The 115343-nt window shown below is 41.2% G+C and carries 105 protein-coding genes and 3 pseudogenes; 52 read left to right on the top strand and 56 right to left on the bottom strand.

Translation table 11 applies throughout. The features are described 5' to 3' along the window. Nucleotides 1-118 precede the first annotated feature (118 nt). The 5 genes from V7K41_RS26160 to V7K41_RS26140 form a co-directional block, all read right to left on the bottom strand. Complete coding sequence (locus V7K41_RS26160) at nucleotides 119-5404, bottom strand: nSTAND1 domain-containing NTPase (RefSeq protein WP_334852922.1); 5286 nt, start codon at nucleotides 5402-5404, stop codon at nucleotides 119-121. Beyond that, nucleotides 5380-6711, bottom strand: a complete 1332-nt coding sequence (locus tag V7K41_RS26155) for a P-loop NTPase fold protein (RefSeq protein WP_334852920.1) — start codon at nucleotides 6709-6711, stop codon at nucleotides 5380-5382. The genes V7K41_RS26160 and V7K41_RS26155 overlap by 25 nt, the downstream gene beginning before the upstream one ends. 724 nt (nucleotides 6712-7435) lie before the next feature. Next, the gene (locus V7K41_RS26150) at nucleotides 7436-9112 is read right to left on the bottom strand and encodes an alpha-keto acid decarboxylase family protein (protein WP_334852918.1); all 1677 of its coding nucleotides are present in this window, start codon (nucleotides 9110-9112) and stop codon (nucleotides 7436-7438) included. 152 nt (nucleotides 9113-9264) lie between these two features. Next, nucleotides 9265-10401 (bottom strand): cytochrome P450, encoded by a 1137-nt coding sequence (locus V7K41_RS26145; RefSeq protein ID WP_334852916.1) that lies wholly within the window; start codon nucleotides 10399-10401, stop codon nucleotides 9265-9267. 215 nt (nucleotides 10402-10616) lie between these two features. Beyond that, on the bottom strand, nucleotides 10617-11180 hold the full coding sequence (locus V7K41_RS26140; RefSeq protein WP_334852914.1) for a TetR/AcrR family transcriptional regulator: 564 nt from the start codon (nucleotides 11178-11180) through the stop codon (nucleotides 10617-10619). 638 nt (nucleotides 11181-11818) lie between these two features. Here V7K41_RS26140 and V7K41_RS26135 point away from each other — a divergent pair. Next, a complete protein-coding gene (locus V7K41_RS26135; protein WP_334852912.1) occupies nucleotides 11819-11977 on the top strand; it encodes a hypothetical protein in 159 nt (52 codons plus the stop codon). A gap of 260 nt (nucleotides 11978-12237) precedes the next feature. Here the strand turns inward: V7K41_RS26135 and V7K41_RS26130 are convergent, their stop codons facing one another. Together V7K41_RS26130 and V7K41_RS26125 are read right to left on the bottom strand one after the other, a co-directional pair. Beyond that, on the bottom strand, nucleotides 12238-13095 hold the full coding sequence (locus V7K41_RS26130; protein WP_334852910.1) for an SDR family oxidoreductase: 858 nt from the start codon (nucleotides 13093-13095) through the stop codon (nucleotides 12238-12240). 241 nt (nucleotides 13096-13336) lie between these two features. Further along, nucleotides 13337-13567, bottom strand: coding sequence for a hypothetical protein (locus tag V7K41_RS26125; protein ID WP_292860609.1), 231 nt, complete (start codon nucleotides 13565-13567; stop codon nucleotides 13337-13339). 582 nt (nucleotides 13568-14149) lie between these two features. Between V7K41_RS26125 and tatC the strand changes: the two genes are divergently transcribed. Then, nucleotides 14150-14944, top strand: coding sequence for a twin-arginine translocase subunit TatC (tatC, locus tag V7K41_RS26120; protein WP_334852907.1), 795 nt, complete (start codon nucleotides 14150-14152; stop codon nucleotides 14942-14944). A gap of 56 nt (nucleotides 14945-15000) precedes the next feature. Then, a complete protein-coding gene (locus V7K41_RS26115; protein ID WP_334852905.1) occupies nucleotides 15001-15333 on the top strand; it encodes a tRNA-binding protein in 333 nt (110 codons plus the stop codon). A gap of 71 nt (nucleotides 15334-15404) precedes the next feature. On the opposite strand, the gene V7K41_RS26110 is transcribed toward V7K41_RS26115, so the two are convergent. After that, on the bottom strand, nucleotides 15405-15713 hold the full coding sequence (locus tag V7K41_RS26110; RefSeq protein WP_334852903.1) for a DUF3067 family protein: 309 nt from the start codon (nucleotides 15711-15713) through the stop codon (nucleotides 15405-15407). A 229-nt stretch (nucleotides 15714-15942) separates the two neighbouring features. Between V7K41_RS26110 and petC the strand changes: the two genes are divergently transcribed. The 7 genes from petC to V7K41_RS26075 all read left to right on the top strand — a co-directional run bounded on the left by petC (nucleotide 15943) and on the right by V7K41_RS26075 (nucleotide 20605). Next, complete coding sequence (petC, locus tag V7K41_RS26105; protein WP_334852902.1) at nucleotides 15943-16482, top strand: cytochrome b6-f complex iron-sulfur subunit; 540 nt, start codon at nucleotides 15943-15945, stop codon at nucleotides 16480-16482. Nucleotides 16483-16580: 98 nt separating this feature from the next. Beyond that, nucleotides 16581-17582 (top strand): cytochrome f, encoded by a 1002-nt coding sequence (gene petA, locus V7K41_RS26100; RefSeq protein ID WP_334853208.1) that lies wholly within the window; start codon nucleotides 16581-16583, stop codon nucleotides 17580-17582. A 258-nt stretch (nucleotides 17583-17840) separates the two neighbouring features. After that, a complete protein-coding gene (locus V7K41_RS26095) occupies nucleotides 17841-18110 on the top strand; it encodes a GIY-YIG nuclease family protein (RefSeq protein WP_334852900.1) in 270 nt (89 codons plus the stop codon). Between the two features lie 45 nt (nucleotides 18111-18155). Beyond that, nucleotides 18156-18512 carry a hypothetical protein gene (locus tag V7K41_RS26090; protein WP_334852899.1) on the top strand — a complete coding sequence of 119 codons (357 nt, stop codon included), beginning with the start codon at nucleotides 18156-18158 and terminating at the stop codon, nucleotides 18510-18512. A gap of 126 nt (nucleotides 18513-18638) precedes the next feature. Continuing rightward, on the top strand, nucleotides 18639-18818 hold the full coding sequence (locus V7K41_RS26085; protein ID WP_334853207.1) for a cupin domain-containing protein: 180 nt from the start codon (nucleotides 18639-18641) through the stop codon (nucleotides 18816-18818). Nucleotides 18819-18952: 134 nt separating this feature from the next. Then, on the top strand, nucleotides 18953-19675 hold the full coding sequence (locus V7K41_RS26080) for an RNA ligase family protein (RefSeq protein WP_334852897.1): 723 nt from the start codon (nucleotides 18953-18955) through the stop codon (nucleotides 19673-19675). A 243-nt stretch (nucleotides 19676-19918) separates the two neighbouring features. Further along, the gene (locus tag V7K41_RS26075) at nucleotides 19919-20605 is read left to right on the top strand and encodes a Uma2 family endonuclease (protein WP_334852896.1); all 687 of its coding nucleotides are present in this window, start codon (nucleotides 19919-19921) and stop codon (nucleotides 20603-20605) included. A 143-nt stretch (nucleotides 20606-20748) separates the two neighbouring features. On the opposite strand, the gene V7K41_RS26070 is transcribed toward V7K41_RS26075, so the two are convergent. The 11 genes from V7K41_RS26070 to grpE all read right to left on the bottom strand — a co-directional run bounded on the left by V7K41_RS26070 (nucleotide 20749) and on the right by grpE (nucleotide 31683). Next, complete coding sequence (locus tag V7K41_RS26070; RefSeq protein ID WP_104901093.1) at nucleotides 20749-20946, bottom strand: DUF6887 family protein; 198 nt, start codon at nucleotides 20944-20946, stop codon at nucleotides 20749-20751. Beyond that, nucleotides 20930-21109, bottom strand: a complete 180-nt coding sequence (locus V7K41_RS26065; protein WP_442943288.1) for a DUF6888 family protein — start codon at nucleotides 21107-21109, stop codon at nucleotides 20930-20932. Before V7K41_RS26065 ends, V7K41_RS26070 begins: the two co-directional genes overlap by 17 nt. An 82-nt stretch (nucleotides 21110-21191) precedes the next feature. Further along, nucleotides 21192-22781: a glycoside hydrolase family 57 protein gene (locus V7K41_RS26060; RefSeq protein WP_334852891.1), complete on the bottom strand. Its 1590-nt coding sequence runs from the start codon at nucleotides 22779-22781 to the stop codon at nucleotides 21192-21194. A 431-nt stretch (nucleotides 22782-23212) separates the two neighbouring features. Next, complete coding sequence (locus V7K41_RS26055; protein WP_334852890.1) at nucleotides 23213-24010, bottom strand: winged helix-turn-helix domain-containing protein; 798 nt, start codon at nucleotides 24008-24010, stop codon at nucleotides 23213-23215. 73 nt (nucleotides 24011-24083) lie between these two features. After that, the gene (locus V7K41_RS26050; protein WP_334852888.1) at nucleotides 24084-24653 is read right to left on the bottom strand and encodes a Uma2 family endonuclease; all 570 of its coding nucleotides are present in this window, start codon (nucleotides 24651-24653) and stop codon (nucleotides 24084-24086) included. A 43-nt stretch (nucleotides 24654-24696) separates the two neighbouring features. Beyond that, nucleotides 24697-25437 (bottom strand): Uma2 family endonuclease, encoded by a 741-nt coding sequence (locus tag V7K41_RS26045; protein ID WP_334852886.1) that lies wholly within the window; start codon nucleotides 25435-25437, stop codon nucleotides 24697-24699. Nucleotides 25438-25529: 92 nt separating this feature from the next. Next, a complete protein-coding gene (gene rsgA, locus V7K41_RS26040; protein WP_334852884.1) occupies nucleotides 25530-26645 on the bottom strand; it encodes a small ribosomal subunit biogenesis GTPase RsgA in 1116 nt (371 codons plus the stop codon). Continuing rightward, a complete protein-coding gene (locus V7K41_RS26035) occupies nucleotides 26642-26899 on the bottom strand; it encodes a sulfurtransferase TusA family protein (RefSeq protein WP_104909240.1) in 258 nt (85 codons plus the stop codon). The genes rsgA and V7K41_RS26035 overlap by 4 nt, the downstream gene beginning before the upstream one ends. Beyond that, nucleotides 26899-28026, bottom strand: coding sequence for a molecular chaperone DnaJ (gene dnaJ / locus V7K41_RS26030; protein WP_292860576.1), 1128 nt, complete (start codon nucleotides 28024-28026; stop codon nucleotides 26899-26901). Before dnaJ ends, V7K41_RS26035 begins: the two co-directional genes overlap by 1 nt. 723 nt (nucleotides 28027-28749) lie before the next feature. Further along, nucleotides 28750-30708, bottom strand: coding sequence for a molecular chaperone DnaK (gene dnaK, locus V7K41_RS26025; protein ID WP_334852881.1), 1959 nt, complete (start codon nucleotides 30706-30708; stop codon nucleotides 28750-28752). A 228-nt stretch (nucleotides 30709-30936) separates the two neighbouring features. Next, nucleotides 30937-31683, bottom strand: coding sequence for a nucleotide exchange factor GrpE (gene grpE / locus V7K41_RS26020; protein ID WP_334852879.1), 747 nt, complete (start codon nucleotides 31681-31683; stop codon nucleotides 30937-30939). Between the two features lie 370 nt (nucleotides 31684-32053). Between grpE and V7K41_RS26015 the strand changes: the two genes are divergently transcribed. The 6 genes and pseudogenes from V7K41_RS26015 (at nucleotide 32054) to V7K41_RS25990 (ending at nucleotide 41414) form a co-directional block, all read left to right on the top strand. Further along, on the top strand, nucleotides 32054-34060 hold the full coding sequence (locus V7K41_RS26015; RefSeq protein WP_334852877.1) for a GspE/PulE family protein: 2007 nt from the start codon (nucleotides 32054-32056) through the stop codon (nucleotides 34058-34060). Between the two features lie 104 nt (nucleotides 34061-34164). Then, nucleotides 34165-35295 (top strand): annotated as a pseudogene (locus tag V7K41_RS26010) (type IV pilus twitching motility protein PilT); the annotation flags it as partial. A 75-nt stretch (nucleotides 35296-35370) separates the two neighbouring features. Further along, nucleotides 35371-36594, top strand: coding sequence for a type II secretion system F family protein (locus V7K41_RS26005; protein WP_334852873.1), 1224 nt, complete (start codon nucleotides 35371-35373; stop codon nucleotides 36592-36594). Nucleotides 36595-36777: 183 nt separating this feature from the next. Next, nucleotides 36778-37338, top strand: coding sequence for a hypothetical protein (locus tag V7K41_RS26000; RefSeq protein ID WP_334852871.1), 561 nt, complete (start codon nucleotides 36778-36780; stop codon nucleotides 37336-37338). Between the two features lie 450 nt (nucleotides 37339-37788). Beyond that, the gene (locus V7K41_RS25995) at nucleotides 37789-38865 is read left to right on the top strand and encodes a serine/threonine-protein kinase (RefSeq protein WP_334852868.1); all 1077 of its coding nucleotides are present in this window, start codon (nucleotides 37789-37791) and stop codon (nucleotides 38863-38865) included. Nucleotides 38866-39386: 521 nt separating this feature from the next. Then, nucleotides 39387-41414, top strand: a complete 2028-nt coding sequence (locus V7K41_RS25990) for a serine/threonine-protein kinase (protein WP_334852866.1) — start codon at nucleotides 39387-39389, stop codon at nucleotides 41412-41414. 159 nt (nucleotides 41415-41573) lie between these two features. Here the strand turns inward: V7K41_RS25990 and V7K41_RS25985 are convergent, their stop codons facing one another. Genes V7K41_RS25985 through V7K41_RS25955 form a run of 7 tightly spaced genes read right to left on the bottom strand, consistent with a single transcriptional unit; the run spans nucleotide 41574 to nucleotide 50638 of the window. Continuing rightward, a complete protein-coding gene (locus V7K41_RS25985) occupies nucleotides 41574-43523 on the bottom strand; it encodes a TIGR03986 family type III CRISPR-associated RAMP protein (RefSeq protein WP_334852864.1) in 1950 nt (649 codons plus the stop codon). Beyond that, nucleotides 43504-44118 carry a type III-D CRISPR-associated protein Csx19 gene (gene csx19, locus V7K41_RS25980; protein WP_334852862.1) on the bottom strand — a complete coding sequence of 205 codons (615 nt, stop codon included), beginning with the start codon at nucleotides 44116-44118 and terminating at the stop codon, nucleotides 43504-43506. Before csx19 ends, V7K41_RS25985 begins: the two co-directional genes overlap by 20 nt. Continuing rightward, nucleotides 44111-45616, bottom strand: coding sequence for an RAMP superfamily CRISPR-associated protein (locus V7K41_RS25975; RefSeq protein WP_334852860.1), 1506 nt, complete (start codon nucleotides 45614-45616; stop codon nucleotides 44111-44113). Before V7K41_RS25975 ends, csx19 begins: the two co-directional genes overlap by 8 nt. Continuing rightward, entirely contained in the window at nucleotides 45613-47256 is a 1644-nt protein-coding gene (csx10, locus tag V7K41_RS25970) for a type III-D CRISPR-associated RAMP protein Csx10 (RefSeq protein WP_334852858.1), read from the bottom strand. The genes V7K41_RS25975 and csx10 overlap by 4 nt, the downstream gene beginning before the upstream one ends. Continuing rightward, nucleotides 47253-47924: an RAMP superfamily CRISPR-associated protein gene (locus tag V7K41_RS25965; RefSeq protein ID WP_334852857.1), complete on the bottom strand. Its 672-nt coding sequence runs from the start codon at nucleotides 47922-47924 to the stop codon at nucleotides 47253-47255. Before V7K41_RS25965 ends, csx10 begins: the two co-directional genes overlap by 4 nt. Next, nucleotides 47925-49556 carry a Cas10/Cmr2 second palm domain-containing protein gene (locus V7K41_RS25960; RefSeq protein WP_334852855.1) on the bottom strand — a complete coding sequence of 544 codons (1632 nt, stop codon included), beginning with the start codon at nucleotides 49554-49556 and terminating at the stop codon, nucleotides 47925-47927. Further along, on the bottom strand, nucleotides 49553-50638 hold the full coding sequence (locus V7K41_RS25955; RefSeq protein ID WP_442943280.1) for a Card1-like endonuclease domain-containing protein: 1086 nt from the start codon (nucleotides 50636-50638) through the stop codon (nucleotides 49553-49555). Before V7K41_RS25955 ends, V7K41_RS25960 begins: the two co-directional genes overlap by 4 nt. A gap of 303 nt (nucleotides 50639-50941) precedes the next feature. Here V7K41_RS25955 and V7K41_RS25950 point away from each other — a divergent pair, with 303 nt between their 5' ends. The 3 genes from V7K41_RS25950 (at nucleotide 50942) to V7K41_RS25940 (ending at nucleotide 53051) form a co-directional block, all read left to right on the top strand. Continuing rightward, complete coding sequence (locus V7K41_RS25950) at nucleotides 50942-52333, top strand: TIGR03985 family CRISPR-associated protein (RefSeq protein ID WP_334852851.1); 1392 nt, start codon at nucleotides 50942-50944, stop codon at nucleotides 52331-52333. Between the two features lie 226 nt (nucleotides 52334-52559). Beyond that, nucleotides 52560-52712: a hypothetical protein gene (locus V7K41_RS25945; RefSeq protein WP_334852849.1), complete on the top strand. Its 153-nt coding sequence runs from the start codon at nucleotides 52560-52562 to the stop codon at nucleotides 52710-52712. Nucleotides 52713-52769: 57 nt separating this feature from the next. Next, nucleotides 52770-53051, top strand: coding sequence for a hypothetical protein (locus V7K41_RS25940; RefSeq protein ID WP_334852847.1), 282 nt, complete (start codon nucleotides 52770-52772; stop codon nucleotides 53049-53051). A 135-nt stretch (nucleotides 53052-53186) separates the two neighbouring features. On the opposite strand, the gene V7K41_RS25935 is transcribed toward V7K41_RS25940, so the two are convergent. After that, the gene (locus V7K41_RS25935; protein ID WP_334852845.1) at nucleotides 53187-54425 is read right to left on the bottom strand and encodes a peptidase; all 1239 of its coding nucleotides are present in this window, start codon (nucleotides 54423-54425) and stop codon (nucleotides 53187-53189) included. Between the two features lie 546 nt (nucleotides 54426-54971). Between V7K41_RS25935 and V7K41_RS25930 the strand changes: the two genes are divergently transcribed. From V7K41_RS25930 to V7K41_RS25915, 4 genes are all read left to right on the top strand, one after another. After that, nucleotides 54972-57044: a serine/threonine-protein kinase gene (locus tag V7K41_RS25930; RefSeq protein ID WP_334852843.1), complete on the top strand. Its 2073-nt coding sequence runs from the start codon at nucleotides 54972-54974 to the stop codon at nucleotides 57042-57044. A 453-nt stretch (nucleotides 57045-57497) separates the two neighbouring features. Then, complete coding sequence (locus V7K41_RS25925; RefSeq protein WP_334852841.1) at nucleotides 57498-58745, top strand: O-antigen ligase family protein; 1248 nt, start codon at nucleotides 57498-57500, stop codon at nucleotides 58743-58745. Nucleotides 58746-58760: 15 nt separating this feature from the next. After that, nucleotides 58761-59906, top strand: coding sequence for a glycosyltransferase family 4 protein (locus V7K41_RS25920; protein ID WP_334852839.1), 1146 nt, complete (start codon nucleotides 58761-58763; stop codon nucleotides 59904-59906). A gap of 28 nt (nucleotides 59907-59934) precedes the next feature. Then, complete coding sequence (locus V7K41_RS25915; RefSeq protein ID WP_334852838.1) at nucleotides 59935-60126, top strand: hypothetical protein; 192 nt, start codon at nucleotides 59935-59937, stop codon at nucleotides 60124-60126. A gap of 24 nt (nucleotides 60127-60150) precedes the next feature. Here V7K41_RS25915 and V7K41_RS25910 read toward each other — a convergent pair whose 3' ends face one another. The 4 genes and pseudogenes from V7K41_RS25910 to V7K41_RS25895 all read right to left on the bottom strand — a co-directional run bounded on the left by V7K41_RS25910 (nucleotide 60151) and on the right by V7K41_RS25895 (nucleotide 63873). Beyond that, nucleotides 60151-60336 (bottom strand): universal stress protein, encoded by a 186-nt coding sequence (locus V7K41_RS25910; protein ID WP_334852837.1) that lies wholly within the window; start codon nucleotides 60334-60336, stop codon nucleotides 60151-60153. Nucleotides 60337-60391: 55 nt separating this feature from the next. Beyond that, a pseudogene (locus tag V7K41_RS25905) lies at nucleotides 60392-61147 on the bottom strand (chloride channel protein); the annotation flags it as partial. Nucleotides 61148-61391: 244 nt separating this feature from the next. Then, nucleotides 61392-62705, bottom strand: a complete 1314-nt coding sequence (locus V7K41_RS25900; protein ID WP_334852835.1) for a TldD/PmbA family protein — start codon at nucleotides 62703-62705, stop codon at nucleotides 61392-61394. A gap of 307 nt (nucleotides 62706-63012) precedes the next feature. Beyond that, nucleotides 63013-63873, bottom strand: coding sequence for a Tab2/Atab2 family RNA-binding protein (locus tag V7K41_RS25895; RefSeq protein WP_334852834.1), 861 nt, complete (start codon nucleotides 63871-63873; stop codon nucleotides 63013-63015). Nucleotides 63874-64076: 203 nt separating this feature from the next. Here V7K41_RS25895 and V7K41_RS25890 point away from each other — a divergent pair, with 203 nt between their 5' ends. Next, the gene (locus V7K41_RS25890) at nucleotides 64077-64406 is read left to right on the top strand and encodes a DUF433 domain-containing protein (protein WP_334852832.1); all 330 of its coding nucleotides are present in this window, start codon (nucleotides 64077-64079) and stop codon (nucleotides 64404-64406) included. After that, nucleotides 64406-64765 carry a DUF5615 family PIN-like protein gene (locus V7K41_RS25885; RefSeq protein ID WP_334852830.1) on the top strand — a complete coding sequence of 120 codons (360 nt, stop codon included), beginning with the start codon at nucleotides 64406-64408 and terminating at the stop codon, nucleotides 64763-64765. Before V7K41_RS25890 ends, V7K41_RS25885 begins: the two co-directional genes overlap by 1 nt. A 142-nt stretch (nucleotides 64766-64907) precedes the next feature. On the opposite strand, the gene V7K41_RS25880 is transcribed toward V7K41_RS25885, so the two are convergent. The 3 genes from V7K41_RS25880 to V7K41_RS25870 form a co-directional block, all read right to left on the bottom strand. Further along, complete coding sequence (locus V7K41_RS25880) at nucleotides 64908-65555, bottom strand: HAD-IA family hydrolase (RefSeq protein WP_334852828.1); 648 nt, start codon at nucleotides 65553-65555, stop codon at nucleotides 64908-64910. Nucleotides 65556-65678: 123 nt separating this feature from the next. Next, nucleotides 65679-66872, bottom strand: a complete 1194-nt coding sequence (locus tag V7K41_RS25875) for an NAD(P)/FAD-dependent oxidoreductase (RefSeq protein WP_334852826.1) — start codon at nucleotides 66870-66872, stop codon at nucleotides 65679-65681. 265 nt (nucleotides 66873-67137) lie between these two features. Beyond that, on the bottom strand, nucleotides 67138-69402 hold the full coding sequence (locus V7K41_RS25870) for a glycoside hydrolase family 10 protein (protein WP_334852824.1): 2265 nt from the start codon (nucleotides 69400-69402) through the stop codon (nucleotides 67138-67140). Nucleotides 69403-69723: 321 nt separating this feature from the next. On the opposite strand from V7K41_RS25870, the gene V7K41_RS25865 reads away from it, so the two are divergent. After that, nucleotides 69724-70191, top strand: a complete 468-nt coding sequence (locus tag V7K41_RS25865; RefSeq protein ID WP_334852822.1) for a DUF3592 domain-containing protein — start codon at nucleotides 69724-69726, stop codon at nucleotides 70189-70191. A gap of 1134 nt (nucleotides 70192-71325) precedes the next feature. On the opposite strand, the gene V7K41_RS25860 is transcribed toward V7K41_RS25865, so the two are convergent. Both V7K41_RS25860 and V7K41_RS25855 read right to left on the bottom strand, forming a co-directional pair. Next, on the bottom strand, nucleotides 71326-71724 hold the full coding sequence (locus V7K41_RS25860; protein ID WP_334852820.1) for a DUF1304 domain-containing protein: 399 nt from the start codon (nucleotides 71722-71724) through the stop codon (nucleotides 71326-71328). Nucleotides 71725-71828: 104 nt separating this feature from the next. Next, nucleotides 71829-72164 carry a hypothetical protein gene (locus tag V7K41_RS25855; protein WP_334852819.1) on the bottom strand — a complete coding sequence of 112 codons (336 nt, stop codon included), beginning with the start codon at nucleotides 72162-72164 and terminating at the stop codon, nucleotides 71829-71831. A gap of 1045 nt (nucleotides 72165-73209) precedes the next feature. Here V7K41_RS25855 and V7K41_RS25850 point away from each other — a divergent pair. After that, nucleotides 73210-73398 carry a hypothetical protein gene (locus V7K41_RS25850; protein ID WP_334852818.1) on the top strand — a complete coding sequence of 63 codons (189 nt, stop codon included), beginning with the start codon at nucleotides 73210-73212 and terminating at the stop codon, nucleotides 73396-73398. An 81-nt stretch (nucleotides 73399-73479) separates the two neighbouring features. Here the strand turns inward: V7K41_RS25850 and V7K41_RS25845 are convergent, their stop codons facing one another. Then, nucleotides 73480-73662, bottom strand: a complete 183-nt coding sequence (locus V7K41_RS25845) for a hypothetical protein (RefSeq protein WP_292867934.1) — start codon at nucleotides 73660-73662, stop codon at nucleotides 73480-73482. Nucleotides 73663-73934: 272 nt separating this feature from the next. Between V7K41_RS25845 and V7K41_RS25840 the strand changes: the two genes are divergently transcribed. Then, nucleotides 73935-74081, top strand: a complete 147-nt coding sequence (locus V7K41_RS25840; protein ID WP_334852817.1) for a hypothetical protein — start codon at nucleotides 73935-73937, stop codon at nucleotides 74079-74081. A 194-nt stretch (nucleotides 74082-74275) separates the two neighbouring features. Continuing rightward, the gene (locus V7K41_RS25835) at nucleotides 74276-75256 is read left to right on the top strand and encodes an aldo/keto reductase (RefSeq protein ID WP_334852816.1); all 981 of its coding nucleotides are present in this window, start codon (nucleotides 74276-74278) and stop codon (nucleotides 75254-75256) included. A 296-nt stretch (nucleotides 75257-75552) separates the two neighbouring features. Here V7K41_RS25835 and V7K41_RS25830 read toward each other — a convergent pair whose 3' ends face one another. Then, complete coding sequence (locus V7K41_RS25830; RefSeq protein WP_334852815.1) at nucleotides 75553-75774, bottom strand: hypothetical protein; 222 nt, start codon at nucleotides 75772-75774, stop codon at nucleotides 75553-75555. A 10-nt stretch (nucleotides 75775-75784) separates the two neighbouring features. Between V7K41_RS25830 and V7K41_RS25825 the strand changes: the two genes are divergently transcribed. The 8 genes from V7K41_RS25825 (at nucleotide 75785) to V7K41_RS25790 (ending at nucleotide 85179) form a co-directional block, all read left to right on the top strand. Continuing rightward, the gene (locus tag V7K41_RS25825; RefSeq protein ID WP_334852814.1) at nucleotides 75785-76285 is read left to right on the top strand and encodes a DUF4174 domain-containing protein; all 501 of its coding nucleotides are present in this window, start codon (nucleotides 75785-75787) and stop codon (nucleotides 76283-76285) included. Between the two features lie 431 nt (nucleotides 76286-76716). Continuing rightward, nucleotides 76717-76989 (top strand): GlsB/YeaQ/YmgE family stress response membrane protein, encoded by a 273-nt coding sequence (locus V7K41_RS25820; RefSeq protein ID WP_334852813.1) that lies wholly within the window; start codon nucleotides 76717-76719, stop codon nucleotides 76987-76989. Between the two features lie 1166 nt (nucleotides 76990-78155). Continuing rightward, nucleotides 78156-78869: a hypothetical protein gene (locus V7K41_RS25815; RefSeq protein WP_334852812.1), complete on the top strand. Its 714-nt coding sequence runs from the start codon at nucleotides 78156-78158 to the stop codon at nucleotides 78867-78869. A 149-nt stretch (nucleotides 78870-79018) separates the two neighbouring features. Next, on the top strand, nucleotides 79019-80341 hold the full coding sequence (locus tag V7K41_RS25810; RefSeq protein WP_334852811.1) for a hypothetical protein: 1323 nt from the start codon (nucleotides 79019-79021) through the stop codon (nucleotides 80339-80341). A 355-nt stretch (nucleotides 80342-80696) separates the two neighbouring features. After that, nucleotides 80697-81056 carry a hypothetical protein gene (locus tag V7K41_RS25805; protein WP_334852810.1) on the top strand — a complete coding sequence of 120 codons (360 nt, stop codon included), beginning with the start codon at nucleotides 80697-80699 and terminating at the stop codon, nucleotides 81054-81056. Nucleotides 81057-81124: 68 nt separating this feature from the next. Further along, nucleotides 81125-82654 carry an efflux RND transporter periplasmic adaptor subunit gene (locus V7K41_RS25800; protein WP_442943277.1) on the top strand — a complete coding sequence of 510 codons (1530 nt, stop codon included), beginning with the start codon at nucleotides 81125-81127 and terminating at the stop codon, nucleotides 82652-82654. A 571-nt stretch (nucleotides 82655-83225) separates the two neighbouring features. Continuing rightward, on the top strand, nucleotides 83226-84440 hold the full coding sequence (locus V7K41_RS25795) for an ABC transporter permease (protein ID WP_442943287.1): 1215 nt from the start codon (nucleotides 83226-83228) through the stop codon (nucleotides 84438-84440). Nucleotides 84441-84468: 28 nt separating this feature from the next. Then, nucleotides 84469-85179, top strand: coding sequence for an ABC transporter ATP-binding protein (locus V7K41_RS25790; RefSeq protein ID WP_334852808.1), 711 nt, complete (start codon nucleotides 84469-84471; stop codon nucleotides 85177-85179). A gap of 51 nt (nucleotides 85180-85230) precedes the next feature. Here the strand turns inward: V7K41_RS25790 and V7K41_RS25785 are convergent, their stop codons facing one another. From V7K41_RS25785 to V7K41_RS25765, 5 genes are all read right to left on the bottom strand, one after another. Further along, complete coding sequence (locus V7K41_RS25785; protein ID WP_334852807.1) at nucleotides 85231-86025, bottom strand: superoxide dismutase; 795 nt, start codon at nucleotides 86023-86025, stop codon at nucleotides 85231-85233. Nucleotides 86026-86481: 456 nt separating this feature from the next. Next, the gene (locus tag V7K41_RS25780; RefSeq protein ID WP_334852806.1) at nucleotides 86482-87039 is read right to left on the bottom strand and encodes a 3'-5' exonuclease; all 558 of its coding nucleotides are present in this window, start codon (nucleotides 87037-87039) and stop codon (nucleotides 86482-86484) included. A gap of 184 nt (nucleotides 87040-87223) precedes the next feature. After that, nucleotides 87224-87658 (bottom strand): hypothetical protein, encoded by a 435-nt coding sequence (locus V7K41_RS25775; protein ID WP_334853204.1) that lies wholly within the window; start codon nucleotides 87656-87658, stop codon nucleotides 87224-87226. A 504-nt stretch (nucleotides 87659-88162) separates the two neighbouring features. Then, complete coding sequence (locus V7K41_RS25770; protein WP_334852805.1) at nucleotides 88163-88444, bottom strand: type II toxin-antitoxin system RelE family toxin; 282 nt, start codon at nucleotides 88442-88444, stop codon at nucleotides 88163-88165. A 14-nt stretch (nucleotides 88445-88458) separates the two neighbouring features. Beyond that, nucleotides 88459-88734 carry a type II toxin-antitoxin system prevent-host-death family antitoxin gene (locus V7K41_RS25765; protein WP_334852804.1) on the bottom strand — a complete coding sequence of 92 codons (276 nt, stop codon included), beginning with the start codon at nucleotides 88732-88734 and terminating at the stop codon, nucleotides 88459-88461. 308 nt (nucleotides 88735-89042) lie between these two features. Between V7K41_RS25765 and aroF the strand changes: the two genes are divergently transcribed. From aroF to V7K41_RS25710, 11 genes are all read left to right on the top strand, one after another. Next, nucleotides 89043-90152 carry a 3-deoxy-7-phosphoheptulonate synthase gene (aroF, locus tag V7K41_RS25760; RefSeq protein ID WP_334852803.1) on the top strand — a complete coding sequence of 370 codons (1110 nt, stop codon included), beginning with the start codon at nucleotides 89043-89045 and terminating at the stop codon, nucleotides 90150-90152. A gap of 298 nt (nucleotides 90153-90450) precedes the next feature. Then, nucleotides 90451-92148 carry an HAL/PAL/TAL family ammonia-lyase gene (locus tag V7K41_RS25755; protein WP_334852802.1) on the top strand — a complete coding sequence of 566 codons (1698 nt, stop codon included), beginning with the start codon at nucleotides 90451-90453 and terminating at the stop codon, nucleotides 92146-92148. Nucleotides 92149-92510: 362 nt separating this feature from the next. Next, nucleotides 92511-93947, top strand: coding sequence for a cytochrome P450 (locus V7K41_RS25750; RefSeq protein ID WP_334852801.1), 1437 nt, complete (start codon nucleotides 92511-92513; stop codon nucleotides 93945-93947). A gap of 47 nt (nucleotides 93948-93994) precedes the next feature. After that, on the top strand, nucleotides 93995-95515 hold the full coding sequence (locus tag V7K41_RS25745; protein ID WP_334852799.1) for a class I adenylate-forming enzyme family protein: 1521 nt from the start codon (nucleotides 93995-93997) through the stop codon (nucleotides 95513-95515). Between the two features lie 67 nt (nucleotides 95516-95582). Beyond that, the gene (locus V7K41_RS25740; RefSeq protein ID WP_334852798.1) at nucleotides 95583-97433 is read left to right on the top strand and encodes a ScyA-related TPP-binding enzyme; all 1851 of its coding nucleotides are present in this window, start codon (nucleotides 95583-95585) and stop codon (nucleotides 97431-97433) included. Nucleotides 97434-97669: 236 nt separating this feature from the next. Beyond that, nucleotides 97670-98815 carry a 3-oxoacyl-ACP synthase III family protein gene (locus V7K41_RS25735; protein ID WP_334852796.1) on the top strand — a complete coding sequence of 382 codons (1146 nt, stop codon included), beginning with the start codon at nucleotides 97670-97672 and terminating at the stop codon, nucleotides 98813-98815. Nucleotides 98816-99001: 186 nt separating this feature from the next. Continuing rightward, on the top strand, nucleotides 99002-99661 hold the full coding sequence (locus tag V7K41_RS25730; protein ID WP_334852794.1) for a PEP-CTERM sorting domain-containing protein: 660 nt from the start codon (nucleotides 99002-99004) through the stop codon (nucleotides 99659-99661). 172 nt (nucleotides 99662-99833) lie between these two features. Next, a complete protein-coding gene (locus V7K41_RS25725; RefSeq protein WP_334852793.1) occupies nucleotides 99834-100454 on the top strand; it encodes a PEP-CTERM sorting domain-containing protein in 621 nt (206 codons plus the stop codon). 13 nt (nucleotides 100455-100467) lie between these two features. Continuing rightward, entirely contained in the window at nucleotides 100468-100788 is a 321-nt protein-coding gene (locus tag V7K41_RS25720) for a chorismate mutase (RefSeq protein WP_334852791.1), read from the top strand. 232 nt (nucleotides 100789-101020) lie between these two features. Continuing rightward, nucleotides 101021-102727: a multicopper oxidase family protein gene (locus V7K41_RS25715; RefSeq protein ID WP_334852789.1), complete on the top strand. Its 1707-nt coding sequence runs from the start codon at nucleotides 101021-101023 to the stop codon at nucleotides 102725-102727. 85 nt (nucleotides 102728-102812) lie between these two features. Further along, nucleotides 102813-103319, top strand: a complete 507-nt coding sequence (locus tag V7K41_RS25710) for a hypothetical protein (protein ID WP_334852787.1) — start codon at nucleotides 102813-102815, stop codon at nucleotides 103317-103319. A 154-nt stretch (nucleotides 103320-103473) separates the two neighbouring features. Here the strand turns inward: V7K41_RS25710 and V7K41_RS25705 are convergent, their stop codons facing one another. The 3 genes from V7K41_RS25705 to V7K41_RS25695 form a co-directional block, all read right to left on the bottom strand. Beyond that, nucleotides 103474-105096 carry a tetratricopeptide repeat protein gene (locus tag V7K41_RS25705; RefSeq protein ID WP_334852785.1) on the bottom strand — a complete coding sequence of 541 codons (1623 nt, stop codon included), beginning with the start codon at nucleotides 105094-105096 and terminating at the stop codon, nucleotides 103474-103476. A gap of 121 nt (nucleotides 105097-105217) precedes the next feature. After that, the gene (locus V7K41_RS25700) at nucleotides 105218-105304 is read right to left on the bottom strand and encodes a DUF4058 family protein (protein ID WP_334853202.1); all 87 of its coding nucleotides are present in this window, start codon (nucleotides 105302-105304) and stop codon (nucleotides 105218-105220) included. A 75-nt stretch (nucleotides 105305-105379) separates the two neighbouring features. After that, nucleotides 105380-105919: an SH3 domain-containing protein gene (locus V7K41_RS25695; RefSeq protein WP_334852783.1), complete on the bottom strand. Its 540-nt coding sequence runs from the start codon at nucleotides 105917-105919 to the stop codon at nucleotides 105380-105382. 282 nt (nucleotides 105920-106201) lie between these two features. Between V7K41_RS25695 and V7K41_RS25690 the strand changes: the two genes are divergently transcribed. Then, nucleotides 106202-107083 (top strand): TauD/TfdA dioxygenase family protein, encoded by an 882-nt coding sequence (locus tag V7K41_RS25690; protein WP_334852781.1) that lies wholly within the window; start codon nucleotides 106202-106204, stop codon nucleotides 107081-107083. A 204-nt stretch (nucleotides 107084-107287) separates the two neighbouring features. Here the strand turns inward: V7K41_RS25690 and V7K41_RS25685 are convergent, their stop codons facing one another. Then, nucleotides 107288-108796 (bottom strand): UbiD family decarboxylase, encoded by a 1509-nt coding sequence (locus V7K41_RS25685; RefSeq protein WP_334852779.1) that lies wholly within the window; start codon nucleotides 108794-108796, stop codon nucleotides 107288-107290. Between the two features lie 331 nt (nucleotides 108797-109127). On the opposite strand from V7K41_RS25685, the pseudogene V7K41_RS25680 reads away from it, so the two are divergent. Further along, nucleotides 109128-109366 (top strand): annotated as a pseudogene (locus V7K41_RS25680) (SAM-dependent methyltransferase); the annotation flags it as partial. Between the two features lie 70 nt (nucleotides 109367-109436). Further along, nucleotides 109437-110129 (top strand): Uma2 family endonuclease, encoded by a 693-nt coding sequence (locus tag V7K41_RS25675; RefSeq protein ID WP_334852778.1) that lies wholly within the window; start codon nucleotides 109437-109439, stop codon nucleotides 110127-110129. 18 nt (nucleotides 110130-110147) lie between these two features. Here the strand turns inward: V7K41_RS25675 and V7K41_RS25670 are convergent, their stop codons facing one another. From V7K41_RS25670 to V7K41_RS25660, 3 genes are all read right to left on the bottom strand, one after another. Continuing rightward, on the bottom strand, nucleotides 110148-110441 hold the full coding sequence (locus V7K41_RS25670) for a hypothetical protein (RefSeq protein ID WP_334852776.1): 294 nt from the start codon (nucleotides 110439-110441) through the stop codon (nucleotides 110148-110150). A 180-nt stretch (nucleotides 110442-110621) separates the two neighbouring features. Beyond that, the gene (locus V7K41_RS25665) at nucleotides 110622-111200 is read right to left on the bottom strand and encodes a Uma2 family endonuclease (RefSeq protein WP_334852774.1); all 579 of its coding nucleotides are present in this window, start codon (nucleotides 111198-111200) and stop codon (nucleotides 110622-110624) included. Nucleotides 111201-111235: 35 nt separating this feature from the next. Then, the gene (locus V7K41_RS25660) at nucleotides 111236-111703 is read right to left on the bottom strand and encodes a VOC family protein (RefSeq protein ID WP_334852772.1); all 468 of its coding nucleotides are present in this window, start codon (nucleotides 111701-111703) and stop codon (nucleotides 111236-111238) included. A 77-nt stretch (nucleotides 111704-111780) separates the two neighbouring features. Here V7K41_RS25660 and V7K41_RS25655 point away from each other — a divergent pair, with 77 nt between their 5' ends. Next, entirely contained in the window at nucleotides 111781-112254 is a 474-nt protein-coding gene (locus tag V7K41_RS25655; RefSeq protein WP_334852770.1) for a DUF4385 domain-containing protein, read from the top strand. A 349-nt stretch (nucleotides 112255-112603) separates the two neighbouring features. Here the strand turns inward: V7K41_RS25655 and V7K41_RS25650 are convergent, their stop codons facing one another. From V7K41_RS25650 to V7K41_RS25625, 6 genes are all read right to left on the bottom strand, one after another. Beyond that, a complete protein-coding gene (locus V7K41_RS25650; RefSeq protein WP_334852769.1) occupies nucleotides 112604-112780 on the bottom strand; it encodes a hypothetical protein in 177 nt (58 codons plus the stop codon). Beyond that, a complete protein-coding gene (locus V7K41_RS25645; RefSeq protein ID WP_334852767.1) occupies nucleotides 112764-112985 on the bottom strand; it encodes a DUF433 domain-containing protein in 222 nt (73 codons plus the stop codon). Before V7K41_RS25645 ends, V7K41_RS25650 begins: the two co-directional genes overlap by 17 nt. Nucleotides 112986-113157: 172 nt before the next feature. Then, nucleotides 113158-113352 carry a hypothetical protein gene (locus V7K41_RS25640; protein WP_334852765.1) on the bottom strand — a complete coding sequence of 65 codons (195 nt, stop codon included), beginning with the start codon at nucleotides 113350-113352 and terminating at the stop codon, nucleotides 113158-113160. Nucleotides 113353-113410: 58 nt separating this feature from the next. Further along, nucleotides 113411-114430, bottom strand: coding sequence for an aldo/keto reductase (locus tag V7K41_RS25635; RefSeq protein WP_334852763.1), 1020 nt, complete (start codon nucleotides 114428-114430; stop codon nucleotides 113411-113413). A gap of 111 nt (nucleotides 114431-114541) precedes the next feature. Continuing rightward, on the bottom strand, nucleotides 114542-114877 hold the full coding sequence (gene petJ, locus V7K41_RS25630) for a cytochrome c6 PetJ (protein ID WP_334852761.1): 336 nt from the start codon (nucleotides 114875-114877) through the stop codon (nucleotides 114542-114544). A 55-nt stretch (nucleotides 114878-114932) separates the two neighbouring features. Continuing rightward, nucleotides 114933-115157, bottom strand: a complete 225-nt coding sequence (locus tag V7K41_RS25625; RefSeq protein WP_334852759.1) for a hypothetical protein — start codon at nucleotides 115155-115157, stop codon at nucleotides 114933-114935. Between the last annotated feature and the right edge of the window lie 186 nt (nucleotides 115158-115343).

Below are 115343 nucleotides of genomic sequence, written 5' to 3'. Positions count from 1 at the left end.
TGTTGGTGGGTAGTTTACTGTTCAATAGTGTAGTTATTTTAAACGTGGGATATTGACTAATTACAGCCAGGATTTCCTGCGGTTACTGCTCAATATCGCCTCTCATAATTCTTCTGCATTACCTACCAAAACACAAGGCGCGATCGCTTTTCATTACCTTCTGATTAGTCTGCAAATAATCATGTAGCAAATTGCAACCCCGTGTCAGTAATTTTTCCAGTTGAATATCTGCTAAATCTCGGAAAATTACTGTGCCATTGCCACTACCCGCAGCCAGAGTCTTGCCGTCATGGCTGAAACTGACGCTGGTTAACTCATCCTTATCACCTTTCAAAGCAATCAGCAATGTCCCTGCTCGGTTCCAAATCCTCACTTTGTCATCACTGCTAGCTGCTAAAGTCTTGCCATCGGGGCTAAAACTGACACTGATAAAACTATCACCATCGCCTGTGAGAGTATTTAGCAAATTACCGTCTCGATTCCAAATCTTCACTGTGCTGTCAATACTCACTGAAGCAATGCTTTGACTATCAGGCGACCAAGCAACCCCATTTACCCGACGGCTGTGACCAGTTAATGTGTATAGCAATTTACCCTCTACACTCCATATTTTCACGGTTTTGTCATCACTGGCTGAGGCTAGCAACTTACCATCTGGGCTAAAGCTTACCCAATTCACTGCTTCTTGATGTCCCTGCAAGGTGTTGAGCAGTTTACCGTCACGACTCCAAAGCTTTACTGTTTTATCTTTACTAGCAGAGGCAATTACTTGACCATTAGGCGACCAAGCCACACCCAAGATGGCATCATGATGACCCTGTAAGGTGTTGAGCAGTTTACCGTCACCACTCCAAAGCTTCACTGTTTTATCTTTACTAGCCGAGGCAATTATTTGACCATCGGGGCTAAAACTAACTCCCCAAACTTGACCCTGATGCCCCGTGAATGTACGAAGTAGTTTACCATCACGACTGAAAAGTTTTACAGTTTTGTCTCGACTTGCTGCTGCCAAGGTGCGATCGCCTGGGCTAAAACTGATGCTAGTTATCCAGTCATCATTATCGGCTTTGGGCTTTCGCAATAACACATCGTCCCAATGCCAAAGTTTAATAGTTTTGTCCCGACTGGCGGAAGCAAGGGTGCGACCATCTGGGCTGAAACTGACACTGTTAACCCAATTATTATGTCCCTTTAGGGTTCCCAGCAGCACACCTTCAGAACTCCAGAGTTTGATTGTCTCATCGGTACTTGCGGAAGCGATCGTGTTACCATCGCGGCTAAAACTGACGCTGGTAACTCCAGCACTATGCCCCGATAAGGTTCGCACTAGCTTACCCTTTAGATTCCACAGTTTGATTGTCTGGTCTAAACTAGCAGATGCAATTGTTTTACCATCGGGCGACCAAGCTACACTTTTCACTGCATCTTCATGTCCCTGTAAGGTTTTGAGCAGCTTACCATCTCGACTCCACAGTTTCACCGTCTTGTCAGCACTCCCAGAAGCTAAGGTTTGACCATCGATTGACCAAGCGACACTCAAGACTGCACCATCATGTCCCTGCAAAGTTTTGAGCAGCTTACCATCCCGACTCCACAATTTTACTGTTTTGTCTGTACTCGCCGAAGCAATAATCTGGCCATCTGGGCTGAAACTAGCACTATTCACCACACCCTGATGCCCTAATAAAGTAGCAAGCAGTTGACCTTCTCGACTCCAAAGTTTTATCGTTTTGTCTTGACTGGCGGAAGCAACGATTTGACTATCTGGGCTGAAACTGACGCTATTAACCACATCCTCATGCCCCGACAAGGTTTTGACCAAGCTACCATCGGGATGCCAGAGTTTGATTGTAGTATCCGCACTAGCTGAGGCAATTAAAGAGCGATCGAGGCTGAATGTAGCACTATTTACACCAGATATATGCCCATCCAAACGGTTATATTCTCTTACCCCAGAAACTGCTTGATAAAGCGCCGTCTGTACTTGCTCTCTTGTATTGGAATCTACCCAGACTGTTTGTTGTAATTTTCTCCCTGCCTTTAAACTTTCTTTTAAGGCATCAATACCTTTTTGCGAGGCAAATAAAGCTTCACTGGATGCACTGAGGGTTTTAATTTCGCTATCTACTGCTGTCACTATGGAAACACTTAATCCGAAGATGGCGAGAACGGAAGCGGTTAGGGCAATTTTCAGCGAACGATTTAATTGAGCTTCACTAAGTCTTTGTTTCTTTTGACTTTCTGCAAGTTTAGCTGTTAACTCTTTTTCTTTAAGTTCAGCTCGTAATTGCTCAATTTCTAACTGACTTAATTCTTCGCGCTTGTGTAACTCTCGCAATTCTGTTAATAAGTCTAATCCCTGTTGGGGATGAGGAGCTACCAATTTGGAACGCTGCTTATTTTGACTAAGTTCGCTCTTCAGTCGCTCAATTTCAGCTTTACTTTGTTCTACTTTATAGCGCAACTGATTTAGTTGTACCTGTAAGCTCGATTCTTGTTGTTGCAGGTAGCGAATCAAGTCTACTAAATAATCGTGAATCAGTTGATAGCGTTCTGGTACATCAGGAAAGAGAACTACTAAACCGGAGCGCACTAAAATTTCTAATACTAAATCTAATTTGTCAGCATCTTCTAACTCTGCTAGTTGTGCCGCTAACTCAGCACGAGTTTTAAAAGGTCGGTTGTTGCTTTCATCTGTTAATAAGTATAAGACGAGTAAAGCGGCTCGTTCATTTTCTGGGCCGCAGTCTTTAATTAGTTCCTTAATATATCGTTCGATGAGTTTGTTCGGTCTATATGGCTGATATTCTTCTAGTGTAGTAATGCGTTCATCTTGAATTTGCGCTCCCACCACTTGTAATTCAATGGGGCGGACTTCTCCAAATTCTGTTGATAAATCTTCGATTAAGGCATCAATTAAAGCGGGTTCTAAATTAAACTGCGATCGCTCCGTCAATTTTCGGATAATTGCTTTGGCATATTCTGGCGAAAAATTATTTAACTGATAGCGGATATGCTTATCGAGAATATTATTATTAATCGCTTCCAGTGCCGAGAGATGTTTAAAGTCTAATAACCGATGTAAATAATCTTCTCGCAAGGAAAGGATGACTTTGACAAATGGTATATTCAGGCAATCGCTAATAAACTTATCAAACTCTTGTTTTTGATTGCGATCGCTATAACCAAAGAAAAATTCTTCAAACTGGTCAAAAATTAAAACTGTGATCAAATGGCGATCGGCATTTTCTTGGAGTTGTTGTAAAATTCTACCAATGGTGAACAGTGTACCAGAATAAGGCAAAGCTTCTGATTCAATGGCTGCTTCTGGGTTAATATCAGCGTAAATCGCCAAGGATGCGTCACTAGACATCGCCTCACTTAAAGATTTCCCTAATTCCCGTGCCCAATCGGTATAAACTTGTAGTACCACAGGCACGGCTATTTGATCGCCAATGGCTCGATTTTGCAGTGCTGGAACTAAACCCGCCGTGACGGTAGAACTTTTACCCACCCCCGATTGACCGTGAATCACCGTCAACTTTTGATCGGCGCGGCTAATTCTGCCAATTAAGTTATTAATATCACGCTCTCGACCAGAAGCTGCAATTTCTAAAGCAACGCTGCTACTTCCAGAAGGTGACATCAATGCTGGATTTGTCACCTGTCTTTGGGGTTGCAAGCGTCCTGCACCAATAAAAGCCCGAAAACCATACTGCTGCTCAACAGAACGCCGTTTTTGGCGAATGTAATAGGCTTCTAAATATCGCCCTTCTTCAAAGTACAGCGATCGCAGTCTCCGCAATAAGCGAATATAACGATGGGCATCGTATTGATGGGCACTGCTTTCTAAGGCTGCTGGCAGTTCTTTTGTCGCCTTATCTAAGTATTCACGAGCGATTACCAATTCACCTAAATTTCGCTGTGCTTTCACCAACACTAAATAGTAAATTTGCGCCAGCAGTAATGGAAATAAACAGTTATAAGGGTCGTTCTGCTTTTGCGCTTCACCTAATTTCAGCAGTGATACGTGTGCTAAGATACTCGCCTGTACCCACCGCGACTGCTGCACAGCTACTTGCGCCAAAAAACCGTAGTCACAAGCTAGTTGGATTTGACTACCATAAGTTTGATGTAACTCCAGAGACTTTTGAGCAACAGTCTGCAATTCTTCCCACTCTTGCAGATATTGCAAAACCTCAGCGAGTTGATTAATAAATCCAGCAACTATATCTAAACGCCCAGCCACCTGCAAAATATTCAAGCACTGCTGAAAATAAGATTTAGCAGTATACCAATGGCGGCGGTTTTCTATTTGATTTTGCTCTGCAAAACGGCAATAACACAGCCCAATATAAAACAGCAAAATTCCCTGTCGCAGAAGTAGAGCAGATGGGCGATTAGGAGGCGTAGGGGAAGAAAATACTCCTTCATCCTCCCCTGCTTCCCCTGCTTCCCCTGCTTCCCCTGCTTTTTCTATCTCCACTAACTTTTGCCAAACTTGCAAGCTTTGTTGAAAATGGCTTAAACCTGTATTGATGCGATCGCTAATATAATTATCTAGACCAAAAACAAATTCTAAACTAGCGTGTAATTCTGGCTCTAAGGTAATACCACGATTGTGCAACTCTTTAATCGCAAAGTGGAGTTCATAGCTATGTTCCCAAACTTGCTCGACAGTGGCATAATGCTTTGCAACTTGAGGAGGTTGGTGTTGTGCAGCATTCTGACTTTTCACGGAATCTGGAAAACCTCTCTCCTGTGAGGAGAGAGGCTTTGAATTCTCCCCCTTCCCTAATAGGGAAGGGGGCTGGGGGGTTAGGTTTCGCGTTAGCTTTTCCACATGACCTAAATTGTCAGGTATATAAGTTGGTAACACCGTGGCAAATAAAGAGTCAGTTTCTTGTTGCAGAAATTGCAGCAGTGATTGAGTTGTCATTTCAAACCGAATCGGTGTAGCCGCCCAACTAGCAAAATCTGGTGCTAAACGGACTACCTTTTGCAACACTTCCTCATTCATCCATACAATCATCGGAAATGGGTGGCGTTTGCGAAATTCATCCCGAATATGATTAATAGACCTCAGTAAATCGTCGAGTCCATCTACTGACTCTAAACCCAAAATCATCAACGCCGATGGCGGATTAGCTTCAGTTAGCAGTTGTAAATGAATACTTGTGTAAAGACTTCTGGCATTATGCGGCAGAACTACCTTTTGAATATGGTGTACTCCTGGAGAGAGTTCTTCGAGTTGTTGCAGCATAAGTTCTTGCAAAACTCGATAATTGCAGCACACCAAAACCAAGGAAAATTGACCGCTAGAAAGGGTAATTGCTCTCCCCAAACTCCTCAGAGCGCGCTCGTTAGCTGCTGTTATATCTACTTGTGCGTGTCGTTCAACCATGATTTAAATTTTTCTGTCTCCGCTAAAACTGGGTTGACGGCAAACCAAGCTCCTTGATGATCGCGGTATTCAAATACAAATAGACTTCGCAAAAGGGTATGGTATTCTATATCACCTCTAACTCGTTGCTGTTGCACCACCTGAAAGATTAATTCCCACTCATGGGGGTCGATAGCGTTGGCTCGGTAATCCCGCTGTCTTTGAATTACCAGTTCGACACACTCCCGATCAAAGGGTGGATCTTGTTCTCGCAGACAGTCAAACAGTAAACCTAGTAAGTCGCGTACATGACCACCACTTATCAAGCACAATCGATCTAAGGTTTCCAGACTATCAAACACCTCTGTAATTAAGCCTAACCGATCGCTAGGTAAAATGTCTGGAAAAGCTCTAGCTAGCACCATTTGCCGCATCATTGCTAGCCCTTGGGGAAAAATCTCACCAGAGCGCAAACGCACAGGTATCATCGGTAAAACTTTTGGTGCAACTCCTCCCCCTAAACGATGCTGAAGTTCGGCGCTATCGTTAGAGAAAGTCAGGGCTAGAGGAATAGTGTAGACTACATGACAATTCAGTTTGCGTAATTGTTCGCCACGCTGAATAAATAAATATTCTGGCAGCGATCGCCCCGATGGTAAAGGTCGAATTGCAACTCGATCCAAGTTATCAACAATCACCACCAGTCCTTTTTTACCCCTGGTTTTCAGTTCTTTGTTGGCACGTTCTAGTAATTCTTGATTAATTGACTGTAAAATATTTGCGGTTCGCGGTTCGAGATAATCTCTTAACCGCCGCCGCAATTGGGGACTTTCTTTCGTTTTCGCTGTAATTTTGGCAATCCCTACAGACAATTCTGCTTCTACCCCAAGGTCAATTGGCGTTTGCAGAAAATCTACAAGTTCACCAAACAACTTAGTAAAGTAGGTAGGTTTGAGCCTAATTTTCATCGCTTCTAGGCTTTCACTCACCTGTCCAGCGATCGCTAATAAAATATCAGTCACATCCACATCAGCCATTTCTAAGACATGGGTAGACTCAAAATAAACTACATGAAATTGCTGCACTTCTAACTCAGCTTTCAGGCGCAACAACTCTGTTGATTTTCCACAACCGAGATGTCCTGTAAATAGTTGACAGGTTGGGATATCTGGCGATATTCTAGCGATCGTCCGCTGCAAAGCTTCGATAATTTTGCCACCCCGCACCGCAGCAAAATCGATATAGTACCTGCGATCGCTGGCATTTCCTATAATTAGAGGTCTGCTGGGATTGCAAGCCTGATAAAATCTTTCTAAATCTAGGAGCATAACTAATCAAGTTCACTCAGGAATGAGGATGACAAAATTTACTGGATAAATATATTGATTTTAGGAAATTTATGCTTTAGTTTAATCAAACCTACTAACTAAACTAGCAACATTTCGGATAATTGTTCATATCTCTGTTAGATGTAGCACATACTAATGCTGCAATTTAGTTAAAATAAGCAGAAATACTACTATAAGTACAAATCGCAAAAACTTTTAATATTAAATAAGGTACTCTTATGAATATTAAAAATATCCAACACAAAAAAAGGTACCGTCAAGTACAATTTGGTAGCTCTCTTGAACCCATCATTAGCTTGAGTTATAAATAAATTTTTGTCACTTAGACAACAAAATAATCTAAAATCTTTACGGTAAAAGACTTTTAACAAAAATATTGCTTAAACTAACTTCAGTTCAGAGTTAATTTTTGGCTAGATTCTCCCTCTCGTTACAAAAACCATAGTTTTGTTGATAAAACTCATGCTTTTGTTGATGAAAACCATGAGTTTGTTGATTACTGGAGTTTAGACTAAAAGCAGGCGATCGCTAAAAAAGTATCCGTGGTTGTTTGGTATACATTTTAACTCTAATTTAGACGAAAACAGCTTGAGTGCGCAGCACTCAAGCTAAAGAGTGGAAAGGGTGGTGTCACCAACAAACGGGGCGATCGCCCCCGACCATCCGCTTAAAAAGGCTTATAGTATGGTGTAGGCTACAAGTTCTACTTTTGTTCGTGCTCTAGCAGATTTATGGACTTGGTTAACTGGGAAGGAATATCCTTGGGAGCTAGCATCACCTCAATGAACACACATCTTCCCTCAGTCTGAGCCTGAGCCGCCTTCGTGAGGGCTGTCTCTAACTCTGACTCAGTAGTGACCCTCAGACCCAATGGCTTCTGCATCTGTGCGAAGACCATCGCCAGCTGATGATAGCTCCAGGACTGAAGTTCGTTATAGTGCATCTCCCTGAAACCACCTTCTTGAAGCGCGTTCTCAACCTCATAGTGGTTATTATGGAGCAAGAAGATGATCGGGGCTAGTCCTTGGCGTAAGATAGTCGAGAGTTCCTGTGCAGTCATTTGGAAGGCGCCATCTCCAACCACAAGCAGGTGGCGGCGGGTCTGGTCTGCCATGTGCGCCCCAAGGACAGCCGGCAGTGTATAGCCAATCGCCTCCCACGTCCACTGAGTCACGACCTTGGTGCGTGCTGGCATCGGAACCGTCGTAGCCACATTACACGTACCCAGATCGACGACGAGGACATCATCTGACTGAAGGAAATGACCGAAGCGCTGCCACAAGCGATCTTGCTTGATGGGGGTATCGTGTTGTGGCTCAAACGGCACAGAGTTGGTGCGAGCCTGTTGGGAACTAAAGGCGAACTGGCGGTGGGGAACCTGCTCGCTTAATTGCATCAGCACGTCACGCAGGGTCACATTCGGATAGTGAGACGCTCCGATCGCAGCGCTTTTTATCTGGAGATCCACAACGTGAGGCGATTGCAAATCGAAGGCGGCACATCCATTATTCGTTTCATCGTGCTGAATACCCAGGCGCAGCAGCAGATCGGCTGCTTCGATCAGTTGATTGACAGCACTACCTTCCATCCCTGCCTGATACGTCCCAAGATACTGCGGGTGGGTTTCGTCCAGCAAAGCCGACTTGCCTGTAAAGGTTGCTGCAAAAGGAATGCCACTCTTGTTGGCGAAGGACTCAACCAGCTCTGTCAAATGATAAGAACCCACTGGAGAATCAATGAGCATCGCGGGGCGACCTGCTGCACTCAGCAATGGCAGCAAGCTCTTCAGGAAGGCCGTGAGTTGCGTTTGATCGCTTGTCGGCTCAGACAATGCCAGCTTTTCTGTAGGAGGTTGAGCGGGCAGACCTCCCACATCGTTGGGAAGCTGAATATAAACTGGAAGCTTCTCGGACCAACATGCCTGAAGGACGCGATCGATTTCTTGACAAGCATTCTCCGGTGTGAGGAGTGCCTGAGCCACCGTGAATTCTTTGTAGATTCTGGGAAAGACACTAAAATCCCCGTGCAGGCTGTGGTGTGTAGACAGTCCCTTCTTCAATGCCTGTGTGGTAGGATGACCAGCGATCGCCACCATCGGCACCCGTTCGGCGTATGCACCCGCAACACCGCAAGCCGCACTTAATTCTCCGACTCCACAAGTCACCACAAACGCACCAATACCCTGAATGCGGGCGTAACCATCGGCGGCGTAGGATGCGTTGAGTTCATTACAGTTACCGACCCACGAGATATCCTGATTCTTTTCAATGCAATCCAGCAAAGGAAAAGCATAATCTCCCGGCACACCGAAGATATGACGCAGGCCCAATTCCTTGAGACGATCCAACAAATACGAGTTTACTGTGTACTCTGTAGACATGTTGATGTTCCTTTTTTTCTTTCAAAGTTATGTGGTCGATGTGACCCCCCATGCACCATCAAATTTTGTAGCGTTTCAACGCCAACGGCACAAACCGGGGGTCGGTCTACGGAAACGATCGCCCCACTTTCAGAGCAGGGCTGATTCGTTTTCTATAACAAAACACTCAAGCTTTCCAGTCCATGTACTCTCAGGGTCGGAATTGGTTTAAGAGACTCTTTTGAGTCAACGCGAAGGTTAGGAAATTCTGAGAGTAAAGCTTTGAGGCCAATCTTGGCTTCCAGTCGAGATAAAGGTGCGCCTAAACAGAAATGAATCCCATTTCCAAAGGCAATATGTTCATTCGGGTCTCGATCGATGATGAAGCGATCGGCATTCTCAAACTGATGTTCATCTCGATTGGCAGAAGCGAGCCAAGGATGCACAACTTGCCCAGCAGGAATTGTCTGGTCTCCAATCTGGGTTTCGACTTGCGTGAATCGATTCAAAAAAGTAACCGGGGAATAGTAACGCAATACTTCCTCAATTGCACCCGGTAATAGAGACAAGTCATTGCGTAAGCGTTGGTTTTCATGACTGTACTCATGCAGACACCAAATTGTATTGGTAATCAAGTTAGTTGTAGTCTCATTCCCTGCTGTCAACAGTAGGATGCAAAAATCCACAACTTCCTGTCCGGTCAACTTTTCTCCCTCTTCATAAGCCGCAATTAAATCGCTGATCAAATCTTGACCTGGATGCGATCGCCGCTCCTTGAGTAATTTTCGGAAATAGTCAGCCATGTTTTGGATCGCGGTTGGATCGCTAGCTAATACCCCGTCTGACCAGCGCTTGAAGTCTTCCCGCTCATCAAGGGGTACACCGAGAATTTCTCCAATCACGATGATCGGCAGAGGTGAGGAGAAAGCTTGGATTAAATCGACCTGTTTGTGTTGCTTCATTTGATCGAGCAACTCGTGAGTCAGTTCGGTAATCCGAGGTTCCATAGCTTCGACTCGATGCGGAGTAAACACCTTTTGTACTATTGCGCGTAGTGACTGATGTTTCGGCGGATCGGTCTGGGGTAAACTCTGAGTAAAATCTTCTCGACCGAGGGGTTTCGGCGATTTAGATGAAAAGGTTTTCCATTCGCTTGATGCTCGTTTCACATCGTCATAGCGAAACACCATCCAAGCTTGTTGCTCTGGGTCATAGAAAACCGACGCTTCTTGACGCATTTTTGCCATCCAGGGATAAGGATTGAGCAGGAATTGTGGATCGGTGGGTCGGAATTGTAAATCGCTAGTCATGACAAATCTCCTTGTGTCAAAAATTGCAAGTAAAACTGAGTCAGATGTTGGCACTATCTGACATATCATCTACTCGAGAGAAATCTGTGGTGGAATTACGGAGTCGCGCTGCATCCAGATGTAATCGAGACAGGTATGACAACAATCTCTAGACGCAAACATCAAATTAGGAATGCGTCCAAATCAAGCCTTTCTCACACCGTCTCAATTACGAATTACTCTCGTGCTAGTTTCAGCAGAGTTTCAATTACCTGCTTGTGCAAAGATTCCTGCGGGACTCCTAAACCAAAGAGATAGGCGAAGGATAGACCATTGAGCGCTAGACGAATCAAAGTTGCGATCGCCGGATCGAGTCCACTTGCTTCAATTAGCCGTTGCCAATCAGCAAATTTTTCTTGCCAGGGCTTAAGTAATTCTGGATTTTCAGCAACCGCTGCAAGTATTGCGGATTGCATTGGACTAGAGTGAGTATTATGATTTTCAAATGACCGGATGTAGGCTCTAAGCCAATGTCCTGGTGTATTCGGTGCATCATCTTGCTCTAATTCATGCTTTAGTGATGCTGTCTTTTCATCAATTAGCTGTTGCAACATCCCAGCAATCAAGGCTTCTTTGTTGGGAAAGTGGTAAAGTAATCCACCTTTACTGACACCTGCTTCGCGGGCAACTGCCTCCAACGTCAATCCCTTTGAACCATCAGCTACCATCACTCGCGCCGTTGCTTCTAGCAATGCATTACGGGTGAGAGACGTAGATTTTGTTTTTTTGGTAGCAGTCATAGAGCTTGAATGATGGAACTGGATAAATTGTCCGGTGAACACAGTTTATCTGGCAACGAGATTGTTAATATCTTCTCTCATTGCTTCGTCTGTGGGGCAGCAAGGCTAAGCTGTTACGCATTTAATTTGTATATTTAATGTGAGGGTTGTCATTGGTCATTGGTCATTAGTCATTAGTCATTTGTATTTAAAAGGACAGATGACCAATTGACTTAGGACGGTCTAAATGCAAAAGTGTACAATCTAGACGCGCATCAGCTTAGGATTAGATTTATTGGGTAAACTTGCTCTCTTTGAAAATCGGTGGGATGTAATCATACAGTGTAAAGTTTCATCCAACAAATCCGTAGCATGTCGAACCTGGGGATTTTGAAACAGCAGCGAATTGCTATAGGAACCCAAAGCAGTTTGATGAAAAAAGGGATTTGCAATGGTAAACATAACATTCTCAATCCAAGATTGATATAGATTGGATTCAAGTATCTACTTTTGGTATACCGTCTGGACGGCTTATAAATTAATAATACCGTCTGGACGGTACAGTGTCAACTAGGTAGTTTGAGATTTTGGTTGACATCCTCCCCAGCCTTTTAGGCTGAGGATTCCAAGTAAACCATGCCAAACTAGGACGCATCAAGGTGAGCTTGTGGTCAAATTTACATTTTCGCAAAGCCGCTACACGTCTGATGTCTCTGATTCGGGTTGAGCGTCTTTCTGAGGAAGGCAAATTAAGAGTATCAAAACCTTTGTGGTTGGCTTGGTTGGGAGAACAAATGCCCACCTTAAAAGAAGTTTGACAACTCTAAGAGCGTCGTTTTACTGTTGACCATTGGTATCGCTTTTTGAAGCAACGCCTACACTGGACTCTTCCGAAACTAAATACCCCTCCAAAAAATAAATTATCCCTCTTGTGGGGTAGGCCGAAAAGCCCGCCCTGAATATGCGACGGGTGAGGACACCCATTTCACAAGAAAATTTGGGATGTTTTTTTATTTGTCAGTCCCTTAAAGCCTTTACACTCGGAGTAACAACCTCTGAAGTAGTAACAACAGGTAATCTACAGCCCCATTGAGTATAAAATTATCTTGTCATGTAGCTGATCGGGCAAAATATGCTTTAGGATTGCTCCGAGTTTGGCATCTTGTCCAACAAGATAACGCGTCTTAGGCTGCTTTGCAGTCAGCGCATGAACAACAACCTGAGCGACAATATCCGCAGAAATTCCCTTAGATGCGAGAATTTGCATTTTCTTGCGGACAATATTCATCGCTTGACCGTAAAGATTTTGTGCTGATTGTGGTAAATCATGCTGGGCTACCTCAGATTGACTTAGGGACTTTTCCCAGATTGGGGTAGCAATAGAACCAGGTTCAACAATTGAAACTGAGATTCCCCAAGGTCGTAACTCCATCCGCATCACATCAGTGAGTGCTTCCAAAGCAAATTTAGAAGCATTGTAAGCTCCGAGAAACGGCGTAGGACTCCTACCAGCAATGGAACCCATATTGACAATTCGACCCCGATTTTGACGTAAAAGACCAAGAAATGCTTGTGTCACAGCTAATTGTCCGGTGACATTAACCTGCATCTGGTGTTGAAATTCTGCGATCGCTAATAATTCCAACGGCCCAGGAACAGCAATTCCGGCATTATTCACTAAACCTAAAATCCCCGCACCGCCAACTGCATTTGTTACTTTATCAACCGCATCTGCGATCGATTCAGCATCAGTAACATCTAAAAAAATCGGAATCAGCCTTTGTGACCCTTTCTGTTTAAGCGTTTGAGCATCAACATCTTGACGCACTCCAGCAAAAACAGAAAAGCCCAATTGGTCTAAAAGCAAAGCACACGCTTGACCAATTCCTGTTGAGGCTCCTGTAACCACTACTGTACGTTGATTTTCTACAACCATTAATTTTCTTTGATGATGGGGCTGCCTTCAGGAGGCAGGAGGCCAAAGACAGACGGTAGAATTAACCCACGTTTAAAAGCGCGGAACTTAGGTTATGGAAGCTTTGTATCGCATTTCGTGCCGCTACGCTAACGCACTGCGCGTCTTGATACAATTCTTCTTTTGAAACTGGTAATAACCCAGAACTAAAGTTTTCATTCATACTTCTTTCTTCTTGTCTCTTGCCTTCTGCCTTCTCTTATCAATCTTTGCAAGTGCCAGCACGAAGGCAATCTTCGGTTTGGTCATCTCTAGCCGATATTTGCCACGGCAAGATGCGTAACTGAGCATTTGTACTGTAAGCAATTAGAGCAGCTATTGTGGGATACTGGTTTTTAACAATTGTCACGTCACTACTAGAAGTATTGCCTAGCTCAACATTGTATAAATAAACAGGCAATGCCATAAGGGCAATGCAAATTATCCGGTTCATAGCCAACCTCAGCTCAAAATTTCCGATTATCCTATGTATAGATGCCACCTTGATGAACCGGATTTTTAAAACTGAGTGTTAAATGTTAATGTTGTGTGAATTTATGCAGCGCTACTAGCCGCAAAGACGTGATTTCTAAATTATCGGTTCCACCTTTTTTTTAGGTTAGGCATTGCCTACAAGATGGCTTCCTACTAACTTATGCAGATGCAAACCCAAAAAACAGGACAAAAAACCCACATCACCCAAAAACATATCTTAGTAACTGCATTCCCCAGATAAAATAATGAAGAATGCTGAGTCACCGAAATGGTCGATGACCGACAAACACTCATGATATAAGCCCATAATTAACAATTCAAAATTCAAAATTCAAAATTCAAAATTGAAGACATTTTCAGACGAAGAGGAGTGCGGTCTTGGGGTCTCCCCAAGAGGAGCAACTCCGGGGGATTTAAACCCCGACTGAAAATGGTGCTACGTATAGACGTAGGGGTCTTAAACCCTTTAATTTACGATAAATTTAGGGTATTGTTAATTTTGAATTTTGAATTTTGAATTTTGAATTCGGAGCGAAGCGACGTGACGCCTTCACAAGACGTAGATACTGTAAACGTTCCTAACCTCGATCCAGAAGGATATGGCAACTCAGACACCGATCCTCTTGATGAGTTGCCTGGTGAAGTCGAAATGTCCCTTTTCGACCACCTAGAAGAGTTGCGGCAACGGATTTTCTATTCGTTGATTGCCGTAGCAGTGGGGATTATCGGCTGTTTCTTTGCCGTTAAGCCGATTGTCCAGTTACTTGAGGTTCCAGCACAAGGAGTAAAATTTCTCCAACTTGCACCTGGAGAATATTTCTTTGTCTCCCTGAAAGTTGCAGCCTACACTGGCTTCGTACTTACTAGTCCTTTCATTCTTTACCAGATTATCCAGTTTGTGCTTCCAGGACTGACTCGCCGCGAACGCCGTTTACTAGGACCTGTGGTTTTGGGTTCGAGTGTGCTATTTGGGGCGGGTTTAGTATTTGCCTATTTACTCCTTATCCCCGCAGCGTTGAAATTTTTCATTAGCTACGGAGCAGATGTAGTCGAACAACTTTGGTCAATTGATAAATATTTTGAATTTGTGCTGCTATTGTTATTCAGCACTGGTTTAGCATTTCAAATTCCCATTATTCAACTGTTGCTCGGTAATTTGAATATTGTCTCGTCAGAACGGATGGTTTCTGGTTGGCGTTACGTGATTATGGGAGCAGTAGTTTTAGGAGCCGTTTTGACACCTTCTACTGACCCCTTGACTCAAAGTCTCTTAGCAGGAGCAGTTTTAGCGCTTTATTTCGGTGGTGTAGGACTGGTGAAGCTTACAGGTAAATAACATAGACAGGTTACAGGGAATAGGTAAAAAGATTTTCATGCTTAGTTTTTGAGCAAATGTTGATTAGCTATAGTGATTTTGAAAAAATCGAGATTCATGTTGGTAAGGTCATTAAAGTTGAAGAGTTTCCTAAAGCTAAAAAACCAGCTTATAAATTGTGGATAGATTTTGGCGATTTGGGCATCAAAAAATCTAGTGCCCAAATTATAAAAAACTATAAGCAAGAGGAATTAATCAACAGATTAATACTAGCTGTTACTAACTTTTCACCCCGTCAAATTGCCGATTTTATATCGGAAGTTTTAGTCTTAGGAGTTGTTTTAGATGATGGGGAAGTTGTGTTAATTCAGCCAGATAGGGATGTAGCAGTGGGCAAAAGAATTCTATAGCATCTTGTGGTACTTTTGGATAAAAATACTGTAATTACTTATAAGTTCATTAATCTTAATGCAATAGTAGGTCATAATATCCATTCTGAAGAGCGTTCACCTAAATCTAGAGGAATGCTAACAGCTTTGCCGAGGCGGGGGCGATCGCGGGTTTGGGCAATAAAAGTTTGTACCTGTGTTGACCCACCCAAGGCATGAAGATAATTGGCAATGCTATCGAGATGTTCTTGGTACTCTGCCTCACTCAAGGGAAAAGAAACTTGCTCCAGATATTTCCACATTACTTGCAAAAATATCTTTCCCTGTGCCCGCCGGAACTGGACATCGTAAGAATATCCCCACTTATCAAGCAATATCTGACGTAATTCCTGTCCTGTCATAGCTTTTCTCAATCAGATTTTACATTTAGTTATGATGTTAAGTTCCGTGACTCCAGTATGATAAGGATATAAAGAAATGTAATGCTAACAGAAAAGATGCTAAATATATCTTGGAACAAAGAAGTATGGCATCGTTGCGAGCGCTAGCATTTCGACTTAGACAAAAGTTGCTCAAGTACTAGTACTTTTGTCAAAATGCTTAACAAAATACACAAAGAGCGCGTAGATTATGGCTCAATTTTCTGAATCAGCAGACGTGCCCGATATGGGGCGTCGTCAGTTCATGAATCTGCTCACTTTTGGAACTGTCACTGGAGTAGCTCTGGGTGCATTGTATCCCGTTGTCAAGTACTTTATTCCACCAGCAGCAGGTGGCGCAGGTGGCGGTGTAACGGCAAAAGACGAGTTAGGTAACGATGTTAGCGTCGCTAAATTTCTAGAAAACCGGAATGCAGGCGATCGCAACCTAGTTCAAGGACTGAAGGGAGATCCGACCTATATTGTGGTAGACAGCAAAGAGGCGATCAAAGATTATGGCATTAACGCCATCTGCACCCACTTAGGTTGTGTCGTCCCCTGGAACGTTGCTGAGAACAAATTTAAATGTCCTTGTCATGGTTCCCAGTATGACGAGACTGGTAAGGTTGTTCGGGGCCCAGCACCTCTGTCTCTGGCTTTAGCCCATACCAAAGTAAACGACGACAAAATCGTCTTAACCCCTTGGACTGAAACCGACTTCCGCACAGGTGATGCACCTTGGTGGGGTTAATAATTTTGTCCTTAGTCATTTGTCCTTTGTTCAGGGCTTAATGACTAATGACTAATGACCAATGACTAATGACTAATTCAATTGTCGCCCTTATAGAGATGAGAAATGTTTTTCTAACAGCGAGATTAACTCGCAGTGCTAGAGCGATTGTAAAAACATTGCTCATAGCGATCGCTACTGTGACATTTTACTTCACCAGCGATCTAGCACTTCCCCAATCAGCTGCCGCCTATCCCTTTTGGGCACAGCAAACCTATCCCGAAACCCCCCGCGAACCAACCGGGCGGATTGTTTGTGCCAACTGTCACCTCGCAGCCAAGGTTACAGAAGTAGAAGTTCCTCAATCGGTGCTACCTGACACTGTATTCAAAGCTGTGGTGAAAATCCCCTACGATCTAAGCGCCCAGCAGGTTGGTGCTGATGGTTCTAAAGTTGGCTTGAACGTCGGTGCAGTACTGATGCTACCCGAAGGCTTTAAGATTGCTCCTGAAGACCGTCTTTCCGAGGAACTTAAAGAAGAAGTTGGCGACACTTTCTTCCAACCCTACAGCGAAGACAAAGATAACGTCGTCATCGTCGGCCCTTTACCCGGCGAACAGTATCAGGAAATCGTCTTCCCAGTTCTTTCTCCCAACCCCGCAACCGACAAAAACATCCACTTTGGTAAATATTCAGTTCACGTAGGTGGTAATCGGGGACGCGGACAAGTTTTTCCCACTGGCGAAAAGAGCAACAACAATGTTTACAACGCTTCCGCTACTGGCACAATTACCAAAATTGCTAAAGAGGAAGATGGAGATGGTAACGTTAAATATCTAGTCAACATCCAACCTGAATCGGGTAATGTTGTCGTTGATACGATTCCTTTAGGGCCAGAACTGCTTGTTTCCGAAGGGCAAGCAGTTAAGACTGGTGATGCTTTAACCAGCAACCCAAACGTTGGCGGATTCGGTCAACATGATACAGAAATCGTATTGCAAGACGCCTCTAGAGTCAAATGGATGATTGCGTTTATCGCTCTTGTAATGTTGGCTCAAGTTATGCTGGTGCTGAAGAAGAAGCAGGTTGAGAAAGTTCAAGCTGCTGAGATGAATTTCTAAATTCTTTGCTAAATCATTACTTACGAGACAGGCAATAAGCCTGTCTTTTTTAACGTTATTTACATGAAGCCGAGAAAATTATGCTTTAAAAACACAAATAAAATAGACCTTTTTCAAAAAGAATTTAATCAAAAAATGAAGTGTTAAAAAATCTATTGATAGGATGGCTAAGTTAAAGTAGGCATTAAGCTAGATTCTTGTGAATCCCAAAAATAATAGGATTGCACCTATAGTTTCAGCACTTTATCATCACATACTATGGCTCAAGGTTTCGTCTACGTTCTAGTCAATCCATCGTTTCCCGATCAAGTCAAAATTGGGCGAACAGAAAAAACTTCTGAGCTTAGGGCAAAACAACTACAAACTACTGGAGTTCCAACACCTTTTATTGTGGTTTATGAGGAGTTAGTATCGGACTGTGAAGTTGTTGAAAATATTTTGCACAGTAGGTTTGCAGTTTACCGCACCAGTCAAGATCGAGAATTTTTTCGAGTCCCTGTTCGTGAAGCTATTCGTGTTCTTCAATAAACTGCAGCGGCTTACAGAATTAGTGACGTAGCTCCGTCAAATCGAGTGGATATTCTACCGAGCATTGAACAGAAGTACAAAAATTATTTAAAGCCAAATATCGTTTTTATAGCAATTGTTCAGTTGACCGATGTATCTTTCCTAGAAGTTACTCGACTAACTTATCCAAAAGCAAGGGATCAAATTATCGAACGAATGGATCTTTCAATTTTTGGGGCTAATGGTGGAAAAATGTTTCCAACTACTGATCCTATTGATATAAATGTCCATCGTTTTCTTAATGAATTACATGATTACGATTTAATAATGACTGGTGCACCTTTATTCACCAGTGAAGCCTGTAAGCAGATAGCGTATGAATGGGAGGAAGGAGGCAAACTTGATCAACATCGCTCTCGTTAGTTTTAACTTGTTCCTAAACCAGGCATATAATAATCGGTTGGAGCGGACTAAAGGGAAATATTGGGTGAGATGCAAAAGTTACTTGCAGCCACTCACCAGCACCTTTATACTTACTAGTTTTTCTTTATATTATCTGGAAAAGCAACCTTAGAAATTGATGGTTCCCGCCAAGTGCTTTATCAACACAAAGGTGTAGAAGTTCCGCCTAATATTCCTCATCAGATGCTCAATGAAAGCGACTGTGATTTGGAATTTTTGGTAATTTCACAGCCTCCCAGTCATGGCGATCGGGTTTTGGTTAGCTAACCTCTAATTATTAAAAAAATCTAACCCAGCGAAATTAATCTTTTAACAATACAATTGTAATATTTAAAGTACATTTTTCAATAATGAGCTATAACTTTTCGCTACGAAGTTGCGATCTAAAGAAGCTTAACTCAATGACTAAATACCCCAGTATCTCTACCTATCACTATCTAGGAGATAAGGGTACTTTACTAGAAGAAACGGTTAAGTTTGATGGTGAAGTAATCCTCACTGAAAAGGTAGATGGCACTAATTCTCGGATCATTCTCCTACCCGACGGAAACTTTGTTTTAGGTAGCAGAGAAGAGTTACTGTTTGCTAAAGGCGATCTCATTGGCAATCCTGCACTTGGTATTGTAGACGCTCTCAAAGGCGTTGCAGATTCACTGCCTCAAGCACAAAACAGCATCACTGTTGCATATCTCGAACTCTATGGTGGCAAAATCAGTGCTGCAAGTAAACAATACACGGCACAACAAAATGTCAATTGGCGATTATTTGATATTGCAGTTATTACAGATATTGAAATTTTATTCACTAAGGTTGTACAGCAATTGGCAGCATGGCGTGACAATGGAGGTCAGGTGTTTCTCAACGAAGAAGAACTTAAGTTAGCAGCAATTGATTATGGATTTGAACTAACACCACGAATTACAACAATTCCTGCAATGCCTGTAAGTATCCAGGAAACACACGAATTTCTCAAAAAGATAATTCCTAAAACTAATGTTGCTCTTGATGAAGGTGCAAAGGGTCGAGCAGAGGGAATTGTTGCTAGAACAATTTCTAGAAGTGCGATCGCAAAGCTAAGATTTGAAGATTATGAACGCCATGCTGCCAAATGTCGCAGTCAGTGATATAGTGTCCGGCAAATTACTTGTGATATGTCATTGCGAGTGCAACGAAGTGGAACGAAGCAATCGCAAGGCTTTTGGGATTGCAACTCTTGGAGACGCTCCGCGAACACTTCGTACCCTTCGGGAACGCCAAGGGCGAACGCAATGACAATTGTTTAACCGGACATGATATGAGATGTCAGTTTGACTAAAGAATTCAGATGCTAAATTTAATCTAGCCTTAGTTGAGTTGAGGTACTACTCATGACAGCCTCAGTAGAATATATCCCCGTTACCCCAATTGAGTACCCAGATGAGGACGGTAAGCCGATGGCTGAAGGTGATATCCAGTGCAGTTACTTGACTTATGCAAGAAATGCGCTACGGATTTATTTCCAAAATCACCCAGATGTATACGTCGCTGGTAATCTATTTATTTACTATGAAAAAGGTTATCCAGAATCAGTTGTAGCCCCAGATGTATTTGTGGTGTTTGGAGTGGAAAACGGTGACAGACGCTCTTACAAAACCTGGGAAGAAAATAATCAAACCCCAGATTTTGTTTTAGAGATTACCTCAAAAACCACCCGCAGCAAAGACCAAGGTGCAAAAAAAGGAATTTACGCCTTTCTGGGAGTGCGTGAATATTTCCAATATGACCCCACAGACGATTATCTCAATCCCCAACTCCAAGGTTTACACTTGGTCGATGGCAATTATTTTCCAGTGGCAACTAATACCCTGCCAGATGGTACAGTTTCTTTACCCAGTGAAGTTTTGGGGCTAGAGTTACGCCTGGAAGCAGGAAAACTGCGTTTTTACAATCCAAATACTAGTCAAACGCTGCTAACTCATGAAGAGGAAGCATCTGCACGACAAGCCGCAGAAGAGAAAGCGCAAAAATTAGCTGCTAAACTTCGAGAATTAAATATTGATCCAGATAGCCTTTAAGGTGGATAAATAACACCCACCCTACTCTTGCTTACTGAAGTTGGATAATATAGCAGGAGGCAGGAGGCAGGAGGTAAAAGTATTACTATTCCTAGCTTTTATGCTTTCAAAATGTCCTAACCTGTGTGACTACGGCTATAATCTTAAAGCTCTCCGTTAATCTTACGCCTGATGATTTCCATCTGGGCTTGCATATCAGCTTCAGTAACAGGCATAGGATAGCCTTTAGAATTAGGATCGCGTTTGCTCATCAAAAAACGTAGAGCTTCAATATCTTCGCGGTTTTCCACGACATAAGTTCTCAACTCTGTAAAACTCATTTGCTCATAATTCGGGTTCATTGACAAAATCCCAAATACCATTACTCAAAACGATAACTTGAAGTTCATCTCCAGCCAGGATGTAAACCTGTTCGGTTTTATCGTCAAATCGAAATAAGCGGATGTCTTTATAAAGATTTGACAGCATTTGACAAACCCTTACACAGGCTAAGGCTAGCTCTATTGTTGGTAAAATAAACGCTCCTCACTACTAATATAAGGTGAGCAATGCCCACCTTACTGCTGTTGATTACTTTTTGTGAAGACTATAGCGGACGGTAGACGCGATAGTTAATTTCCGGGAAGATATTATCCATTAACTCGACTTTTTCTAACCAACCACTGTCAACTTTGCCGATTTTCACATCTTCGTAGAGCTTATTGAACCGCATCAGGTGCGATCGCGTCCGTCTAACTGCATAGGGTACCATCGTTCCCGTCCGCATAATAAATGCCCAGTCGGAAGATTGTGCTAATAACAATTCTCGCGCTGCTTGGTTCAAGGCTTTCCACCCCAACTCATCTTCTGGTTCCAGGTGCGAGATTTCAATCATCCGTTCAGCAGCTTTGTGCAAATGCGGATAAACCCACGCATTCGTCTCATTCAACCAATACTCGTGGAAACCCTTGAAACCCCAACTCGACTGCGAAGGACGACAAACTTGCTGGGTCGGCTGCTCGCGCAAATAGTCTGCTAAATGGGTCATTCGATATGTTCCTTGGTCATACCACGACTTGCGGAATAGGTAATCGATGAACCAAGGACCTTCATACCACCAATGTCCAAATAACTCTGCGTCATAAGGCGAAACGATAATTGGTGGGCGTTGCATTATACCATAGAGATGCTCAGATTGCCGCTCTCGGTTATACATAAAGTTAGCAGCGTGTTCTGCGGCCTTTTCTCTAGCCCAATAAGGATCGTAAAGTGCCTTATCTGACAGCCCTAAGCCACGCCCCGTAATTTTGTGATACTTAATGCCCGTGTTTTTCCGTTGACCATTGGGCATAATATAGGGCTTGATGTACTCATATTCTGCTTCCCAGCCCAAATCTTTGTAAAATTCCCGATATTCCGCTGCCCCAGGATAGCCTACCTCAGAAGACCATACCTGTTGTGAAGATTCATGATCTCGACCAAAGACAGCAACACCAGTTTCTGTATAAATTGGGGCATAAGTACCAAAGCGCGGCCGGGGACGGGCATAAAGGATGCCATGCCCATCAGTGAGGAAGTAGCGTAACCCAGCATCAGCTAGCATCCGCTCTAAACCTTCATAGTAGGCACATTCCGGCAACCAAATGCCTCTGGGTGCTTGTCCAAAGCTTTGCTCATAATGTTCGCAGGCTACCTGAATTTGCGCCCACACAGCTTGTGGATACATTTTCATCAACGGTAAATATCCGTGAGTAGCGCCGCAAGTGATGATTTCCAGGTTGTTACTGTCTTGGAACTTCTTAAAAGCTGTCACCAAGTCACCGTCGTAGCGTTCCCATAGCTGACGCGCTTCACTAAACTCAGTCGCGTAATGTTCGGCTAAATAACGAAGATGCCCGTTGTTGACATTATGTTCTGCTTCTAGTTGTATAAGTTCTTCTAGTTGAGCTAAGTGTGCTTCATAGCGTTCTTGAAGCAGAGGATCGCGAAGCATCGACACTAGAGGGGGTGTCATACTCATCGTGATTTTAAAGTCGATACCGTCTCGCTTTAAGCCTTCAAATACTTTCAATAAGGGGATGTAGGTTTCTGTGATGGCTTCATAGAGCCATTCTTCCTCCAGCACGTAGTCACTTTCCGGGTGACGAACGAAGGGTAGATGTGCGTGGAGTACAAGCGCGACGTAGCCGATAGCCATAGTGATTTTGGGGTGATACTTGTAAGTTGAAGGTCGAGAGGTTTGGCTGAAATTAACAATATTTTAAGACTTTATGGGGATCGTGAAGATACAAGTGTCAACTTTTCACATAAAAGGAACGCTTAGGCAGCTGCTTCATGTTAACGTGAGTTCGACAGACCTCTCCCTCCCAGCCTTCCTCTTCTGCTTTTGAGAGGGAAGAGCAACGAAAAATTAGGCTTTTTGCTACCCTCTCCTGTTAGGAGAGGGGCTGGGGGTGAGGTCAAAATCCTGTGCATCGAACTCACGTCATGTTAACTGTTCATCTCTAACCAAATTATCAATCCTAATCTCTAGTACCTACTAGATGTACATGACTTAAAGTTGTGACAAGTATATTTCTCAACTTTTTTGGTGCATGGCGTAAAAGCAGCGAAGTTGGAATGTATCTACTAATTACTATTTTCATGTTCAGCAAGATACTGGTATCCAGCTTCACTAATTTCCCAAACTCCGCGTCGGGAATCACTCTTTACAAGTCCTTCTTTCATCAATTTGTAACGAACCCATTTTGTTCTTTTTTGCCAACGAGGTTCTACGACAGTATAAACACCTGTTATATTTTTATACTTATACTCTAGATAATCTGTTTTATTTAAAACTCCTTTCATCAATTTTTTAACTAGCGCTAGTACATCTTTGGTTCTGGCCAAACCACCTAACTCGTCGAGAGCTTTTAATATTGGAAGTTTGTAAGCTTCTTCAGGAGTGCAAATTCCACGAGGTATTCGTCTAAAATAACGACGTTGACTTGGACTTGGCAAACTACCGTCGTCAAGATCGAATTCATCCACAACTTCAAGATATTCATCCTCATCCACAACTTCAAGATATTCATCCTCATCCACAACTTCAAGATATTCATCCTCATCCAGAAGTTCAAAATCTTCATCCTCATCCACAACTTCAAGATATTCATCTTCATCAGATAGTCGTGAAAACAAATTACAAGGCTCAACAGTAATACACCCCCATGAACTAGACGAGCTGGGGAAAGTATAGTGGATCACTCCAGTTACCCTAAAAAATTCTGTTCGCAAATCTGGAGTACCGAGTTGAATTATTTCTCCACTACAAGGAATTCTAGTCACTGTAAAAACTAATGCACCCGAACTATTTTCTGTCAGTTTCCTAATAAATTTTTCAATTTGTAGATTTGACCCTTTTATCTCTATGTTGATCAAATTCATTTCGTGATGTGTATGACTACCCCTACTATTTTTTGATCGGCGATGCCTACGGCGGGCTACGCCAACGCTAGAATTATCCAAAAAAACGCTGAACTCGAACGCCGAAACCTGTTAACAGTGGTGATGTGATTTCGTCATCAGCCAACAAGGTTGCGATCAGTTTTAATTGGGCAGCTTCTCGGCGATAAACTTCTAGCTGCTGTAATTGCCAATTTGCAATCCAATATTCTTGGACTCCTGTGGATGAATATAGTTTTAGCTTGGCTTCTCGATCTCTACGTTCGTTAGTTTTCCCAGGAGAAAGCACTTCCACAATGAGTTCTGGCGCTCCTCTCAAATGCCCTTCGTCATCTAGCAGCTGTGCTAAACGCTCATGACTAATCCAAACTACGTCGGGTATAACATTATCGGCATCTGTAAAAATTATACCGGGAGTTTGACGGGTTTCCCCTAGCCCACTAGAGCGAGACCAAATTTGTAATTCTAAGCATATATTGCCCGCAGTGCCTTGATGTTTCCAGTGAGGCGCTCTAGTCACAAATAGTTCTCCGTCAATAATCTCATACCGCTTCCATTCGTCAGTTGCAAGTAATTCTAAGTCTGAGGTTGTCCAACGGACTTTATTAGATATTGTTTGGTTCATAGCATTATTTTCCTATACCTAGTTTAGAGATAAAATTCTATTTTTAGAATATTTGCTCAGGATCAATACCTGCGTCTCGCAAGCGTTCTGCCAATATTGCAGCCCGTTGACGTTCTTGTTCTAATTGTTGGTTTACTTGTTCTAACTGTTGATTTACCTGCTCTAATTGTTGGTTTGATTCTTCCTCTGGCAACATCACCAACTGTCCATCTGGTGTAAAGAAGCGTAATTTGCCCAAATCTACTGCCAAATACAGCCCTAATTGCTGACTCCACAACCAACCCGACTCAGTGGGTGCAAGGTCTTGATATTGCCCATCAACTAAGTGAAATCCCTGTAATTCTAGGTTATTTGGGTCAAACCAAAAGTAATCTGGAGTGCGAAATGTATTCTGGTAAATTTGCTTTTTCAAACCTTTATCAACTGAGGCAGTGGAATTAGATAATAGCTCAATAATCACATTGGGGTATTTGCCGTCTTCTTGCCACACAACCCAGCTTTTACGGTCTTTTTTCTCTGTATCTAAAACCACAAAGAAATCAGGGCCTCGAAATTCTTCTGACTTTTTCTGGTTGGGACTGAAATAGATTGTCAGGTTGCCGGTAGCATAAAAATTTTCACGATCGCGCCACCACCATTTGATCAGGCGAATGAGTAAATCAATTTGTTCGCGGTGTAAATCAGATTCCAAGGGGGGTTCGTCACTATAGATATCACCTGGTGGGAAAATTATACTCTCAGTGACAGCTTGTAAACTAGGGGTGTTGGCAATGGGCTGAGACATACAAGATACTTTTTCTGTTTGTATCTATGCTATCGTGACCAACCTTTGCATTATGAATGCGTAGCCGCAACTCGTCGTAGACATCGCACTCCTTATTCCTCATCCCGATATAACTCTTGCAAGTCCTGTAACTGAGTCTTTCGGGAAATCCGGCGATATTTTTTACTTTCTAACTTGGGTTCGTATTGACTCTGCCCTTTGCCTTTGCTTTTTAACTTCATGGTAGATTCTGGATCGGCTTGTTGGTATAGCTGTGTTTGATGAGCGATCGCCGCGTCCAAAAATTCTAAATAATGTTCATATCGTTCCCAGTTTCCCCGCACCACACACTCAGGCTCGTCTCGATGCAGACAATCACTAAACCGACAGCTAGCAACTGCTAACCGCTTTCTTGCTTCTGGGAAATAATGGATTAATTCTTCTGGGATACAATCCATATCTGGCTGATTAAAGCCGGGAGTATCTGCCAGTAAACCACCGCTAGGTAACTCAAATAATTCTATATGACGAGTGGTATGACGACCACGAGCTAGTTTACCAGAAACTTCTCCAACTCGCAGCTCAAGAGAGTCAATTAGCGTATTAATCAGGCTGGATTTACCGACACCAGAAGGTCCAGCGATTACGGTAATTTTATTGCTCAAATATTTGGCTGCTTGGTCGGTATTTATACCATCTTTGACGCTGATAAATATTGGTTCATAGCCCCAACCGAGCAGGCGATCGCTAACTTGTTGTTGTTCTTGCGGTGAAATTAAATCACTTTTATTCAAGCATAAAAGCACTTCTAAGCCAGTAGACTCAGCTTTAATCAGAAACCGACTCAACTGATAAGGTTCCAAAGGTGGATCGGCTACGGCAAATACTAATAAAATTTGGTTGACATTGGCGATCGCCGGACGATCTAATTCGCTTTGACGGGGTAGAACATCAGCGATTGCACCGCGTCCCCCAGCCCAATCTGGCTCTTCTACCACAACGCGATCGCCTACCATCACCTGTTGTCCGATTTTTTTCAGACGTGTTCTTCGGGTACAAAGCAGGAGGGGAGGCGAGGGCAAAGGGGCATTTAAATTCAGTTTTGCCTCTGCTCCCTTGCTCCTCTGCTCTCCATCCTCTCGATCTAGCTGTACTCGGTAAAAATTAGCCTGTACAGCCACCACCGTACCCAATAACTGTCCAGTTGCGGCAAAATTTTCCCCTGTCATTGGCCAGCAACTGGACGGCGCACTAACAGAGAAAAATAATTAGTGCAGTCTGTAATTTGTTCCACCTGATAACCTGCCATTGTCAAACTATCAGGAACCTGCTCAATCGGCTCACCAGGGTCTAGCCAGACTTCTAGCAAACCTCCCAATGGCATTTTCTCCAGACGTAGTTTTGTCCGCACGAAATTAATCGGGCAAGGGGTGCCGCGTAAATCAAGTTGAGCATCGGGAGTTGAAACAGAAGAGGGCATCATCACTTAAATAAATTTCCCAAAAATCCTTCTAGACCGCCTTTACCAGTCCGATCCCCCTTAATTTTAGCTAGCTTCTCCAGCAGTTCCCTCTCCTCTGGGGTGACTTTATTGGGAATATCAATTAATACGTTCAGCATGTGGTCCCCACGACTTACGGGATTACCCAAGCGGGGTACACCACGGTTTTCCAACTTCATCACTGTATTCGGCTGAGTTCCAGCTGGAATGATTAGTTCTACTGGCCCATCTACTGTATCTACCTCTAACCGACAACCTAAAATCGCTTGCAGGTAGCTAACTTTGATTTCCGAGAGAATATTAATCCCATCGCGTTGAAATTCCTCGTCCTCATTAACGAACAAGTAAACGTATAAATCACCAGGAGGGCCACTACGTTGACCAGCATCTCCTTCACTAGAAATCCGCAAACGTGTGCCATTATCCACCCCTGCTGGAATGGTGATTTTGAGTTTCTTTGTGACTTGATTTGCGCCCTTACCGTCACACGCGTCACACTTATCTTCAATTACCATCCCTGTTCCATTACAGGTGGGACAAGTCGAGACTTGGGTGAAACTGCCAAAGGGTGTTCTAGTCACACGCCGTACTTGAGCCGAACCGCCACAAGTCGAACAAGTCCGAGGGCGGGTTCCAGGTTTAGCACCAGAACCGCTACAAACTTCACAATTTTCTAGATGGGAAATGCGAATTTCTTTTTCGCCGCCAAATATCGCTTCCCGAAAGTCTAACTTCAGGTCTAGCCGCAGGTCATCACCCCTCGCAGGCCCACTGCGTCGTCTTTGTTGCGTGGGATTACCCATACCGCCAGCAAAGCCACTAAAAATGCTTTCAAAGATATCGGCAAAACCACCCATATCGCCGACATCTTGAAAGCCCGCGCCAGCACCAGATACACCTTCTGGACCAAAGCGATCGTAACGAGCGCGGGTTTCGGGTTCTGAGAGTACCTCATAAGCGCGGTTAATTTCTTTAAAGCGATCCTCCGCCCCCGGTTCTTTGTTCACATCTGGGTGATACTTCCGGGCTAGACGGCGATAGGCTTGTTTGATTTCTTCTTTGTCAGTGTCACGAGAGACACCCAGGATTTCATAATAGTCGCGGGCCATATAGCAAAGGTAAAAGTTAGAAGGAAGAAAGCAGAAGTCAGTAGAACGTTATTCACGGTCACTTGCTACCCTATGGATTAAGTGTTTTGCCTACAGATATGTAAGAGCAAGACATTATCCTTTAGAGGGCAGCTTGCCGGAGGGCAGGCAGAAGATAAAATTAATTTTTGTTAATAACTGATTTTACCCTTTACCTTTTACAAAAATCACCGACAAATCTTGAGCAACAGGTGCTTTCCTCGTGGGAGACGACAAAAGCTATAGAAGTTAGGAGCTGGTTGTAAGCCTTTGCTCAGACTTCTCACTGCCGAGTCGGCTGTCTCTTTTACAATTGTGCTACGTAGGAGAGGAAAACTCGCCCATCAACCAGAGGGGCTAGCCGCACCATTAGGTGTGGAAAACCACCCTTATGCTTTGGATTGGCTCTGAACTTGCACATTGCCTAGCCCAAAGTAATTTGCTTCTACAATCTAGCAAACCGCTGGGGTCTTGTGAAACTTCGCTAAATCTAAATATTTAGATATATTAAAATATCTTAATAAAAATTTGCAACTTAGGGGAGTAGGGACTGGGGACTAGTGACTGGGGACTGGGCAATGTCTGAAGGGTTAGAGGTGTAGTGGAGAAGGGTTCAGAGGCATTTTCGCTCTGCTTTCCTCCTTCTTTCCCAGTTCCTAGTCCCCAATCCCCAATCCCCAATCCCCAGTCCCCAATCCCCAGTCCCTAATCTATCGCCTCATAATCAGCCTGAGCAGTACTTTCTTCGTCAAAATCAAAGTTGAATTGTGGTATTAGCGTGCCATTCATTGGTGAGTCTACTTCTGGGGTAAAGTGACCAGATGAACGCTCCTCAATCTCATCACTTTGGCTGTTAGCTCGATTGTAGACATCAGCACCAATTGCAAACAAGGTTTGTTGGAAGTCGTCTAAGCGCTGCTTAAATTCCATTGTGGAAATGCTGGAGTCAATCATTGCAGCTTGGAGTTGTGCAACTTTTTCACTGGCCAAGGTTTTCATCTGGTCGCCGATAAAGTTGCTATTATCCTTTATGGTGGATTCATAACTGAACAACAAATTATCTGCTTGGTTTTTGAGTTCAACCAGTTCTTTACGTCTTCTATCTTCTTCGGCAAAAAGTTCTGCCTCTTGGCGCATCCGTTCGACTTCGTTGTTACTCAAACCACCTGTATTGGTAATCCTGATACTCTGTTCTCTACCTGTACCTTTGTCTTGGGCAGAAACCTTCAGGATGCCGTTGACATCGATTTCAAAGGATACTTCAATTTGCGGCACACCTCGGGGCGATGGGGGAATTCCTGCTAATAGAAACTTGCCAAGACTCTTGTTATCTCGTGACATTGCCCGTTCACCTTGGAGGATGTGAATTTCCACCGAGGTTTGTCCATCAACGGCTGTAGAAAAAACTTGTGACCGACTTGTAGGAATTGTGGTATTGCGTTCAATGATTTTAGTGAACACTTCACCCAAAGTTTCAATTCCCAAGGATAGAGGGGTGACATCCAGTAGTAAGAGATTATCGACTTCACCACCCAACACACCTGCTTGAATAGCTGCTCCTAATGCTACGGCTTCATCAGGGTTGATGGAGCGATCGGGAGCTTTGCCGTTGAAAAACTTAATTAGCGCGTTTTGGACTGCGGGAATACGCGTAGAACCACCTACCAAAATAATCCGATCTATGGATTGTGGTTTTAGATCCGCATCTTTGAGCGCTTGAATCATTGGTTCAATGGTCGCTTCAATTAATTTCGCAGCGAGTTCTTCAAATTTCGAGCGACTGAGTTCCATCTCCAAATGCTTTGGCCCGGTGTCATCAGCTGTGATAAAGGGCAAGTTGATGGAGGTATTGACCATACTGGAGAGTTCAATTTTGGCCTTTTCGGCTGCTTCTCGCAGGCGTTGCAATGCCATCTTGTCTTGGGAAAGGTCGATTTTCTCTTGTTGCTGGAAGCGTTCTATCATCCAAAGGACGATCGCATTATCAAAGTCGTCTCCCCCCAAGTGGTTGTTACCACAAGTCGCCTTCACTTCAAAAACGCCATCCCCAAGTTGCAGGATCGATACGTCGAAGGTACCGCCTCCCAAGTCAAATACTAAAATTAGCTGCTCTTGGTCTTGCTTTTCCAATCCGAAAGCTAAAGCCGCAGCTGTTGGTTCATTAATGATTCGCAGGACTTCTAGTCCAGCAATCGTGCCAGCATCTTTAGTTGCTTGTCTTTGGGCATCTGTGAAATATGCTGGTACGGTGATCACTGCTTGAGTGACCTCCTCACCCAAAAAGTTTTCCGCATCCTGCTTGAGTTTTTGCAGGATCATCGCAGATAATTCTTGGGGCGTGTAGTTTTTTGAGCGAATTTGGACATCAACGGTTTCGTCTCTACCTTTGACACAGTTGTAGGGGACGCGATCGCGTTCTACTTCAGTGTCTTCCCAACGCCGCCCGATAAATCGTTTAATACTGTAAATTGTGTTTTCGGCATTAGTTACGGCTTGGCGCTTTGCCAATTGACCAACCAAGCGATCGCCACTCTTCCCAAATCCCACAATACTTGGAGTAGTTCGTCCCCCTTCAGAATTGGAGATCACAAGTGGTTGACCACCCTCCAAAACTGCGACGCAACTGTTAGTAGTGCCTAAGTCGATCCCAATAACTTTTCCCATATTTGCCAGTATTTTTACTGAATATTTCTGCTGTAATATGTCGCGGACTAACTTTTTTGCTAAGAACAAAGGCTAGCGGATAACGTCTGTGGAACCCCTGTTGCTGGTAGCAAGAAAGAAGTTGAAACACAACAGAGTTATCCAAAGCCTTGTCCAAGTTTTAGGTACGCGATGCTCGTCCTTGCTATAACCCAGGCACTTGAGGTCAGCGAGGCGAGCGACTACAGCTTAACTGCTGGCTGAACTCGACTGATCTTCTGGTGCAAAAGGTGTATCTTCCTTGGGAGCAGCTACTTTGACCATTGCATGGCGTAGCACGCGATCGCCCAAGTAATATCCGCGCACTAACTCTTCTAACACTGTTCCTTCAGGATGTTCATCCGTAGGTTCCCGCATTACTGCTTCGTGCAGGTTAGGATCGAATTCTTGACCTTCGGGACGCATTGGTGATACACCCAAGCGCTTCAGGCTATCTACTAATTGTTTGTAAACGCCTTGGTAACTTTTGTGCATGGTCATTTCGCCATCAGACTGCGGTTTGAGGTGCGATCGCGCCCGCTCAAAATTATCGACCACTGGCAGCAATTCCAAAATCGTATTCCGCTTCACCTGCAACTCTAGGTCTTCTTTTTCTTTGCTAGTGCGTTTCCGGTAATTCTCAAAATCAGCGGCAATCCGCATATATTGAGTACTACGCTCTTCCAGTTGCGTTTTGACGGACTCGATTTGTTGAGTCAGTTCTGCCAAAGCTGCCCTTTCTACTTCAGTTTTCTCAGTTGCTGCAACGCTATTTTCTGAATTGACAGCAGTATTGCCTGATATATTTGTTTGGGCTGCCACTTGCTCTGTCACCTCGCTACCAGATTCATTGAAATTAATGTGGGCTGGGGAGTCACTCTTCATTGCTTGCTTTACCTCTGTTGGTTCACCCAATTGCTGGCTTGTATTGTTTATCTGTTTATTTTCATCGATCATTGTCTACTCATTCCAGATCCTATTTATGGCAGTGTATCTCTACAGCTTGCAACCGTCGTCATCCACGACTTGCAACTGAGGCTGATTTTATTGCCGACAAGTTCCTGAAAGTGATGTAACCGTCCTCTTATTGTGACAAATGGTGAACACGTTAGCCCAGACGCCACTAAGGCGGGAACCCGAACGAGTAGTTTGCAATAGTAGCGCTGAAGGTGACTCGCCCCCGATCTTAATTTGAAAATATCTTTAATTTTGAATTTTGAATTCAAACTAAAGCGACGTGAATCAGGACTTTTTTGGTAAATGAGAATTCTATCTCACACTAGGGGAATACTTTAAGCAGAGGTTTCCCCTACTCAATTGCTCATTTATGACTTACTCGTCAGCACAACGGCGCAGTACCGCTCTAACTACCAGAACAGAGTTTTCGCCCTTCGGCAACAAGCTAGTGCAATCTGGCTATGTCAATACCGAACAGATGAGGCAGGCACTAATTGAAAGCCGCAAATCTGGCAGGCCCCTAACGGAAGTACTAGAGTCAATCACTGGTCAACAACTATCACCTGAGTTGCTCAGGCAATACAAAAAACAGCAACTATTTGAACTGAAAATACTATACGGAGTTGAATTCCTCGATCCAGAAGTCAATTCCGTTGGCAACACGATGATGGGGAACCTGATTGAAACCCTGATCCCAGTGGATATCTGCCGTCGCCATCGCTTAGTACCACTGTCAAAACACGAAGACCAAACCCCGCCCTCAGTTTTAGTGGCGATGGTTGCTCCAGATAATCTAGAGGCTTCCGATGACCTGAACCGCATCTTGCGCCCCCAAGGCTTGGCGTTACAGCGCATGGTGATTACACAGGAGGACTACCAGCAGCTAATCAACCAATATTTGGATGAAATGGCTGTTAAGCAAAAGCACCTGGAACGAGAAAACTCTACAGATATTAGTCAGGATTTAGAAAATCTTGGGAATCTCGATATTGAGGATGCTCCTGAAGAAATGGAGGCCGATCTAGGGGCAGCGATGAAGGGTGCAGAGGATGCCCCAGTTATCAACCTAGTTAATAGAATCCTAGCTAAAGCCTTACATGAGGGCGTTTCTGACATTCATATCGAACCGCAAGAAGAAAACTTACGCATTCGCTTTCGGAAAGATGGCGTACTGCGTGAAGCTTTCCCCCCAATGCCAAAAAAAATCATCCCGGCGGTGACAGCCCGATTTAAAATCATCTCCAATCTAGACATTGCTGAACGTCGTTTACCCCAAGATGGACGCATCCGGCGGCTGTTTGAGGGACGTAAGGTGGACTTTCGGGTGAATACCTTACCCAGTCGCTACGGGGAAAAAGTGGTACTGCGGATTTTGGATAACTCCTCCACCCAACTGGGATTGAATAAGTTAATTACCGATCCAGAGACTTTGGATATTGTTAAGGATATGGTAAGTCGTCCCTTTGGGCTAATTTTGGTAACTGGACCAACTGGTTCTGGGAAAACAACCTCGCTGTATTCTGCACTTTCAGAAAAGAACGATCCCGGAATTAATATCAGTACTGTAGAAGACCCAATTGAGTACAGTCTTCCAGGGATTACTCAAGTACAGGTGATTCGGGAAAAAGGGCTGGATTTTGCTACCGCATTGCGGGCTTTTTTGCGGCAAGATCCAGATGTGCTGCTAGTGGGTGAAACGCGGGATAAAGAAACGGCAAAAACCGCAATTGAAGCTGCCTTGACCGGTCACTTGGTATTAACTACCTTACATACCAATGATGCCCCAGGTGCGATCGCTCGTTTGGGAGAAATGGGGATTGAGCCTTTCATGGTTTCTAGTTCCCTAATTGGCGTTTTAGCTCAACGTCTAGTGCGGCGTGTATGTTCTGAATGTCGCGTTCCCTACACTCCCACAACCGAGGAACTAGCTCGTTATGGTCTATCAGCTTCTTCAGATGTGGGAGTCACCTTCTACAAAGCTAACACCTTGACATTAGAAGCGATCGCAGATGCCAAAACCAAAAATCATCTTTGCCCAAAATGTAATGGGGTCGGCTATAAAGGGCGTTGTGGTGTTTATGAAGTCATGCGAGTCACCGAAAACCTGCAAACTCTCATCAACGAAGATGCACCCACCGAACGCATCAAGGAAGTGGCAATAGAAGAGGGCATGAAAACCTTGCTGGCTTATAGTTTGGACTTAGTGCGTGAAGGTTCCACCACTCTAGAAGAAGTAGAACGAGTGACGTTTACTGATACTGGTTTGGAAGCAGAGTTAAAAGCCAAACGCAAGACTGGTCTTACCTGTCGGAGTTGCGATGCCACATTGAAACAAGAATGGCTGGATTGTCCTTACTGTATGACACCTCGATTTTAAGACTAGTCATTGGTCATTGGTCATTAGTTGATGCTTAGTAACTTTAAACAAATGACAAAGGACAAAAGACAAATGACAAATAAAAAACATTAAAAGGAAGCAAAACTATGGAAATGATGATTGAAGACTTGATGGAGCAGTTGATTGAAATGGGTGGCTCGGATATGCATTTATCCGCAGGTTTGCCTCCCTACTTCCGCATCAGTGGCAAACTTACCCCTATAGGTGAGCATGTATTGACAGCCGATCAATGTCAAAGGCTGATTTTTAGTATGCTCAACAATACCCAGCGTAAAACCTTAGAGCAGACGTGGGAGTTGGATTGTTCTTACGGTGTCAAAGGTTTGGCTCGTTTCCGGGTCAATGTTTATAAAGAGCGTGGTGCTTATGCGGCTTGCTTACGGGCATTAAGTTCTAAGATTCCTAACTTTGAAAAATTAGGTCTGCCAGATATCGTGCGAGAAATGTGCGATAAACCCAGAGGACTTATTCTTGTAACAGGCCCTACAGGTTCAGGAAAGACAACTACCCTAGCGGCAATGATTGACTTGATTAACCGCACCAAGGCAGAGCATATTTTAACGGTGGAAGATCCAATTGAATTTGTCTATGAACCAATTAAAAGTTTGGTTCACCAGCGGCAACTAGGAGAAGATACTAAAAGTTTTGCTAATGCTTTGAAAGCAGCCCTACGGGAAGATCCAGATATTATTCTGGTGGGGGAAATGCGCGATTTGGAAACAATTTCTTTGGCGATTTCTGCGGCGGAAACAGGACACTTGGTATTTGGCACGCTACACACCAGTTCCGCCGCCCAAACAGTTGACCGGATTATCGACGTTTTCCCTCATGAAAGACAAACCCAAGTGCGGGTGCAATTGTCTAACTCATTAGTGGGGGTATTTAGCCAAACCTTGGTGTCCAAGAAAAACCCTAAACCCGGTGAATATGGTCGGGTGATGGCTCAAGAAATTTTAATTGTCACTCCTGCTATTTCCAACTTGATTCGAGAAGGTAAAACATCTCAAATTTACTCAGCGATTCAAACTGGCGGCAAATTGGGAATGCAAACTCTGGAAAAGGTTTTAGCCGATTTTTACAAAGCCGGAACGATTTCTTTTGAAGCGGCAATGTCTAAGACTTCTAAGCCAGATGAAATTCAACGTCTCATTGGTAATTCTACACCGCAAGCTGCCGCAGGTGCTAAACCCGGTGTGGCTGCCAAAGCACATTAAAAGAATTGGGGATAGGGGAGATGAAGAATATTTCATCCCCTTGAATATTTTGAATTTTGAATTTTGAATTTATTTATGCCAAACTTCGTTGCCCGTGTTCGCGATTCCCAAGGAAAATCCCGAACAGAAAAAATTGTTGCTGAATCCTTGGTACAAGCTCGTACTAATCTCAGAGATCAAGGTTTTGTAATTCAAGAACTTAAACAATCTCAAGGATTTCAGCCAGATGTTGCCTTCAAAAAGTTTCAGAATTCTTTAGTTAAGGTTTCTGTAAAAGACAAAGCCGTTTTTTCGCGTCAATTTGCCGTTTTGATGAATGCGGGAGTTGCGATCGTTAGAAGTCTGGGGGTACTTTCTGAACAGTGTAGTAATACTAAACTCAAACAAGCCCTAGTTGAGATTAGCAATGATGTTCAAAGCGGAATGAACCTTTCAGAGGCAATGCGGAAGCATCCTGACTGCTTTGATGGGTTATATGTGAGTATGATTCAAGCTGGCGAAGTTGGTGGTGTTCTAGACGAAGTATTAAATCGTTTAGCCAAGTTGTTAGAAGATGTTGCCCGTCTACAAAACCAAATTAAATCAGCATTGTCTTATCCAACTGTTGTGGGTTTTATTGCAGTTGCTATCTTTCTTGGCATGACTATTTTTCTGATTCCCATATTTGCCACGATTTTTACACAAATTGGAATCTCATTACCACCTCTAACGCAATTCTTGATGGATGCCAGTAAATTTTTGAGAAGTCCGGGTGCTTTCTTACTTCTAGGTATTCTTATAGGATTGAAATTTGCCTATGGACAATATGCTAAAACTCCTGTTGGTCGTATCACAATCGATCGCCTTTCCCTGAAGATGCCATTGTTTGGTGATTTAATTCAAAAATCTTCAGTTGCCCGCTTTAGCCGGACTTTTGGTTCTTTGACTCGTTCAGGTGTACCAATTTTAACTTGCTTAGAAATTGTCCGAGATACATCAGGAAACCAAGTGATTGCTAATGCCATAGATGCAGCCCGTATGGAGATTCAACAAGGAGGTATGATTAGCATTGCTTTACAAAAAGATGCCGTTTTTCCAGCTATGGCAATTCAGATGATTAGTATCGGAGAAGAAACTGGAGAATTAGATGGAATGTTGATGAAAGTTGCCGATTTCTATGAAGATGAAGTCGAGCAAGCAGTAAAAGCAATGACTAGTATTTTGGAACCGGTGATGATTGTAGTTTTAGGAGGAATGGTTGGAACCATTTTGCTAGCGATGTATCTGCCTATGTTTGCGGTATTTGAAAAGCTGGGATAAAGGATTAATAGTTAATAGTTATAAGTTAGGAATAAAAGTTTTAATTCCTAGCTTTTAGCTCCTCACTGATTAATTTTATTCTTAACTCCTGTACAGACGCGACGCCAGTCGCTACAACGGGGGGAACCCCCGCAACGCGCTGGCTCATTAATCGCGTCTCTACTCCTAACTATTTAATAAACTATGACTGTGCAAAAATCTCAGTACGAAGCGAGTTTGGCAGAGTATAGCAATCATCTAGCTGCGATCGCCTTATTAAAGCAATATCGGCCATACTTGGAGATGATTCCCAGTCTGCGCCGTCCAGATGAAAGTCTCATCACTATACCTTTGCCAATTGTCCGGCTTCGCAATACTGCTACAACAGCCTCACAAACGATTTGCTTACCCTGTGATGTGGCAATTTTGATGTGCGATCCAGAGTGGAAAATCAAAACTGGAGCAGAAATTTTAGTCTTTATTCATCGCGCTCACGAAGACTTTTCTGATTTGTTAGGACGTTGGCGACAAACCCAAGTTTGCCTGGACAATGATTATGAGTGGTTGATGCCTCTGCGTCACAGTCATATTTTGAGTGAGGGAGCTAATACTATATATCCTCTGTTTGTCGTTTTTAGTGAGACTTTAGAACGCATCCAAAGAGGGCTTGTGGGAGCCGAACTACCATTTATTATGCAAACACCAGATTTGCTTGTTGAGGAGAATCTCACAGATATTTTCTCTTCACAAACTCCACCAGCTTAGAAACTTATAGCAAAAAAAACATCTCATCATCAGAGTGCAAGTCCTTGCGTCCCTATAAATCTACTAAGCGAGTTAATACCGTTTCTTTGTGAAACTGCATATATTTACCCCTCGGCTACGCCATCCCCCCTTCCTAAACTAGAAGGGTTTTTTATGTGAATTTTCATGCATCCGTAGTAATACGTATGTTATATCCCTACACATTGCGATATAACGTTGTGTACCACATCTGAATAGGAACCTCTATAAGTATCCACCAAAAAGATTTTCACCTCTCTTAACCAAACTACAAATTAGCTTGCAATCCAACATCTTAAAAGGGCTAGCTTTACAAAGATTTATTTTTACTTTTTGAAGAGTAATGAGGATTTAGCAAAGATTCAGTAATCTTACTGTTGTCAATAAATAATTGTCATAGAATTTAGAGACATTTAAAGATATTTTGTACTAATGAATCGTTTTTCTCAAGAGAGCATTTCACAACAAACTCAGTTGATTCAGATGTGTGGTTCTAAACGGCTATTTCGCGGTCGCTATGAAATACTGCAAATTTTGGGTAGAGGTGGTTTTGGTGTGACATTTTTAGCCAAAAATGCCGTATTACCTGGGAATCCACTGTGTGTCATTAAACAACTTTGTCCAAAAGTAACTACTCCCCAAAGTTGGCAAAAGGCATGTATGCGCTTTGAAAAAGAAGCAAGAACTTTGGGACAACTCGGTAGTCATTCGCAAATTCCCATGCTATTAGACTACTTTCAGGCGAATGGGGAGTTTTTTTTAATTCAAGAATATGTGCCAGGTTTGACTTTGGCGCGAGAAGTGCGGCAAACTGGGTCCAAAAGTGAAGCCTTGGTTAAGCAGTTCTTACAGGAATTATTACCTGTATTACAGTATCTTCATAAACATCATGTGATTCATCGGGATATTAAGCCCCAGAATTTATTACGGTGTGAATATGATGGGCGCATAGTGCTGATTGATTTTGGTGCGGTGAAAGAGAAATTAGTTGATGCTTGTGAAAACTCAATCAATCAAGCTGCAAAGACCAACTTTATCGGGACTAGGGGATTTGCACCACCAGAACAGTTTTCTCTACATCCAGTTTATGCCAGTGATATTTATGCATTGGGTGTAACTTGTATTTATATGTTGACTGCTAAAAGTCCTTTAGAATTGGACTACAACCCAAATACTGGTGAAATATTTTGGCAAAAACAGGTAAATATCAGCAACAGTTTCGCCCAGATTTTAGGAAAAATGGTGAAAATCACCTTAGAGGAGCGGTTTAAGACTGCTGATGAAGTGATAAAAGCTTTAAGTAGTGAAAGTTATTCACCTACTTTGGCTAACTGTCTAACTACCCAAAAATTAAATAATAAAAGTATTACACAACACGAAATTACACAAAACAAAATTACACAACATGAAATTACACAACACGAAAATTATGATGTATATATGCCACCTGTAGCCAGAACTGCTAGTGCCATTCGGAAATGGAGAGCAAGATTCAAGGAAACAAGATAGCCCATACAGCAGAATTCAGGAGTAAAACACGCTTTATCCCTGAGTAACAGACGAATCGTTGTGTACCTCACTAACTTGAAATCTGCTGTAAGTTGCAGCCTTTTTTAGCTAAAGTATCAAATGAATAATTAATTATGGGCAATTTAAAATAGCCAAAACAAATTTAGTAAGCATTTTAACTATATTTGATAGTCAGTAATGATTAATTAATCAGGGTTTATCTTCAATACTTAGTCAGTTATCGCTTGCCAATATACAAGCAAAATTACTAGGTTTAAAAGTTCAAAAAAATATTTTTATTCAGAATATTATATAATCGATAGAATAATTAATCTTATGGCTCTCGTAGTTTTCCACAGATGAGGAAGACTGACTACTATTTACAAAAGCTAACTATATAAGTAATTCCCCAATCCCCAAAACAGGGTTTATCTACCACAAGTAAGCGAGAGTCAATTATCTTAAGGGAAAGTTCGGGACAAACTTAGCCGAAGTTGTCATGCAGTCGCGCCTGTCAGATCATGATCTGCTGCTTAAATCCCGATTGCTCAAATCCCCTGAATCCCAATGGAAAGAAGTTTTGCCAAAGTTGTAGCACCCCGCTGGTGTCACTTTTAAGAAATCGCTTCCGTGTCATCCGAGTCCTTTCAGATGAAGGGGGATTTGGCAGAACCTATCTGTCAGAAGACGTAGATAAACTCAATGAACGCTGTGTTATCAAGCAATTAGCTCCAAAATTCCAAGGAACTTGGTCGCAAAAAAAGGCGATGGAGTTGTTTGCAGAGGAAGCGCAGCGACTACAAGACCTTGGGGAACATCCCCAAATTCCAACTTTGATAGCTTACTTTGAGCAAGACGGCTGCCTATATTTGGTGCAGCAGTTTATCAATGGGGAAAATTTATTAAAGGAGTTACAACAGCGCAAGGCTTATAATGCTAGAGACATTCAATCTATTTTGCTAGATTTATTGCCCATTCTAAAATTTATCCACGATCGCAAAATTATTCATCGGGACATCAAGCCAGAAAATATTATTCGCAATAAAAATGATGGACGATTAAGCCTGATTGATTTTGGCTCCTCAAAGCAATTTACCGCCAAAGTTCAGCAGAAATCTGGCACATCTATTGGTTCACATGGTTATTCTCCCCTAGAACAAATTAGAGATGGGAAAGCTTTCCCTGCCAGCGACTTGTTCGGTGTGGGGGCTACCTGCTTTCATCTGCTAACGGGAAATTCCCCGTTTCAGTTGTGGATGGAATCTGGTTACGCCTGGGTAAGTAATTGGCGGGAATATTTGCAAAGTCCGCTAAATCCTGAGTTGGATTTTGTCATCGACAAGCTTTTGAAAAAAGATATCCATGAACGTTACCAGTCAGCCGAAGAAGTCCTTAGAGACTTGACTCCAAAACAACTCCTCGCCCTGCCACCTGCGGGTAAGTCATCTGGGAAATTACCACCAACTAAAGCACCATCTTTAGCAAAAAGTTATCCCTTACTGAGAATTTTAATCTTAGTCAGTGCTTTCATTCTGTTGTTTGGATTCAGCGAATCTTGGTATAAAAATTTTCGCCGTATTCAAACCAGTTTGGTCTCTAGGTTGATTCAACACAATAGTCCTGGTAAAAATGACGCGATTTTGAGTCAGATTAGCTTGGGTAAGGTTTCCTTAGCTAACACCCTCCAAGGACACGAAAACTCAGTTTTATCTGTCGCCATCAGCCCCGATGGCAAAACCATAGCCAGCAGTGGCAACGATCGCACAATCAAACTTTGGAATCTCGTAACCGGAAAACTAATCTCTTCACTTAACGGGCATTTTCAGCAGGTGAATGTTGTAGTAATTAGTCCAGATGGCAAACTTCTGGTTAGTGCCAGTGATGACAACACCATTAAAATCTGGAATCTGGCAACGCGAAAACAAATTCGCACTCTTATGGGGCATTCTGACTCAGTTCATGCCCTAGCCATCAGTGCTGATAGCGAGACTCTAGTTACTGGTAGTGATGACAACACCATTAAAATCTGGGATTTGGCAACAGGAGAGCTAATTCGGACACTAGCAGGGCATACATTCTGGGTGCGGTCAGTGGCTATCAGTCCCGATGGTGTGATTCTGGCCAGTGGCAGTTTTGACAAGACAATCAAAATCTGGAATCGAGCAAAGGGATACCCAATCCGCACACTAGAAGGAAATTCTCAAACAGTGACAACTGTGGCTATTAGCCCAAATGGTAAAACTTTAGCTAGTGCTGGCCGCGATCGCACCATCAAACTTTGGAATTTAGCTACGGGAAGAGAACTTCGCACACTGGCGGGACATGGCAACACTGTCACATCCGTAGCCTTCAGTGCCGATGGTAAAATTTTAGCTAGTGGTAGCCGCGATCGCACTATCAAACTGTGGAATTTAGCTACAGGAGAAGAAATTATCACATTAACAGGGCATACTAACACAGTAACATCCGTGACTTTCAGTCCTGATGGCAAAACCCTTGTCAGCGGTAGTGAGGACAACACTATTAAGATTTGGCGGTTGTCTCAGTGAGTGGGAACTGGGGGATGAGGAAGAATTAGCGCAATTAGCCACAGGTAATGGCTTGATAACGCTCTCTATCGTCAGATTAAAGTTAGTCTACCTACGCGGACTTTGTTTATGTAGCCGCGACTTCCAGTCGCCTCAATTATTTTCTAGAAACAATCAGTTTTAACTGATTACGTCTAAAGGAGTTGGTAAAACACGCCGATTTTTATATTCATTGGGTTCGCCATCTAATGGATTTTGCTCTCCTTCAATTTCCATATATCGAGTTTTTGATGATGGTAGACTTTGCCAACTCAGCATTGCTAAAAGCATTTGAATCCTGGGGATATCATTAAACCTCCCTGTTTGCTTAAGTTCCTGAAGGATATAATTTTCAAAAAACTGTTGATAATCTGGGTTATCATCTAGGCTTTCTGCTGTTTGCCAATTGTTATTATTAAATAATTGGGTGTATCGTGCTTGCCGTTTGCTTATATATAAGTTACTTTCTATTTTTACTGCTCCCATACCCAAAGGTTTACCCATCCCTAATGAAAGACGGTAATTGTTATTTTGAGCAATATCAAAAATCCACATCAATGCACCAACTTCAACTTTACTTAAATTTTCAAATTGGATAGTAAATTTAAATTCAATACCTGATTTAATTGGTTTAATCTGAGTTGTTTGAGTATCTTTAATTTCATTGGGTTTAGGATGTTGAATATCAGGATTACTTCCTTTATGCCAATACAATTTATGTCCACGAATTACAGTTTCTTCAGTGGGTTGACTAGCATAATGTTTGAGTTTTGATTTCTCAGCATTAGTTTCTTCTGGTTGCACTAAATAATGTTGATATGTAGTTGGCTTGGGACTTGCAAGAATCTTGGGAGTAATCACTTCTTGAGTCATAAATATGTCATTTGCGGAACTCAGACAAATTGCATCACTCACAGAAATTCTACCAGCACGACTTTGTTCTTTCTTTTCAGGTTGCTTATCGCGTCTCACAAAACCAAAAATCGCCTCAGCAATATCAATTATGGAATCATCTCGTAAATTTTCTGGAATGAAATCTACGACTGTAGCGGCTTTACCATCACCATTGGGAGAGTAGGGAATTCGGAAATAGGGGCTATGACCAAATAATGTAACTATATTTCCTTGTGTAGGTTGACAATAAAATACAGGACGATTTTCTTGCAACATCCCTAATTTTTCATCAAAGGGAGGTTGTTTTTGGAAGTCAGTTAAAGCATTCAAGTAATCATTAATTGCCTCTGGGTCAATTATATATGTTTTATTAGGGTTAGGGCTGGGAGCAAATACAACGCAGTGATAAGTACGTATGCTTTCACTATCGGAGTCAGAAGTTTCCTTCATGTTTCCGCTAGTGACTAATCTTCCTTGATTGAACGGGTATTTTCTGGGAATTGTGACATTTTCTACTATATATCGTCCCTTTGGTTTAGTAATTGAATGAAAACTAATTGGTATATCTTGGGATAAATAATCTGCATCATCAAATTTCTTTAATTCGGGAAAATCATCAGATGATAAATCTTCTTCCTTTACCCAAGCGAATGATGTTGAGGTATTATTGATTCTAATTTCCTTTGCTGCATAAATCTTCCAAGTATCTCCATCTCGTTTGAGATAACCAGCTTTTACTTCACTTGGTATAAACTCTCGGTATGCTGTAGCAAGGGAATCTTCTCTAGGTAAGGTAGCAACAGCACGAAAAAATAATCGCTGATAGTCTGATACTGGGGATATCTTGCTGAAACTAATAATTTCTACTAAAGTCCGTAACATTCCTCGCAGGCTACTACCAGGAAGTACGGGTTTTTTAGTTATGGAGTCAATGTAATAAAAATCTGATAAATCCTTCGCTTCTGTACCACATTCAAATTCTTCTTTAGTTAACCCACAACGAATGTAGAGAGGGGAAGAAGTTATTAATGTGCATTCAATTCTGCCAGTATATCTATCTGAATAATAGCGGTTATTGTCGCGTAGCTTACCATTGCTTTCTAATTCTGCTGCAACTATTTTATCAGGTAGTTCGACAAAATTATAAGGTGCGATCGCTTTCTTATTGTTCGGAACTTTACGAATGTGCTTTTTCATCGATAACCTTTCTTGATTTAAGTGACACAAGCCGACTGAGATAAATCCGAGCTAAACCTGTTTTTGGGTCATAATTAATATAGTTACGAACAACTATATACAGAGGACGATATAATTTTTGAGTCTTATCAAATTCAATGGTTGGTAAAGGTACAGCATGACGCAAACCTTGGGAACCATCTGAGACTAAAGTAAATTTATCCTTAATCTGTTCTGCTTGCGTTCCCCATAATATTTGCTGTTCGGTAATAAATTCTGAATGTTGATTATCTTTGATAAGAATAGCTTTTAAACCATCTTCAGTTCGCCAAAACATGATTTCTTCGCTATCACCAAAAACTCGACATTGCTGTAATGTCTCATATCTAAACACTGGAAATTTATATTTAGGAAATAGTTTTTCTGGCTCAGTTGCTGTAATTAAATTTCCTTCGGGGTTAAAATATCCCCATATCACACCATCTTCTGCATGAGCTAGGAGATACTTTAAGTTATATCCTGAAGACTGAACTTTTTTTTGTAGCCATTTACGTAAGTTAACAGTATCAGAGATTGTTTGAATATCATCAAGTATTTTACAATCTGGTTTACTCATGCTGTTTCACCTGATTTACAAATTCAGTTACTAAGTTATTTAATTCTTCTTGTACTTTCTTGGGAGAATATTTTTTGTTAAAAATATCCTCAATTTGTAGTTTGTTATCCTTAAGTTTAATTTTCCACTTCTTTGGATGATTTTCATTCGTCCAAGCAATAGTCACTTCCTTACCTTGTAATCTTCCACGTCCAATACTGCTTGTACTACCTACAGGTAAATCACCAGTCCATAAGTCTTTCAGTAGTAAAAGCAGTAATCCTATTTCATAATGTTTGGGTTGATGTAATTCGATTTTTAACTCTATTTCTGTTTTATCCTTAGCAAAAACTGGTTGTTCTTGAAATAATGCTCCGTGTAATGCGCCACCTGTAAATCTATCAATAGCAATCCGGGTTTGAACTAAATGGTTGGTTTCCTTAATGATGCTTTCATCGACTATTAAGCGACTAGCTTGCCCTTTTCTCTTGTCATCATCAGAAGTTGAATCAAGAGTATCTTTTTTTTCTTTGACAAAACCAAATAGCTCATCAATTATCTGGGTATTTTCAGCTAGCGTATTTACAATGCGTTCGGCTCGGTGACGCAATACGCCAGCTAAACTTGTACCAGATAAAATCGATTTGAGTTCGCCATTACGTCGAGATTTGAGGTGTACGTCGTCCGGTGTTTTTTCAATATCAGCTTGACTTGAACGAATTAATAAGGGACTTGCAAGGGTGAATATCGCTTGGATTATGAAACGATTTCTATTATCTTTCCAGTCTGTTTTTACCTTAATTTCTGCTTTTTGAAATGCTTCTGCTATTGTTGGATAACTGTTATGAGTTGGGAGGAAGTCTGTTGTCCAATGTGGAAAGTTCAACCATTCTATGAAATCGTCGATTTTTTGCAAATCAAATCGCCATACTTGCCATTTTTTCACATGACAGCGACCAAATCCGCGTCGTTTTTTCATTCCCAAAGAAATTTCACCGTTTTCTAATCCTTGAAGGATAATTAATAATTCTCTAATTAATTGCTCTCGAGTGTCTTGTTCTGCAATTAATAATTCAAAGTCAAGTTCAAATATAGTACCAGCTTCTAATAGTTCTAAATCATATTTAGCTTTATCTGCGGCTGTTCCTGTGAGACTACAAATTTTAACTCCATCTCTTAATTCAGCTTTAATTAATTCGCTGCTGAGTGCATCATTGATAATTAGTGGACTTTGTTCGCCATCTTTATCACTGCGATTACCACCAAATAGTAACGATGTTTCGGTTGCATTGTAACCATTTTCAAATTCTCGCAAATAGTTTCTTAATGCTCCAGAGATTGATGAACCCATGAGCAATGCTTTATCTTCTATACTATCTCGTAAAATTACTAAATCAGTATTGCCATGAGCATCACCACTTCCCAAGAAAGCTGGTGTATCTAATATTAAAGTTGCTTTGATGATTATGCGTTCAATAATCAAGCGTTGCTTGCGGCTTTTGAGGCGCTCACAATTCATCTATTTTCCTCCTTTGTTGCCTTTTTCGCTAGTGCCATAATTAGGCGTAAGGTATATTTTTCTGCCAGTTTATTTGTCTTGGCAAATTCATCGTTAATACTTCGCTCTACATTGGCAATATTAACCTTTAATTCTTGTTGGTTACTCACCCAAGACCAATTATCTGGATAAATTAACCAATTATCTAGTTGCTGTTTTAAATAATAATTATTTTCATTAGGTTCAATTTTTGCTCTTTCAAATTGACTCCTAGCATGAGGAGGAAGATTATTTAAAAGTGATAAAACTAAATTACAATCACCTGTGGTAACAGCTTGTTTAGCTATCACTTCTAAACGAGAAAGTTGACTGTTACGAATATCACCTTTAATAGTTTTACGTCCAAGATAATTTTGTAATGCTTGTTCTATTTTTTTATACAAAATTCTCTCAGCCATTTGTGCAGCTAAAGTGTGTGATTTATCTGTTTGTAATCCAGGTGAAGAAATGCTTGGACTTTTATTTGGTAGCTTGATATGAAATTTTTCGTGGTTTAACCAGTTAATAGCAACTCTACCAAATCCCTCTGTGCTTCTTTCTCCGATACCTTTAATTTCTATTGCTTGAATTTGCTCTGGTGTTAGAGAAAAATTTTCCAATTCAAAAACAAAAACACTCCCGGCTGCAAGTGCTGGAACTGTGGGTAGAGGTAATCCCCATTTGCGATTGAATCCACCGATTATGGTACTACTGGTAAAGCATCTTTGCGGCTGAATTTCTCCACCTAAAACTTTTTTTAATTCTCGTGTTAGCGGTGCAAGTATTTCGTGCTTGGTTGAAGGTGGAATTATGACATATTGCCCCCAATCATCGCGTAAAATCAAGTCACTCAGGAGTGTAACTGTAAAAAAATCTCTATCAGTTCTATCATCATCGTCTACAGGAATATTTACTTCATTCCAGTCAGCAGCATCAATGATATGACTAATGTTAGTAATTTTAGTGTGTCCGTAACCTGCACTTTGGGAACCACCAAGCCAAATATCTGATGATTTTGCTAACAAATCTCTGATTACCTGAACATCAGTTTCGCTACTACACAAAATCACAGCTTGGAAAGTTTGTTCGCTATCTATCGCTTCGTAACGAAATATTTCTCCTTCTCCTTGAGTTGAGCGTCCTTTTTTGCGATCGCGTTGATTATGAATATTAATCCGTCGCTTTTCTGTATAATAATTTATACTGCCACGTTCTGTAGTCCAAAAACCTTCACCAACAGGTTTGGGGTTTTCTAGTTCGTCTTTTATATCAAAATCAACGCTAAAATTATAGACTTTTATTTCTGATATTTTGTCTGTAAATTCTGCATTTTTTTCCTTGAACCAAGAACGAGGAATAGGAAGCGTACGTTTACCTTCGTTACTTTGCAAATAACCATTTAAATAATAGGTACTATTCCCATCAAAAAACAACCGCTTAACTTCATCCTTAGCTAAATCCAATTCCGATAAATCATGCTGCTTCATATACCGTCTAATCACAGCACCCCGAATCATACTACCGGGAATATAAGAGTAAGAAACATCACTATTTGGGTCGCCTTCAAATGAAGTTGCAAGTAACGGTTGTTGCGTTCGCAATGAAAAAGTGATTACCTTCACCTAATTTTCTCCTCAACTTTTCCAAACAAGTTTAAATAATCATGGGTAATGTCTTTTCCAGAAGTATCATGTAGGGTGCATTTTACGTGACCTCTCCCTCTGTTGCGTCCACTTCCTATGCGTCGCAAAGCTAAGATACTTGCAGATAAAAAAGACAGAATTTCATGACTTGGTTGAGTTTCAAAAATCAAATCAGCCTGGAATTCAAGTTGACGTATAACTACGCGAAATGAGCGCAGACTTCCTTCATCAGCTACACCTATTTGCGAATTAATAGCAGTTTGACGGCGAATAGTAGTCAAAGAATCAAGAACTTCATTGTTCGTTAATTCTTCATTTTTAATTTGCCAAGCTACTGCTGTTCGTAAATCTTCTGGTAAACAAGCATCTCCAACGTGCATGATTCCCATCGTTTGCAAAGAACTACCGGGTACACCAAATAAAGTACAAGCAATATTTTCCCAGTAAGAACAAACATCTGCTGGTAGTAGCACGCCAATTAAATTATCTGATTCTTCGCTTAACAACCCCTTCAAAGTCCGTCCGCGCAAGTAAGGAAATCCATAAGGATCATGCTCTACTTCTTGGTCAATTAAACCAGCTATACCGTCACCTCTACCAAAAGTTGTATCACTCAAAAGTGTAATTTTCAATTTATATATAGTCACCTAATCACTCCCAACTCCTAGATAAAAATCCATAGCTTCAATTGCATCGAAGTAACCGCAAATTTCGTTGTTCCAACCCTGCTTTATCAATTGTTCGCTTTGACTAGATGATTTTGGAAACAATGGTAAATTTGGTAATTTATAATTCAGCAAAAATTCTTCAACAGCTTCAATAGAACCTTTCCGTAGTACCTCTCGCAACGCCATAATTTTGTTTTGACGTTCTCTCCAATTATCTCCTTGCTTGAATTCGCTCACAACTTGAGTAAAACCTGACCAAGTACGCCATTCATCATCGCGCTTTAACCATAATGGACGCATTTCTAAATACCAAGATTTATTATTTACTCGATATTCACGCTGACGAATTTCTGATATTGAACCAATTAAACCGCTAGCTGCTAAATGCCAATCAATTGCCGAAAAATAATCTATTCCGTATTTTTGTCGCTCAGATTTCACAAATTTTTTTGCGACTTTACATAAATCTTCACTCATCTGATAAGCTCGTGAAAAAGGATAATGAGCTTTGACGACACAAATACCAGCGCAAGCTGTTAAAGGTTCTCCATCAGTGACTTTTTGCACCTCAAACTTTTGCAAAAATAATGCAGCTAATTCTACACCTAATCTACCTTCGCAAATAAAGGTAATGTCATCACCTCCATAAACTAAAGGACGGAAAGGAAGATAAAAAATATTACTTGTGCTATTTTTATTTAAATCAAATTCTCCAAGTTTACCGACAAGTCTTCCTGATTTAATGGAATTTACAATAGTTTCAATCACAGCTTTCAGCGCCTCAGTACCTGCTGTTTCAACACTGTTAGAAAAATCTCGCATTGCATTAATGTAATCTCTATTCTCCTTACCCTCACCATGCTTTTTAAATCTATCTCCCATGCCATTACCATCAATATGCACAACTGCTACATAGCTAGATTCACCTTGAGAACGTCCTAGATTATCGCTTCGGTAGGGAAATTGATAAATATTTTCGTCAACTACATTCGAGAAAATTTGCTGGAGTTTTGGATTAGCTTTTCTAACAGCTTTTAGCTTTTGCCTTATTTCAGTAGAAATTAAATAGCTATCTGTTCCTTCATCGTCATCATAATCGATGTACTTATTACTTCTATCTACAGCAGGGAGTTGAGTTGAATTACAACTAGCAGTGACACCTAAACCAAGTAATGATGCAGAATGTTTACGCTCGTATTTTTGATGCTCTAATTCATTTTTCTTTAAGTCTTCAACTATTGTATATAAATTGTTATTTTCCCAATCAAAATCAGCATGAGCAACTAATAAATTCACACCTGATGCTTCGGTTAAAACTTTTTTACTCAATAGCCGAGTAAACTTGATAGCAATTTCCCGTGACTTAAATATTATCAGTGCATTACCACCATTTGCATAAACTATTTCTGCATCAAGTCCACTACTTTCAATCGCTTCTGCTTGACGATTTTTAGGAATTCCTAAGTTTGTTTGTAGTATTTCTTCAACCCATTCTTTCGTAGATTGCGATAAGAGAAACGAAGCTCCAATATTTTCGCGCAGACGGTTGGTATTGAAGATATAATTTTGCTTGCCAGTTGTATCAAATACAGTGATAGTAAACTGTGTCATCTTGTCTCCCTATCATTTTCAACAATCCACTTAATAATGTTGTCTGACAGATTTAGTAAATCTGCACATCCAAAAACAGCAATTTTTTTATTGGAGAGTGTATCAGTAATTTCTGCTTTGAGAGTGTCTGGTTCATTAGAACAGCAAACTAAAGCAACTCTTGCTTCTTCTCCTCCCATTTGTATAGCTCTTAAATATGCTTCAAAAAGTTTGCTTTTGCACAATTTTCTCTCGCTAGCAGTTGTGCAAGAAATTGCAAAAAGCTGATAACCGCGTGTAAAGGCTACATCAAATTCAAATCCATCTTTAGTTCCTTGAAGCGGGATTTCAAAATTTAACCCGTAGTCTTGGAGCAATTGGCTATTAGCAATCTTTTTAAGTTCCTCTAAAACATAATGCTCTAGCCATATTCCATCCAGCCATTTACAAAAATCTTCAATTTTTAGAAAGACTCCGAGTTTTTCCACTTCTCCTAGAGCCAGATTGTTGTCACTTATTAATAGTTGTTTATCTCTTAATGCTGCTACTATCTCCGATGGTAAGTTATCTACAGGTATTAACAACTTAGCCAAATCAGTCTTATTCTTCCATTTTCGATTCTCCTTGCGTGCTTCTTGACAAAATATGTTGTGATACCAATCAAACCATTGGGTTACTTTAGCCTTATCTGCAAACACTTTGACAAGTTCTTGAGCTAATTCTGGTGACTGTGCTTGCTGAGTTGGATTTTTCTTTAGATTCAGCCCATGTAACTGGAAAATTGTGACAAGTGGAATTTGCAGCGTGTCTGGTTTAACTTTTAAACGCTCCCGCTCATTATCTTCCCTATCTATGCACATTTCTAACCTCCGGGGGTCAAGATAGCTAAAAATAATACCCTTACGCCGTCTGTATACTTTACCAGTTTTATCTTGAATTTCTTCATAAAACAACGTTCGGTAAGAGTGCGCGGACATTGCTTTTGTACCACCTGTATAATTTAGCCCTATTTTCCCGTTATTGATGCTTTTTAGCTTGGCTGCAATTTCTTTTTGAATGTGGTAAGCATCTGACTCATAATGATTAAGCGATCGCAATTCCATATTAAACTCACTTTCAAAACTCTTTTTCAGCCGCTTGGCTTCATCCAAAGTATCTGTAGTATGTACCAAATACGCTGTCCCACCCCGGTGAAGCAACAGCTTAGTTGCTACATAATTAGGTAGGGGATTTTGACCTACCAGCAAAAACAGATGGTCAACTTTATACTGTTCAAACTCGGTTGTACTCATGGGGTTGAGGTATCAGCTGTTTAAAAATCTACCCATAGTATTACATAGTATCGGAAATACCCCCTTCCAATACTTGCTAATCTGGAAGGCGTATCTCAGACGTACTCAGCTACCGTGAATATACGTTTTACTCATCCCCCATCTCCACAATTATTACAACAACTAGCCAAAGGCTCTTTAGACCAAAGTCAAAATCTTACCCGTGCTATCCGGTTATGGGCGTTGCTGCATTGGCTTTATCACGACAAAGAGCATACAAAATTAGGAAATAATTTTACTTACGCAGATTGGCGTCAAGCTTTCTTTAGTGAAACTCATAAAGACGAAAAACAGGAAGATATTCTCAATCACCAAGACCCGAATTGTGCTTGTGTCAAAACTATTAGACAATGGTTTCTAGAATTAGAAGTACCTATAGACCAATGGAAATATTCTCTACAACAAAAAATATCAATATCTAATTCTGAACTAGAGAAGTTACTAGAAGAACGCTTATTTGCTCAAGTTCGGAAATCATTGCAAAGTGATTTAGATTTATTAGTCAGTCGAAATTATTTGCAAAGGGCATATTGCACTTCTGGGAGAAGTAAATATTACCATCGAGTCGAAATATTGCCAGTTATTGAAACTTATTTTAGTAGTAAAAATCAAGTTTATTTGGCAGAAACTTTAGGTATGTTCAGTTTTATTGACCCCAGTTTACCTTTACTTGCTGAGGAATTTTCGCAACAATTAGATGAAAGTAATCATCGCGTATTTTTGTATGTTGATTATCTCGTACCAGAATCAAGTCCCATACAAGATGCAGTAGATGAGATTCAAAGCGAATTGCAGTCGCTTTGGAATTCAAGAGAAATTCTCCCCATACTATTGACTTATTACAGCGCTCATCTGAATTTACAAAACGAGTGCGCCGTTTACCCTGTTTGCATTTACTTTATGGAAAGAGCTAAATATTTATGTGCCTACGGTAGTACTCCAACAGGTGAAATTAACTGGTACAAATATCGCTTAGATAGAATAATTTCTAAACGGATAGAAACTCTAGATTGGCAAGACCCTCGCGTTCCTCAATTATTAAGAAAACAATATTACGATTGTCAACTACCAACTCCGAAAATAGTTAATAATAAATTAACAGAAGCTTGGGGATGCGATTTTTATAAAGATAAAGAACTAATGATATTACGGTTTGAACGAGATTTTCATAAACGCTATATTCAAGGAATCAGCATTCACGATACTTTTAAAACTATTGACTATCAAATGGTAGCAAAATTAATTAAACAAAATACTTTTAATTCAGAACATCAAAAGACTATTTTAGAAACTCTCCAATCTCGTCTTAGCACAGATGCTTATTACCAAGTAGATTATCGAGTTAAGGACTATTATGTACTTCGATGGTTGCGAGCTTTAGGTTCTAAAGTTGAAGTTTTACTTCCTTTGAATTTACGCCAAGAAATGGTTGAGGAAATCCAAACCCTGTGGAATTTCTATAAGTAATCGGTCATGAATTAGGTACAATAATAATTATCAAGCGTATAACCGTAGCCCGTCGTAGACATCTGCTTTCATCTTCCCTTGGCTAATGCAAGCAGGTAAACTAGGACATTTAGCCACTCAATAACCATCTTCTATTGGATAAATAATTACTTGTCTCTTCATCTTTGACTCCAAGATTTATTGGGATTGATTCCATCGCACTCATCCCATTTTATCCACTCATGGGATGCCTGCGGCAAGCAGAGCGATCGCCTCTCAACAAAATCCCAGATTCAGCATCCATCAAAAATCTGACTTTAGGCTTGATATTTTTGTGTTTCGCGCTGTCTATAGCCGTTTTGACCAAGACTTCGGTACTACAGCGATCAATCGCACTTAGGCAGTAGTAGTACCCAGAATTAAGCCATCACGAGAACAATACTTTCGTGCAGAACACTTGGCAAATTTGGGGGTTTTGGCAGCTATTCATCCAAATGATCTGACTCCCGATATATTACTGCGATCGCTGTTACAACAACTCCAAACTCCGCAGATTTCCCTACCGACTATTAATCTGGCGTTGCGGAATCATGGGATGATTTCGCCCAATTTTGAAGGAATTATCAATGGTTTCACCCACGAATTCATCCCGGATTTATGCAACACCCCCACAGTCATCAATACAGTTCAGAATGACCTACAAAACCTTTATGTAGAGACGCGATTTATCGCGTCTTAAAAGACCAATTATCTAGATCAATAACCCTTAATTGAACTTTGTGCAATAGTATCGAGACTATTACGGTAAGTAAAGAAAACATTCCGGGCTATATCCACTCGTACAATAGTCTCGACACCAGAATCGGTAATTACTTCAGAAAATAGTCAATCTATATTTACCGCGTTCCTGTGGATTTTTGGAAGTAACAACTATATAGTATGTATCATCTTCAGGCAACCTAGCTCGGTCAATTAAAGCACTGTAGACACCAGCTTTGTCTTTGTCTTTATCGATAGCGATCGCCTGTCCTTTAGAATTTAGCAAAGCTACATAAGGAGAAAACTCTTCATCAACACTATCTACCCGAATACTTATAAGCTGATTTTTTTTACCTTGAAAATTAGAAACATTGTAAGCGCCTCCATTTTGTTTCAGGGTTGAGCTTTTGGCAGTTAGTTGGTCTGATTCATCTAAAGTATAGCTAGCTCTGTCATTCCTGAGAGCCAAGCTATAGCGACCTGTATCTCCAGGATCTTGACTAGTAACTGCAATCTTGTAAGTGCCATTCTTAGGCAGTCGCGCAAAAATGAATGCATCATCGCCACCACTGCTTTTATCCAAAGCGCCTTTTTTAACGATGATATTATTATCAGGATCGTGCAGAAACAACAAGGGTTTTAAACTCAAGTTATTGGATCTACGTGTATCATTACTACCAATCAGTCTAATTTGAACTAATTGATTTTCTCTACCCTCAAACTCATAGAAATGAAAATATCTACCTTCAGATTGAAAGTCACTCTTACTTAAAATACCTAATGCAACATCTACAAAGTTAATCTCTTTGTAAGTTGGTGTTGCAGGCGAAGAAAGCACCGAATTATCGAGATTTTGGTTCCCAGTTGTAGCTACATTAGAACTTGGCTTGCGAACTCTCCCAAAGCCACCATTAGAACGATTGGTGTTTGAATTTGCAGTTCTAGTTCCAGACGATCTAGATGCACCACCACCATTGGAACGATTAGAGTTTGAGTTATAAGTCCTACGTCTAGACGATCTAGGAGTAGAGCTATTATCTGAAACGCTGGAAGTTCGCTGAGAATTTTCTCTATGAGACGATACACGAGGAGTCTGCTGTATTGGTGACTCAATAGAAGTCTTCCGTCTCGGAGATATTGATGCTTGAGAAGCAGGAATTTGCTCAATTCCTTTTTTTACTGCTTCTGGTTGTCTCTCATCTGGTGATTTAGCAATTATGAAGTCTTGAGAACTTTGAAATTTCACCAAAGCACTTATAGGCAGCACATTACTTGTGATTAACAAACTACTAGTCACGCAACCAATTAAAACATGACTTAATTTGCGACGATAGTTTTTGTTGTCTAATAGCATAATTACGCTCCTAATTTTGCTGGTAATTTTGTCTCTTTCTGAAAGACAAAATTAATACTAGTTGCTGTTTTAACCGCAGCAGTTATTTAAACGGAAAGGGAAATTTAGCGTATATACCTTAGCGGCTTGCTAAAGGCATCGCCTGTAATCAAATGAATTCATATATGCTACATATCCAAATGTTTGCCACAATCAAATCAGAAAAATTATATTTTCAATTTAGACTACTAGAGGAAATCTCAATTTCGTAGGTATATACTGAGCTACAAACTTAAATTGCTGCTTTTCGGATTTTTGCCCAGGTATTTTTGTAAACCTGACTAAATTACTCACACACATGTAATACACAAGCAGACCTGACGCCCATCAATTCGTCAAAAGGCATCGCTCAAACACAATTTTTTGCAAATTATCTAAATTGTTCAATACCTGATGAGGTAAGGAAATTGGGGATTTGTATGGTGTCTCAGTGATATTTACTAACAAGAGAGATTATACTGCATGACTTAAGATGAATATATACCCCAACTGAAATGGATTCCCAGTATGCTCTGTTGTGTGAATCCCGATTGCCAAAAACCCCTAAATCCTGATAAAAACAACTATTGCCACAGTTGTAGAGCGGAATTGATACCTCTGCTAGGAGGTCGCTATCGTCCCACTCAGGTTTTATCAGACGAAGGCGGATTTGGTAGAACCTATCTAGCAAAAGATGTACACAAACTGAATGAATGCTGTGTTGTTAAGCAATTCGCGCCAAAACTTCAGGGAACTGGCCCGCTAACAAAGGCCGTTGAACTATTTAAACAAGAAGCGAGCCGACTGCAAGAACTGGCAGAACATCCGCAAATTCCAACTTTATTGGCTTATTTTGAGCAAAATAGCTATCTTTTTTTGGTGCAGCAGTTTATCGATGGGCAAAACTTGCTCAAAGAATCGGAAACGCGGGCAAACTATAACGAAACGGAGATTCGCCAACTTTTGCTAGATTTACTGCCGGTACTGAAGTTTATCCATGTGCGGGGAGTGATTCACCGAGATATCAAGCCACAGAATATTATTCGCCGTCAAAGTGACGGGCGATTAATCCTAATTGATTTTGGAGCTTCCAAGCTTTTGACAGCAACAGTGCTGACTAAAATGGGCACTGTTATTGGCTCACACGGTTACACTGCACTTGAACAGATGCAAGATGGAAAAGCTTACCCAGGCAGTGATTTATTCAGTTTGGGGGCTACTTGTTTTCATCTTCTGACTGGAGTTCGCCCATCTCAACTGTGGATACAGCAGGGTTATGGTTGGGTTGCATCTTGGCGACAACATTTAACCAGTCCAGGTAGGGAAGGGATTTCTATATCTGTAGAGTTGGGTGAAGTTTTGGATAAGCTGTTGCAACTAGACATCCAAAAGCGTTATCAATCGGCTGATGAAGTCATCACTGACTTGACACCTCAACTACCACCATTGTCATCAGTGCCCCCAACTATACTGACACCAACATTTGCAACTACCCCAGTAAACAAGGGGCCAGTTTCACCAAAATCAAATAACAATCTGAAAAGTCAACTGCTGTTAGGTTCTAGCATTTTGGTGTTGGGATTAGGGGGAGTTTGGTATTTTCAGTCTCGTCCCCATACAGTCAGCGACGTTTCTGAACCTATTTCTCAGCCTATTTCTCAGCCTATTCAGCCCCAAAAAAACGTCTCAGAAAATTCTTATCTACCCAAACCCTTCAAGGGACATTCCAGTGACGTGAATTCCGTAGCTTTCAGTCCTGATGGTACAACCCTTGGCAGTGCCAGTGATGATAAGACAATCAAGTTATGGAATCTGACAGATGGACAGGAAATCCGCACTTTAGAAGGACATTCCAATTGGATTTGGACTATAGCTTTCAGTCCTAATAGCAAAATCCTCGCTAGTGGCAGTGCGGATAAGACAATCAAACTGTGGAATCTGGAGACAGGAAAGTTAATCCGCACCTTGCAGGGAAATAGCGACGGAGTTACTTCTGTAGCTTTCAGTCCTGATGGCAAAACCCTTGCGAGTGGCAGTGCTAGTAAGGATATGAAAATCAAACTGTGGAATCTGGAGACAGGAAAGTTAATCCGCACCTTAGAGGGACATACCAGTGGTGTTGCATCTGTCGTTTTCAGTCCTGATGGCAAAACCCTTGCCAGCGGTAGCTGGGATAAAACAATTAAATTGTGGAATCTGGGCACAGGAAAGTTAATCCGCACCTTAGACGGAAATGCAGAGTCGATTCTTTCAGTCGCTTTTGCTCCCGATGGTGTCATCCTTGCCAGTGGCAGTAAAGACAAGACAATTAAATTGTGGAATCTGAAAACAGGAAAGTTAATCCACACCTTAAAAGGACATCATGATAAAGTTAATTCTGTCGCCTTTTTACCAAGCGTAAGTTCAAATGGTATTACGCTTGTAAGTGGTAGTAGTGACAAAACAATCAAACTTTGGAACCCAGTAACAGGAAAGGAAATCCGCACTTTGGAGACAGGTTCTGGATATATTTATGCTGTTGCCATTAGCCCAGATGGACAAACCATTGCTGGTGGTGGAAGTGGTGAGAACATTCTCAAAACTTGGCAGATGATTAATTAAAAATATCTGATAGTGTACATTCGTGGGATAGATTGCGACTTTTTCGGCTTCTACCTCAGAATATTTAGCTGTGCAAAAATTTCAAATTAATCCTAGCTTCAAAAGATGATATTGGCGAAGACTGTAATATGATAATATTCTTTACGTGCTCAGAGGATGTCTGAAAAGTTTTTTGTATACACCTAACCCTTGGAGATCCCCCTAAATCCCCCGATAAATTGGGGGACTTTAAGACTTTTATTCCCCCCTTTTTAAGGGGAGCCAGCGCGGTCTTGGGGGTTTCCCCCATGAGCGACTGGCGTGGGTTAGGGGGGATCAACAAATATTTGATACTTCTCAGACATCCTCTCAGGATTATAGCTTGAAAAAAATATCAAAATCTATCCCTAAACCTACGAAAGTAGGTTTATATAGGTTTTTTATTATCAAAAAAATATCTCTAAATAAAAGTTTATGATTAATAATATATTTTTCTTGCTCGTACTATTTTCTTCACTTTTAGGGCGAGTTAAATTTCCAGGAATAAATATTGGTATTCATTATTTATTACTTCCTGCATTTAGCTTGGGAATCATTAGTTTCTCTTTAAAAGAGATACCAGAAATTGTTAAAAAGCATAAAATAATTTTGATATCTATAAGTCTAATGTATTTATGGATGTGGCTGTCCTCTTTAATGAGTGAGTTTCCAAATATTGCTATTACTTATAGTTTCAAATATTCAACTTATTATATATTATTTTTTGCTTTTTTAATATTAACTTCTAAGAAGATAGCAACACCATCTTTAACATTTTATTATCGTTGCATATTGTACTTACTACAGATAATTGCAGGTTTGGGTTTTTTAGAGGTTTTCCTTCCCAAAAACTGGATTTTTAAATTATTAAAGTTCCCTAGCTTTTATCCTGAGATTGGTTCAATTATGCAAAACCCTAATCAATTTGGGGTTATAGTCGCCATTGGATTATGTTTAAGCCTGATTTTAGAAAAACAGAATAAAATTTCTAAAATTGAATTAAATATAAGCGAATTAATTTTTATAATTTCCTTAGCTTTGTCTGCCAGCGGAAATGGTTGGGTAATTTTTATAATTGGGATGTTTCTTTTGCTGATATATAAAATTATTAGTTTAGAAAAAATGATTTATCTAATAAGCTTGTTGTTTTTATGCATTCTAACTGTACCAGTTTCTACATGGAGACTTGGTTTGGCAAATAGTAAAATCTTCCCATTAATTAATGTATTTTTAGAAAATTCAAATTCAGTAAATCCAAACGAAAAAAAGCCTCATACTCTTGTAGTAACAGGTTTGTCAAGGTTTCAAATCTGGCAGGCAGCTATTAATGAAACTATTAAAAGACCACTTACTGGTATAGGTATAGGGGTTTTTCCAGACCAGATAGGAGTGAAAGTTTGGGGAAAGAAAGGTTATCACGCACACAATATATTTTTAAATGTGTCAGCAGAACAAGGAATTACTGGATTATTACTATTTACTAATTTTTTAGCAAAAATAGCATTTAAAGTTAAATATGCTAATCCTTTAATTACTGTTCCGATTCTTCTGTTTTTAGTGTCTCAAATTATAGATTTTTTTGCTGAAGACTATACTTTTACAACTCTTGAGTTTTATTTTATAGCAGCAGCTATCAATTCTCGAAAAGATATTGTCATGCAATTAAAACCTGAAATTATTTAAAATGCCAAAAAACCTATGATTGCTAAACCTCATATTTACTTAATATTTCCGAATATATTCGATTTCAAGGGAGGTATTCAAGTTTACTCAAAATTTTTGCTGAAAGCTTTACAAGATATATATCCTGAAGCTAATTATGATGTGTTTTTAAAGTATGATAAGTATAGTTTAAAACAGCCAGATAAATTGCAGTTTTTAAGTTCAACAAGATTTCATTATTTTGGAGATTTACCAAAATTCTTGCAACTAATTTTCTTTACAACGAAAATAATTATTTTAGCTATTCTTCAAAATCCCATTATAGTAATTTCCACTCATGTTAACTATGCGATTGTTTGTTATATTCTAAAAATTTTTACTGGAATTCCTTACTGGGTTGTTGCTCATGGGTTAGAAGTTTGGGATATCGAAAACAAGGCAACAAAATTCGCTTTAGAAAAAGCAGATAAAATTATTAGTGTTAGTAGTTATACTCGCCAGCGCTTGCTTCAAGATACAAATATTGATTCAGAAAAAATAGTTATTTTACCTAATACATTTGATGCTAGTAAGTTTCTAATAAATTCTAAACCTACCTACTTACTCAAGCGATATAATTTAACAGCTGAACAGCCTGTAATTTTAACAGTAACGCGGCTGGGAAGCATGGCAAAATACAAAGGTTACGATCAAATCCTGCACGCTTTAGTTAAAGTGCGGTTGTATCTCCCTAATGTTCACTTCATTCTTGCAGGTAAAGGAGATGATATACCTCGAATTAAAGCTTTAGTTACCAACTTAAATCTACAAGATTGTGTGACAATTGCCGGATTTGTTCCAGATAAAGAATTGTGCGATCATTACAATCTCTGCGATGTTTTTGCTCTGCCTAGTAAAGGAGAAGGATTTGGGATTGTTTTTCTAGAAGCTTTAGCTTGTGGTAAACCTGTATTGGCGGGTAATCAAGATGGTTCTATAGATCCCTTGGCTGACGGGAAGTTGGGATGTTTGGTCGATCCTGATAACGTTGAAGAAATTGCCGATAATCTAATTCAAATCCTGCAAGGCAATTGCTCTAATCGAGTAATTTACCAACCAAGATACTTACAACAAAAAACTATTGAAGCTTTTGATTTTAGCCAGTTTCGTGCAAGTTTAGCAAAGTTAGTTAGTGGTAATTAGTTACAATTTAAGAAAATTTGTTAAAAAAATGGAAGATTCAATATTTGTTATATTTCTTGCCTTTGGGTTTCTTTGGGTTTTGATGGGAGTTGTAGGTTGGATTGCGTTTCTAAAATCTGAGGGTGAGGAAATTAAGTTTGGTAAGTGGGGACTTATCGTTGCTATTCCAATCTTAATACCAATAATTGTTACTCTGATTATTGGTGTATTTTATCATTAAAAAAATCACTAAAATCTATATTTTTTACTTTTGAATCGCACCTCTAACCAAAATCACTGTACTTTCTACACCAGAGGCGATCGCTTCGGGAATATTACCTTGAATCGCCTGCTGTAGCAATCCCTCGCGGGAAGCTCCCAAAACTACAACATCGTAACCTTCGGTTTGCACTAGGTTAATCACACCTTCGGCGACTGAATTAGCTTGCACTGGGAGAGCAACTACAGTACTGGATAATTTGCAGCGACGCATCAAATGGCGGATGGCTTGTTATGATGCCGTGATTAAACAATGCACCAAACAAGCCTGCCAAAATACCTAACAGTATGAAAAAGGGGATTTCTGGAATAGAGAATTGGCTGGAAGATTTTACTAATTGCAAGTTCAGGTCAAAAGAGCCACCACCTAAAAGTCGGGATATCACACCACCAATAAAGGAGGCGATAATGGCAGTTCCTAGAGTCAATCCTGATAAATCTTGGAGTAATTCTTCAACAATAAATAATACACCTGCGATCGGGGCATTGAAAGCAGCAGCCAAGCCCGCACCCGCACCAGCTGCAATCATCTGCCGTCGATGATCTGGGGAAGTGGGAACCCAACGACTCATCCCTGCTGCTAAACCTGCCCCCACTTGGACAGTAGGGCCTTGCCGTCCTAGAGTCATGCCGGAACCGATGGCGATGATGGCACTGAGTAACTTCACACCTGCTACTTGCCAAGATAATGTCACAGGCACATTGGCTAGAGTTGCTTTGACTTGCGGAATACCGCTACCAGAAGCCTCTGGTGCTAATCTATCCACCAACCAGCCAGCCAGAAATCCCAGGACAAGACCAATTGCAGGTAGTACCAGCCATGCCGGCAAAAGGTGGGTAGTATGCACTCGCCATGTCCCCAGGCATCCCGATCCTACTTTCAGGAATACCGCAGATAGGGCAGCAACCAGACCGATAATACAGGCTTCGGCGATCGCTAAACCTCTTCTAGGCTGCCACCAGGTGCGAAAACGCTGATTCATACCAATTTTGGATTTTAGATTTGGGATTTTTGATTACAAATCTTTACTAAAAAGCTGTTCGGTGGAATCTTTAGAGGATGTTTTAAAAGTCGTTGGCAAAATACAGCAGAATTCAGGAGTCAGAAGTAAAACAGGCTTTATACCTGGCTTTGAGACGAATCGTTGTGTACTTCACTTTCCTTGAAAGTTGCTGTATAATTCGTTACTACACAATTCCTGTCTCCAATTACGAATTACAAATCATTTAATTGCTTCTTCCCGTGGTAGATAGCCCTTCTACTATCAGAGACGGAGTATAACAAGAACCATTCCAATCAACATCGTTGCCTAGTGTAACCAATTGCTTCAGGGCTGTGTAAACATTACCTGCAACCATCGTATCCTTAACACGCCCAATTACTTGACCATTTTGGACGCGGTAGCCTAAATCGATGTTGATCGAAAAATCTCCAGAAATACTGCCGCCACCACCCAACATTTGATCGACAATCAAGCCATCATCTAGTTGTTGAATCAAATCTGGTAGCGATGCCGAACCTGGCTGGATGAGAAAATTAAATAAACCAGGGGTGGGATAGCTACCTAAACCAGGGCGAAAACCATTTCCAGTGGTGTTAGTACCCAGTTGGGAGCCAGTGGTGCGATCGCCATAGAAATGCTGTAAAGTCCCATTTTGGATAAATACTAGAGATTGAGTCGGAGTCCCTTCATCATCAAAAGGGCAACTGTAAGGGCCAGCTTCTGGATCTTGGTAGATGGTGAGACTGGGTGCAACTACTTCCTTACCCAAACGTTCTGCCCAAGGTGAAGCTGCTTCTAAAACTCGCTTGCCATTTAAAGCGGCTTGCACAGTACCCCAAAGCATATCGGCGGCTTTAGAAGTGAACAAAATTGGGACACGACCAGTAGGAGGTGAGATATTTTCTCTAGCCCAAATTAACCGTTGTAAAATTTGATTAGCTAATCTCTCTGGATCGAGTTCCCCCCGGTTGGTTTGCCCATCAGCAACACTTAAAAAATCATCACCACGCACCCATTCTGCTGATACATAGCAGCTGAGGGTAGTATCAGTATAGTGACAATCTAAACCTTTGGTGTTGACTAGTCTGGTGGTTTCAATATCACATTCCCAGTCACCATTGCATACAACATCGGGATAGGCATCACGGATGAGTGCGATCGCTTCTTTGCCCCAGTCCACCAAAACCTCTATCGGTAAACTTTCTCCTAAATCGGGGTAGTCAGGCTGAAAGTTAGAACCTAATTCTACAGTTTCCGGTTGATTTAGTTGACTCAGAGCCAGAGCTTTTTCCACCATTACTTCAGCTAAGACAGAACCGTAAGCCACCGTCAGCCCCGGACACCCGTTTCGCCAAAGCCGTAGTGCTGTACCTTCAGATTGGTTAGTTTCTAGCTGTTTGAGTCGGTTTGCCTCAAAAAACACGGGACGAGAAAGCGCTCGCGACTGATACACCTCAGCAGCTTCTGCTCCAGATTTTATAGCTAGTTCCAGCAACTGTTCGGCTAGTGTATCTTGTGATAAATTTTCAGAACCCATGACCCTTAGTGAATTGTGGATTTTGAACCGCATATCAACGCTGTCTCTTGAGAAGTGCGATGTCTACGACGGGCTACGCCTACGCACTTTCCAGTGATGAACGCAGATAACTATCCAAAAATCATCAGTGTTTCCTTACAGTTACGATTTGGAACCGCAGATCGACACTGATGGACGCAGTTAATTATCCCAAATCATTGTCATGTCTCAACGGATTTAGTCATTTGTCATTGGTCATTTGTCATTAGTCATTAGTCATTCTCTCCCCATGCCCCATGCCCAATTCCCCATTCCCCATTCCCCATTTTCACAGATTAACCTCTTGCAACAGCCAAAAACCAGCAAAAGATTGTGCTTTGGGATCGGACTGGATGCCGATAAAATGTACTCCATTAGCTTTTTGCTTGGCTGCTTCAAAACCTTTAGCTTCTGTTAAAATTTGAGGTTTTTTGATATTTGCCACAATCCAGCTTTCAGTTACACCAGTTTCTAAAAGCAATCTCGCCTCTTGACTGGTGTCAAGTCTTAAGAAAGCTAACTCCAAACCAGACATCCAGCCAGCCAAGGGTAGCGCTCTCGATGAGAAAATCAAAATACCAGGAATCCGGGATTCGGGTGTAACTTTCGCCAACTCTAAAGGGAAAGCTTCACCAAAGCCAATTTCCCACTCTGGCATATCAGCAAAATCAGCAGCATCTAAGGTAACAAATACCCATTGCTGTCCTTCCAAAGCATCTGGTAAACGTTGCGGCAAAGGTTTCTCCAAGCGGACTGAGGGATTTGTCCCCCCTTGATACCCTGCCTCTTGAGGATACACTTCTTTCATGCGCTGTTCTAACCATTGGTTGAGAACTAAAGTGCGGCGGCTAGGCTGGGCAGGAATGCCCAAATCTTGACAGGCTTTAGTAATCATATTGTTCATTTGACGGCGGAAAAAGCGGATTTTAATTGGCGCTTTTCCGGCTTGGTTAATAGCTTCCTGCAATGCTGTCCGCAACCAGCCCGAATTTACCTGGGTACTGGGACAATATTGAGCATAACGAAACAAAGAATCTGCTTTTGCGCCTATATCCAAGGGGCTTTCGCAGACTAAGACTTCCCAAACTTTTTTTTGATTAGCGTCCAAAATCGGACGAGAGTAAAAATCGATTTCCCAAATACTGCCCATGTTTTGCGGTAAAAATCTGGCTGTTATGTTTTCCTGATATCTCGATCATACGAGTGTTGGGGCAGCATTGGGCATTGGACATTGGGCATTGGGAATTGAGATGAATGAGTCTCTGACAAAAATGCAAACAATACCTTAGCGATCGTCTGGAACTAGTAAAGGGTAATTAGAATAATGCTAAAAGACTCTAGAGAGGTAGATGGATGCAACTAGAAGATTATTTTGAGTTTTTAGATCCAGATGATATCCGGCTCAAAGGCCATCGCATTGGTATTGATAATGTGATTCAATATTACTTGCAAGGATATTCACCAGAGGAAATTCTAGAGGAATTACCTTCCCTAGATTTGGAGAAAATTTACGCAACGCTTGCCTACTACCTGCATAATCGTGTTGAAATAGATGCTTCTATGTTGCGGTTAGCAAAGTGGCGAGAACAGCGCTATCAAGAATCATCAGCGAATCCTTCACCTTTGATGGAACGTTTAAGAGCCTTAAAGGCCCAACGTGAGCAGGAGTTGTTAAACCATTAGTGAAGGTACGTTTTCTCCTGGATGAAAATTTGTCGCCTAAGTTGAAGACAGCTGTTTTGCGCTTCAATCCAGCTATAAATATTCTGCGTGTAGGCGATCCCGAAGCACCGCCATTAGGTACGCTTGACCCAGATATCCTGCGCTACCTGGAATTATCCCAACGAATATTGGTTACAGACAACCGCAAAAGTATGCCCAAACATCTGGAAGAACACTGGAGAGATGGAGGACATATTTGGGGACTAGTTTGGTTGCGTTCCAGTGGGAACCTCAGTATTTTGGCAGAAACAATTTATTTGATTTGGGAAGCGACTGAGGCAAAAGAGTGGATTGATAGATTGGATTGGATTCCACTTTAAAAATTTGGCGTTGCTGAATTTAAGTATGAATTTAGAAACCAACTTTTGCTAAGTGGACTGATTGAGCCAATAACTCCACAGCTTTACATGAAAACGAGTCACAGAGAAGTTTTCATAGCCATCGGAGCGTCAAAGTATCCCCTCATTTACCACGGTTGATCCAAACGCCTCTGAGTCCAGCTGCTTTAGCTGCATGATAGTCTTCTACAATGCTATCGCCGATATGCCATGCCGCCTCTGGGGAACATTTATGTTTATCTAAGGCAATGGCAAAAATTTGAGGATCGGGTTTAGCTGCACGTACCTGGGTAGAAATGGTGACGGAGGTAAAAAACTCTCTCAATCCCAAACTTTGCAATACTGAGTAAATCCGAGAATCAAAATTGGACAGCACTCCCAAGCTAACTCCCAACCGCCGCCAGTTGATTAAAGCTGGTAAGACGTCGGGATAGACAAACCAGGGTTCGCCAGTACCAAAGTGAATGTAAAGTTCGCTAAAAAAAGCCGAAAAGTCAGAAAATTCCTTGAGAACACCTGCACTTTCAAAAGTGTTCAGAGCAATTATCCGCCACCAATCAAACTCGCGCTGGGGAATATCTTGCAGTTCTGCATCTGGAAATATCGGCGGCGGCGCTGCTTTAAAACTTTTGATGAAGGCTGTATTTAATGTTTCGGCTGAAACTGTAACGCCAAATTCCTGGGCTATCTGACTATAAACTTCGCCCACACTACCTTTGACATCAAAGAGTGTACCCACAGCATCTAAAAAAATAACTTTCGGTTGTTCCATCAAAGTTTGATTGAATTGGGGATTGGGGACTGGGGATTGGGGACTGGGGAGAGTCACTAATGACAAATGACAAATGACAAATGACAAATGACAAATGACAAATGACTAATTTCCAACCTTAACTTATCGAGAAAGTGTTTCTATTATTGGACGGGCTAGCCAATTAAAACCAACTTTAAGCTGATGCTCTAAAGTTGGCAACCTATATAAATAAGCAACACGGCGGGCGACGTATGCCAAGGGCCCATCTAGTTTAATTCCCAAACCAGTAAGAGTGGCGTTGTCTATTCCTAATGCCATCATTTCTCCTAATTGCTGGTAGTGGAAGGGAAGGAGGGGGCGATTAGTCAGAGTTGCCCAGATATTCCAAGCAGTATAATCAGCTTGTTGAAAAGCCGCTTGTGCGGTAGCGGGGACTTGTTGTCCTTCAGCATCATGACAGTCTGCTAAATCTCCCAAGGCAAAGATTTCTGGACGATCGAGGACTTGCAGAGTGGATGTAGTGGTGATTTGACCACGCTGATTTTGCTTGAGGGGAAGAGATTTGACTACGGGCGCAACCCTAGTTCCCACAGTCCAAATTACCAAATCCACGGGAATCGTATCTACCTGGTTTTTGTACTCTAGGGAAATGCTATTTTGCTCTATTGATTCGACTTTGGTTTCTAAGTCAAGAAACACACCACGGGCTTCTAAAGCTTTCTTTGCTGCTTCCCGATTAAACTCTGGGGAAGTTCGCAAAATTTGGTCGGCGATTTCAACAATCCGAAAGCGTCCTCTTTCGCCTAGTCTGTCGGCTAATTTACAAGCTAACTCTACACCACTGTAGCCAGCCCCAACGATCGCTACCCGAATTTTATCAGCATCCGATTCTTCTAAAAATCGCAGGCGTTCTTCTAAACGATAGGCATCAGAGATTGTGCGGAATGTGTAGGCGTAGTCTGTTGCACCAGGGACTAAATCTAGCGGTGTCTCACCTCCTAGCGCCAGCACTAATCGGTCGTAAGGAATTTCCGGGCCTTCTTGTATATTTACCCGTTGCTGGTCGATGTCAATTCCAGACACAACACCTTGATAAAAACGCACCCCTGTCCCTTGCAAAAGTTCTTCAAAGGGTGGGGCAATTTCCCAGGTTTGCAATTCGCCAGTGAGTAATTCGTAAAGTAAAGGAGAGAATAGGAAGCGATCGCTTTGATCTACCAGAACAATTTCGGGTTTTTGCGTAGATTCCCAAGGTAATTGGCTTAACCGCAGGGCTGTGTAGAGTCCACCAAAGCCTCCGCCAAGGATACAAATTCTAGAAGTTTGTTCAGTCATCTATTCTATGCTATGCAACAATCAATATTAATTAGGCAACTAACTTCAGGGTAACTGAAAGTTTCAAGATTTTAAAACCCTTCATGACGATACAACTATCAAAACTTTCCTTCAACTAGTTACTACTAATGCCCTCTCCGAAAGTGACAGAAGAGGGTTAGGCATTATTTTTAAATCGCATTATTCCAAATTTCCTTTTTATCACATTTTATTAGTCCAGTGGACAATGTTTAACTGTCCACTAGACGCAAAATTTAATTTCTTCTCATCGCCGACTGCGAAAACCCTCTTTACCATTAACTTGGTCAAAGAGTACATCGTATTTATCAAACAAGGCGATTCCAGGATTTACAAATATAGGCAGTTCTGCTTGTGGCGAGATACTCAAATTCCAGCGATTAAATCCGTCACGGGTTCCTGGTGTCAAACTGTAATCAAAAATGCCATTAATTCCTACTTTCACAGCATTTGCTGACCCTAATACTCCGGGTTTGAGTTTACCTGCTGTAGAAGCTGACTTGAATTCAACCAAACCATTAATAGTTCCAGTATCAGCGATCGCTCTACTATTACACGAATTTTTCGCAGAACTCCCAGCAAGAGTTAAACAAACTTTACTCAGTCGAGAGTCCCATCTTTTACCGGGTACACCATTAATTTCGGGTTGTTCACTCCAAGAAGCCATTTTGAAACCTGCTTGATTCTCAGCAGTTAAACCGAGAATTAGGCTGCCATTATTATTACTACCACCATTTCCCATAACAATAAATCCGTTACTGAGATTGCCTGGTAATTTTCTTAACGGGTTATAGGGAAGTGATTTTTCAAAATAGTTAACACCGACAATTCCAGAAAATGGCACACCACTATTTGCCGAACATTTAGGTTTTTGGGCAGTACACTGGCGACTAGTAACAACCTGTACGGGAACAGGTTCGGCGGTGGGAATTAAACCAAAGCGGACATTAGTATAAACTAATTCTCCTTCCAGGATAGTACCATCACTTAATACCTCCTTGATATTTTGACCTGTTCTTTGGATCGGAGAATTACCTAAAAACTCTTTGGGAACTCTTAGCCCTGCCGACCCTGTATCTAATAAAATACGTTTTGGTTGACCATTTGCGATCGCAACTTCCAAAAAATAGCCGCGAACACGTTGCCCAAGGGAAGGTTTTGGATATAAAGGTAAAGATATGGTGTTAAAAGTTGGCTTGCGGGGTGTATTTTGCGAGATATCGCGCAACGCTGAATTTGGGAAAAGAGCCGCAAATGCCGACTGGCGTTGTGCTGCTGGTTCAGGGGCAATATCCCAAAGGCTTTCGTAGTAGAAAAAGCCGATACCTAAACCGCGTTGTTGCACTGCTTCTACCTGGGATTGGATTTGTGCTATGGAAACTGGGCGATTTCGTAACCCTGCCATAATACCAATACCAGTTGGGATGATTTGTTGGGTTTCTAAAATTTCTGGGCGGGTAATTTGAGCGATAAAACTTTCCACATCATTACGGTACACCTGCATCACCAACTCATCGACAATACCCAACCGTACCCAGTTGAGCCAATCTTGCAGTTGCATTTTATAGGCGAAATTATAATAATTAGGAGCAACTGAAAAAATAGCATTCGGTTTTCTGGCTTTCACGGTTTGGTAAAGGTCTACCATAAAGGCAGTAATTTTATCTGCCCGCCATTTTATCCATGCTTGGGCTAAGGGATTGGGTGGAGGAGGATTGCCAGTTTCTTGAGTATATAGACTTATCGTGTACTTATCGTAACCAAATTCTACAGGTAAACTCGTATGGTCGTCAAATTGAACGCCATCAGCATCGTATTGAGTCATAACTTCCATGACGAGTTCGCGGATAAAGTTTTGCACTTCCGGGTGAAAGGGATTCAACCACGCTACTTCACCCGCAGCACTAATTGAAGTTTGAGTGCCATCCCCTTTTTGGGTTAGCCAATCTGGATGCTGTGATGCGAGTTCTGAAGTTAGAGGAACCATGAAACCAAATTCAAACCAGGGTATTGCTAGTAACCCTTGTCTGCGGGCTTGAGTAATAATGTCTGCAATAACATCTTGTCCATCTACTCCTTTGAAGAAAAAGGGAATACCCATTTTCTGCATGATGGCGCTGGGGTATTGTGTATAACCATCATTCCAAACTACGGGGTAAACAGTATTAAAGTTTAACTGCCGCAGTTGGCTCATGGCTGCAAGCACCTGTGAACGATTTCTAAAAACGCTAAAATCGTTACCACTTAACCACACTCCCCGAATTTCCTGACGAGGTTGAGGAGGTAGTTGGGCAACGGCAGGGGCAAAGCTGTTGAGTAACAATACCAGAAAGAATGATATCAGACATAATAATGGCAGCAGACGCTTTTTCAAAAGCCACGGCGATGTCTCTTGACTCGCTACGTGTAGCTTGCTTAGACCTAGTAGTACTTGTCTGTATACAGGCTTAAATAGTAAGTTAGTTAGAGTTGCATTAATTTTTCTACTTTTTTCCCAAAACTTAATTGTCATTACTTCTGCTTATTAAATGAGGTTAATTGGTTATATTTAATACCATATAAACGTTAAATTGCTACACCATGAAAACTGATGCAGTAATTTAGCTGCAAGATATTTGACGCAGTTATAAGGTTAGTAGTGCCAAATAAAAATGTTTCAAATGTAAGCTGTAGTCGAGATGCTGTAATCAAATTTATCGTAAATAAAAGGGTTTAAGACCCCTACCTCTACAGGTAGCCCTAGTTTCAGTCGGGGTTTAAATCCCCGTCTGAAATTGTCTTTAATTTTGAATTTTGAATTTTGAATTGTTAATGTTGTGCCATCGTCAAACCCATGAATTTCAAACCTCACCAAAACACTTTTGACGACAAACTAAGCGCAAGTATTGGGCTGGCCATTGGATTGCTGTTCATTGGGGGCGGTTTTTGGGTACGTAACATCATCGCCCACGAAGGTGCAACGCTAAACGAAACACGCGGCACGGTGGTAGACAGCATCAGTCGTCACGATCGCAGCAGTACGAACAATAATGATAATGAGCAAAAAGAAACCTATGCACCAGTTATCGAGTTTCTAGCCAACGGTAAACGCACTCGCTTTACAGGCAATTATGAGTCCTACCGCTCCAACAACGGCCAGATGGTGGTGATACGTTACAATCCTAAACAACCGATCGGCACTGCGCGTGTGGTGAATCCGCTAGAAGGCTTAGTACCTTGGGGAATGTTTGGTATGGGTGGGTTAACTGTGGTTTTTAGCGTGGGTACACTCTTACCTGTACGCTGGTCTTCAGGTGGGTGACTATAGATTTGGTCAGTTAATATTGCTCAAAGTGGAAATGCGATCGCCTTGCCGCCGACTTACTTACACAAAAGTACTGACAGAAAAGTTGTCTTGGTAGTCATTGGACTATTTTGATTTTCGTGCTGACTTTGGCGGCGTTCGGTGTGCGCCAAAATATTTCTCACTGCGGTAACGCAACCACACCCGCAACACTTGCGGAATCTGGTCTTTTTCTTCCTTAGTCAGGGTGTTGTAAAGGGCTAAGGCGCGATCGCGTTCGCCCCGACAAGCAGCATTGTTGTGAGCATCCCAATAGCTGCGGGCTACTCGAATCCGTCGACAGACTTCTTTAATGAGTGCGCTTCCCGTAAGTCAAGTGTCTTGCTTGGTCATACTCAAATGCTATAAATTTATAATGTCATCCTAGCGAGTCAGATTTATGTTGACAATCGCAAATAATCCCAATCAAATACTTCACTAATGACGGTTTTGTATTAAATTATTAAACATTATTTCTAAATGTTGTTACTCTGAGTAGGTAAGAATAAAGTTTCTTTTATATGCTGTTTTACTTCATCAGCTAATTTACTATCATTTATCAAATCTTAGAGGATGTCTGAGAAGTATCAAATATTTGTTTATCCCCCCTAACCCCCCTTAAAAAGGGGGGAATAAAAGTCTTAAAGTTCCCCTTTTTAAGGGGAATTTAGGGGGATCTCCAAGGGTTAGGTGTATACAAAAAAACTTTTCAGACATCCTCCAATATTTCTAAATTTTTTCATAATATTTCTTTAATAATTTCTTTTGATGTTCGCTCAATACTAAATCATAACCAATTAACTGTCTTATTCTATCAAGCCAGTTTTGACCATATTCTTGTCGCTATTCCTCAAATCTTACTTGTTCTGTTTTTGGATTAGGTAATTCGATTTTTATATATCTTGTAAGCAAGCTTTCAAATTGAATTTATAGAGCTTGAGCAGTTACTGGGTTATTTAGTAATACACCAGCTTTGATATTTTACTCGTGAGCCGCTGCTTCCGTCATCCCAACTGTTTAATTTAATAGTGGAAAGCAGACTAAAACTCGTTTGAAACTCAGAGATAGCTCTTCAAATTTCAAGCTGGCTGATTTTGCTGAGTTAATTCATTGCTATCCTTCATGGTTATCCAACCAGATAAGAGGTAGAGCAATAATGCTAGGCAATGACTGAAGTAGAAAAGCTGTTGGGCGTCCTAAGCTAATGCTGCCGTAGATTCCTGCGACAAATGCACACATCAGAATAAAGACCGCAGGCTTGACTTTTGGTATCTTAGGATTCATAGCGAGTAATCCCCAGAGCGCACCAGCACTGAGAAAACCATTGTAGAGACCTACATTATGGGCAAGGATTTCGGCTTTTTGCGCGATTGTGAAACCTCCAAGCAATGTTTCTTGCACAAAAGAGGTTTGCCACAAAAACATCTCAGCCACTAGGAAAAACAGATGAGCAACCACAGCCCAAACCAGACAAAAGTTGATCCAATACTTAGGAATACTTAGAAACTTCATGATGTATTTTCCGAGGGGATTAGTTTTAAAAGTCGGGGCAATTGTCAGAAAGCTCACAAGGCTTAAGCTGAAATTGTAAGCATCAGTACCTTGTGAGCAAATGACTAAAGCTGGTGATTGAGTTGTAGTTGTAATAAAGCTACCAGTGCTAATCCCAAAAAAGGAAGCTTCTGATGAATTGTCGACAACATTACAGTTGGTTTGTAACACTGTAGACGAGCTACTTTATTAGTTGTTAATAGCTGAGGCAGTTGCCAGCCTAAGCGTGGAATAGCTGGGATCAGACCAATGAGCAATGCAGAATCAGTAAGAGTGCTAACAAATAGAGGAAGAATAGTGAAAAATGAAGCAAAACCACTCCCAAAACCAAAAAATCCACTTTCAATAACATTGACAGTAAAGTTATGGCGAAGGTCTTTTTGAATTTCAGAATTAAGCATTTTTATAAATATTGCAAGTTTGGTGATTTATTCTCTTTGGGGAAACTCAGGCTGCATTTTAAACAGGTTTATCTTCTTTTTGTAGGTACTTAGAAATTACCTAAGTATCCACAAAAATCTGAGTTCCATAAATTGTTCCCAAATGCTGTACTTAAATCACCCTTGAAAAATATTTTTGTAAAATATCCCAATTTTTGATGGTGAGCCTTACTGCAAAGGAGTCCTGGGTCAGTGGCAGGTCTAGGTTAACTTTGAAGGTGTACGTCGGTGGTGTCTGATTGGCTGTTAGCGGTATAGATTATATCCTCACAAAGCTCACGCCTCTTAATCACAGAGATTGACTAGACAAGACAGTAAAATAGCTAAAGCATAGGCGTAGCCCGTTGTAGGCATCGCACAAAAATTATTCAGAAAAGTTGATTTGAAGCTGGACTCTTTGGGTTGGGTCGAAGGAAAACGGAAGTGTGTCTATCGGTTTGTTGACCACAAGATTGTCGTGAGTTAATTTTGGGGCAGTGGGTAAATTAGTTATCAGGTATGACTCGGGAGTCAGAGTTTGAGACTTTGTGTTGACTGAAAACTTTTCACTGTTCGCTGATTTGGTGTCAATCATCGATAATATATGTATATACACCAGTCATTGATACCACCACATAAGACATTCCCCAAAAATTGCGAAAGGTTGTGAAAACTGGTGCTGCTCAAGGCTAAAAGGATTGGGGCGGGTGCAAATCTGTGGTGTGTGATTGGTTGCTGGTGGTATCCCTAGACTTGAAACTATTTAGTTGTTAAAAATTATTGATTGTGAGATTTAAAACAATAGTATTCTATGGTTCCTACAGGAGCGATCGCTAGGGCATCAAAGCTGCCAGATATATAAATCTTTGACGATAACTTCTTTGGCGATAACTTCCATAGTTTCTTTCAATACTGGAAGCCAAACGCAACCCTTAGTCACCCTTTAAGAGAAACTTGTGTGAAGCTGTAAGAGAGTGAAGAATCAAACTCTCTTCTACTAATCAGTTCTGACTTGCCCTTTGTAAATATGCCTTCAATTAACTACAACCGCACCGACAGCCAGCAGCCACAAAGCATTACCATTGAAGGTTATGTTGTTCGTCCAGGATTACACATTATCAGTTACGAGCAACTCAAGTTGCTACGAGAGCAAACACAGCATCATTCTCAGCTTGAATCTCTAGTGAGCCAAGGTGTTATTAAGTTGACTGGTTAATAGTCGTCAATTCACTTGCAATTCATCTCATCACCTACCCAATAAGCAGGTGATGAGATGAATTGCTGTATCAGTTAAGTTCTAAGTAGGTGAGTCGGAACGTTCTATTTGCTGACGAATGGTATTAATAGAAGCATTAATACCAGCTAGTTTGGACTCTAAATCATCTCGCATCCAAATCAAGAATTTTAATTTCCGCTCTAAGCTAGTTTTGTGCGAAATGGGTTCGCTTCCGTAACATGGATTACCCCAAAAAGGAAACATATTTTACCTCTGTATTTAGCTTTTGTAAGAGTGCAATAGATTGCACCATTACATTCTGACGAATAACAATTAGACTGGTGTATGTAACAACCGACCATTATTGTGGGTGCTTAACGAACTTTTGCTAAAAGTTGTCTCTTGAATTGGTGGAGGTATTTAACCAAACTGCCATCAACTCTTTCCACTTCTCCTCTAAGAAAAAGTTGAAGTGACGATACCATATTCAAAGGTTCTGGCAATTTGGCATTACAACTCTGTATTTTGCAGTTTAAATGAGATATCAACAGAACAGAACAACCACAAATCGCCAGTTGTTGACCCAACACTGTAAAAGAACTCAGCAGCCAATTTACAGCGTTTGGTCATCGCTTCTCTACGAGACGCTGCGCGAACGCTACAACTGGCTAGTAATTTACTAGAAAACCCATAGTAAAAGTGCATAAGCTAGAAAGCTGTCTTAACACGGCTAGTAAAATAAATGTGAAGTACCCGCAAATCAACATACTTATATCAGTGTAAATACTTCTAATAATAGATGACTTAGTAAAAGGGAAAGGGATAATGCTGAAAGGCGTAATATTCTAAGACCAATTACTGAGTAGGAAATTATTTTATGAAAACCAGAAAGCTAGGCAAACAAGGGTTAGAAGTTTCAACTATCGGACTTGGTTGCATGGGAATGTCTGAGTTCTATAGCGGTCGTGATGAAATTGAAGCGATCGCGACAATTCATCGAGCATTAGAACTTGGAGTGAATTTTCTTGATACTGCTGATATGTATGGGCCTTTTACCAACGAGCAACTAGTAGGCAGAGCAATTAAAGATCGCCGAGATCGAGTAGTTTTAGCAACTAAATTTGGCAATGTCCGTACTGAAGATGGTGGTTTTAAAGGGGTTGATGGTAGACCAGAATATGTCCATCAAGCTTGTGATGCCTCGCTAAAACGTCTGGGCGTGGAAGTGATTGACCTCTATTATCAACATCGAGTAGATCCAACTGTCCCCATTGAAGATACTGTCGGGGCAATGGCAGAGTTAGTCAAGCTGGGAAAAGTGCGTTATTTGGGGCTTTCGGAAGCTGCCCCGGTGACGATTCGACGGGCTGTAGCAGTTCACCCCATTACTGCACTGCAAACAGAATACTCTCTTTGGAGTCGAGAGCCAGAGGATGAAATTTTACCTACTGTGCGGGAATTAGGAATTGGGTTTGTTCCTTATAGCCCATTAGGAAGAGGATTTTTATCAGGTGCGATCGCTACCCCTGACGATCTTGCACCGGATGACTATCGAAGAAATTCTCCTCGCTTTCAAGGTGAGAATTTTTATAAAAACCTGCAATTAGTCGAGCAAGTCAAGGCGATCGCCAGCGAAAAAGGAGTAACTTCTAGTCAGCTTGCTTTAGCATGGCTATTCGCTCAAGGAGAAGATATTGTCCCAATACCTGGTACAAAACGCCGTACTTACTTGGAAGAGAATATTGCAGCTACCGAAATTATCCTGACTGAACAAGATTTGAATCGACTTGAAACAGTTGCACCAAAAAATGTGGCAGCTGGCGAACGCTATCCTGACATGAGTACTGTTAACCGTTGATCCATCTCAGTGCTGGAGTATTTTTTCAAATTTCGCTTTCGATGCACAAGCAGATATTACAGCAGTTTGCAACAAGCGTGAGGTACAAAACCGAGGACTCAAAAATTAAATTATTCTTCTCCCTCCAGCATAACTGCCTCCAGCCTCCTGCCTCCTGCCTCAAAACTAGTGACTTTGTACTTCATCCAAACGAAAACTGCTGTAACGCAGCTTAACAAAGTAATCACCCAGAATTCTCAGAGGAGATGTCAAAAGTAGCGATCGCTATTTTATCAGCTACATATTTGGACACTTATTCAATCATCTGGAAACTGCCAGCACGAGATATGTTCAATATCTTTGCTGCCGCATTTACTACAGACTGCATCAATCACAGAGTCCACCCATTCATAGCTACAACTACGACAATGACAGAAAATGTTATTGCGATTAGCCATTTCAATACCTTGATGCCACTGTTGTAGTTGAGAAGAGTCTGGAAAAGCTTCTGACATTTCATCAAACCTCGTTCGTGTCATTGTCTGTATTATGAGCCTAACAAGCCCCGAAGTGAATAACTCAGTATTAATCCCCCTGACTATCGCCGTGTCTATAGCGCTATCGCCCGTCAGCATTGCTGGTACTGTCCAAGGTTCAACCCATACTATCAAAATGTCTTCATTTAACCTCAGTTCCCAAAAATGGCAAAACCGGGTGCTGCTAATCTTTGCACCGTCTGTTGATAACCACAATTATCAGCAACAGATGCAGGTATTTAACCAACACCAAAACGATTTTCAAGACCGAGATTTAGTTCTCGTTCAAGTTTTGGCAACAGATAAAAGCTATGCCAACGGACAGTTAATAGATGAGTCTTCTGTTGCAAATTTGCGAAATCGTTTTGGGGTTGAGCGAGAAAATTTTCGTGTCATTTTGATCGGCAAAGATGGTGGTGTTAAGCGCCAAGAAACTACACCAGTGCAAGCGACAGCAATTTTTAAGCAAATTGACGCTATGCCCATGCGTCAGCAAGAAATGCAAGAACGATAAATTGGTAAAGCAGTTGGTTTTATTGTTTAACATTAATGCAAGTACAGGTAATTGCCCTTTCCTACAAATGCTACGCCAATCCCTAAGCGCAAACCTCTTACAGCACCAGAGTTCTACAAGTTGAGTAAACTTAAGTGCGAACCTACAAAAGTATCTGCTTTCAAACCTGAGCTTAATTCTTCAAGTAGATGAGAACACTCATTAAAAACGCATATACTGCAATTATCAAGCAATGAATTTATTAGCTCCTAGTTTTAGACCTACTAGGAGCTTTTTTTTATTATCCATCTTTAATTAAGGGAGTTCATCACCAGAAGTAATAGCGTTCATCCTCAAGGCTATGGATTATTGCTTCTGTTGGTAGATTGAATGTCAATATTTGGATTGCTATTGTGTATTTGTCACTAGAAAACGTTTATCAAATAAAAATAATGAATATTCTTGCTTGGATTGTTTTGGGTCTAATTGCTGGTGCGATCGCAAAGGCTATCTACCCCGGTCATCAAGGCGGCGGAATTTTAGCAACAATTTTATTAGGAATCGTTGGTGCTTTTATTGGTGGTAGTTTGGGTGTATTCTTCAGTACAGGAAGCTTTGCTCTAGCGGCTCCCTCTTTGAGTATTCCGGGTATTGCAGTGGCAGTTCTGGGTGCAATTGTTGCAGTCTTCTTGTGGAATGCGTTAAATAGCCGCAGTGCTTTGTAATAAATTAAATTGAATTAACTATTTTAGAACTTACGCACTTTTTGTCTTACCTGTCAATGCGTAAGTTCTGTTTATCAACAATTCCTGACAGAATTTATTGCTTGTTATGCTGATAGCCTCAAAATTATTCAGGTTGAAAATGTTGAGGCTATAATCTTATTTTGAATGCTCTATCTGTCGCAAACATTTTTTGAATTAGTATTAGAGAAGTCGTAAATCTCTGCCTTACAGGCTTATAAGGTCTGTAGCAACAACAACAGCGTGCTAAATCGCGAATTTTATACTTGTAATCTAACTTAACTTTATTTGGTGCATAGGCGTAGCCCTTCATAAACATCCCCTGGTAGGATAATTAAAAACTTGGGTTAGCGATCGCAATCTATTAGTTATACGTGTTTTATTTCAATTAAAGTTATTTTTCAGACATATAATTAGTTCTTTACACACTACTAGTATTTAACAACTTAATACTAGTAGTGTGTAAATAGATTAAGCTTGCCTCTGAGCTATTTGCGATGAAATTTAATGAAGAGGTAGTTACGATTCCCAGTGTACAACTTTGACAACTGTCCACAATACTGTTGCGTGTCTCAAGCTCATGGTAATATTATCTTACTATCAGGGAGATATTATTTTATACATCAATTTGTAACCATGCTGAAACAGCTAGTTAGGTGTGCTACCTCCAAAAAACAAAAAATTATTCAACCTACCCAGGAAATCAACAAAAGCCCTAACATACAAACCACAGAGCTTTTGAGAATCTGCTTATATAAGGTACTAAAGAGCTAACTAAGGCTCTTTTTTCGGAATCATCATAGCCAGCGAAAAAGGCATAAAACCCTCTTAGGATGGCAAAAAATTAGACAAGAGTAAATAGAAAAGTTTTGACACAATGTCAATAGGTTTTTGTATATGTAAAAATATCAAAAAGCCCAATTTGTATTGTCAATAATACATTAACATTGTGTGTTTTATTTAGATATTGATTCTCTTTGTGCTTAGTTACCTATATAAAAGTCCTATTTGATTAGTCAAAACTTAAGCTACGCTCGCTCAAATTAGGCAAACACTTAAATTTAACAAATAATTTAGGACTGCTAGATCAATCTCGATCTAGTAAAAATTCGATTATTCACAAAGTCAGTAAGAGTAACAGGAAAAACATGAATATCATAGTTCGTTTGTTTGGAGCGATCGTTCTCCAAGTATCTGCGTTGGCTGCAATGTCTAGCATGGCAATGTCTGATGACAAGCCTTTTCACATCAATACCCAGCAGACTCCTGCTGTTTATCCACGAAAAACAACACAAATGTCTGATGACAAGCCCTTTCGCGTCAATACCCAACAGACTCCTGCTGTTTATCCACAGAAAACAACACAGAGGATTTGCTCTTTAGATCCTATTGAAGATTTATTACCTCCACCACAAACTAAAGCAAGTAATTCTTTGCTTTCTTACCTTGCTGAACAGGGTTTTACACAAAATAAAGAGGGTTCTTGGGTCTGTTATGCCAACGATCCTAAAAAAGAAGGACGTTATTTTACTTTATTTAAGGTCAAACAAGTTAATAGCAGGCTCATAGCAAGTTCTTTCCTAGATGAAGGCAGTCTGATTCAAGGGCAGGAAAATCGTAGCTTGGACTTCTTTATGATGCTGATTGAGCGTCATACGAATACTACTAAAGAGAATCGTCAAGGTATACGTAGATATCTACAAGCCTTCGTTTCCTTAGTCAAGGAAGGGAAGATTAAACCTACACGTCGTGGGTATCTTTTTGACCAACCAAACCGGGCGATAGTCTTATATCACACACTCTCATCAGGAAATCTCAAAGGTACAGGAATCACGATCAACATTTATTTAGCTAAGAGTTGAACTGGGGAGCAGGGAAGCAGGGGAGGCAGGGGAAGCAGGGGAGAATAATAATTCCTGACCAATGACCAATGACAAATGACAAATGACAAATGACAAATGACCAATGACCAATCCCCAATTAAATTGCTGTCGTTTAGTGGAGGTGCATCTTGCCTAAATCAATTGTTCAAAGAATTGCGATGCCGAAGGTAGTTCGCTTTGCAGCGATCGCATTCTCATCTGTTGCAGTAGTACTCAGTACGTGTCAGTCTGCTTTTGCACAGCTAAATGTTGGACGCTATGGCATCCAACAAGGACTGGAGTCTGAGTATCTCCAGTACCAAATTAAGAACCAGAATTTGAGCCAGATGCGAGTCATTCCTGGATGTGATGTGGGATTTGGTCTGACCTGCAATAAGACTGGCTCGGTAATCCAACAATTAGTGGAGTTAAACAATGGGACTAGTTATCAAAACCTTTTGATCCGAGCAGCCGGTGGGGAGAAAAACTTCCAGAATTTCGCTAGCTTCTACGGTAATAATCCCAATCTCTCTGCGGTGCCTTACGCCTCATTTTGGAGAAACGCATCTCCCGCAATCATGGATGGATCTCAGTACCTTCTTGGACAACCTTTTGGTCGCAATCCAGTAGAAGGACTCGGACTTGTAACCAAGCAGTTCTACTGGGCACCATATTCAGGAGTCAATGACTCTGTTAGCCTCCGTAATGGATTACTAGACCTGAAATTGTCATACGGACGACTGCTGTTTGAAGAGGCTTCACAAATTTCCAATATTCAAGAGCAGATTCAGTCTCTAGGTCTGTCGCCAGAGATGACAAATTTTTATTTAGATAAAATCTCTACAGGCTTGGATGCGTTGAGTTCTGGAGATCAGAACCAACTCCAACAGAAGATTTTTGAAGTACTATCCTTTCCATACTCCGAAGATGGTGGAGAACTCGGACGCCCCAATAATGCGATTCCAGAGGAATTTAATCAGCTCTTAGGAGAAGATATCGCAGGAGATACTTTGCTGAGTGACAATCCACTAGCCTTGGATGGAGAAACAATAGCTTTTGATGCTTTACCTAGCTCTGCGGGAGATGTCTTGGTACCAGGCAGTTCTAATTCCTTTCCACTTTGGCCAATAATCGGCGTTGGGGGTCTCGGTTTAATTCTGCTTCTACTACTGGGTGGTGATAGTTCTTCAGCTCAACCACCTGTTTCTTCATCTCCTCAACCACCTGCACCTGTTTCTCCAGGAAATGCACCTTTGTCTCTCAACAACAAAGGCGAATGCGATCTGACTCCCAGTGGTAATGGTTCCAATCACACACAGATGATTGAAATTCCATGTAGTGTGACTCCTCAAAGCCCTACGGAAGTGAAAAAGGTAATGGAGCCATCAACGATCAAAGCGCTTGTATTGCTAATTGTTCTACTATGGATAGTCGGTAACAAACACCGAACTTTAAAAATCCGTCATTCGTAATTATGTTACATAAGGGGATTTAGCGAAAAGTTAGAGCGCTAGTTTCCAATACGCTTGGGTTGGCGCTAAAAACCTTAAACTGGTAGGTTGGGTTGAGCAACGCGAAACCCAACATCAATCGGAGTATTGGGTTTCGTTCCTCAACCCAACCTACAAATTTTTTTGCAAAAATTTAGCCTTGCCATGCCAGTAGGGTAGCACAGCCAGCTGTGCTACCCTACCCATGTAACTCATTTAAATAAGAATCGCTATTATTACAAAATTGTAATTCAGACAAAGGGAAAGCTGTCATATTGGGCTGGTGTAATTAAAACTATCAACTCTTTCCAATCTCAGCGAAACAAGATTGATTGTTATGATTATTCGTCAATTTCTAGCTTTGGCAGCCATTTCCCTCACGCTTGCAGCCTGTAGTCAAGCAGGCAGTAACCCGAATCTGACCTCCCAAAACCCCCCTCAAGCGGGTGAGCAACCACCGCAAGGGAGGCGATCGCACCGCCAGATAGATTTTACAGCCGCGGCTCAAAAACTCGGTGTTACCGAAGCCAAGTTAAAAGAAGCTTTGGGAGTACCCACTAATCCAACCAATCCACCAGCTGGAGAGCGTCGCCGTCCCGACCTGAAAGCGGCAGCTACAAAACTTGGTGTTACCGAAGAGAAATTGCGGGAAGCGTTGGGGATTCCGGCACGTCCTTTGAGCAATTCTTCTAATTAATCAATTACTTGCGGGAGTCGAACGCAACGACTCAATTGTTGTTTACAACCAAGGTGCATTCATAGCGTATGACATTTAATTCTCCCCAACAAATTACACTCAAGCCTTTTAAAGAAGGTTTGATAAAAGGCAAACTGACGAAATGGCTGATGGGGTTATTGATATTCAGTTCACTCACAGGCGGTGGATACCTCGTTTACCGTCAGACGGTGATTTCTTCAACTCAAGAAGCCAGAAGCAAAATGCAGACAGTCCCAGTCGAGCGAGAAACGTTAGCGATTACCATCTCAGCTAACGGTACTGTTGAAGCCAAGCAATCGACCAACGTCAGCCCCAAAAGCTCTGGACAGCTAAAGAAATTGCTGGTAGATGAAGGTGACTCTGTGAAAGCGGGGCAAATCCTGGCATACATGGATGATTCAAATCTGCAAGGGCAACTAATTCAAGCACAAGGATCTCTGGCTTCTGCTCAAGCGAATTTGCAAAAGGCGATCGCTGGCAATCGCCCTCAAGATATTGCTCAAGCACAGGCACAATTAGAACAAGCCCAAGCGACTTTAGAAAAAGCAGAAGCAGGTAATCGCTCTCAAGATATTGCTCAGGCTGATGCACGTTTAAAAAGCGCTCAAGCAAGTTTAACAAAAGCCGAAGATGATTTGAGCCGCAATCAGCAACTATACAATGCTGGTGCTATTTCCCTTCAGACTTTAAACCAAAAACGCGCCGACAAGGATAGTGCTAAAGCTTCCGTAAATGAAACGCAGCAAGCGTTGGCATTGCAAAAAGCTGGGTCACGCAAAGAAGATATCGAGCAACTAAAGGCTGTGGTTAAGGAAAAACAGCAAGCTTTAGCACTACTGAAAGCAGGAAACCGCCAAGAAGATATTGACGCCGCACGCGCTCAAGTGGTTCAGCAACAGGGCAACCTAAAAACGATTCAAACACAAATTCAAGACACGGCAATTCGTGCCCCATTTACTGGTATTGTGACTTCCAAGTATGCCGATCCAGGTGATTTTGTTACACCGACAACATCTGGGAGTTCGGTTTCAGGATCGACCTCTTCTTCGATTCTGTCGCTGGCATCAACTTATCAGGTGGTGGCAAATATTGCCGAAACCGATATTAGCAAAATTAAGGTAGGGCAGTCGGTAAGTATTACAGCCGATGCGTATCCTGACAAAACCTTTAAGGGAAAGGTTGCCCAGATTGCAGCTCAGGCAACTGTGGCAACCAATGTTACCAGCGTTAAAGTCAAAGTGGATTTCACCGACCCTGAGACTCTCTTGCTTCCAAGCATGAATGTTGATGCTAAATTTGATGCAGGCGAATTAAACAATGTGCTTGTTGTACCAACAGTGGCGATCGCTCGTCAGAGTAATGGCACTGGAGTACAGGTACTTACAGAAAATGGTAGCACTCGATTTGTGCCAATTAAAACTGGAGCTACGGTAAATAACAAAACCGTTGTGCAATCCGGTTTACAAGGAAATGAAAAGGTTTTAGTGAGTGCGCCATCGAATTCTAACAAAAATAGTAATACTAACAGGGGCATTTCTCCTGGCGGTATGGGTGGCCCTCCTCCTGGTGGTCCTTAGTACAAGTACAGTTTTGCCTAAAAGCATAGCGTTTTTAATACAGGAGAACACATTAACAATGCAAGCTGAGACATTAACAATGCAAGCCAATGCATTAACAATGCAAGCCGATGCATTAACAATGCAAGCCGATGCATTAACAACGTAAGCCGATGCATTAACAATGCAAGCCGATGCATTAACAATGTAATAGCAGTTTAAAAAAAGAATGCGACAAATAGACCATTTGTAGAGACGCGATGAATCGCGTCTTCACCCAAGGATGTGTTGCAATCATTAATTGAATTGGTATAGCCGTAGTCACACAGGTTAGGACATAATGACAAGCATGAAAGCTAGGAATAGTAATACTTTTGCCTCCTGCCTTCTGCCTCCTGCTATATAAGCCGATAAATGGCATTGCAGGGTATAACCAAATTTAATTAGCTACGAATTAATAAAATGCTGTACTTAGATTTAGTTTCACAAGCAAAGTTTAGCAATGATCAAATCACGCAATCGCAAACCACTGGTTAAACAGGCATCTACTCTAATCCGCAGTTCTTCAGTATCAGCCGTTGAAATTTTGACAATGGCGTTAGAGACATTGTGGAGTAATAAACTCCGCACTGCGCTAACAATGCTGGGTATTATCATTGGCATTATGGCAGTGATCGCTGTTACCGCCATTGGTCAAGGCACTCAAAAAGCAACCGAGCAACAACTACAATCACTCGGAACCGACATTTTGCAAGTGCAAGCGGGTGCATCTAGAAGTGGCGCGGTGCAACAAGGCGCTGGGAGTGCTACGACATTGACTTTAGAAGATGCTGAGGCGATCGCGCAACAGGTTTCAGGGGTTGAGCGGGTATCGGCTATTCTGCAACAATCTGCCCAAGTCGTCTATGGCGAAAACAACGACTCAATGACCATTATTGGAACTGATGTCAATTATCCAGATGTACGCAACACCCATCCTCAAACAGGCAGGTTTTTTACTGAGGAAGAAGTCAAGGCGGCAAAACCTCTGGCGGTTTTAGGCCCCACTGCGCGCGATGAACTGCTGGGGTCAGGAAGTATTGCAGAAGGCGCACAAATCCGCATCTCTGGACAAACCTATGATGTGATTGGCGTTATGGAGACGAAGGGAGCGCAAGGGCCACAAAACCCGGATGAACAAATTTATATCCCGCTTACCAATATGTCTGCTCGGCTAGTAGGAAATAATGCCGTTAAGGGAATTGCCATTCGAGGAATTTATGTCAAAGTCAAAAGCCAGGAACAGCTAGACGCTGCTCAGTATCAAACTACGAATCTCTTGCGGGTAAGACATGGCATTTATCCAGATAAAGGAGATAAAGATGATTTTCGGACTGTAAATTCGGCTGATATCATCAACACGCTGACTAGTACATCTAAGCTTTTTACCGTAATGATAGTGGCGGTTGCGGTAATTTCTTTAATTGTTGGCGGTATTGGTATTGCCAATATCATGCTTGTGTCAGTGGTCGAACGAACGCGGGAAATCGGGATTCGGAAAGCGATTGGAGCGACTAGCACTGCTATTTTGAGCCAGTTTTTAGCCGAGGCAGTTGTGATTGCGGTAATTGGAGGGGTAATTGGTATTGGACTGGGAATTGCGATCGCCTTTGCTGCCTCAAATTTGTTTAAATTTCCTTTCGTGATTTCGCTCTGGTCAATACTGTTCGGCTTTGGTTTAACGTTTGTAATTGGGTTACTGGCTGGCGTAATTCCGGCTCGCAATGCTGCCAGACTTGATCCAATTACGGCGCTCAGAAGTGATTAAAACATTTTTAAAGTAGAGAATTACTAATATGGCAACGATGATTTGGATGGAAGAAATTCAGAAAACATATCGTCTTGGGGAAGTCGAGGTTCCGATACTCAAGGGTATTGACTTGTCTATTGAAGAAGGCGAATACGTTTCAATTATGGGGATGTCTGGTTCGGGGAAATCTACGCTGATGAACATCATCGGTTGCCTCGATCGCCCCACATCTGGACATTATATTTTAGAAGGCAGAAACCTGACTACGCTAACCGATGATCAGTTAGCATATATCCGCAATCGACGGATCGGTTTTGTGTTTCAGCAGTTTAATTTGCTGGCTCGTTCTACGGCTTTAGAAAACGTGATGCTGCCAATGGTCTATGCAGGTGTTCCTAAATTGGAACGTAGAAAACGCGCAGAGTCAGCTTTAACTCGTGTTGGCTTGGCAGAGCGAATGTTAAACCGTCCTAACCAGATGTCTGGTGGACAGCAACAGCGAGTAGCGATCGCCCGCGCCCTCGTCAACCGCCCTGCGCTTGTTCTAGCAGATGAACCCACTGGAGCTTTAGACAGTCAAACCTCTCAGGAAGTGATGGATTTGTTGACTGAGTTAAACAGTCAAGGCATCACGATTGTCATCGTTACACATGAACCAGATGTAGCCGATCAAACTAATCGGATCATTCATGTTAAAGATGGTTTAGCTGAGGGGGTAACAAAGAAGCTACAAACCAGACTGGATATATGTGCATAGCATCTAAAACCTGATGAAAATCGGGTAGTTTAGTAGCCCTTTGCCTAGCGTTCAGTTCCCGGAGCGTCCCGTAGAAAAGGAAAGGTATCGTCTGTTAATCTGCGGCCAATTCACCACATTCCACCAATTATCCAAATACTCAGCCCGACGGTTGCGATATTTCAGGTAATAGGCGTGTTCCCATAGATCGTTACCCATAATCGGATATGAACCCTCCATAATCGGGTTATCCTGATTTGCTGTGGTGATAATTTGGAGTTGCTTTTGAGGATTGCGTACTAACCAAACCCAACCACTACCGAAACGAGCTGCACCCGCGGCGTTAAACTGTTTTTTAAAAGCATCAAAACTGCCAAAAGTTTGGTTAATTTCTTGAGCGATCGCGCCTGATGGTTGTCCACCACCTTGAGGACTCATCAGTTGCCAAAAAATCGTATGGTTAAGATGACCACCGGCGTTATTGCGTACCTTTGTCCGAATACCTTCAGGTACGCTGTTCAAATTCACTAGCAAACCTTCAACACTTCTTTTTTGCAAATCTGGATACTGCTTCAATGCATCATTTAAGTTGTTGACGTAGCTAGCATGATGTGCATCATGATGCAATTTCATCGTTTCAGCATCAATAGCTTTTCCTAGTGCCCCATAAGCATAAGGCAATGGTGGTAGCTGTGCGGGAGAAGCACTTAATGATCTATTAGGATAAGCTACAGTGGCAAACGGTCTAGTAGGTGTTGGTGTAGAAGATTGTGCCTCAGCTATTAGTATTGGTTCGTGATAAATTAGCAGAATTGTCAACACAATTGTTGTGAAGAAAACTATTTTTTTTCGCCAAAATCCGATCATAAATTGTAGCCTCAAAATCAATATTATTGGCTTATAACCCGCTCGTAGACTGTTATTTTGCAGTTACATTAAGCCAAATATTATATATATTACCTTAGTTGTCAGTTAATTTAAACAAAAATAGATATAGCTGAAATTTTATTTTCTAAACCTATAATTCAAACCATGTAACAAAAAAATCTCTTTTGCTAAGAATAATTATTAATCAAACTCTTAATTTTTATTGTGCTATGGGCGTTTATTCCGCCCGTGTGAACATCTTGTTTACACCATAATAGCTAGATTTTATTCATTATTTTAGCTGGGCTATGCCAATACAGTTCAGTTAAGCATTTCTTCTCTTCCTTTGCGTTCTTTGCGCCTTTGCGGTTCGTTAAAAAATTACTTTGATAAAGAATTAAGCCTTAACTGAACCGTATTGTGGGCTATGCTACTACAACTTTTCTATTATTTAGCTTAGTTTTTGTTTTTCATCTGTCTGTAAATAGCTGCAATGTTGCGAGCATCATCAATGCCACGATGGTGTGTGCCTTTTAATTCTATCCCCAACTCATTGAGAGCCTGCGCCATGCCAAATTTTTTAGATACGCCAAGATATTCTGAAAATTCTTCTTTGATATTTATATGTTCTGAAGTAAAAGGATAAGGAAAATCATGAAACGCACAATCTTGAATAAATTGCTTTTTGTCGTAATTACCCCAAGAACAAAAAATATAGTTGGGAAATAAATTAATCCATTCTTTAAAGCGAGAAATTGCTTCTAAAAATTTGGGTGCTTCGTCAACATCTAGCTGGCGAATGCTAGTCAATTCGGTGCAAAAACCTGTCAGTTGCGGATGTCTCACAGGTTGGATGAATTGCTGAAACTCTGAATCAATTTCCCATGTTGCTCGATTGAGCATCACTGCACCGATTTCGATAATTTCCATTTCGTGACGGGGAATAGTTTTACTGTTACAGCAGGTGGCTTCCAAATCGACTATCAGGTAATAGTGGGATATTTTAGTATTCATATTAGATTGAGAATTAATAATGGTAATTATTTATACTTTCGTATAAAGTTTACAGATTTTCGTGTAGTAATTTTGTATGTATTGTACTACAAAACCGTGATGTTTACAGTAGCTTTGCTTTTTTCATTTATTTAAACCACAACCTCCTGTATAGGCTTGCAGGTAGCTGTTAGACCACAGGAATTTAGATTGATGAAAAAGTTTTAACCCAACGCAATTGAATAGCGATATCAAGAGCGATCGCAGCCAGCGCAAACCATAACAAACTTTCTGCCGCCAACACCAAAAAAGGCCAAATTGTGCTGTGAGAATTCCACCCAAATTCTATCTGAGTTAATCCGCGCACCAAGCCAAAGGCTAACACGCCACCAGCTTTGAGTTGGGGATTTTGATCGGAGCGGATGATATAGCGGTAGGTGACACCAAATAGGAAACCAGTAAAAGTGGCAACTGCACCACTTACCCACAAGCGCCAGTTAACATCACTTTGCAGACATACAAGTGTCTGAAAATACGTTGCTAGTACTAGAGTATTTAACAGACTAGCGATCGCGAAGCTAAAACACACAGATAATCCCCCAATTATTCCAGCCTTGAGGGATTCTATGCGTTCTGCCATTAATTGAGGATCTAAAGTTGGGTTCACTTTATATATAAATTAGGTATTGGGTATTGGGAAAACTCTTTCCCAATACCCAATATGATAAATGCTAGAGCAGTTTTATAATCAATTAAATATTGTTCTCATGTAAGAATTTTGATGATAAACTCGGTTCCTATGTCAGGTTGAGAATTCACTTCTAAAATACCTTTGTGTTTCTCTACAACTAGGCGATTTATCGCGTCTCTCTAACAGTCAAAATGAATTTGACAGACCACTAGTACCGCAAGGCAAAAGTCAGTAATTCTCATTATGAGAATAATTATTCACCGCTTGCTCACATACAGAAGTTAATCATGCAGTTTTCTGAAATAAGGCGATGCCTACGGCGGGCTACGCCTACGCATTCGTGCATTCTCCGATTTTTTGGAGTTATCCTAAAACAACGTTCTCAATGCAAGGTGCGATCGCATTTTGGTTTTTGAGGAGTACGATTGCTAGACTAGACTAATCAGTTTGCTTTTAGCCTAATAAGCGCTTAAGTTGCTTGTACACTTCGTCATCATTACGCTTTCCCACCAAAATCACCTCAACCAAATCAGCATCAGCATCAAAGCGATAAACAATGCGGTATTCTCCAGAATCTATACGATAGTACCCTGCATAACCAGCCAATTCCTTGTAATCTGCTGGTAAAGGGTCAATATTCAAAGACATTACTTTTTTGGCAATCTGAGCAGCGATTTTAGGCTGTAATCCTTTCAGAAAATCAAGAACTGTTTCCAGACCATCGAGTTTTGCCATCTTATCAGATTTTATCAGCTATTATCATCAAGCGCGGCCAAACGCTTGAGTTCTGCCGTAAAAGTTTCTGTACCAACCATCCGTGAGTTAGAGAGTGCAGTTTGAGCTTGTTGACCGATAATTAAATCTTCCAATTGAGCAAGTCGGTTCATTAATTGCTCGTAGTTTTCGACAGACATAATCACATAACTAGGTTGCGATTCTTTTATTAGTAAAACAGGCTCAACAGCAGCTTGGTTTAAAATTTCACTATGGGTATTTTGGATTTCTGTAACAGAAAAGCGCTGCATTTTAACAACTTTACCAAAAACTTATAGCTATATTGTAACGTGTGAAGCGCAAAATTGATTATTAGCAAAGATGGCAATACAGTTTTCTGCAATGAGGCGATCGCATTCATGTATTCTCCAGGTATGAATACTGCACGCAAACCAGCAGAAAAGGTGGATGTGTAACCTTAACTTCTAATTTAATGTATAACTCATCGGCAACAGCAAAACTACTGACCGCTAGTTAGTTCCTTGCTTCTGAGGCTAAGTAATTACACAACTTCAGCTTTTTACAAATTAATTGCATATTTTAGGAGGATGTGAAAACGATGATTATCGTCATGAAATCCGGTTGTCCTCGACAAGAAATTGAATTATTATTCGCAGAACTTTCGCGCTGGAAGATTGTCCCAGAAATCTCTGTAGGTAAACACAAAGTAGCAATTGGTTTGATTGGCGATACAACGGAAATCGACGTGCAGCAAGTGCAAAATCTAAACCCTTTTATTGAGCAAGTGCTGCGGGTAAAGAAGCCATTCAAACGAGCTAGTTTAGAATTTCGTTATGGTGAACCCAGCGATGTAAAGGTGTCTACACCCTCCGAAACTATCGCCTTTGGTCAAAACCATCCTCTAGTCGTAATTGCAGGCCCCTGTTCTGTCGAAAGCGAAGAAATGATTGTAGAAACTGCGCTGCGAGTCAAAGCCGCAGGTGCAAAGTTTCTCAGAGGAGGTGCTTACAAACCACGAACTTCACCCTATGCTTTCCAGGGACATGGAGAAAGTGCTTTAGATTGGTTAGCAACAGCTAGATCGGTTTCTGGCTTGGGTATTATTACTGAGGTGATGGATGGGGCTGAATTAGAAATGGTGGCATCAATCGCAGACATCGTGCAAATTGGTGCCCGCAATATGCAAAACTTTTCCCTTTTGAAAAAAGTCGGTGCAACAGGTAAACCTGTATTACTCAAACGTGGTTTGTCAGCCACTATTGAAGATTGGCTAATGTCTGCTGAGTATATTTTGGCAGCAGGAAATCCCAATGTGATTTTATGCGAACGGGGCATTAGGACTTTTGACAGAGAGTATACACGCAATACTTTAGATATATCTGCAATACCTGTTTTGCGTAGTCTGACTCACCTGCCAATTGCTGTCGATCCCAGTCACGGTACTGGGAAATCGGAATTGGTAACACCAATGGCAATGGCTGCTTTAGCAGCTGGTTGTGATTCGCTAATGGTCGAGGTTCACCCTAATCCTCAAAAAGCCCTTTCAGATGGGCCTCAGTCGCTCAATTTTGCCAGCTTTGAAGAATTTATGAGAGAAATGGCTCCCTTGGGCAAATTCTTTGGTCGCTGGCAAGAACAGAAATATACAAAAAGTGTCGAAACTAATTCTCTACTCCCTTTAACAAATTGGAAGATTGGGGTTCTTTAACAAGAGAGGCAGAGGGCAGGAGGCAGGAGGCAGGAGGAATACTGCCTGACGCTCTCTACGAGACGCTCTTGCTAGCTTGCTTCTCTGTAAGAGTACGCAAACTCGCTACCGCTGCGCTATCTCCTGTGGCGACCTTTCGTGGATCTTACAGGTTTAAATCCCTCACCAAAATCTCCGATTTGGGGGATTGGAATTAGATGGGGTTGAAGCCTCGCCTCATCTAAATTCCAACCTCCTGCCTCCTGCCTTCTTCACTAATTGTCAAGGTTGAAAACTTTAGTCATAAACTCTCAAAAGCATGGATACACTTCGTTTAAGCAAAAAAACTGCCAACAAAATTGCCTTTCCTTTTGTGCATAGTTCTGATAAGGCTGTAATTGTAGGCGATCGCAATCTCACTGTTGAAGAAGTAACTAGTGTAGCGCGTTATGGAACACGGGTACGTTTAACTGACGATCTAGAAAAATTGTCTAATATCCAAGCATCCTGCGATTTTATTCGCCATGCAGTTGAATCTGGCGAACCTATTTATGGGGTAACAACTGGTTTTGGTGGTATGGCAAATGTAGTAATTTCTCCTGAATCTGCGGCGTTACTACAAAATAATTTGATGTGGTATCACAAAGTAGGTGCAGGAAAAAAATTACCTTTGGCTGATGTTCGAGCTGCAATGCTTCTACGTGCAAACTCCCACATTAGTGGTGCATCGGGGATTCGTTTGGAAATCATCAAACGGATGCTGATATTCCTCAATGCTGGTGTTACACCTCATGTCTGCGAATATGGTTCAATTGGTGCTAGTGGTGATTTAACACCTTTAGCATATATCACCGGAGCATTAATTGGTTTAAATTCCAGCTACACCGTTGACTTTAACGGTGAAGAAATAAATGCACTAACAGCATTAAAAAAGCTGGGTTTAGAGCCATTGCAATTACTTCCGAAAGAAGGGTTGGCGATGATGAATGGCACATCAGTGATGACAGGTATCGCTGCCAATTGCGTCTATGACACCAAGAATCTTTTAGCATTAGCAATGGGCGCTCACGCTTTAGCTATTCAAGGTTTAAATGGGACTAATCAATCATTTCACCCATTTATCCATAAGCTTAAACCACATTCAGGACAAAAATGGGCAGCTAACGAAATGCTCAACCTGTTGGAAGGTTCACGGTTAGTTCGAGAAGAGTTAAATGGTTCTCACAACTATCGCGGTGAAGATCCGATTCAAGACCGTTATTCACTGCGTTGTTTACCTCAATATCTGGGGCCAATTGTCGATGGACTTGAGCAAATTCAAAAACAAATTGAAGTAGAAATTAACTCTGTAACTGACAACCCGCTTATCGATGTAGAAAACCAAGCAAGTTATCATGGCGGTAATTTCTTAGGGCAGTACATTGGTGTAGGCATGGATCAATTACGTTACTACATTGGGTTGTTAGCTAAACATCTGGATGTTCAAATAGCCTACTTGGTAGCACCAGAATTTAACAATGGGCTTTCTCCATCTTTAGTTGGTAATAAAGAGCGGAGTGTAAATATGGGCTTGAAGGGATTACAAATTACTGGCAACTCGATTATGCCTTTGTTAACCTTCTATGGAAATTCCATAGCTGATAGATTTCCTACCCACGCAGAACAATATAACCAAAATATCAATAGTCAAGGTTTTGCTTCGGCAAATTTAGCGCGTCAATCTGTAGAAATTTTTCAACAATATATAGCGATCGCCTTGATGTTTGGCGTGCAAGCAGTTGATTTACGCACATACAAAACTATTGGACATTATGATGCTCGTGTCACCCTCTCACCTGCAAGCAGAGATTTATATCTTGCAATCCGCGATGTAGTCGGACAAGTGCCTTCTCCTGACAGACCTTATATCTGGAACGACCACGAACAAGCTCTAGACGAACATATTGCCAAAATTGCAACTGATATTGCCAATGGTGGACAGATTGTGCAAGCAGTTAACCATCTTTTGTTGACCTGACACTCCTAATACCAATTCCTAATGACGCTTACGAGACGCTGCGCGTAGCTTGCTTCTCCGTAGGAGTACGAGGACTCGCTAATGCTACGCTAATGTAATTCGTCAGAACTTACGCACAGGTAACGGAAAAACGAACCACAGAGTACACAGAGGACACGGAGTAATGAGGGGTTGAGAGGTTTTTTGCGTAAGTCCTATTCGTAATTCGTAATTAGGAAAATCAAATTCAATCAGAGTTTTAAGGTTTGCATCTGTAGGCGTGCAAAACCTTACATCCCCGCTTTTGAATAATTGGTATTAATTCACAACTAAATGCAGTCTCTGGTGATGATTTTTTCTAATTAAATAGGAGATAAAATACAATGGTTAAACAAAGTATCTACCAAAATGCACGTAAAAAACCTCCTGGCCCAACAGGTTTTCCGATTATTGGTTGCTTTCCACAAATGTCAACAAATCCGCTGCAATTCCTCACCAATGCAGCGCGTAAGTATGGTGGAGTTGTGCATCTGGGGTCAATCGGCCCGCAACAACTTTACTTGATTGCCGATCCAGATTGTGTGAAGTATGTCCTGCAAGAAAATCCTCATAACTATACAAAAGGTGAAAATTTCCAGGACATTAAACTGGTTATTGGTGAAGGCTTGGTGATTAGCGAGGGTGATTCATGGCGTTCCCAGCGTCGTTTAATACAACCATCTTTTCACCGCCAGCAAATCGCCGCAATGGTCAATGACATGACCCAGCTTACCGCCCAGATGGTAGAACGCTGGCAAAAAATTCCATCTGGTGCAACCCTTGATGTCTCTGCACAGATGCTCGTGCTGACACAGAAGATTCTCCTGAAGACGACTTTGAGTATCGATGCTGATAACGACACCAGCGAACTAATTCAGGCTTGGAATACTATCTACAAGTTCCTTAGCGATCGCTTATGGGCTATCATCAAACCGCCTATTAACTTCCCTACGCCAAAAAACCGCCAGTGTCAACAAGCAATTAACACCCTCCGCACAATTGCCAACAACATCATCCAACAACGCAAACAAGGCAATCATACCGCTCATGACATACTTTCAATGTTCATGAGTACTCAGGATGAGTCTGGTAGAGGATTGAGTGACCAGCAATTACATGACCAGATAGTTGGACTCTTCTCTGCTGGATTTGAGACTTCAGCTGTAACACTTGGCTGGATCTGGTACTTGCTTTCCAAATATCCCACTGTGGAACGCCAGTTACAAGCAGAACTGACTACGGTATTGGCTGGAAGAACCCCGACCTTTGAGGATCTGCCACACCTGAAATATACCAAAATGGTCGTCCAGGAAGCAATGCGACTTTATCCGGGTGCTTGGGTTTATGCCCGCAACAACTTGGGCGATGATTTGATTGGCGGCTATCATATCCCAGCTGGCTCCATGCTTTTGTTCAGTCCGTTTGTCACGCACCGCCTCCCTGCTTTTTGGGATAATCCTGAAGGCTTTGATCCTGAGCGATTCACCCCAGAACGTTCTGTCGATCGTCCGCGTTATGCATACTTTCCTTTCGGTGGCGGCCAACGTCAATGCTTAGGTGACATCTTTGCATTAACGGAAATTCAGTTGATTGTAGCAATGGTGTGTCAACGTTTCCGCCTCAATCTACTGCCTGAACACCCGGTTGAGTGCCAGCCATTGCTAACTCTGCAAACACGCAAAGGCATTCTGATGACATTGCAGCCACGAACTGAACTTGATAACATCAGTCAGCTAAATACTCAAAAGACATTATTAACAGTGAATTCTTCTGATCAATGACTGTCGAAGTAGACAAAGGTAATCAAGTCGAGTGAGTCTTTTTAGCCATGAATATTGCTCATCATGTCGAGCGGGGTTGTCAACTATATCCTGATAAAATTGCTCTGATATTTGAAGATAAATCTTTTACTTACAAACAGCTTAACCAACTAGTAAATTGTCTTGCGAACGGTTTAAGTGGATTAGGAATTAAAAAAGGCGATCGCGTAGTTTTGTTTTTGCCAAATATTCCAGAATTCATCATTTCTTATCTTGGCATTCTCAAAATCGGTGCGGTTGTCGTCTCAGTCAACGTTATGCTGAAAAGCAATGAAGTTAGCTACATTCTCAACGATTGTGCTGCTAAGACAATAATTACCACAGAGTCACTCGTTGAAAATGTACCAGAGGCAGATTTACCCGAACTGCAACACATTTTGATTGCAGAGGGGAGCGCCAAAAAGGGAATGACTTTAGCGAAACTGATGGAAAGTGCTTCTGGTAATGCAGATGCTATTGAAATAGATCGCCATACTCCTGCTAGCATCGTTTATACATCGGGAACAACAGGTTTTCCTAAAGGAGCGACCCTTTCTCACGGCAACATAATTTCTAATATGTATTCCCAAAACCGTTGTTGTGGAATGCAACCAGATGACCGATTACTGCTTTACTTACCGTTATTTCATTGCTTTGGTCAAAATGCTATTCTCAACGCAGCATTAAACGTCTGCGCCACAATTATCCTAAAACGTCGATTTGATCTTGAGCAAATACTTAACGCGATCGCTACTCATCAAGTAACAATGTTCTTTGGAGTACCAACGGTATTCATCAATCTTCTAAATAGTGATTTATCTAGCTACAATCTCAATAGTGTACGTTACTACTTTTCAGCCGCCGCACCGATGCCAATTGAAGTTGCCCAAACTTGGCGAGATAAATATGGAAAAGTCATTAATGAAGGATATGGTTTAACTGAAACATCACCATGTGCATCTTATAATCACGATTTGAAATATAAACTTGGTTCCATTGGCGCTCCAATCGAGAATGTAGAAATGAAAATTATTGACGATGATGGTAATCAGGTAGAGCTTGGTGAATTGGGTCAGATAGGAATTCGAGGGCCTAACGTCATGCTTGGTTATTGGAATCGCCCATTGGAAACTGCGGAAGTAATTAAAAATGGCTGGTTCCATACTGGCGATATTGGTCGGGTAGATGAAGACGGTTTTTTCTACATCGTTGACCGCATGAAAGACATGATTAATGTGTCTGGATTTAAGGTATATCCGACTGAAGTTGAAAATGTGATTTATCAACATTTCTCTGTTGCTGAGGTAGCGGTATATGGCGTTAAGGATGCTATCAAAGGTGAGATAGTTCAGGCAAATATTATTCTCAAGCAGGGCAACATAATTAGCGAAGAACAAATCCTCAATTTTTGTTCTGAAAGAATGGCAAAATACAAACTGCCCTGTGCAATTAATTTTGTAGATTCCCTGCCCAAAAACCCAACTGGCAAAGTTCTAAAACGAGTTTTACGCCAGCAATCAAGCTCTCAGTTAGCTGCTGTTAATAACTAAATGCTAGCTTGAGTTAAGTAATCAATAAAGCTAAAAAATCAACAAATAGGAATCAAGGTTAGCAATTGTGAATACTAAATCTATCAACAAAAACGCTAATTTTTCTCAAGCTTTGGGAACAAAAAATAATCCTCCATCAAATCAAATTTTATTTGAAACTTCAACTGGATCTTCTATTTTCTCTCTGGCATCGCTGAATGAAAAATCTCCAGAGTCAGAATTAACCCCTACGGTTGCAGAGGCTCTAGTTGAGATCCTGGAAAATTTGGGAGTTAACTATGCATTTGGTGTTTCAGGAGGCGGTATTGGCCCATTATGGGCAACATTGAACCGTAGCAGCATCGAGTTGCTTCACTTTCGCCATGAATCAGGTGCAGCTTTTGCCGCTACCGAGGCTTATTTTGCCAGCGATCGCCCCGTCGTGGTATTCACTACTACAGGCCCTGGTATCACTAATGCTCTGACTGGGCTTTTTGCTGCACGAGGGGAAGGAGCAAAGGTAATTTTCTTGTCAGCTGCAACCTCAACTGGAAATCGCGGGCGGGGAGCTTGTCAAGAAACCAGCGCCCACACAATGCCTTTCTCAGGAATTTTTACATCAGGCCCACTATTCAATTACGCAACCATATTAGAGTCTGGAGATCAACTACCAGAAATTTCTCGCAGACTTGCCCAAGGTTTAGCACAACCAGGTAGCTTTGTAGCCCATATTAGTGTTCCCACCCCAATACAGACGACACCATTAAAAGTACAGTTACCTCAATCAGTGTTTTCTCAATCTGTACCAACTGCCAGTGAAGAAGCGATCGCTGAATGTGTAAAGTTGTTATCAGCAGAATCTTTTGCTATCTGGGTTGGCTTTGGGGCGCGACACGCCGCCGAGGAAATCCGCCAGTTGGCAGAAAAAACTGGAGCGGCGGTAATGACATCACCTCGCGCCAAAGGCATTTTTCCAGAACATCATCCCCAATTTATCGGTGTCACAGGCTTTAGTGGGCATTTATCTGTCCTGAAATATATGCAGGAACAACGACCACAACGCATACTAGTGTTGGGAACGCGCCTTGGTGAGCCGACTTCATTCTGGAGTCCGGCAATGATTCCTGTTAATGGGTTCGTCCATGTTGATATCGATTCGCAAGTTCCAGGAGTGGCTTATCCATCAGTAGAGACTCTTGCTGTCCACTCGGAAATCAAAGCATTCCTCAAAGCTTTATTAAAACACCTTCCAGAGCGTCTTAATTGGTTTCCCACTTCCTCACTACCGCGTCCTGAAGCCTACACAAATACTCAGCGCCCAAATGGCTTAGTGCGACCCGAAGCACTGATGGATGCAATTCAACGGCTGATTATTGAGGGTAGCGATGCCTCAATCTTAGCTGAAGCGGGTAACTCTTTTGCTTGGGCAACTAATTTACTGCGATTTAACCAACCAGGTCGTTACCGGATTAGTACTGGTTTTGGGTCTATGGGTCATGCTGCTACTGGGGTAGTTGGTACGGCATTAGGGCGAAAAGGTAAAGCCGTTGCGATTGTTGGGGACGGAGCAATGCTGATGAACAACGAAGTTAGCACAGCAGTGAAATTCGAGATTCCAGCTATCTGGATTGTACTCAACGATGGACGCTACAATATGTGCGCCCAAGGAATGGCATTGCAGGGGTTAAGTGGGAACGTCCCTATAGATACGGAGATACCGAGTACTAATTTTGCTGCGATCGCTAGAGCTATGGGAGCAAACGGCATCTGTGTTAATACTGAATCTGACTTGGAAGCAGCTATAGAAAAAGCACTTGCCTCTACTGTTCCATTCATTATTGATGTGAAGATTGACCCAACCCGACCCGCACCGATTGGAGGTCGCATTCAAAGTCTGATTAAGCAAGGAGCCATAGAAGCCAAAACAGGCCGTTCCTAAATCTGTGCATCTAGATAAATCCTCAATCTGCTGCCCAGAAGTTAATCAAAAAGTCATAGCAATAAGACTTACGCACTCAAAACCTAAAACCTTGATCCCCCCTAACCCCCCTTAAAAAGGGGGGATCTAAAAAGCCCCCTTTTTAAGGGGGTTGGGGGATCTCTTATCGACTGCTATATCAGTATTTTCCAGTTCCATTATGTAACGCCAAAAACAAAATCAAAAGGAGATTTGTCATGACAACATTAGAACCAGTAGGTATTCGCGCAGTCTCAGTTAACTTTCCTCGCATCATCCGCACAAACGATTACTACAGAGAAAATTTCCCCAAGATGGTTGCTGAGGCTGAACAAAAAACTCTGGCAAAACTGTTTGTACCCGATAATGCCACAATCGATAGTGACGACGATATCTGGTCACAAGAGGTAGCACCGTATATATCAGACCCCTTCCGTGGTACTGTCGAGCGAAGGGTATTAGCTGCCGATGAGACTTCGCTCTCACTAGAATATCGCGCTGCTATCGATGCTCTCAAAGCCGCAAAGCTATCTCCTGAAGACATCGATCTCATGCTGGTTACTTCACTGTTTCCAGAGCAAATCACACCTGGTAATGCTGCCTTTCTCGCTGGGAAACTAGGACTACATGGTGCGGCGTGGAATATAGAATCAACTTGCACTTCAGTGTTGGTTTCGCTTCAGACGGCCTGTTCTTTGGTGCAAACGGGACGGTATCGCAATGTGTTAGTGGTTGTCTCAACTACGTATTCACGCTATACCGACGAAAATGATACTTTGGCGTTTTTATCAGGCGACGGTGCTGGAGCCTTTGTAGTTGGTAAGCTAAAACCAAATCAAGGTATTCTCGGTACGAAAATTGCCAATACCTCTGCTACCTGTGGAGCCTTCTATAATGAATTCACCACCGATGAGCATGGCAACGTCAAAATGTTCATCCGAGGCGGCAAGGGTGCAAGTAAGATGTTCAACGAGACGACGGTGAAGTTTATTCGTCTATGTTGCCACGGTGCGATCGCTGATGCTGGACTCACTTTAGATCAAATCAACTTTTTTGTTTTTAATACACCCAGTGCTTGGTATTCACGAGTTTGCATCCGCGCTCTAGATATTGAACCAGAGCGTACAATCAATATCAATCCCCTATATGCCAACATTGGGCCAACCTTTCCCGTTGCTAATCTCTATCATGCCGCCCACGCAGGTAAAATTCGTGAAAACGATTTAGTTCTCGTCTATACAATGGGTTCGTCATCTAATGCTGGTGGTTGCGTAATGCGTTGGGGCGATGTCGCGCTAGGCCCTGCTCCCGCTCACTCAGTCAGCCTTTCTCAACCAGAGGATAGAATTCTGATCCGTCACTAGAATTCTAGTCCTATATCAATTTGAGATTGTGCATAAAACTGTATTGCTATTCCTTTCACAATACAAGGATTATGTACATACAGATGGTATTTTTTGAAATGCGTAGGCGTAGCCCACCGTAGGCATCGCTTGCCAAACAATGAAATTCCCAGCATTCAAGTATAGCTATATTGCGAGATAACTAAAATGGCTTTGTTGAATAAATTCTCGATGGCTTCTGTTATCAGCACCGCAGCATTTTTAGTTTTAGGAATGGTTGACATAAATCCAGCCGAAGCTGCTCTTTTTAAATTTACTTTCGAGGGTGAAGGAGCAAATGGTTACTTTATTTATGATGACTCAGCTAATAAGATAGAACCTCTTGGGCCGAACTTTCCTCTTGCTGAGTATGATGGCTCAGTGGAAAAGTATTTTGTTAATGCAGGGGATATTCTGGCTCAGGGAAGAAAAGGATCGCAGCAAGATATACATGATGAGGCCAGAAATATTGTTTATCTTGGACGTGCTGGTAATTTGGGCTACGATGGTGCCATTGATGACTTTATTCTTTACGTTCCTCCGGCTGCTCGTGGGCAGCAATACGGTTTGTCAATTCGCTTTAGTTACCCAGAGGGAACCTTTTCAGATTCTGTTGTCCTACGAACGAGCCTACCTGACACCGCTAGACTCAGAGTTTATCCATACTGGGACTTTCCTAATACAACGGGAGACTACACCTTTGAAGGAACTGTTAAAACAAAAATCGAGCAAATTCCTGAACCTGCATCAGTGTCTGCATTACTGGGAGTAGGTGCTTGGTTTCTCTTCCGTCGTCAGCGCCGACAATTATTATCTGCACAGGATTAATTACACCGAGCCAGTTTAATATATTTAGGTCAAAAAAGAATGCAACAAATAGACCATTTGTAGAGACGCGATTCATCGCGTCTTTAGCCAAGAATGTGTTGCAATCATTAATTTAATTGGTATTAGTTTTAAGAACTAATTTAGCAATCAATCTTTTAGAAAGGTAATAAAAATGGCTTTATTGAATAAATTATTGCTTCCTGCTATTTCAAGCGTAGTAGCATTAGTCATGTCAGTAACATTAAACATAGATACCGCTCAGGCAGCATTGTATAAATTCACTTTCGAGGGTGAGGGAGTGAACGGTTACTTTACTTACGATGACACTACCATAGGGTTTGCAGATTCACCGAACGCTACCGGATATTTTGAAGGGGGAGATGATTATAAATTTGACTTAGGCGAGAAGGGAGTTTTTCAAGGAACTATTGGCAATCCGATTGTTTTTTTACCCCGTCTAGAAGATGGTATTACAGCACCTGAAACCGACGATTTTCTTTGGGAAGTACTCGCTTCTCAACGGGAACCAGCATCCCCCTTCGCTTTCGTGAACTATTTTCATTACCCAAAGGGTTCATTTGAGGGATCTACCGCTATACGAACAACAGTCCCAAGTACTGCAATCCTTGATGTCTATCCAAATGTGGACTTTCCTAATTCAATAGGCAACCTGCTGTATACAGGAACCGTCCAAACCCGAATTGAAAAAGTTCCTGAACCTGCATTGTTGCCTGCATTGTTGGGAGTAGGCGCTTGGTTTATCTTTCGTCGTAAACACAAATTAAGTACTTAAGGGTCAAATCAATATGGATAGGCTCACATTTATTACACATACATATCAACAAACTAATATGTCAGCGACACTCCAAGAATGGCGAGTGCGGGGACTCCGGGGTGCAACTACAGTTAGTCACAACTCACCACAAGCGATCGCCGAAGTTGTGGATGAGTTATTGAATGCCTTAGAAGTCAACAATCCGCTAGATCCTGCCGAAATCGTTAGTGTCACTTTTTCCGCCACTCCTGACTTAGATGCAATAGACCTCTTGCATAAATTACAAATTAAGAACCCCACACCGCCAAAGCTACGCTTTGTATCCCCTCCTCGCAAGCGGGAAGGAGATTAAGGAATGGGGTGTTAAGCACTTTTGCAAGATATCTAATACTCTTAGCAGCTAGGGATGTCGAACAAAAACAACCATATTTTGTTAGTAAACAAAGTGCGATCGCTAATCAACCTATAGCATCATGAGCCGATAAGAGTTTCAGAGAGTTCTTGCATAAATCCAAGACCTTGTAGACTCAACGCTAATTTTTACGATACAACCAAAAATGTTAACCAGAAAGCAATTTTTAACGATGAGTGCAGGTTTAGGATTAGGAATTCTGCTTCCCGAAGTAATCAAAGCCAAGAGAACCTATGCAGCCTCGCCTCGACTCTCAAAATTTACCGAGTCTCTGCCCATTTCATACCCTATTTCACCACCTAGTACCTTAGATATTGCGCCAGGTAAACATTCGTTCCACAGCAGCTTAGGGTCTTTTCCCACCTGGGGTTACGGCGGATTGCCTTATCTTGGCCCCACTTTCGAGGTAATAAGGGGAACACCAGTTAGGATTCGGGCATTCAACAAACTCGGTACTCATCCATTAGCTGGGTCAGTCGATACAAGCTTACATGGTGTGAATGCGTCCGACATAACTAACCCACGGACAGTCATACACTTACACGGCAGCAATACCGAACCTGACAGCGACGGTTATCCAGAAGACACATATCTGCCCGGACAGAGCAATGTGTACAACTACAACAACAATCAAGAAGCAGGGACACTCTGGTATCATGACCATTCCCTTGGCATGACCGCTTTGAACCTCCAAGCTGGGCTAGCTGGGATGTATCTGATTCGGGATGACGACGACCCTATAGGTGGCAATGGCCCTCTTGGTATCCCTGCTGGAGCGCCCTATGAAGTGCCCTTGATACTACAAGATCATTCGTTCAATTCCAATGGTTCAATGTCCTTTCCAGCAAAATGGGATCATGAGTTTTACGGTGATGTTGCTGTCGTCAACGGTAAGGCTTGGCCAAACCTCAATGTTGACCGAACTTTGTACCGCTTCCGCATCGTCAACGCTTCAAACTCCCGATTCTTCAGACTTAAGCTGTCGTCAAATCAGCAACTAATTCAAATTGGCTGTGACGGAGGATTCTTGAACGCTCCAGTATATTTGTCTAAGCTACTGCTGGGGCCTGGTGAACGAGCTGATGTACTAATCGATTTTTCTACAAGTCTGCCAGGAGATAAGATTGTATTGCAAAATGACGCTGCTGCACCGTATCCCAAGGGCTTGGCTACGGTCATTGACCAGGGTTACTTTAGAATGCCAGAAATCATGCAGTTTACAGTGAATCAAGGCGCTGCTGTTTCTAAAGCTATTCCCATACGGTTGCGAGTAAACAATCCATTGATAACAAAGATTGCTACCAAACCAGTAAGACAGCGCAACCTGGTTCTAACAGATATTTTGAACTCTAACTTTCAGGTGTTAGCGATGATGCTCAATGCAGTTTACTGGCATGAAGCAGCCAACCACCCAGAATTGAGGGAGCAACCACAAGTAGACACAGTAGAGCAGTGGAACTTCATCAATCTCCAGCCATTCGCCCACACAATGCATTTGCATCTAGTGCCATTTCAAATCCTCAACCGCCAATCAATTAATGATACTGCCTACTCCGCAGCATATAGGGCTACTGGGCCGCGTCAAGTACTTATGCACCATGCACCTGGTGGGGATAAAGTGCCATTCGGTTATCCACCACTTGATCCTACCCCCTATTTAAAAGGTTTAGCAAAACCACCAGCAGCAAACGAAGCTGGTTGGAAGGATACTGTGGTAGTCAATCCATTTGAGGTTGTTCGTCTGATAGTTCCCTTCGGTGCTAAAGCCACAGCGAATTTACCTTTTGGCAATTCATTTACTGGACGCTTCGTGTGGCACTGCCACATGCTTAATCACGAGGATAACGACATGATGCTACCCTTTGACGTGCTACCGTAACCCTTGCCAACAGCTATTAGTTACACAAATAAGTAGTTATGAAAAATCCTTGTTAATAGTGGTTTGAAATAAAAGGTAAAATAGAATGAATTTTGACAAAAAGCTTGCAGTTACCATTACTAGTATGGTCTGCATTTTAACAACTACAATGGCTCCTGTTTCAGCTGCAATTTTTAATTTTTCCTACTCTGGTACGAGTGTACTTGACCCAAATGACATTGTTACAGTTGCAGGAAAATTAACAACTAACCCCTACGATTCAGCCACAAATAGTTATGAAATTATAGATATTACTGGCACAAGAAATGGCAACCCAATAGAGTCTTTATTCTCTCCAGGATCGTTTCTTGACAATGACAATCTCTTATTAGCTAAAACTCTGGCATTGGATGAATTCGGATTTGCTTACACCGTAGAAGGAGAGTCATATAATGTATTTCACACTTATGACTACTTAGAAATAGGCGATCGAGGTTATTATACAGGTTATCCCCTCACTTCTTTTTCTATAACACCTATCCCTGAGTCTTCGTTAATGTTAGGTCTACTAAGTATAACTGTTTTAGTGGCTATCAAAAAAAAGAAACGGTAGATTAGCTCATTTAAAAAACTCGATAATCCCAATTTGGGCGTTGCTGATTCAGGTAAAATGGTAGAGACAATTCATTAGCAACAGCTTCACCTAAATCAACTAAAATCAGCCAGATGGTAAACACACTTTAGAGGTGACTTTATATAGTATTTATCTAAAAATTTAAAATATCTAATGATTCTTCTATCTCTAAATCTAATATTATTTCTCGTGTATCTTTGAGTGCTTCTAGTTTACCTTCTTTACGATAGATGTCTGCCGCTTTTTGAAAATCTTCAATTGCTCCTTGTTTATCTATAATTTCTAAACGAATATTGCCACGATTATAATAAGCATCAGCATAACTAGGATTAATCTGGATTGCCTGAGTATAATCTTCAATTGCGCCCTCAAAGTCTCCTAAATCTGAACGAGCATTACCACGGTTGTAATAAGCATCAGCATAACTGGGATTAATCTGGATTGCTTGAGTATAATCTTCAATTGCACCCTCAAAATCTCCTAAATCTGAACGAGCATTACCACGTTTTTTATAAGCTATGGCATCTTGAGGATTAATCTTGATTGCTTGAGGAAATCCTGGCTGAGAGCCTAATAAATAACGAGCAATCCCACGGTTTTTATAAGCATCAGCATAATGAGGGTTAATTTTAATAGCCTGGGTATAATCCTCAATTGCTCCTTGGTTATCTCCAACATGAGAACGAGCTTCAGCCCGATTTTTATAGGTTATGGCAACATTAGGATTAATTCTAATAGCTTGAGTATAATCATTAATCGCTTCCTCTAATCGCCCCAATTGATAGAGAGCTAAACCTCGTTTATTGTAAGATTTAGCATCATGAAGATTCATCTGGATTGCCTGAGAATAATCTGCGATCGCAGCTTCATAATCTCCTATTTGATAATTAGCTAAACCTCGTTTATAATATAAAAAATCAACATCGCTTTGATTAACTTTTAAGGCTTGATTATAGTTAGTAATTGCATTTGTATATTCTCCCCTTTGAAAGCATTCATCACCCCATTTTACATAAAACATATTTAAATCTTTACGATCGTATTCAGGCTGAAAAGAAGATTTTAGTACCTGATGATTAGTTGGCTTAGATAGGATTTCCTGTTTTGGAAGATATTTATAAATAGGTGGTTGTTGCCGAGAAGAATTATTTATAGAAGATTGTAACTGTTCTAGATAGCACCATAAACCACCACCATATAGTAATTGTTCTATTCCAAAAGAAATTTTACCAGTCTTCAACTTAATCATTCGGGTTGGGAGAAAGCCAGCCAAAAAAAGGTGATACTCAGATTGTGCTTCACTGACATCTTCTTGAATTAAAATGCAAACTACAACTGCATTTTTTTCAACTTCTTCAGAACTAATTGACCATTTAACTTTGTCAATGTCACCATGACGTGATTTAACCTCAATACCACTAGATGGGTCAGAAGTCAAGGTAAAATCTATATTACCATCGCCGCCAAATCGCTTTTCATAATCGACTTCGGTAATAAAATCAGCTAAACGTTCTTTGACAACTTCCTCACCCAACTTTCCTTTGAGATAGCTAATAAAAACATCACGGACTGGTAAAACACGTTTATATTTTTCAGCCATCTGCCAGCAAAATTCCCGTAGTGCCTTTAATCTCTCTCCAGAAATTATAGTTAATTCACTATATTGACCTTCTGTTTCACAATGAAGCAGACAACCAGATGCTAACCTTTTAATAAAATCAGATTGTAGCGATCGCAGTAGTGTAATCCAGTCCATTTATGTTTCTGCGAATCTTTTGATGAGATTATTCTATTAAAATATCCTTTCGGCGTAAACCTTTTAATTAGCTTGGATCGTATTCCCAAAAATTGTTTACTATTTTGCAATAATTCTTAATTTAACTTACTATTAGTCTTCCATGTACTCCTGACCATAATTCAGGATCTTCCAAATACGGGTTCATTCCTGGAAATGGATAAGTCATAACAAATATCTCAAAACCAAAATTTTAAAAGTAATTTTCATAGCCCCATCCTCGCTTGCCTGTTGGGGTGAGATTCTAAGAACAACTAGTAAGGGCTGCCCCACATTGATCTTCCCTTGTCAACCAACCCTTAACACCTTGATATTCTACCTGCGCCCAATCTCCTTGACAACCTAGCAATTTGACAGCCGTATTAGCAGGAATTATTCTCGCTTTTTGGCTTTTTTGATCTATGGCAGTATATAAATACACGCCATTAGTACCGTAGCCTCGCGTTGTTAAGCCTAACTTTGGCACAAATACCCATCCAGTTCCTTGAAAACCATTGCTAGCATTAGTAATTTGCACCCAATTTCCAGCCGCACCAATAACCTGAACTGTTTCGTTGATGGGTATTTGTCCTATAATTACGTTATTTGTACTTGCACCACTCCGCACATTTAAACCTTGGGCATCTGTATCGGTGACGTAGGCAAAAAGATCGCATTTTTGAGAATGAATTGATTTCGCTAAACTTATTTCACTAGCTATACCAGTATTGAGTATCATATTAATACAACTGAATGCCAATCCGATCGCTAACTTTGATCCTAGATTTTTCACTTTTTTTGTCATAATTTCTTCAAGTTTCTGGCATCATTATCCAAAGCTGGAGCCTTAGTTTATATCTCCGAATCTACCTAAACAAATTTTGGTTAACTTTGTAACGTAGTTCTATCAAAGAAATTTTAGTACTATAATAACATTTTACAAAATTTAGTCCTGCGATGTCTACGACGGGCTACGCCTACGCTGATGGATGCAACACAACGATATCATTGAGTATTAATGTGTCAGTATATGGTGTAGTTAACGCCAACAGTAAGTTAAAATTTCGACAAAGATTCATTAAGTTATATGAATAAGAAAATACATTCCATATCAGATAGCATAGTTCAAGAAATTAATAATCTCGACAATGTGAGTATTTTAGAATTAGACAAAGAAGAAATTATTAGCTTATTTAAAGCTAATGGAATCTTACTTTTTAGAGGATTTAATGTTAATGTTGATATTTTTAAAGAATTTACCAATCTCTTGAGTATCGATTTTATCAATTATGCTGGTGGTGCATTCAGTAGAAGGGTAATTAATGGAGATGAGACTCTTTTAAGCGTCAATGATTTTAAATCTGAGATTAAGTTGCACGGCGAAATGTATTATCAGCAGAATATCCCACTTATGCTGTGGTTTTTCTGTGCTAATCCACCATTAGAAGATGGTGAAACTACGGTATGTGATGGTAAACAATTTTTTCATGAAATTAGTAGTTCAACCAAAGAGTTATTCAGCAAAAAGAAGTTAAAATTTACTGTTCGGATATCTCAAGAGGACTGGCAGAAAAAATATCAAACAGATGATTTGAATCAGCTAGAAGAAATGTGTCAGAAGAATAATACGCTTTTGACAGTAAATAACGATAAATCGATTCTGCTTGAATACATTTCTCCAGCCATTATCCCCAGCAGATGTGGAAAATATCAGGTATTTATTAATAGTCTATTACCCACAAAGCAGTTAAGCCCAAAGATTCTTAATTTTGAAGATGATTCAGAAATTCCTGAAGAGGTTGTCTCTGAACTTAATGAAATTGCTGAAAAAATAACTATAGAAATTTCGTGGCAAAAAGGCGATATTTTAATGATTGATAATACAAGAATACTTCATGGGAGAAGGTCTTTTGCTGACGATCAAAGAGATATTTATATCAGGCTATGTTCTCCAGCTTTTTCATTTTGATATTTGATTACAGCAGTTTTCATTTATTTAAATAATATCTGTCGTAAGGGTACAGCATTACTGTAACTTACTGCGCGATCTATAATACAATACGTTTCAGTTAAGGGTTATTAGTGTAGATAATTGGTCTTTCAAGACGCGATAAATCGCGTCTCTACATCAGAGTTTTGTTGCTCTATCTAAACTGTATCGATTTATAACACGTTACTTCATATCATAGCCAAACAAATTCGGGTCTACTTCTCCTAACTGCAACTCTGCTAAACCATACTCCGCCCATCGTTTCTCTACCATCGCCGCCACATCTGGGTCGGATTCTAAAGGCGAACCCCATTCATGGTTTGTTTCTGGCGGAATCTTTGTAGTTGCATCAATTCCCATCCGTCCACCTAAGCCAATCTTTTCACTGGCAAAATCCAAGGTATCAAAAGGTGTATTTGGCAAAATAAAGACATCCCGCACTGGGTCAACTTTGGAACTAATCGCCCACACAACTTGACGCGGATCGCGAATATTTATGTTTTTATCTACAACAATTACAAATTTAGTGTAAGTAAATTGTGGTAAAGCACTCCAAAATGCTAAAGCCGCCCGTCGCGCTTGTCCTGGATATGCTTTATCAATAGAAATAATCGCCGCTTTGTAACTCAAAGCTTCCATTGGGAGGAAGAAATCGACAATTTCTGATACTTGTTGCCGCAGTATGGGAGTATAAATGCGATTTAGTGCGATCGCCATCATCGCTTCTTCTTTCGGTGGACGACCGCTAAATGTTGTTAAGTAAATTGGATTTTTCCGGTGCGTCATACACTCAAAGCGTACCAACGGCGAATCCTCAACACCGCCGTAATAACCCATGTGGTCGCCAAAAGGCCCATCTGGTAAAACTTCCCCTGGTGTAATTGTCCCTTCCAAGACAAATTCGGAATCTGCGGGAACTTCCAAATCTACAGTTTTACATTTTGCCAACTGCACACCAGAACCGCCGTAAAGTCCTGCAAACAGCCATTCTGATAAATCTACAGGGATGGGTGTGGCAGCTGCCATAATAATTAGAGGATCTACACCAAGTGCGATCGCAACTTCTAATTTTTTCCCACGTTCGGCTGCTTTTCGCAAATGCCTCGCCCCACCCCGCACCGATAACCAGTGAACCGTCATCGTATTCTGAGATTGTAGTTGTAAACGATATACTCCTACATTCGGAGTACCAGTTTCACAATCTTTGGTAATTACTAGTCCCAGCGTGATAATCTTGCCAGCATCATTAATATAAGGACGTATCAAAGGCAACTTATTTAAATCTAAATCATTACCTTGAAGCACAACTTGCTGACAAGCGGGGAAAAAGTCTCGTCCTGGTTTCGCCTTCACCACATCAAACAGCACTTTTCCAAAATCTATCGCCTGGGAAATCTTCTTCGGTGGTTTTGGCTGTTGCAGCATACTCAATTTTTTCCCCAGAGTTTCCAACTCCTCTGGATGCTGCATATTCATCGCCCAGCAAATCCTTTCCACAGTTCCCATCAAATTTACCGCCACCGGGAAGGAAGCGCCTTTGACGTTTTCAAACAACAACCCTGGCCCACCTTTTTGCAGCATCCGGTTGGAAATCTCAGCAATTTCTAAATCTGGGTCAACTAAAGCTGAAATTCGCCGTAATTGTCCTCTTTCTTCCAAAATTTTAATGAATCCCCGCAAGTCTCTCGCCATTGTTCTAATAAAGCTGATTATTTAAGAAGTGTGAAGCGCTTTCTTATATTATGGGGCATTGGGGATTGGGGAGGCAGTGCGGTCTTCTCCCAAGGGGAGACGCCAAGGGCGATAGCAAAGCGGTAGCGAGTCATCGAGCGTCTGGGGTTTCCCCAAGTAGAGCAACTGCCGTCATTGGGAAGAGATAAAAAAGAAACTTGTTCAATCATTCTCCCTTGTCCTTCCCATTCAGGAATTTGTTGGTTTTAATTCAATACAGTTCAGAATGAGCAACAAAACCCTGATGTAGAGATGCGATTTCTCGCGTCTTGAAAGACCAATTATCTAGACCGAACTTGAGTATCCCCCAGAAGTGATGCAAGGAATTGTAAAAGCACTTAAACCTGGTGGTCGGGTAGTGCTGGTTAAATATCGCGGTGAAAATTCCTTTATCACGATCAAACGTCTACACAAGATGACTCAAAAGCAAGTCCGTAAAGAAATGCAAGCTGTTGGTTTGGTTTGGCGGGAAACTAAAAACTTGTTACCCAACAGCATTTAATAGTGTTTGAGAAACCCGATCGGGCTTAGGCAGTACATCACAAGAAAAATATGTACCAAGGCCATAATAAAGTAAGACTCCTTGCCAGAGCAGAAAATCATGGTCAACCTATCATTCAAGCAGCGAATTCCTCATTTAGAAAATGGCGATCACCTTACTCGCTACGAATTTGAGCGACGCTATCAAGCAATGTCCCGTCATCAAAAGGCAGAATTAATTGAAGGAGTTGTATACTTTGCATCCCCATTGCGCTTTGAAAGTCATGCTGAACCACATGGTCATACAATCACTTGGTTGGGAGTTTATGAAGCATCAACCCCTGGTGTAAGATTGGGAATTGAGCCAACAGTCCGCTTAGATCGAGACAATGTACCGCAACCAGATGGAGTGCTATTAATCACACCAACAGCTAAAGGACAATCTCGTTTCAGCAATGATGATTACATAGAAGGTGCGCCAGAACTGGTAATAGAGATAGCAGCTAGCAGTGTTGCTATTGATTTACATGACAAGAAAAAAGTTTATGGTCGTAATGGAGTAAAAGAATATATTGTTTGGCAAATATTTGAAAACAAATTAGATTGGTTTAGCCTGCAACAAGGAGAATATGTGTCGTTAGAAGTGGATGCAGATGGAATTATTAAAAGTCAAGTATTTCCTGGTTTGTGGTTATCAATGTCCGATTTAATTGCTGGCAATATGCAGCAAGTATTGGCTGTATTGCAGTTGGGATTAAATTCACCAGAACATCAAATATTCTTACACCAATTATTTGGGGAAGGAAGTTCGTAATTAATTACGAATTACGAATTACGAATTACGAATTACAAGGCTGGCGCTTTTGGTTGCACTATCCCAAACAATCCAGTTAAGAGAATTATCTAAATCTTCGGGGCTATTTGATACTTTGAAATATAGCTTTTCTTCGCCTTTTATTTCAATGGCAAAGTCGGCATTTTGAGCATAAACGACTATAAAACCTTTATCTCGCAAACAATACATCGCCCAGGCTTTCAATGATTGCTTGTATGGTTCGTGTGGAATTGGCGGTTTTGCAATCGTGTCTTCAATTACTTTAAATATTTGTGTGAGTTTAGCGGTCATAGTAAATTAAGTAGTGTTTTTTAAGAGCCAAAGCAAAGGTCATTTGCAGCTATACATAAGAAAAGATTGAGGTTTTTAAAATCACAAAGGTGGGTTCTGCTTGTGTGGATACAGTTTCCAAGCATCGATTTCACTGTGCATCTCTAATATCTGTTCTATCCATTCGAGCATTTTCAAATATTATCCCCAAATTGTTTTCAGATTTAGTACAAAACTAGGTAAAACACTTTCTCCAGAAATAGTTTGAGGTGATTTTAAAACTTCCACATCTTGTTCAGGACGATAAATTTCTACTTCCTGTTTTTTTCGATTTATTAACCAACCTAAACGACACCCATTTGACATATACTCATGCATTTTTTCTTGAACTTTTTTAAAAGTGTCAGATGGTGACATTATTTCAATCACAAAATCAGGACATAAAGGAATAAATTTTTCTCTTTGTTCTTTTGTCAAACTATCCCAACGAGATTTTTCCACCCACGAAACATCAGGAGAACGGTCAGCACCATTTAGTAAGGTAAATCCAGTGGAAGAATCAAAAACTTCACCTAGTTTTTTTTGTTCATTCCATGATGCTAATTGCAGAATTAAATTAACGTTACTTCTTCCAGTTTCTCCTCCCGTCGGTGGCATTATGACTAGTTCTCCTTGGGCATTGCGTTCTAGTTGTAAATCGGGGTTTTCTTCACACAACTGATAAAACTGCTCTCTTGTCAGTTTCAGAATTGAATTCAAGTTTAATGTCAGTGCTGTCATAGAAGTATTTCCCTTTTTTACTGACAAATAATTATTTAATCGACATCTGGATCGCAACGAATTTCAATCATAAAGCCATCTGGATCGTAAAAATACACTCCTCTACCAGTAGGACGAGTGACTGGGCCATGTGCGATCGCTATTTTATTTTCTCTGATTACTGTCACCGCGCGATCGAATAACTGTGGATCGATGTCAAAGGCTAGATGGTAAGCCCTGGTAAAGGTCTTTTCTGGATTGGGATCTGGTGGTGATAATTCTGGTTCCCCAAATAAATCTAGAATTGTACCATCAGGAGTGATGAAGTTAGCTACTTTCCCAGATGCGACTAGTTCCACCAGAGTTGCGGGTACTTCGTCGCCTGTGAGTTCATGCAAACCCAGGATTGTGCTATAAAAATAGCGCGAGGCTTGCATATCCTTGACGTTGAGGGCAATGTGATGTACTCTACGCAGACTTCCTGGCGCAATAACACTGTTCACGAATTGGGTGCTAGATAGCATAATAAAACAAAATTTCCCTACAGAGATAGAAGCTCGACTTATTTTTTAAAGTTTATTATGAATAATAAACACTAAGCATGGCTTTTGATTATTCTTTAGACTTTCAAATTATTGATTTTCGCCAACATCCTGAACTCTATCGTGTTGGCAAGGGTGAGCAAGGTGTACTTTTGGTTGAACCATACAAATCAGAAATTCTTCCTTACTGGCGGTTCAAAACTCCAGATATTGCTAGAGAGTCGAGTGAAAAAATCTACGAGCTTTTTCTTGATTATTTAGAGAAAGATGATTTTGTCGGCGCAGATATGGCACGGAAATTTATTCAAATGGGCTATACTCGCTCCCGCCGTTATGCTAATCATAAAAGCGGCAGGAAGTACAAACAAAATTCGGAAGATTCAAGCTCCAAAAAAGAGATTCTTCCCTATGAAGTAGATCCAGTGAAAGCTGAATCAGCAGCAATATTTAAAGCTAAGTGGATAGAAGCAAAGACAAACGAGAGATATCAAGAGCTTTTAGCCAAACATAAGCAAATGTATGAAGTAGATTAGTAACTTTCGTAGGGTGCGTTACCTTGCTAACGCACCCTCCAAGATATTTTTGGTACGTTAGCAACAGCTAACGCACCTTACCAAACAGCTAATGAGTCTTTTATACTCGCCGACGAGTCTTTTATACTCGTGAATGAGTCTTTGATACTCGCTGACGAGTCTTTTATACTCGTGAATGAGTCTTTGATACTCGCCGACGAGTCTTTTATACTCGTGAATGAGTCTTTGATACTCGCTGACGAGTCTTTTATACTCGTGAATGAGTCTTTGATACTCGCTGACGAGTCTTTTATACTCGTGAATAAGTCTTTGATACTCGCCGACGAGTCTTTTATACTCGTGAATGAATCTAGAGGACTGATTTCAGAAACTTTTTACATTGTCGCTGATTAATTAAGAGTAATGCGATCGCATCTTTTCTCTCAGCAATCCAACAATAATCATGCCCAGTATTACTAAATACGGCATGACCTGTGATTTCTCGCTTTAATTTCTTAGGCAGGCATTCATTAAGCAGCACTTTCATAAGAAGATAATACCTTTTTCAGGGCTAGCTTGAGAAACGCTGTTGCCTGTGCGCGGCTCACAGTGGGAAAATCTTCTAGAAAGTCATCAAGGCGATCGCCTGCTTTGAGATAATCAACCAATGTTTGTACTGGTACGCGAGTTCCATAGAAAACTGGTGTACCAGAAAGGATGTCGGGAGAACTCTGTATTAATTGAGGTTCCATATCGCATCTGGCAGTGTGATATTGAAGGACTGCATAAGCTGATTACATTGTTAGCGATTAATTTCAGATTAACGCGATCGCATCTCCCCCTCACCAAGCCAACCAAAATCATACTGTGCAACAATAGCTGTAGCTTAGTCGGAGTACAAAATATGGACTGGCAACGGTACATTCATAGCCATTGATAAAGTTGCCGTCCCAACTGGGTGAGATAGGGTAGATAATCTTTTTGTTGAGCATAATAATTTTGCTCGCACAAATTAATGAGTGCTGCCAACTCCGTTTTATCCAGGCGACGCGAGCCATAATCACAGCGCAGTTCAAAAGTTTGCTGTTGACTGAGGGCGAAGGTGAAGTTTAGGGGCATGGCTGACAGCAGTAGTTTCCACAGTAACCTTCACCGTATTATCACCTTTTTCCCAAAATTATCTGCGATATTCGTCGCCGCAATCGCCGATTAGCTGGTACAAATCGCGTGATTGGCGAGATACTGCATTGATGCGATCGCGATCGTCAGCATCTAAACTAAAACTAAATACTTTGGCGTTATCTTCTATATGTTCAGATACCCCAAGTCTGGCACCAACTATCACACCGCCCACAGTTGGCTGATCTAAAATGTAACGCACTGCCACGTTGGAAATGCTTACGTCATGCTTATTAGCAATTTCCTTTAAGATAGCCAACAACTCTTGAAATAAGCGCCAACCACCCCAAGCATCGATCATATTTTTATATTTTTTCAAACTAGCAGTGGAGAGATCAAATCCTCGCGGTTCCGGTTTACCCACATAGTTTTCTGATAACAAACTGCCGCAAAGTGTACCGTAAGTAAAAAGCTTTATGTCATGCTGTTGACAAAACTCCACCATATTAACTTCAGGGCGGCGGTCAATAAGGGAAAATTGCACTTGGTTAGAAACAATTTTGATACCTGCTTCAGTAATAATTTTTAAGTTTTCCGTGTCAAAATTAGTTAAACCTAGATGCTTAATTTTACCCTCAGTCTGAAGTTCTGCCATATATTTTAGGGCATCCAGATAATTTTTATCCTGATATTCCCACCAATGGAATTGCATCAAATCTAACGATTGTACATTCATCCTTCTCAAGGAAATATCAATATTTTCCTCGACAAGTTTTTTCGTCATTTTGCCTGGACGAGGTACCCATTTTGTAAAAGCTTGCACCTGAGATAAAGCATCTTTCCCACGAGTATCAATTAGTTGACAGCGAAACTCACCAATAAAATCTTCTGCGGGGCCATAATGATCTGCTAAATCCCAAGTGGTAAAGCCTGCATCTACATATTTGAACATAGTCTCAATAGCGACTTGGGGATTGATCTGTCCATGTCCGCCAGAGACTTGCCACATTCCATTTAATATGCGGCAGATGTTCAAATCAGGAGTAAATTGGAGACGACTAGCTGCGGGTAAGTTCATTTTCAATTTATGAGTGAAAAGTTAGGAATGGGAAGACTTAAGAATTACTAATAGATAAATCATAACTGATAATTCCTAATTCCTAACTTCTAACTCCCAACTCCTAATGTTTTAACGCCAGCCTTTTTCAGCTTGTTCGAGAACGTAAGCAGCAACGTCTTGAATTTGCTGTTCGCTGAGACGCTCTTTGTAAGCTGACATATTATTTTTACCATTGGTAACTATAGATATAACTGCCTCTATTGAATCCATACCATACTTTTTCAGCGCTTGCTTTTTGAGATTTTTACCTCGCCGAATTATGTTGCTACCATTGATATGACAACCAGCACAATGAACACTAAATATTTGTTCGCCGTTAACTGTGTCTGCTGCACTAGCAGATAAAGTAAAAGTACTAATTAATAACAAAAACGTTACTAATACTAATGTCAGTAGTTTTTTCAATTAAATTCTCCTGATTTGGACATACTGTTTACACACATAAGTGTTAAAAGCAATACTAAAGTGATTCAAAGTCAGTTGTAAATCCAGCAAAATTTGCACAATCTTCTTGAAAAGCTTCGACATCGCTGACATCCTCAATTTTATAAGACATGATACGCGTACCATCTGGCATTTTTTTGGAACCAATCAATTCACCTTGATATTTCTCTGCGATCGCTTTAAATTCAGTACCAGAAATCTTCCAGGCATCACCCGAACAAGTAATATTTACTCGCCACATATTTGACTCCCAATTACTACCATTAAATATTCATCATCTCACAAATGGGCAACATGCTACACATCACCTCTTTAAGGCTAGAATTTTCTATCTAAAGGAAGTACCGAGCCAGATCGGGCTACGCCATAATGATGATGTAGGAACATTTCTAGAAAATTTTATCCAAATTAGTTAAATCCCAAGAGT

Origin of the sequence: Nostoc sp., from assembly GCF_036917415.1 — a bacterium.
Lineage (GTDB): Bacteria > Cyanobacteriota > Cyanobacteriia > Cyanobacteriales > Nostocaceae > Nostoc.
The sequence above is the reverse complement of the archived record's forward strand: the minus strand, read 5'-3'. Positions and strand labels throughout refer to the sequence as shown.

Excerpts from the sequence above, each read along its gene's own strand:
- V7K41_RS26160 (WP_334852922.1), bottom strand. The coding sequence starts at position 5,404 with ATGGTTGAACGACACGCACAAGTAGATATAACAGCAGCTAACGAGCGC.
- V7K41_RS26155 (WP_334852920.1), bottom strand. The coding sequence starts at position 6,711 with ATGCTCCTAGATTTAGAAAGATTTTATCAGGCTTGCAATCCCAGCAGA.
- V7K41_RS26150 (WP_334852918.1), bottom strand. The coding sequence starts at position 9,112 with ATGTCTACAGAGTACACAGTAAACTCGTATTTGTTGGATCGTCTCAAG.
- V7K41_RS26145 (WP_334852916.1), bottom strand. The coding sequence starts at position 10,401 with ATGACTAGCGATTTACAATTCCGACCCACCGATCCACAATTCCTGCTC.
- V7K41_RS26140 (WP_334852914.1), bottom strand. The coding sequence starts at position 11,180 with ATGACTGCTACCAAAAAAACAAAATCTACGTCTCTCACCCGTAATGCA.
- V7K41_RS26130 (WP_334852910.1), bottom strand. The coding sequence starts at position 13,095 with ATGGTTGTAGAAAATCAACGTACAGTAGTGGTTACAGGAGCCTCAACA.
- V7K41_RS26125 (WP_292860609.1), bottom strand. The coding sequence starts at position 13,567 with ATGAACCGGATAATTTGCATTGCCCTTATGGCATTGCCTGTTTATTTA.
- V7K41_RS26115 (WP_334852905.1), top strand. The coding sequence starts at position 15,001 with ATGTTGATTAGCTATAGTGATTTTGAAAAAATCGAGATTCATGTTGGT.
- V7K41_RS26110 (WP_334852903.1), bottom strand. The coding sequence starts at position 15,713 with ATGACAGGACAGGAATTACGTCAGATATTGCTTGATAAGTGGGGATAT.
- petC (WP_334852902.1), top strand. The coding sequence starts at position 15,943 with ATGGCTCAATTTTCTGAATCAGCAGACGTGCCCGATATGGGGCGTCGT.
- petA (WP_334853208.1), top strand. The coding sequence starts at position 16,581 with ATGAGAAATGTTTTTCTAACAGCGAGATTAACTCGCAGTGCTAGAGCG.
- V7K41_RS26095 (WP_334852900.1), top strand. The coding sequence starts at position 17,841 with ATGGCTCAAGGTTTCGTCTACGTTCTAGTCAATCCATCGTTTCCCGAT.
- V7K41_RS26080 (WP_334852897.1), top strand. The coding sequence starts at position 18,953 with ATGACTAAATACCCCAGTATCTCTACCTATCACTATCTAGGAGATAAG.
- V7K41_RS26075 (WP_334852896.1), top strand. The coding sequence starts at position 19,919 with ATGACAGCCTCAGTAGAATATATCCCCGTTACCCCAATTGAGTACCCA.
- V7K41_RS26070 (WP_104901093.1), bottom strand. The coding sequence starts at position 20,946 with ATGAACCCGAATTATGAGCAAATGAGTTTTACAGAGTTGAGAACTTAT.
- V7K41_RS26060 (WP_334852891.1), bottom strand. The coding sequence starts at position 22,781 with ATGGCTATCGGCTACGTCGCGCTTGTACTCCACGCACATCTACCCTTC.
- V7K41_RS26055 (WP_334852890.1), bottom strand. The coding sequence starts at position 24,010 with ATGAATTTGATCAACATAGAGATAAAAGGGTCAAATCTACAAATTGAA.
- V7K41_RS26050 (WP_334852888.1), bottom strand. The coding sequence starts at position 24,653 with ATGAACCAAACAATATCTAATAAAGTCCGTTGGACAACCTCAGACTTA.
- V7K41_RS26045 (WP_334852886.1), bottom strand. The coding sequence starts at position 25,437 with ATGTCTCAGCCCATTGCCAACACCCCTAGTTTACAAGCTGTCACTGAG.
- rsgA (WP_334852884.1), bottom strand. The coding sequence starts at position 26,645 with ATGACAGGGGAAAATTTTGCCGCAACTGGACAGTTATTGGGTACGGTG.
- V7K41_RS26035 (WP_104909240.1), bottom strand. The coding sequence starts at position 26,899 with ATGATGCCCTCTTCTGTTTCAACTCCCGATGCTCAACTTGATTTACGC.
- dnaJ (WP_292860576.1), bottom strand. The coding sequence starts at position 28,026 with ATGGCCCGCGACTATTATGAAATCCTGGGTGTCTCTCGTGACACTGAC.
- dnaK (WP_334852881.1), bottom strand. The coding sequence starts at position 30,708 with ATGGGAAAAGTTATTGGGATCGACTTAGGCACTACTAACAGTTGCGTC.
- grpE (WP_334852879.1), bottom strand. The coding sequence starts at position 31,683 with ATGATCGATGAAAATAAACAGATAAACAATACAAGCCAGCAATTGGGT.
- V7K41_RS26015 (WP_334852877.1), top strand. The coding sequence starts at position 32,054 with ATGACTTACTCGTCAGCACAACGGCGCAGTACCGCTCTAACTACCAGA.
- V7K41_RS26005 (WP_334852873.1), top strand. The coding sequence starts at position 35,371 with ATGCCAAACTTCGTTGCCCGTGTTCGCGATTCCCAAGGAAAATCCCGA.
- V7K41_RS26000 (WP_334852871.1), top strand. The coding sequence starts at position 36,778 with ATGACTGTGCAAAAATCTCAGTACGAAGCGAGTTTGGCAGAGTATAGC.
- V7K41_RS25995 (WP_334852868.1), top strand. The coding sequence starts at position 37,789 with ATGAATCGTTTTTCTCAAGAGAGCATTTCACAACAAACTCAGTTGATT.
- V7K41_RS25990 (WP_334852866.1), top strand. The coding sequence starts at position 39,387 with ATGATCTGCTGCTTAAATCCCGATTGCTCAAATCCCCTGAATCCCAAT.
- V7K41_RS25985 (WP_334852864.1), bottom strand. The coding sequence starts at position 43,523 with ATGAAAAAGCACATTCGTAAAGTTCCGAACAATAAGAAAGCGATCGCA.
- csx19 (WP_334852862.1), bottom strand. The coding sequence starts at position 44,118 with ATGAGTAAACCAGATTGTAAAATACTTGATGATATTCAAACAATCTCT.
- V7K41_RS25975 (WP_334852860.1), bottom strand. The coding sequence starts at position 45,616 with ATGAATTGTGAGCGCCTCAAAAGCCGCAAGCAACGCTTGATTATTGAA.
- V7K41_RS25960 (WP_334852855.1), bottom strand. The coding sequence starts at position 49,556 with ATGACACAGTTTACTATCACTGTATTTGATACAACTGGCAAGCAAAAT.
- V7K41_RS25955 (WP_442943280.1), bottom strand. The coding sequence starts at position 50,638 with ATGGAATTGCGATCGCTTAATCATTATGAGTCAGATGCTTACCACATT.
- V7K41_RS25945 (WP_334852849.1), top strand. The coding sequence starts at position 52,560 with ATGCCTGCGGCAAGCAGAGCGATCGCCTCTCAACAAAATCCCAGATTC.
- V7K41_RS25935 (WP_334852845.1), bottom strand. The coding sequence starts at position 54,425 with ATGCTATTAGACAACAAAAACTATCGTCGCAAATTAAGTCATGTTTTA.
- V7K41_RS25930 (WP_334852843.1), top strand. The coding sequence starts at position 54,972 with ATGCTCTGTTGTGTGAATCCCGATTGCCAAAAACCCCTAAATCCTGAT.
- V7K41_RS25925 (WP_334852841.1), top strand. The coding sequence starts at position 57,498 with ATGATTAATAATATATTTTTCTTGCTCGTACTATTTTCTTCACTTTTA.
- V7K41_RS25920 (WP_334852839.1), top strand. The coding sequence starts at position 58,761 with ATGATTGCTAAACCTCATATTTACTTAATATTTCCGAATATATTCGAT.
- V7K41_RS25915 (WP_334852838.1), top strand. The coding sequence starts at position 59,935 with ATGGAAGATTCAATATTTGTTATATTTCTTGCCTTTGGGTTTCTTTGG.
- V7K41_RS25900 (WP_334852835.1), bottom strand. The coding sequence starts at position 62,705 with ATGGGTTCTGAAAATTTATCACAAGATACACTAGCCGAACAGTTGCTG.
- V7K41_RS25895 (WP_334852834.1), bottom strand. The coding sequence starts at position 63,873 with ATGGGCAGTATTTGGGAAATCGATTTTTACTCTCGTCCGATTTTGGAC.
- V7K41_RS25890 (WP_334852832.1), top strand. The coding sequence starts at position 64,077 with ATGCAACTAGAAGATTATTTTGAGTTTTTAGATCCAGATGATATCCGG.
- V7K41_RS25880 (WP_334852828.1), bottom strand. The coding sequence starts at position 65,555 with ATGGAACAACCGAAAGTTATTTTTTTAGATGCTGTGGGTACACTCTTT.
- V7K41_RS25875 (WP_334852826.1), bottom strand. The coding sequence starts at position 66,872 with ATGACTGAACAAACTTCTAGAATTTGTATCCTTGGCGGAGGCTTTGGT.
- V7K41_RS25870 (WP_334852824.1), bottom strand. The coding sequence starts at position 69,402 with ATGACAATTAAGTTTTGGGAAAAAAGTAGAAAAATTAATGCAACTCTA.
- V7K41_RS25865 (WP_334852822.1), top strand. The coding sequence starts at position 69,724 with ATGAATTTCAAACCTCACCAAAACACTTTTGACGACAAACTAAGCGCA.
- V7K41_RS25860 (WP_334852820.1), bottom strand. The coding sequence starts at position 71,724 with ATGAAGTTTCTAAGTATTCCTAAGTATTGGATCAACTTTTGTCTGGTT.
- V7K41_RS25855 (WP_334852819.1), bottom strand. The coding sequence starts at position 72,164 with ATGCTTAATTCTGAAATTCAAAAAGACCTTCGCCATAACTTTACTGTC.
- V7K41_RS25850 (WP_334852818.1), top strand. The coding sequence starts at position 73,210 with ATGCCTTCAATTAACTACAACCGCACCGACAGCCAGCAGCCACAAAGC.
- V7K41_RS25845 (WP_292867934.1), bottom strand. The coding sequence starts at position 73,662 with ATGTTTCCTTTTTGGGGTAATCCATGTTACGGAAGCGAACCCATTTCG.
- V7K41_RS25840 (WP_334852817.1), top strand. The coding sequence starts at position 73,935 with ATGAGATATCAACAGAACAGAACAACCACAAATCGCCAGTTGTTGACC.
- V7K41_RS25835 (WP_334852816.1), top strand. The coding sequence starts at position 74,276 with ATGAAAACCAGAAAGCTAGGCAAACAAGGGTTAGAAGTTTCAACTATC.
- V7K41_RS25830 (WP_334852815.1), bottom strand. The coding sequence starts at position 75,774 with ATGACACGAACGAGGTTTGATGAAATGTCAGAAGCTTTTCCAGACTCT.
- V7K41_RS25825 (WP_334852814.1), top strand. The coding sequence starts at position 75,785 with ATGAGCCTAACAAGCCCCGAAGTGAATAACTCAGTATTAATCCCCCTG.
- V7K41_RS25820 (WP_334852813.1), top strand. The coding sequence starts at position 76,717 with ATGAATATTCTTGCTTGGATTGTTTTGGGTCTAATTGCTGGTGCGATC.
- V7K41_RS25815 (WP_334852812.1), top strand. The coding sequence starts at position 78,156 with ATGAATATCATAGTTCGTTTGTTTGGAGCGATCGTTCTCCAAGTATCT.
- V7K41_RS25805 (WP_334852810.1), top strand. The coding sequence starts at position 80,697 with ATGATTATTCGTCAATTTCTAGCTTTGGCAGCCATTTCCCTCACGCTT.
- V7K41_RS25800 (WP_442943277.1), top strand. The coding sequence starts at position 81,125 with ATGACATTTAATTCTCCCCAACAAATTACACTCAAGCCTTTTAAAGAA.
- V7K41_RS25795 (WP_442943287.1), top strand. The coding sequence starts at position 83,226 with ATGGCGTTAGAGACATTGTGGAGTAATAAACTCCGCACTGCGCTAACA.
- V7K41_RS25790 (WP_334852808.1), top strand. The coding sequence starts at position 84,469 with ATGGCAACGATGATTTGGATGGAAGAAATTCAGAAAACATATCGTCTT.
- V7K41_RS25785 (WP_334852807.1), bottom strand. The coding sequence starts at position 86,025 with ATGATCGGATTTTGGCGAAAAAAAATAGTTTTCTTCACAACAATTGTG.
- V7K41_RS25780 (WP_334852806.1), bottom strand. The coding sequence starts at position 87,039 with ATGAATACTAAAATATCCCACTATTACCTGATAGTCGATTTGGAAGCC.
- V7K41_RS25775 (WP_334853204.1), bottom strand. The coding sequence starts at position 87,658 with ATGGCAGAACGCATAGAATCCCTCAAGGCTGGAATAATTGGGGGATTA.
- V7K41_RS25770 (WP_334852805.1), bottom strand. The coding sequence starts at position 88,444 with ATGGCAAAACTCGATGGTCTGGAAACAGTTCTTGATTTTCTGAAAGGA.
- V7K41_RS25765 (WP_334852804.1), bottom strand. The coding sequence starts at position 88,734 with ATGCAGCGCTTTTCTGTTACAGAAATCCAAAATACCCATAGTGAAATT.
- aroF (WP_334852803.1), top strand. The coding sequence starts at position 89,043 with ATGATTATCGTCATGAAATCCGGTTGTCCTCGACAAGAAATTGAATTA.
- V7K41_RS25755 (WP_334852802.1), top strand. The coding sequence starts at position 90,451 with ATGGATACACTTCGTTTAAGCAAAAAAACTGCCAACAAAATTGCCTTT.
- V7K41_RS25750 (WP_334852801.1), top strand. The coding sequence starts at position 92,511 with ATGGTTAAACAAAGTATCTACCAAAATGCACGTAAAAAACCTCCTGGC.
- V7K41_RS25745 (WP_334852799.1), top strand. The coding sequence starts at position 93,995 with ATGAATATTGCTCATCATGTCGAGCGGGGTTGTCAACTATATCCTGAT.
- V7K41_RS25735 (WP_334852796.1), top strand. The coding sequence starts at position 97,670 with ATGACAACATTAGAACCAGTAGGTATTCGCGCAGTCTCAGTTAACTTT.
- V7K41_RS25730 (WP_334852794.1), top strand. The coding sequence starts at position 99,002 with ATGGCTTTGTTGAATAAATTCTCGATGGCTTCTGTTATCAGCACCGCA.
- V7K41_RS25725 (WP_334852793.1), top strand. The coding sequence starts at position 99,834 with ATGGCTTTATTGAATAAATTATTGCTTCCTGCTATTTCAAGCGTAGTA.
- V7K41_RS25720 (WP_334852791.1), top strand. The coding sequence starts at position 100,468 with ATGGATAGGCTCACATTTATTACACATACATATCAACAAACTAATATG.
- V7K41_RS25715 (WP_334852789.1), top strand. The coding sequence starts at position 101,021 with ATGAGTGCAGGTTTAGGATTAGGAATTCTGCTTCCCGAAGTAATCAAA.
- V7K41_RS25710 (WP_334852787.1), top strand. The coding sequence starts at position 102,813 with ATGAATTTTGACAAAAAGCTTGCAGTTACCATTACTAGTATGGTCTGC.
- V7K41_RS25705 (WP_334852785.1), bottom strand. The coding sequence starts at position 105,096 with ATGGACTGGATTACACTACTGCGATCGCTACAATCTGATTTTATTAAA.
- V7K41_RS25700 (WP_334853202.1), bottom strand. The coding sequence starts at position 105,304 with ATGACTTATCCATTTCCAGGAATGAACCCGTATTTGGAAGATCCTGAA.
- V7K41_RS25695 (WP_334852783.1), bottom strand. The coding sequence starts at position 105,919 with ATGACAAAAAAAGTGAAAAATCTAGGATCAAAGTTAGCGATCGGATTG.
- V7K41_RS25690 (WP_334852781.1), top strand. The coding sequence starts at position 106,202 with ATGAATAAGAAAATACATTCCATATCAGATAGCATAGTTCAAGAAATT.
- V7K41_RS25685 (WP_334852779.1), bottom strand. The coding sequence starts at position 108,796 with ATGGCGAGAGACTTGCGGGGATTCATTAAAATTTTGGAAGAAAGAGGA.
- V7K41_RS25675 (WP_334852778.1), top strand. The coding sequence starts at position 109,437 with ATGGTCAACCTATCATTCAAGCAGCGAATTCCTCATTTAGAAAATGGC.
- V7K41_RS25670 (WP_334852776.1), bottom strand. The coding sequence starts at position 110,441 with ATGACCGCTAAACTCACACAAATATTTAAAGTAATTGAAGACACGATT.
- V7K41_RS25665 (WP_334852774.1), bottom strand. The coding sequence starts at position 111,200 with ATGACAGCACTGACATTAAACTTGAATTCAATTCTGAAACTGACAAGA.
- V7K41_RS25660 (WP_334852772.1), bottom strand. The coding sequence starts at position 111,703 with ATGCTATCTAGCACCCAATTCGTGAACAGTGTTATTGCGCCAGGAAGT.
- V7K41_RS25655 (WP_334852770.1), top strand. The coding sequence starts at position 111,781 with ATGGCTTTTGATTATTCTTTAGACTTTCAAATTATTGATTTTCGCCAA.
- V7K41_RS25650 (WP_334852769.1), bottom strand. The coding sequence starts at position 112,780 with ATGAAAGTGCTGCTTAATGAATGCCTGCCTAAGAAATTAAAGCGAGAA.
- V7K41_RS25645 (WP_334852767.1), bottom strand. The coding sequence starts at position 112,985 with ATGGAACCTCAATTAATACAGAGTTCTCCCGACATCCTTTCTGGTACA.
- V7K41_RS25640 (WP_334852765.1), bottom strand. The coding sequence starts at position 113,352 with ATGCCCCTAAACTTCACCTTCGCCCTCAGTCAACAGCAAACTTTTGAA.
- V7K41_RS25635 (WP_334852763.1), bottom strand. The coding sequence starts at position 114,430 with ATGAACTTACCCGCAGCTAGTCGTCTCCAATTTACTCCTGATTTGAAC.
- V7K41_RS25625 (WP_334852759.1), bottom strand. The coding sequence starts at position 115,157 with ATGTGGCGAGTAAATATTACTTGTTCGGGTGATGCCTGGAAGATTTCT.